This is a genomic window from Paracoccus limosus (assembly GCF_009711185.1).
Lineage (GTDB): Bacteria > Pseudomonadota > Alphaproteobacteria > Rhodobacterales > Rhodobacteraceae > Paracoccus > Paracoccus limosus.
Genome location: NZ_WMIF01000004.1, coordinates 1 through 109,666, shown reverse-complemented (window position 1 = coordinate 109,666; position 109,666 = coordinate 1). Strand labels below are relative to the sequence as shown.

General features: G+C 65.2%; 117 protein-coding genes (1 of these 117 cut by a window edge). 55 read left to right on the top strand and 62 right to left on the bottom strand.

Features of this window, described 5'->3' with window-relative positions:
* Positions 1–6: the start of a phosphoenolpyruvate carboxykinase gene (locus GL279_RS04545; RefSeq protein WP_155063418.1), read on the bottom strand. The gene continues 1,593 nt to the left of window position 1, outside the view; 6 of the gene's 1,599 nt are visible here — the first part of the coding sequence; it begins with the start codon at positions 4–6; its stop codon lies beyond the left edge, outside the window.
* A 218-nt stretch (positions 7–224) separates the two neighbouring features.
* Here GL279_RS04545 and GL279_RS04540 point away from each other — a divergent pair, with 218 nt between their 5' ends.
* The 6 genes from GL279_RS04540 to GL279_RS04515 all read left to right on the top strand — a co-directional run bounded on the left by GL279_RS04540 (position 225) and on the right by GL279_RS04515 (position 3,558).
* Positions 225–665, top strand: coding sequence for an HPr kinase/phosphorylase (locus GL279_RS04540; protein ID WP_155063417.1), 441 nt, complete (start codon positions 225–227; stop codon positions 663–665).
* Positions 666–719: 54 nt separating this feature from the next.
* Positions 720–1,667 carry an RNase adapter RapZ gene (gene rapZ / locus GL279_RS04535; protein ID WP_155063416.1) on the top strand — a complete coding sequence of 316 codons (948 nt, stop codon included), beginning with the start codon at positions 720–722 and terminating at the stop codon, positions 1,665–1,667.
* Positions 1,668–1,688: 21 nt separating this feature from the next.
* On the top strand, positions 1,689–2,114 hold the full coding sequence (locus GL279_RS04530; protein ID WP_155063415.1) for a PTS sugar transporter subunit IIA: 426 nt from the start codon (positions 1,689–1,691) through the stop codon (positions 2,112–2,114).
* Positions 2,111–2,401: an HPr family phosphocarrier protein gene (locus GL279_RS04525; RefSeq protein WP_155063414.1), complete on the top strand. Its 291-nt coding sequence runs from the start codon at positions 2,111–2,113 to the stop codon at positions 2,399–2,401. Before GL279_RS04530 ends, GL279_RS04525 begins: the two co-directional genes overlap by 4 nt.
* 12 nt (positions 2,402–2,413) lie before the next feature.
* Positions 2,414–3,031, top strand: a complete 618-nt coding sequence (locus tag GL279_RS04520; protein ID WP_155063413.1) for a TetR/AcrR family transcriptional regulator — start codon at positions 2,414–2,416, stop codon at positions 3,029–3,031.
* Between the two features lie 83 nt (positions 3,032–3,114).
* Positions 3,115–3,558 (top strand): DUF2852 domain-containing protein, encoded by a 444-nt coding sequence (locus GL279_RS04515; protein WP_155063412.1) that lies wholly within the window; start codon positions 3,115–3,117, stop codon positions 3,556–3,558.
* Between the two features lie 46 nt (positions 3,559–3,604).
* Here the strand turns inward: GL279_RS04515 and GL279_RS04510 are convergent, their stop codons facing one another.
* The 5 genes from GL279_RS04510 to GL279_RS04490 are packed head-to-tail and all read right to left on the bottom strand — an operon-like array spanning position 3,605 to position 7,901.
* A complete protein-coding gene (locus GL279_RS04510) occupies positions 3,605–4,984 on the bottom strand; it encodes a glutamate--cysteine ligase (protein WP_155063411.1) in 1,380 nt (459 codons plus the stop codon).
* Positions 4,985–5,033: 49 nt separating this feature from the next.
* Complete coding sequence (locus GL279_RS04505; RefSeq protein ID WP_155063410.1) at positions 5,034–5,549, bottom strand: hypothetical protein; 516 nt, start codon at positions 5,547–5,549, stop codon at positions 5,034–5,036.
* The gene (locus tag GL279_RS04500) at positions 5,550–5,969 is read right to left on the bottom strand and encodes a GNAT family N-acetyltransferase (RefSeq protein ID WP_155063409.1); all 420 of its coding nucleotides are present in this window, start codon (positions 5,967–5,969) and stop codon (positions 5,550–5,552) included.
* A complete protein-coding gene (gene dapE, locus GL279_RS04495) occupies positions 5,966–7,102 on the bottom strand; it encodes a succinyl-diaminopimelate desuccinylase (protein ID WP_155063408.1) in 1,137 nt (378 codons plus the stop codon). The genes GL279_RS04500 and dapE overlap by 4 nt, the downstream gene beginning before the upstream one ends.
* Before the next feature lie 25 nt (positions 7,103–7,127).
* Positions 7,128–7,901, bottom strand: a complete 774-nt coding sequence (locus GL279_RS04490) for a sulfite exporter TauE/SafE family protein (RefSeq protein ID WP_155063407.1) — start codon at positions 7,899–7,901, stop codon at positions 7,128–7,130.
* Positions 7,902–8,114: 213 nt separating this feature from the next.
* On the opposite strand from GL279_RS04490, the gene GL279_RS04485 reads away from it, so the two are divergent.
* Both GL279_RS04485 and GL279_RS04480 read left to right on the top strand, forming a co-directional pair.
* Entirely contained in the window at positions 8,115–9,758 is a 1,644-nt protein-coding gene (locus tag GL279_RS04485) for an acyl-CoA dehydrogenase family protein (protein ID WP_155063406.1), read from the top strand.
* A gap of 80 nt (positions 9,759–9,838) precedes the next feature.
* The gene (locus tag GL279_RS04480) at positions 9,839–10,276 is read left to right on the top strand and encodes an META domain-containing protein (RefSeq protein ID WP_246175152.1); all 438 of its coding nucleotides are present in this window, start codon (positions 9,839–9,841) and stop codon (positions 10,274–10,276) included.
* On the opposite strand, the gene recO is transcribed toward GL279_RS04480, so the two are convergent.
* A complete protein-coding gene (recO, locus tag GL279_RS04475; RefSeq protein WP_155063526.1) occupies positions 10,277–10,990 on the bottom strand; it encodes a DNA repair protein RecO in 714 nt (237 codons plus the stop codon).
* Positions 10,991–11,053: 63 nt separating this feature from the next.
* On the opposite strand from recO, the gene ade reads away from it, so the two are divergent.
* Positions 11,054–12,829: an adenine deaminase gene (ade, locus tag GL279_RS04470; RefSeq protein WP_155063405.1), complete on the top strand. Its 1,776-nt coding sequence runs from the start codon at positions 11,054–11,056 to the stop codon at positions 12,827–12,829.
* Here ade and GL279_RS04465 read toward each other — a convergent pair.
* The 7 genes from GL279_RS04465 to mutM form a co-directional block, all read right to left on the bottom strand.
* Positions 12,826–13,254 carry a VOC family protein gene (locus GL279_RS04465; RefSeq protein ID WP_155063404.1) on the bottom strand — a complete coding sequence of 143 codons (429 nt, stop codon included), beginning with the start codon at positions 13,252–13,254 and terminating at the stop codon, positions 12,826–12,828. The two genes, ade and GL279_RS04465, sit on opposite strands and share 4 nt — an antisense overlap.
* Entirely contained in the window at positions 13,251–14,324 is a 1,074-nt protein-coding gene (gene recF / locus GL279_RS04460) for a DNA replication/repair protein RecF (protein ID WP_343039705.1), read from the bottom strand. Before recF ends, GL279_RS04465 begins: the two co-directional genes overlap by 4 nt.
* Positions 14,321–15,439 (bottom strand): DNA polymerase III subunit beta, encoded by a 1,119-nt coding sequence (dnaN, locus tag GL279_RS04455; RefSeq protein ID WP_155063403.1) that lies wholly within the window; start codon positions 15,437–15,439, stop codon positions 14,321–14,323. Before dnaN ends, recF begins: the two co-directional genes overlap by 4 nt.
* A 71-nt stretch (positions 15,440–15,510) precedes the next feature.
* Positions 15,511–16,863: a chromosomal replication initiator protein DnaA gene (gene dnaA, locus GL279_RS04450; RefSeq protein ID WP_155063402.1), complete on the bottom strand. Its 1,353-nt coding sequence runs from the start codon at positions 16,861–16,863 to the stop codon at positions 15,511–15,513.
* Positions 16,864–17,370: 507 nt separating this feature from the next.
* Entirely contained in the window at positions 17,371–17,640 is a 270-nt protein-coding gene (gene rpsT, locus GL279_RS04445; protein ID WP_155063401.1) for a 30S ribosomal protein S20, read from the bottom strand.
* A 144-nt stretch (positions 17,641–17,784) separates the two neighbouring features.
* Positions 17,785–18,561: an enoyl-CoA hydratase gene (locus tag GL279_RS04440; RefSeq protein ID WP_155063400.1), complete on the bottom strand. Its 777-nt coding sequence runs from the start codon at positions 18,559–18,561 to the stop codon at positions 17,785–17,787.
* Positions 18,562–18,710: 149 nt separating this feature from the next.
* Complete coding sequence (mutM, locus tag GL279_RS04435; protein WP_155063399.1) at positions 18,711–19,556, bottom strand: bifunctional DNA-formamidopyrimidine glycosylase/DNA-(apurinic or apyrimidinic site) lyase; 846 nt, start codon at positions 19,554–19,556, stop codon at positions 18,711–18,713.
* Between the two features lie 96 nt (positions 19,557–19,652).
* Between mutM and ubiE the strand changes: the two genes are divergently transcribed.
* The 4 genes from ubiE (at position 19,653) to GL279_RS04415 (ending at position 24,683) form a co-directional block, all read left to right on the top strand.
* The gene (gene ubiE, locus GL279_RS04430; protein WP_155063398.1) at positions 19,653–20,405 is read left to right on the top strand and encodes a bifunctional demethylmenaquinone methyltransferase/2-methoxy-6-polyprenyl-1,4-benzoquinol methylase UbiE; all 753 of its coding nucleotides are present in this window, start codon (positions 19,653–19,655) and stop codon (positions 20,403–20,405) included.
* A 1-nt stretch (position 20,406) separates the two neighbouring features.
* Positions 20,407–21,939 (top strand): 2-polyprenylphenol 6-hydroxylase, encoded by a 1,533-nt coding sequence (ubiB, locus tag GL279_RS04425; protein ID WP_155063397.1) that lies wholly within the window; start codon positions 20,407–20,409, stop codon positions 21,937–21,939.
* Positions 21,940–21,992: 53 nt separating this feature from the next.
* Entirely contained in the window at positions 21,993–22,805 is an 813-nt protein-coding gene (locus GL279_RS04420) for a TIGR00282 family metallophosphoesterase (RefSeq protein ID WP_155063396.1), read from the top strand.
* Positions 22,806–22,904: 99 nt separating this feature from the next.
* Complete coding sequence (locus tag GL279_RS04415; RefSeq protein WP_155063395.1) at positions 22,905–24,683, top strand: SLC13 family permease; 1,779 nt, start codon at positions 22,905–22,907, stop codon at positions 24,681–24,683.
* 173 nt (positions 24,684–24,856) lie between these two features.
* Here the strand turns inward: GL279_RS04415 and olsA are convergent, their stop codons facing one another.
* From olsA to GL279_RS04400, 3 genes are all read right to left on the bottom strand, one after another.
* Positions 24,857–25,723, bottom strand: coding sequence for a lyso-ornithine lipid O-acyltransferase (olsA, locus tag GL279_RS04410; RefSeq protein ID WP_155063394.1), 867 nt, complete (start codon positions 25,721–25,723; stop codon positions 24,857–24,859).
* Positions 25,720–26,505 (bottom strand): L-ornithine N(alpha)-acyltransferase, encoded by a 786-nt coding sequence (gene olsB / locus GL279_RS04405; RefSeq protein WP_155063393.1) that lies wholly within the window; start codon positions 26,503–26,505, stop codon positions 25,720–25,722. The genes olsA and olsB overlap by 4 nt, the downstream gene beginning before the upstream one ends.
* Before the next feature lie 148 nt (positions 26,506–26,653).
* Positions 26,654–26,830, bottom strand: a complete 177-nt coding sequence (locus GL279_RS04400) for a DUF3553 domain-containing protein (RefSeq protein ID WP_155063392.1) — start codon at positions 26,828–26,830, stop codon at positions 26,654–26,656.
* A gap of 39 nt (positions 26,831–26,869) precedes the next feature.
* Between GL279_RS04400 and GL279_RS04395 the strand changes: the two genes are divergently transcribed.
* Positions 26,870–27,523 (top strand): histidine phosphotransferase family protein, encoded by a 654-nt coding sequence (locus GL279_RS04395; RefSeq protein ID WP_155063391.1) that lies wholly within the window; start codon positions 26,870–26,872, stop codon positions 27,521–27,523.
* A 59-nt stretch (positions 27,524–27,582) separates the two neighbouring features.
* Here GL279_RS04395 and parE read toward each other — a convergent pair whose 3' ends face one another.
* The gene (parE, locus tag GL279_RS04390; RefSeq protein ID WP_155063390.1) at positions 27,583–29,553 is read right to left on the bottom strand and encodes a DNA topoisomerase IV subunit B; all 1,971 of its coding nucleotides are present in this window, start codon (positions 29,551–29,553) and stop codon (positions 27,583–27,585) included.
* A 330-nt stretch (positions 29,554–29,883) separates the two neighbouring features.
* On the opposite strand from parE, the gene ppk2 (GL279_RS04385) reads away from it, so the two are divergent.
* Positions 29,884–30,822, top strand: a complete 939-nt coding sequence (ppk2, locus tag GL279_RS04385) for a polyphosphate kinase 2 (protein ID WP_155063524.1) — start codon at positions 29,884–29,886, stop codon at positions 30,820–30,822.
* Positions 30,823–30,834: 12 nt separating this feature from the next.
* Here the strand turns inward: ppk2 (GL279_RS04385) and GL279_RS04380 are convergent, their stop codons facing one another.
* From GL279_RS04380 to GL279_RS04365, 4 genes are all read right to left on the bottom strand, one after another.
* A complete protein-coding gene (locus tag GL279_RS04380) occupies positions 30,835–32,004 on the bottom strand; it encodes a dipeptidase (RefSeq protein ID WP_155063389.1) in 1,170 nt (389 codons plus the stop codon).
* Positions 32,005–32,160: 156 nt separating this feature from the next.
* Positions 32,161–34,020, bottom strand: a complete 1,860-nt coding sequence (locus GL279_RS04375) for a M3 family oligoendopeptidase (protein WP_155063388.1) — start codon at positions 34,018–34,020, stop codon at positions 32,161–32,163.
* A gap of 72 nt (positions 34,021–34,092) precedes the next feature.
* Positions 34,093–35,031, bottom strand: coding sequence for an alpha/beta fold hydrolase (locus tag GL279_RS04370; protein WP_155063387.1), 939 nt, complete (start codon positions 35,029–35,031; stop codon positions 34,093–34,095).
* A gap of 4 nt (positions 35,032–35,035) precedes the next feature.
* Positions 35,036–35,320 (bottom strand): SCP2 sterol-binding domain-containing protein, encoded by a 285-nt coding sequence (locus tag GL279_RS04365; protein ID WP_155063386.1) that lies wholly within the window; start codon positions 35,318–35,320, stop codon positions 35,036–35,038.
* 57 nt (positions 35,321–35,377) lie between these two features.
* Here GL279_RS04365 and GL279_RS04360 point away from each other — a divergent pair, with 57 nt between their 5' ends.
* The 6 genes from GL279_RS04360 (at position 35,378) to GL279_RS04335 (ending at position 41,402) form a co-directional block, all read left to right on the top strand.
* On the top strand, positions 35,378–36,076 hold the full coding sequence (locus GL279_RS04360; RefSeq protein WP_155063385.1) for a tetratricopeptide repeat protein: 699 nt from the start codon (positions 35,378–35,380) through the stop codon (positions 36,074–36,076).
* Complete coding sequence (locus GL279_RS04355) at positions 36,076–39,036, top strand: helicase-related protein (protein ID WP_155063384.1); 2,961 nt, start codon at positions 36,076–36,078, stop codon at positions 39,034–39,036. The genes GL279_RS04360 and GL279_RS04355 overlap by 1 nt, the downstream gene beginning before the upstream one ends.
* A 22-nt stretch (positions 39,037–39,058) precedes the next feature.
* A complete protein-coding gene (locus tag GL279_RS04350) occupies positions 39,059–39,337 on the top strand; it encodes an RNA-binding S4 domain-containing protein (RefSeq protein ID WP_343039704.1) in 279 nt (92 codons plus the stop codon).
* A 175-nt stretch (positions 39,338–39,512) separates the two neighbouring features.
* Positions 39,513–39,851 (top strand): ferredoxin FdxA, encoded by a 339-nt coding sequence (fdxA, locus tag GL279_RS04345; RefSeq protein ID WP_155063382.1) that lies wholly within the window; start codon positions 39,513–39,515, stop codon positions 39,849–39,851.
* A gap of 342 nt (positions 39,852–40,193) precedes the next feature.
* A complete protein-coding gene (locus tag GL279_RS04340) occupies positions 40,194–40,703 on the top strand; it encodes a CarD family transcriptional regulator (protein ID WP_155063381.1) in 510 nt (169 codons plus the stop codon).
* A gap of 66 nt (positions 40,704–40,769) precedes the next feature.
* Positions 40,770–41,402 carry an FMN-binding negative transcriptional regulator gene (locus tag GL279_RS04335; RefSeq protein ID WP_155063380.1) on the top strand — a complete coding sequence of 211 codons (633 nt, stop codon included), beginning with the start codon at positions 40,770–40,772 and terminating at the stop codon, positions 41,400–41,402.
* A gap of 76 nt (positions 41,403–41,478) precedes the next feature.
* Here GL279_RS04335 and GL279_RS04330 read toward each other — a convergent pair whose 3' ends face one another.
* Positions 41,479–41,802, bottom strand: coding sequence for a TIGR02300 family protein (locus tag GL279_RS04330; RefSeq protein WP_155063379.1), 324 nt, complete (start codon positions 41,800–41,802; stop codon positions 41,479–41,481).
* A 146-nt stretch (positions 41,803–41,948) separates the two neighbouring features.
* Here GL279_RS04330 and GL279_RS04325 point away from each other — a divergent pair, with 146 nt between their 5' ends.
* Positions 41,949–42,668, top strand: coding sequence for a M48 family metallopeptidase (locus GL279_RS04325; RefSeq protein WP_155063378.1), 720 nt, complete (start codon positions 41,949–41,951; stop codon positions 42,666–42,668).
* A 38-nt stretch (positions 42,669–42,706) separates the two neighbouring features.
* The gene (locus GL279_RS04320) at positions 42,707–43,354 is read left to right on the top strand and encodes a GntR family transcriptional regulator (protein WP_170293920.1); all 648 of its coding nucleotides are present in this window, start codon (positions 42,707–42,709) and stop codon (positions 43,352–43,354) included.
* Between the two features lie 27 nt (positions 43,355–43,381).
* On the opposite strand, the gene GL279_RS04315 is transcribed toward GL279_RS04320, so the two are convergent.
* The 4 genes from GL279_RS04315 to scpA form a co-directional block, all read right to left on the bottom strand.
* Positions 43,382–44,698: a homoserine dehydrogenase gene (locus tag GL279_RS04315; RefSeq protein WP_155063376.1), complete on the bottom strand. Its 1,317-nt coding sequence runs from the start codon at positions 44,696–44,698 to the stop codon at positions 43,382–43,384.
* A gap of 65 nt (positions 44,699–44,763) precedes the next feature.
* Entirely contained in the window at positions 44,764–45,297 is a 534-nt protein-coding gene (locus tag GL279_RS04310; RefSeq protein ID WP_343039703.1) for a hypothetical protein, read from the bottom strand.
* On the bottom strand, positions 45,285–46,109 hold the full coding sequence (locus tag GL279_RS04305; protein WP_155063374.1) for a glycosyl transferase: 825 nt from the start codon (positions 46,107–46,109) through the stop codon (positions 45,285–45,287). Before GL279_RS04305 ends, GL279_RS04310 begins: the two co-directional genes overlap by 13 nt.
* Before the next feature lie 157 nt (positions 46,110–46,266).
* Positions 46,267–48,408: a methylmalonyl-CoA mutase gene (gene scpA, locus GL279_RS04300; protein ID WP_155063373.1), complete on the bottom strand. Its 2,142-nt coding sequence runs from the start codon at positions 48,406–48,408 to the stop codon at positions 46,267–46,269.
* A 57-nt stretch (positions 48,409–48,465) separates the two neighbouring features.
* Here scpA and GL279_RS04295 point away from each other — a divergent pair, with 57 nt between their 5' ends.
* Complete coding sequence (locus tag GL279_RS04295; RefSeq protein ID WP_155063372.1) at positions 48,466–48,984, top strand: DUF4174 domain-containing protein; 519 nt, start codon at positions 48,466–48,468, stop codon at positions 48,982–48,984.
* A 96-nt stretch (positions 48,985–49,080) separates the two neighbouring features.
* Entirely contained in the window at positions 49,081–49,263 is a 183-nt protein-coding gene (locus GL279_RS04290) for a hypothetical protein (protein ID WP_155063371.1), read from the top strand.
* Here GL279_RS04290 and GL279_RS04285 read toward each other — a convergent pair.
* The 16 genes from GL279_RS04285 to GL279_RS04215 form a co-directional block, all read right to left on the bottom strand.
* Entirely contained in the window at positions 49,229–49,912 is a 684-nt protein-coding gene (locus GL279_RS04285) for a hypothetical protein (RefSeq protein WP_155063370.1), read from the bottom strand. The two genes, GL279_RS04290 and GL279_RS04285, sit on opposite strands and share 35 nt — an antisense overlap.
* Before the next feature lie 3 nt (positions 49,913–49,915).
* Entirely contained in the window at positions 49,916–51,973 is a 2,058-nt protein-coding gene (locus GL279_RS04280; protein ID WP_155063369.1) for an acetyl-CoA carboxylase biotin carboxylase subunit, read from the bottom strand.
* Positions 51,974–52,066: 93 nt separating this feature from the next.
* The gene (locus GL279_RS04275; RefSeq protein WP_155063368.1) at positions 52,067–52,318 is read right to left on the bottom strand and encodes a hypothetical protein; all 252 of its coding nucleotides are present in this window, start codon (positions 52,316–52,318) and stop codon (positions 52,067–52,069) included.
* 66 nt (positions 52,319–52,384) lie between these two features.
* Entirely contained in the window at positions 52,385–52,639 is a 255-nt protein-coding gene (locus GL279_RS04270) for a hypothetical protein (protein WP_155063367.1), read from the bottom strand.
* A 133-nt stretch (positions 52,640–52,772) separates the two neighbouring features.
* On the bottom strand, positions 52,773–53,186 hold the full coding sequence (locus tag GL279_RS04265; protein WP_155063366.1) for a hypothetical protein: 414 nt from the start codon (positions 53,184–53,186) through the stop codon (positions 52,773–52,775).
* Between the two features lie 93 nt (positions 53,187–53,279).
* On the bottom strand, positions 53,280–53,417 hold the full coding sequence (locus GL279_RS19125) for a hypothetical protein (RefSeq protein ID WP_170293919.1): 138 nt from the start codon (positions 53,415–53,417) through the stop codon (positions 53,280–53,282).
* 181 nt (positions 53,418–53,598) lie between these two features.
* Positions 53,599–54,240: a DUF6497 family protein gene (locus tag GL279_RS04260; RefSeq protein ID WP_155063365.1), complete on the bottom strand. Its 642-nt coding sequence runs from the start codon at positions 54,238–54,240 to the stop codon at positions 53,599–53,601.
* A gap of 22 nt (positions 54,241–54,262) precedes the next feature.
* Positions 54,263–55,795, bottom strand: a complete 1,533-nt coding sequence (locus GL279_RS04255) for an acyl-CoA carboxylase subunit beta (RefSeq protein WP_155063364.1) — start codon at positions 55,793–55,795, stop codon at positions 54,263–54,265.
* Positions 55,796–55,922: 127 nt separating this feature from the next.
* Positions 55,923–57,254, bottom strand: coding sequence for a glutamine synthetase family protein (locus GL279_RS04250; protein WP_155063363.1), 1,332 nt, complete (start codon positions 57,252–57,254; stop codon positions 55,923–55,925).
* A 3-nt stretch (positions 57,255–57,257) separates the two neighbouring features.
* Positions 57,258–58,085: an ABC transporter permease gene (locus GL279_RS04245; RefSeq protein WP_155063362.1), complete on the bottom strand. Its 828-nt coding sequence runs from the start codon at positions 58,083–58,085 to the stop codon at positions 57,258–57,260.
* Positions 58,082–58,960, bottom strand: coding sequence for an ABC transporter permease (locus GL279_RS04240; RefSeq protein ID WP_155063361.1), 879 nt, complete (start codon positions 58,958–58,960; stop codon positions 58,082–58,084). Before GL279_RS04240 ends, GL279_RS04245 begins: the two co-directional genes overlap by 4 nt.
* Before the next feature lie 60 nt (positions 58,961–59,020).
* Entirely contained in the window at positions 59,021–59,746 is a 726-nt protein-coding gene (locus tag GL279_RS04235) for a transporter substrate-binding domain-containing protein (RefSeq protein ID WP_155063360.1), read from the bottom strand.
* A 22-nt stretch (positions 59,747–59,768) separates the two neighbouring features.
* Positions 59,769–60,581 carry an ABC transporter ATP-binding protein gene (locus GL279_RS04230; RefSeq protein WP_155063359.1) on the bottom strand — a complete coding sequence of 271 codons (813 nt, stop codon included), beginning with the start codon at positions 60,579–60,581 and terminating at the stop codon, positions 59,769–59,771.
* Between the two features lie 79 nt (positions 60,582–60,660).
* On the bottom strand, positions 60,661–61,122 hold the full coding sequence (locus tag GL279_RS04225) for a tellurite resistance TerB family protein (RefSeq protein WP_155063358.1): 462 nt from the start codon (positions 61,120–61,122) through the stop codon (positions 60,661–60,663).
* 90 nt (positions 61,123–61,212) lie between these two features.
* The gene (ppk2, locus tag GL279_RS04220; RefSeq protein WP_155063357.1) at positions 61,213–62,121 is read right to left on the bottom strand and encodes a polyphosphate kinase 2; all 909 of its coding nucleotides are present in this window, start codon (positions 62,119–62,121) and stop codon (positions 61,213–61,215) included.
* 65 nt (positions 62,122–62,186) lie between these two features.
* Positions 62,187–62,651 carry a hypothetical protein gene (locus tag GL279_RS04215; protein WP_155063356.1) on the bottom strand — a complete coding sequence of 155 codons (465 nt, stop codon included), beginning with the start codon at positions 62,649–62,651 and terminating at the stop codon, positions 62,187–62,189.
* Between the two features lie 136 nt (positions 62,652–62,787).
* Between GL279_RS04215 and GL279_RS04210 the strand changes: the two genes are divergently transcribed.
* Positions 62,788–63,714 carry a hypothetical protein gene (locus GL279_RS04210; protein ID WP_155063355.1) on the top strand — a complete coding sequence of 309 codons (927 nt, stop codon included), beginning with the start codon at positions 62,788–62,790 and terminating at the stop codon, positions 63,712–63,714.
* Between the two features lie 34 nt (positions 63,715–63,748).
* Here the strand turns inward: GL279_RS04210 and pyrG are convergent, their stop codons facing one another.
* Entirely contained in the window at positions 63,749–65,392 is a 1,644-nt protein-coding gene (gene pyrG, locus GL279_RS04205) for a CTP synthase (protein ID WP_155063354.1), read from the bottom strand.
* Positions 65,393–65,542: 150 nt separating this feature from the next.
* Positions 65,543–66,076, bottom strand: coding sequence for a preprotein translocase subunit SecG (gene secG, locus GL279_RS04200; protein ID WP_155063353.1), 534 nt, complete (start codon positions 66,074–66,076; stop codon positions 65,543–65,545).
* Positions 66,077–66,144: 68 nt separating this feature from the next.
* Between secG and GL279_RS04195 the strand changes: the two genes are divergently transcribed.
* Positions 66,145–67,578, top strand: a complete 1,434-nt coding sequence (locus GL279_RS04195) for a cobyric acid synthase (protein ID WP_155063352.1) — start codon at positions 66,145–66,147, stop codon at positions 67,576–67,578.
* A 4-nt stretch (positions 67,579–67,582) separates the two neighbouring features.
* Here the strand turns inward: GL279_RS04195 and GL279_RS04190 are convergent, their stop codons facing one another.
* From GL279_RS04190 to gltX, 3 genes are all read right to left on the bottom strand, one after another.
* Positions 67,583–68,236 carry an SDR family NAD(P)-dependent oxidoreductase gene (locus tag GL279_RS04190; protein ID WP_155063351.1) on the bottom strand — a complete coding sequence of 218 codons (654 nt, stop codon included), beginning with the start codon at positions 68,234–68,236 and terminating at the stop codon, positions 67,583–67,585.
* Between the two features lie 220 nt (positions 68,237–68,456).
* On the bottom strand, positions 68,457–69,749 hold the full coding sequence (gene gltA / locus GL279_RS04185; RefSeq protein WP_155063350.1) for a citrate synthase: 1,293 nt from the start codon (positions 69,747–69,749) through the stop codon (positions 68,457–68,459).
* 57 nt (positions 69,750–69,806) lie between these two features.
* Positions 69,807–71,213, bottom strand: a complete 1,407-nt coding sequence (gltX, locus tag GL279_RS04180) for a glutamate--tRNA ligase (RefSeq protein WP_155063349.1) — start codon at positions 71,211–71,213, stop codon at positions 69,807–69,809.
* Positions 71,214–71,332: 119 nt separating this feature from the next.
* Here gltX and GL279_RS04175 point away from each other — a divergent pair, with 119 nt between their 5' ends.
* From GL279_RS04175 to GL279_RS04095, 17 genes are all read left to right on the top strand, one after another.
* Complete coding sequence (locus GL279_RS04175) at positions 71,333–73,537, top strand: ComEC/Rec2 family competence protein (RefSeq protein WP_343039702.1); 2,205 nt, start codon at positions 71,333–71,335, stop codon at positions 73,535–73,537.
* A gap of 3 nt (positions 73,538–73,540) precedes the next feature.
* Positions 73,541–74,116 carry a heme NO-binding domain-containing protein gene (locus GL279_RS04170; RefSeq protein WP_155063348.1) on the top strand — a complete coding sequence of 192 codons (576 nt, stop codon included), beginning with the start codon at positions 73,541–73,543 and terminating at the stop codon, positions 74,114–74,116.
* Positions 74,113–75,099, top strand: a complete 987-nt coding sequence (locus tag GL279_RS19560; RefSeq protein ID WP_343039701.1) for a GGDEF domain-containing protein — start codon at positions 74,113–74,115, stop codon at positions 75,097–75,099. The genes GL279_RS04170 and GL279_RS19560 overlap by 4 nt, the downstream gene beginning before the upstream one ends.
* A 167-nt stretch (positions 75,100–75,266) precedes the next feature.
* Positions 75,267–77,135 carry an extracellular solute-binding protein gene (locus GL279_RS04160; protein ID WP_155063347.1) on the top strand — a complete coding sequence of 623 codons (1,869 nt, stop codon included), beginning with the start codon at positions 75,267–75,269 and terminating at the stop codon, positions 77,133–77,135.
* Positions 77,136–77,181: 46 nt separating this feature from the next.
* Positions 77,182–78,318, top strand: a complete 1,137-nt coding sequence (locus GL279_RS04155; protein ID WP_155063346.1) for a microcin C ABC transporter permease YejB — start codon at positions 77,182–77,184, stop codon at positions 78,316–78,318.
* The gene (locus tag GL279_RS04150; protein ID WP_155063345.1) at positions 78,318–79,424 is read left to right on the top strand and encodes an ABC transporter permease; all 1,107 of its coding nucleotides are present in this window, start codon (positions 78,318–78,320) and stop codon (positions 79,422–79,424) included. The genes GL279_RS04155 and GL279_RS04150 overlap by 1 nt, the downstream gene beginning before the upstream one ends.
* Positions 79,421–81,016 (top strand): ABC transporter ATP-binding protein, encoded by a 1,596-nt coding sequence (locus tag GL279_RS04145; RefSeq protein WP_155063344.1) that lies wholly within the window; start codon positions 79,421–79,423, stop codon positions 81,014–81,016. The genes GL279_RS04150 and GL279_RS04145 overlap by 4 nt, the downstream gene beginning before the upstream one ends.
* Positions 81,013–82,230: a glycosyltransferase gene (locus GL279_RS04140; RefSeq protein WP_155063343.1), complete on the top strand. Its 1,218-nt coding sequence runs from the start codon at positions 81,013–81,015 to the stop codon at positions 82,228–82,230. The genes GL279_RS04145 and GL279_RS04140 overlap by 4 nt, the downstream gene beginning before the upstream one ends.
* A 464-nt stretch (positions 82,231–82,694) precedes the next feature.
* Positions 82,695–83,807, top strand: a complete 1,113-nt coding sequence (locus GL279_RS04135; protein WP_155063342.1) for a sulfate/molybdate ABC transporter ATP-binding protein — start codon at positions 82,695–82,697, stop codon at positions 83,805–83,807.
* Complete coding sequence (locus tag GL279_RS04130; protein WP_155063341.1) at positions 83,804–84,799, top strand: sulfate ABC transporter substrate-binding protein; 996 nt, start codon at positions 83,804–83,806, stop codon at positions 84,797–84,799. Before GL279_RS04135 ends, GL279_RS04130 begins: the two co-directional genes overlap by 4 nt.
* Positions 84,796–85,638, top strand: a complete 843-nt coding sequence (cysT, locus tag GL279_RS04125) for a sulfate ABC transporter permease subunit CysT (RefSeq protein WP_155063340.1) — start codon at positions 84,796–84,798, stop codon at positions 85,636–85,638. The genes GL279_RS04130 and cysT overlap by 4 nt, the downstream gene beginning before the upstream one ends.
* Positions 85,635–86,474 carry a sulfate ABC transporter permease subunit CysW gene (gene cysW / locus GL279_RS04120; protein ID WP_211371252.1) on the top strand — a complete coding sequence of 280 codons (840 nt, stop codon included), beginning with the start codon at positions 85,635–85,637 and terminating at the stop codon, positions 86,472–86,474. The genes cysT and cysW overlap by 4 nt, the downstream gene beginning before the upstream one ends.
* 57 nt (positions 86,475–86,531) lie before the next feature.
* Complete coding sequence (locus tag GL279_RS04115) at positions 86,532–87,257, top strand: TerB family tellurite resistance protein (protein ID WP_155063339.1); 726 nt, start codon at positions 86,532–86,534, stop codon at positions 87,255–87,257.
* A gap of 83 nt (positions 87,258–87,340) precedes the next feature.
* Positions 87,341–87,790, top strand: coding sequence for a hypothetical protein (locus GL279_RS04110; RefSeq protein ID WP_155063338.1), 450 nt, complete (start codon positions 87,341–87,343; stop codon positions 87,788–87,790).
* Between the two features lie 78 nt (positions 87,791–87,868).
* Positions 87,869–88,192 carry an antibiotic biosynthesis monooxygenase family protein gene (locus tag GL279_RS04105; RefSeq protein ID WP_155063337.1) on the top strand — a complete coding sequence of 108 codons (324 nt, stop codon included), beginning with the start codon at positions 87,869–87,871 and terminating at the stop codon, positions 88,190–88,192.
* A gap of 102 nt (positions 88,193–88,294) precedes the next feature.
* Positions 88,295–88,930: a ParA family partition ATPase gene (parA, locus tag GL279_RS04100; RefSeq protein WP_155063336.1), complete on the top strand. Its 636-nt coding sequence runs from the start codon at positions 88,295–88,297 to the stop codon at positions 88,928–88,930.
* 111 nt (positions 88,931–89,041) lie between these two features.
* Positions 89,042–89,329 (top strand): I78 family peptidase inhibitor, encoded by a 288-nt coding sequence (locus GL279_RS04095; RefSeq protein WP_155063335.1) that lies wholly within the window; start codon positions 89,042–89,044, stop codon positions 89,327–89,329.
* Here the strand turns inward: GL279_RS04095 and GL279_RS04090 are convergent.
* Entirely contained in the window at positions 89,326–90,873 is a 1,548-nt protein-coding gene (locus tag GL279_RS04090) for an NAD(P)H-hydrate dehydratase (protein WP_155063334.1), read from the bottom strand. The genes GL279_RS04095 and GL279_RS04090 overlap by 4 nt on opposite strands.
* Before the next feature lie 120 nt (positions 90,874–90,993).
* Here GL279_RS04090 and GL279_RS04085 point away from each other — a divergent pair, with 120 nt between their 5' ends.
* Positions 90,994–91,332 (top strand): P-II family nitrogen regulator, encoded by a 339-nt coding sequence (locus GL279_RS04085; protein WP_028717789.1) that lies wholly within the window; start codon positions 90,994–90,996, stop codon positions 91,330–91,332.
* Between the two features lie 84 nt (positions 91,333–91,416).
* Positions 91,417–92,823 (top strand): type I glutamate--ammonia ligase, encoded by a 1,407-nt coding sequence (gene glnA / locus GL279_RS04080; protein ID WP_155063333.1) that lies wholly within the window; start codon positions 91,417–91,419, stop codon positions 92,821–92,823.
* Between the two features lie 594 nt (positions 92,824–93,417).
* On the opposite strand, the gene GL279_RS04075 is transcribed toward glnA, so the two are convergent.
* Together GL279_RS04075 and purB are read right to left on the bottom strand one after the other, a co-directional pair.
* A complete protein-coding gene (locus GL279_RS04075; protein ID WP_155063332.1) occupies positions 93,418–94,452 on the bottom strand; it encodes a flagellar motor switch protein FliG in 1,035 nt (344 codons plus the stop codon).
* Between the two features lie 60 nt (positions 94,453–94,512).
* Positions 94,513–95,829, bottom strand: a complete 1,317-nt coding sequence (gene purB / locus GL279_RS04070; RefSeq protein ID WP_155063331.1) for an adenylosuccinate lyase — start codon at positions 95,827–95,829, stop codon at positions 94,513–94,515.
* A gap of 172 nt (positions 95,830–96,001) precedes the next feature.
* Between purB and GL279_RS19120 the strand changes: the two genes are divergently transcribed.
* The gene (locus GL279_RS19120) at positions 96,002–96,145 is read left to right on the top strand and encodes a hypothetical protein (RefSeq protein WP_170293918.1); all 144 of its coding nucleotides are present in this window, start codon (positions 96,002–96,004) and stop codon (positions 96,143–96,145) included.
* Positions 96,146–96,163: 18 nt separating this feature from the next.
* Here the strand turns inward: GL279_RS19120 and GL279_RS04065 are convergent, their stop codons facing one another.
* A complete protein-coding gene (locus tag GL279_RS04065; RefSeq protein ID WP_155063330.1) occupies positions 96,164–96,394 on the bottom strand; it encodes a hypothetical protein in 231 nt (76 codons plus the stop codon).
* A 255-nt stretch (positions 96,395–96,649) separates the two neighbouring features.
* On the opposite strand from GL279_RS04065, the gene GL279_RS04060 reads away from it, so the two are divergent.
* Positions 96,650–97,450, top strand: a complete 801-nt coding sequence (locus GL279_RS04060) for a heme-dependent oxidative N-demethylase family protein (RefSeq protein ID WP_155063329.1) — start codon at positions 96,650–96,652, stop codon at positions 97,448–97,450.
* Between the two features lie 586 nt (positions 97,451–98,036).
* Positions 98,037–98,441, top strand: a complete 405-nt coding sequence (locus tag GL279_RS04055; RefSeq protein WP_155063328.1) for a DUF2177 family protein — start codon at positions 98,037–98,039, stop codon at positions 98,439–98,441.
* 5 nt (positions 98,442–98,446) lie between these two features.
* Here GL279_RS04055 and GL279_RS04050 read toward each other — a convergent pair whose 3' ends face one another.
* Genes GL279_RS04050 through GL279_RS04040 form a run of 3 tightly spaced genes read right to left on the bottom strand, consistent with a single transcriptional unit; the run spans position 98,447 to position 100,461 of the window.
* Complete coding sequence (locus GL279_RS04050; protein ID WP_155063327.1) at positions 98,447–99,184, bottom strand: SDR family NAD(P)-dependent oxidoreductase; 738 nt, start codon at positions 99,182–99,184, stop codon at positions 98,447–98,449.
* A 3-nt stretch (positions 99,185–99,187) separates the two neighbouring features.
* On the bottom strand, positions 99,188–99,820 hold the full coding sequence (locus tag GL279_RS04045; protein ID WP_155063326.1) for a ChrR family anti-sigma-E factor: 633 nt from the start codon (positions 99,818–99,820) through the stop codon (positions 99,188–99,190).
* On the bottom strand, positions 99,817–100,461 hold the full coding sequence (locus GL279_RS04040; RefSeq protein WP_281348947.1) for a sigma-70 family RNA polymerase sigma factor: 645 nt from the start codon (positions 100,459–100,461) through the stop codon (positions 99,817–99,819). Before GL279_RS04040 ends, GL279_RS04045 begins: the two co-directional genes overlap by 4 nt.
* 128 nt (positions 100,462–100,589) lie before the next feature.
* On the opposite strand from GL279_RS04040, the gene GL279_RS04035 reads away from it, so the two are divergent.
* The 5 genes from GL279_RS04035 to GL279_RS04015 are packed head-to-tail and all read left to right on the top strand — an operon-like array spanning position 100,590 to position 105,963.
* Positions 100,590–101,882 (top strand): NAD(P)/FAD-dependent oxidoreductase, encoded by a 1,293-nt coding sequence (locus tag GL279_RS04035; RefSeq protein WP_155063519.1) that lies wholly within the window; start codon positions 100,590–100,592, stop codon positions 101,880–101,882.
* The gene (locus tag GL279_RS04030; RefSeq protein ID WP_155063325.1) at positions 101,879–102,658 is read left to right on the top strand and encodes a DUF1365 domain-containing protein; all 780 of its coding nucleotides are present in this window, start codon (positions 101,879–101,881) and stop codon (positions 102,656–102,658) included. The genes GL279_RS04035 and GL279_RS04030 overlap by 4 nt, the downstream gene beginning before the upstream one ends.
* Positions 102,655–103,824, top strand: a complete 1,170-nt coding sequence (locus tag GL279_RS04025) for an SAM-dependent methyltransferase (protein ID WP_155063324.1) — start codon at positions 102,655–102,657, stop codon at positions 103,822–103,824. The genes GL279_RS04030 and GL279_RS04025 overlap by 4 nt, the downstream gene beginning before the upstream one ends.
* Positions 103,821–105,254 carry a cryptochrome/photolyase family protein gene (locus tag GL279_RS04020; RefSeq protein ID WP_155063323.1) on the top strand — a complete coding sequence of 478 codons (1,434 nt, stop codon included), beginning with the start codon at positions 103,821–103,823 and terminating at the stop codon, positions 105,252–105,254. The genes GL279_RS04025 and GL279_RS04020 overlap by 4 nt, the downstream gene beginning before the upstream one ends.
* 1 nt (position 105,255) lies before the next feature.
* Complete coding sequence (locus GL279_RS04015; RefSeq protein WP_246175148.1) at positions 105,256–105,963, top strand: tryptophan-rich sensory protein; 708 nt, start codon at positions 105,256–105,258, stop codon at positions 105,961–105,963.
* 81 nt (positions 105,964–106,044) lie between these two features.
* Here GL279_RS04015 and GL279_RS04010 read toward each other — a convergent pair whose 3' ends face one another.
* Entirely contained in the window at positions 106,045–106,530 is a 486-nt protein-coding gene (locus GL279_RS04010) for a fasciclin domain-containing protein (RefSeq protein WP_155063322.1), read from the bottom strand.
* A 181-nt stretch (positions 106,531–106,711) separates the two neighbouring features.
* Here GL279_RS04010 and GL279_RS04005 point away from each other — a divergent pair, with 181 nt between their 5' ends.
* Positions 106,712–107,437, top strand: coding sequence for an SDR family NAD(P)-dependent oxidoreductase (locus tag GL279_RS04005; RefSeq protein ID WP_155063321.1), 726 nt, complete (start codon positions 106,712–106,714; stop codon positions 107,435–107,437).
* 67 nt (positions 107,438–107,504) lie between these two features.
* Here GL279_RS04005 and GL279_RS19380 read toward each other — a convergent pair whose 3' ends face one another.
* From GL279_RS19380 to GL279_RS03985, 6 genes are all read right to left on the bottom strand, one after another.
* A complete protein-coding gene (locus tag GL279_RS19380; protein ID WP_246175147.1) occupies positions 107,505–107,678 on the bottom strand; it encodes a hypothetical protein in 174 nt (57 codons plus the stop codon).
* Between the two features lie 30 nt (positions 107,679–107,708).
* Positions 107,709–107,882 (bottom strand): hypothetical protein, encoded by a 174-nt coding sequence (locus GL279_RS19375; RefSeq protein ID WP_246175145.1) that lies wholly within the window; start codon positions 107,880–107,882, stop codon positions 107,709–107,711.
* A 54-nt stretch (positions 107,883–107,936) separates the two neighbouring features.
* Complete coding sequence (locus GL279_RS19370; protein WP_343039709.1) at positions 107,937–108,284, bottom strand: C1q-like domain-containing protein; 348 nt, start codon at positions 108,282–108,284, stop codon at positions 107,937–107,939.
* Between the two features lie 75 nt (positions 108,285–108,359).
* Positions 108,360–108,578: a hypothetical protein gene (locus GL279_RS19365; RefSeq protein WP_246175144.1), complete on the bottom strand. Its 219-nt coding sequence runs from the start codon at positions 108,576–108,578 to the stop codon at positions 108,360–108,362.
* Positions 108,579–108,603: 25 nt separating this feature from the next.
* Positions 108,604–108,924, bottom strand: coding sequence for a phage head closure protein (locus GL279_RS03990; RefSeq protein ID WP_155063517.1), 321 nt, complete (start codon positions 108,922–108,924; stop codon positions 108,604–108,606).
* 2 nt (positions 108,925–108,926) lie between these two features.
* Positions 108,927–109,466, bottom strand: a complete 540-nt coding sequence (locus GL279_RS03985; RefSeq protein ID WP_155063320.1) for a head-tail connector protein — start codon at positions 109,464–109,466, stop codon at positions 108,927–108,929.
* Positions 109,467–109,666 lie beyond the last annotated feature (200 nt).

Below are 109,666 nucleotides of genomic sequence, written 5' to 3'. Positions count from 1 at the left end.
GGTCATGGCGTCAAAGCTCCTGGTGATCGAATGACCGGGCATCCCCCCCGGCCGTTGGATCGGCTATAACATGGCGGAACGATGACGGAAGCGCACTTCTGGATAGGTTTAGCGCAATCAAGGAATGTTAACGCAAACATATGACGGATCGGGCCCTTAGGGGCCTTATGACGGTGCCGGAACGCCCCGGATTATCCATCGTGCAAGGGGGACAGATACGCCTGATGGTTGAAGACGCCGAGACGCTGCTGCATGGCTGCTGCGTCGCATGGCAAGGACGCGGCTTGCTGATCCTTGGTGCCTCGGGATCAGGTAAATCCACGCTTGCCGTTGAAATGATGGCCTTCGGTGCGGCCTTGGTCGCCGATGACCGGGTCTTGCTGCGCCAAACAGGGGGCGGGCTGGTCGCCGATTGCCCCGAATCGATTCGCGGCCGTATCGAGGCACGGCGCGTCGGCATCCTCAATGCCGATCCGCATGGTCCGGTGCTGCTGGCCCTTGCCGTCGATCTGTCGCGCCCCGAGCCGCAGCGCCTGCCCGATCACCACAAACTTGATCTTCTGGGCCATGCGCTGCCCCTTGTCCTTGGGCAGGGGCGTGATCATCTTGCACCAGTGTTGTTGCAATATCTCAAGGCCGGCCGCTGGGATCCCGAGGCAACTTGACCCGCGCCGGTCGTCTTGGCCCCATAGCCTTCTGCCCCTGCCGACGCGCTTGCCATGAACCAGACCGCCAAACCTGACGACGTGACACAAAGACTGGTGCTGATCACCGGCCCTTCGGGCGCCGGACGTTCGACTGCGATCAATGTGCTGGAAGATCTCGGCTATGAATCCATCGACAACCTGCCGTTGTCGCTGGTGCCGCGTCTTCTGGACGGGCCGGCGCGGCCGGTGCCGCTGGCCTTGGGGCTGGATGTGCGCAACCGCGATTTTTCCGTCACCAATCTGATCGAGCTGATCGACCGGCTGACGCGCCAGCCCGAATATGCGCTGGAGGTGTTGTTTCTGGACTGCGCCACCGAGCAGCTTTTGCGACGGTTTAATGAAACCCGCCGCCGTCACCCGCTGCGGACCGAAGGCGCCCCCCTTGACGCCATTCTGGCCGAACATGACATGCTGGCGCCGATCCGGGCGCGGGCCGATGTGCTGGTCGATACGTCCGAGCTGTCGCCGCATGATCTCAAGGCGGAACTGGCGCGCTGGTTCGACAATGAACAGGGCAGGCGGCTGCGGGTCTCGGTGCAGTCTTTTTCCTATAAACGCGGGGTTCCACGCGGGGTTGACCTGATGTTCGACTGCCGCTTTCTGGCCAATCCGCATTGGGACCCGGCCTTGCGGCCGATGGATGGCCGCGACGGCGCCGTGCAGGATTACGTCGCCGCCGATCCGCGATTCGCCGAGTTCTTCCAGAAGGTGCGGGATCTTATCCTGTTTACCCTGCCGGCTCATCTGGAAGAGGGCAAGGCGCACCTCGTCATCGGCTTCGGATGTACCGGGGGGCAACATCGTTCCGTCACAATGGCGGAAAAAATGGCGGATGCGCTTGCGAAAGCCGGCTGGCAAGTGTCAATTAGACATCGGGAACTTGAACGCCGTGAGAAGGCGCCGGCACCTGCAGATGATGGGCCCATCGCTGGACCTCGCGCAGTGTCGGCAGGTTTGTGACGGCCTTGTGTGGTGGGAAATTTGATCGGAATTGTCATCGTGGCGCACGGAGGACTGGCCCGGGAATATCTCTCGGCAGTCGAACACGTTGTCGGGCCACAAGCGGGAGTTCGCGCCGTAACGATCGAGGAGAACCACGATCGCGGCCAGAAACAGGCCGAGATCTGTGCCGCAGCCGATTCGGTCGATACCGGAGACGGTGTCGTGGTGGTCACGGATCTGTTCGGCGGATCGCCCTCGAACCTGTCGCTGCTGGCCTGTCACGCGCGCAACCGCTCCATCCTTTACGGTGCCAATCTGCCGATGCTGGTCAAATTGGCGAAATCGCGAAAACTGTCCGTGGCGGATGCGGTTTCTCTAGCCAAGGATGCCGGGCGCAAATACATCAACAGTTACGACGTTCTTCCTGCCGACATCATTCCCGTTCCCAATCGCGCGGTCTCATGAGCGAACTCCTGAACGGCTCGATCACCCGCGAGCTGCAGATCATCAATGAAAAGGGGCTGCATGCCCGCGCCAGCGCCAAATTTGTCGAAACGGTCGAACGTTTCGATGCGCAGGCCACCGTCGAAAAGGACGGGATGAGCGTGTCTGGCGATTCGATCATGGGCCTTTTGATGCTGACCGCGCCGCGCGGCAGCATGATCCGCGTCACCACGAAGGGCGCTCAGGCCGGAGAGCTGGCCGATGCGCTCAGCACCCTTGTCGGGGACTACTTCGGCGAAGGCATGTAGGGGGGCAGGTTCTTGCCCCCACGCCAATCCTATCACCACGGCAACCTGCGTCAGGCCCTGGTCGAGGCCACCGTCCGGCTGATCGAGGAAAAGGGCCCGCAGGCCTTTACGCTGGCCGAGGCCGCACGTCTGGCCGGCGTCAGCGCCGCCGCGCCCTATCGGCATTTCACCGGCCGCGACGAGCTTCTGGAGGAGGTCGCCCGACAGGGGTTCGAGGAATTCGCCGGCCGGCTGGAAACCGCCTTTGACCACGGCCGGCCCAGCCCGCTGAGTGCATTCCTGCGCATGGGGCAGGCCTATCTGGCCTTTGCCGCCGAGCGGCGCGGCTTTTACATGGCCATGTTCGAATCCGGCATTTCGATCACCGGCAATGCCGCGCTGACGCAGGCGGCCGACCGCGCGCGCGGCGTGCTGGTCACCGCCTCCGAGGCGCTGTTCCGCCGTCTGCCGCCCGGCCGGCCGCGCCCGCCCGCGGGTATCGTCGCCGATCATATCTGGGCGATGAGCCATGGCGTGGTCGAGCTGTTCGGCCGCGGCAAGCCCGGCGGCCGCTCTCCCATTCAGCCCGCCGACATGCTGGAAAGCGGTGCGCTGATCTATCTGCGCGGGCTGGGTGTCATTCCCGACTGATTTTTGCGGCCGACCCATTGAATGGCGCGGCCGGCCTTCCATCTATGTAAATGTGATTAACATTCACATTGAGAGGACCGTCCATGAACACTGACATCATGTCGCGCCCTACGGTCTTGGACCGGATCGGCATGGCCCTTGCCGGGGTCCGCGACTGGCTTGACGACCGGGGCAAGGGCGCCTGGGTCGCCGCGATCATCCTGGGTTTCGTCGCCTGCTGGCCGGCGGGACTTGCCATCCTTGGCTATACGATCTGGAGCAAACGCATGTTTTCCTGCCGCCACCGTCATCACCGCCATCCTGACCGCTTTGCCCGCTTTGGCGAACGTTTCGGCAGCGCGCCGTTCCCGCCGACCGGCAATGCCGCTTTCGACGCCTATCGCGAGGAGACGCTGAAACGGCTTGAGGACGAGCACCGCGAATTCGTGGATTTCCTGCAAAAGCTGCGCGAAGCCAAGGACAAGGCCGAGTTCGACCAGTTCATGCAAGGCCGCAACAGCGCGCCGCCGGCCGAGCCGCAGCAATAATGCCCGCAAAAGCAAAGGGCCGGGGATCACCCCGGCCCTTGGTGTTTCAATAGGAATATTCGCTGTAGATCGGCGTCAGATCCTGCTGCCATTCGCCATGATACTTGGCCAGCAGCTCATCGGCGGGCACCTTTCCGCTGTCGATGCTTTCCTTGAGCGCGTCCAGGAAATGCGTCTCGTCCGGCACCAGCCTGCCATTGCCCGGCCGCGCCCGCGCCTTCAGCCCGGCCTCGGAAATGGCCACGACTTCGCGCGCCAGATCGCGCATCTTGCGCCCGCCGACCTCGGCATCCAGCGCGTGGAGGCCGGCCTCGCGCCGCCAGCCTTCGCGCGTCTCGGCGTCCCAGCCCTTGACCAGATCCCATGCCGCGTCCAGCGCCGCCTGATCATAGATCAGCCCGACCCAGAAGGCGGGCAGGGCGCAAAGCCTGCGCCACGGGCCGCCATCGGCGCCGCGCATCTCGATGAATTTCTTGACCCGCGCTTCGGGGAATACGGTGGTCAGGTGATCGGCCCAATCCGAGAGCGTCGGCACCTCGCCCGGCAGGGCCGGCAGCTGACCTTTCAGGAAATCGCGGAAGCTTTGCCCTAGCGCGTCGATGTATTTCCCGTCGCGGTAGACGAAATACATCGGCACATCAAGAACATAGTCCACCCATGCCTCATAGCCCATGCCGTCTTGAAACACAAAGGGCAGCATGCCGGTGCGCGCCGCGTCCAGATTTTGCCAGATATGCGCGCGCCAGCTTTTCCAGCCGTTCGGCTTGCCGTCAAGGAAGGGCGAATTGGCGAAGAGCGCATTGGCGACCGGCTGCAGTGCCAGCGCCACGCGCAGTTTCTGCACCATGTCGGCCTCGCTGGCAAAATCGAGGTTCACCTGCACGGTGCAGGTGCGATACATCATCTGCGTGCCCAGCGTGCCGACCCGGCCCATGTAATCGGTCATCAGCCGGTAGCGGCCCTTGGGCATCATCGGCATCTGGTCCTGACGCCAGATCGGCGCCGCGCCAAGGCCGATGAAGCCGGCGCCCAGCTTGTCGGCGATCTCGCGCACTTCGGCCAGATGGCTGTTCACCTCGTCACAGGTCTGGTGGATGGTTTCCAGCGGTGCGCCCGACAGTTCAAGCTGGCCGCCCGGCTCAAGACTGACATTGGCGCCGTCGCGTTCCAGCCCGATGATATGGCCGGCCTCAAGAACCGGGGTCCAGCCAAAGCGCTCGCGCAGGCCCTCCAGCATCGCCTTGACCGAGGGCTGGCCGGCGGGCGCCTCATAGGGCAGGGGCATCAGGTCGGAATGGCGATAGCCGAATTTCTCGTGCTCGGTGCCGATCCGCCAGCTATCCTTGGGTTTCTCGCCCGAGGCGATGTATTCCGCCAGCTGTTCGGGTCGTTCGATCGGGCCGCCGCCCTGTTGAGGAATGGACATCGGTGGCCTTTCATCTGCCTTGCCCGCCACAGGTGGCAAGGCGCGCGTCTCAAGTCAAGCGGGGCCGATCGCCCCTCGTCCAAAGGGTTTGCACCGTGGCGCGCCGGTCGTCCAGTGCCGCCGTCAGCCGGCGCATGTCGAGGCCGGGCAGCGCGGAAAAGGCGCTGGCAAGGCTTTCGGCCCCGGCCGCGTCCAGCGGCACCAAAAGCGCCTGACCGTCAAGGCTTTTCAGCCGCCAATGCGCGCGTCCGTTCAGCCGCAGCAGCCGGATCTCGGACAGGTCGCGCAGCGCGATCTCGCCGCCCAGAATGCGGTCGGGCGACAGATAGCGGATCGCGCCCTCATCCAGTTCGACCAGCCCCGGCGCGCTGGCGTCGCTGCGAAAGCGCATGCGCCGGCGGGCATCGACCGCCCAGGCCAGCGCCGCCGCCGCGATCAGCGCGCCCAGCGGCCAGAACAGCCAGCCGCCCAGCGAAAACACCCACAGCCCGAATGCGATGACCAGTGCCGCAGCGCCGGTCTCGGCCCATGGGCGCAGGCGTTCGGCAAGTTCGGGCCGGATCATCTAGAGCGCCCGTTCCATGTCGTGATGCAGGATGCCGCCATCCATGTATTCCGGGCCATAGGCGGTAAAGCCCAGCTTTTCGTAAAAGGGGATGGCATGGTTCTGCGCGCCCAGTTGCAACCGGGTGATGCCGGGGGTGGTGGCGAATTGCCGGATCGCGGCGCGGATCAGCCCGGCGCCCAGCCCGGTGCCGCGTGCCTCTTTCAGCACGGCGACGCGGGTGATCTTGCCGGTCTCGCCGCGCCGGATCAGCCGCGCGGTGCCAAGGGCCGTGCCCTCGGCGGTGCGGGCCAGCAGATGCACCGCCTGTTCGTCCAGATCGTCCCATTCCTCGTCCTCCGGCACATTCTGCTCGATGACGAAGACGGCGTGGCGGATGGCGCGGCAGGCGGCGATGTCCTGTGTTTCCTCGATGATCATGCGAAATACTGCTCCAGAATGCGGCGATAGATCCGCGCGAGCTGCCGGACCTGATCGGCGGGCACGCGTTCGTCGACCTGATGCATGAAATGCCCGACCAGCCCGAATTCAAGCACCGGGCAGTGATCCTTGACGAAACGCGCGTCCGACGTGCCGCCCGAAGTGGACAGAACCGGGTCGAGCCCGGTTTCCGCCCGCACCACCCCCGCCACCAGCTCGACGAAGGGGCCGGGCCGGGTCAGAAAGCTTTCGCCCGAAACATCGGTGCGGATCTGGAAGGTGACGCCGGTGGCGGTGGCGACGGCCTCGGCCCTGTCACGGATCATCCGGTCCAGCATGTCCGAGGTATGGGCGTCGTTGAAGCGGATGTTAATGGTCGCCCGCGCCTTTTCCGGGATCACGTTCGAGGCCGGGTTGCCGCAGTCGATGGTGGTGATCTGCAGGCCGGAAGGATCGAAATGCTCGGTGCCCTTATCCAGCGGCACGGCGGTCAGGTCGTAAAGCAGCCGCGTCAGTGCATGCAGCGGGTTCCTGGCGCGATGCGGATAGGCGGCATGGCCCTGTTTGCCCTGCGCCTCGATCTCCAGCGTCATCGAGCCGCGGCGGCCGATCTTGATCATCTCGCCCATGCGGTCGGGGTTCGAGGGCTCGCCGACGATGCAGACATCCATGCGCTCGCTGTGCTGGTCCATCCAGTCAAGCAGGGCGCGGGTGCCGTCCTTGCCCGGGCCCTCCTCGTCGCCGGTGATGGTCAGCACGATGGCGCCGTCCGGCGGGGTCTGGGTGACGAAATCCACCGCTGCGGCGACAAAGGCCGCCACGCCCGATTTCATGTCGGTGGCGCCCCTGCCCCAGATCCAGCCGTCGATCTCGGCCCCGGAAAAGGGCGGATGCGTCCAGCTGGCCGGATCGCCCGGCGGCACCACATCGGTATGGCCGTTGAAGCCAAAGGTGCGCGCGCCGCGTGCGCCCCAGCGCGCAAAGAGGTTCGGCGTGCCGTTGCGGTCGATGCGGTGGCATTCGAAACCTGCCGCCGTCAACAGATCGGCAAGCAGTTGCAGGGCGCCGCCCTCGTCTGGCGTGACCGTGCGGCAGCGGATCAGGTCGGCGGTCAGTTGGGCGGGGTCGATCATCGCGGTCTCCTGTCTTGGGGCCGGATTACACCGGCCGGCCCAGCAGTTCCAGCGCCCTGCGCAGCATGTTCAGCCCGGTCAGCACCAGAAGCAGCAGCGTCCAGTGCCGGAACTGGCTGATGTCCAGCCGGTCATGCGCCATGTTGCCCAGCGTCATGCCGAGCATCGCGGGCAGGACCAGAAGCGCCGAAAACGGCAGCGTCTGGGCATTGAGCAGCCCCGATTGCAGATGCGCCACCAGCAGCGCCAGCGCGCCGATAAAGAACACCACGCCCTGCGCCCGCATCTGTTCGTCCTTGGGCGCGTGGATCGACAAAAGCAGCACCAGAAGCGGCGGCCCCCAGATCCCCGAGATGCCGCCGATCAGCCCGCCGATGATGCCGGTGACGATCTCGGCCCGGCGGCGGTGATGCAGCGGCAGCGCAAGGCTGCGCCCGGCCAGTTGCCAGCCGGCATAAAGCGTGACCGGCAGGCCGATGGCGGCATACATCAGCCATTGCGGCACGCGGGTGGCAAAAAAGGCGCTGATCGGGATGAAAAGGACGACCATGCCCAGATGCCAGCGATAATCGCGGCTGACCTGTAGCGCCGGTCCCCAGCCCTGCCGCAGCGCCTGCCGGATATTGGTGACCAGCACGGGCAGGATCACCGCCGCCACCGCCTGCGGCGCGCTAAGAAAGGATCCCAGCGCCGAAAGCATGATCATCGGCATGGCAAAGCCGATCGCGCCTTTGACGAAGCCGGAAAACAGGGTGATGGCCAGCGCCATCGCGAGATGAGGGGGGTCGAGGCCGAACATGGCGGCACTGTTGCGGGGGCTGCGCGGCGGATGCAAGGGGCGGCGCGCAGCCGGGGGCGCTGCCCCCGGACCCCCGGGATATTTGTCCACGAAAGAAGCGGAGAGGGCTATAGGGTCATTATCGTTCGTGTGATGGTATTTGTGCGCATGATAGTTGCGCTGCAATTGCAAAGTCGCTAAGCAGGGCGCAACGCCGCACTGCAGAGGACAGCCATGAAGGACGCTCCCGCCATGCCCGCCGATCTTCTTTCCCGCGCCCGGGCGATTCAGCCCGAGCTTTCCGACCTGCTGGCCGAGGCCACCGAGATCCTGCGCGCGCGTGTGGCGCCGCAGGGCAAGGTGGAGGCGGCGGCGCTGGACCTGCATCAGCATGCGGCCCATGCGCTGTCCTGGCTGGCCACCTATGTCGAGGCGCTGCGGCAATTGACCGATTGGGCCGGGCGTCTGGCCGAGGCCGGCAATCTGGGCCGGATCGAGACGCTGATCCTGCAGATCGGTCTGGGCGAATATCTGACCCAGATCCGCGGCGGTATCCCGATGAGCCAGACCGAATTCGCGCGACTGTCCGATCTGGGGCTGGACTGGCAGCCGGGCGAGGCGGCGCGGGCGCTGATGGCGGGCAACACGCCCGAGGCGCGGGCCGAGCTTGCGGCCTTGATGCAGGACAATCACGGCCGGGCGACCTTCGGCGCCTCGGGGCTGGACGAGGATCTGGAGATGATCCGCGATCAGTTCCGTCGCTATGCCGAGGATCGCGTGATCCCCAACGCGCATGAATGGCACCTGAAGGATCAGCTGATCCCGATGGAGATCATCGAGGAACTGGCCGAACTGGGGGTCTTTGGCCTGACCATCCCCGAGGAATTCGGCGGGCTGGGCCTCACCAAGGTCTCGATGGTGGTGGTGACCGAGGAATTGTCGCGCGGCTATATCGGCGTGGGCAGTCTCGGCACGCGCTCTGAAATCGCGGCCGAGCTGATCCTGTGCGGTGGCACCGACGCGCAAAAGGCGAAATGGCTGCCCCAGCTTGCCTCGGGCGAGATCCTGTCGACCGCCGTGTTCACCGAGCCGAATACCGGCAGCGATCTGGGCAGCCTGCGCACCCGCGCCGTCAAGGATGGCGACGATTGGGTGGTCACCGGCAACAAGACCTGGATCACCCATGCGCAGCGCACCCATGTGATGACGCTGCTGGCGCGCACCGATCCGGCCAGCACCGACTGGCGCGGGCTGTCGATGTTTCTGGCCGAAAAGACCCCGGGCACCGACGACGACCCCTTCCCGACCCCCGGCATGACCGGCGGCGAGATCGAGGTTCTGGGCTATCGCGGCATGAAGGAATACGAGCTGGGCTTTGACGGTTTCCGCGTGCGTGGCGAGAACCTTCTGGGTGGCGAGCGCGGAAAGGGCTTTAAACAGCTGATGGAAACTTTTGAATCGGCTCGGATTCAGACGGCGGCCCGTGCCGTCGGCGTGGCACAATGCGCAGCCGAGACCGGCATGCGCTACGCCATCGACCGCAAACAGTTCGGCCGCTCGCTGATCGAGTTTCCGCGCGTCGCCGACAAGCTGGCGATGATGGCGGTCGAGATCATGATCGCCCGCCAGCTGACCTATTTCAGCGCCTGGGAAAAGGATCACGGCCGGCGTTGCGACCTTGAGGCCGGGATGGCGAAACTGCTGGGCGCGCGCGTCGCATGGTCCTCGGCGGACAACGCCTTGCAGATCCATGGCGGCAACGGCTTTGCGCTGGAATATTCCATCAGCCGGGTGCTTTGCGACGCGCGCATCCTGAATATCTTCGAGGGCGCGGCCGAGATTCAGGCTCAGGTTATTGCACGCAGGCTACTGGGCTGACGGGAAATTCCGCCCCCGGCTGGACAGGCGGGGGCGAACAGGCATTATGGCCGTCAGATGACAGAACCCGGAGCTGCCCCATGGCCTGTATGACGACCCGAATCCTGACCGCCTCTGCCGCGCTGGCCGTGGTTACCGCCGTTTCGGCGTGCGAGCCGCAAAACCCGCCGGCGCCTGGTGCGGCCGTGCCCACCGGACATTATGTTCTGGTCGGGATCGGTTCTGACACCGTGCCGCAGCGCAATGTCGGCCTGACAATCGAATCGGATGGCTCTATTTCCGGCACCGGCCCCTGCAACACCTATTCGGCCAAACAGACCGCAACGCCGCCGGCCTTCAAGCTGGGACCGTTGATCACGACCAGGATGGCCTGTTCGGGACTGGCGGGTCAGCTTGAGAACCGCTTCTTCGCGGCGGTCGGTCAGGCGGATGGCATCAGTTATCAGGGCGGCGTGCTGAAGATCACCGGGCCAACCTATCTGACCTTCGAGCCGGGCTATCGCAAGGACGAGAAGTGATCATTTCCCTGCCGTCAGCCGCGCCACCAGACGGGCGCGCGCCGGCGGCAGCGGTTTGCCGGCATGGGCCTCGGCCAGCCGGGCCGACAGGAAAAACCCGGTCAGCGCCAGCGCATCCGCCAGCCCGCCATTGCCGCGCCCGCCCAGCATCGCGGGCAGCGGCAACAGGCGCGGCGCCCAGTCACCGGCGGCTTGCGCGCTGACCGCGCGGCCGCTGCGCGGGCTGACATAGGCCAGCCCCTCGCGCGCGCCGGTGACGGCGCAACGCTCCAGATCAAGGCCAAAGCCCAGATCCTGCAACAGCCGCATTTCCCAGCGCAGATAGGCTTCGTGCCACGGCGTGCCCTGGTCCATCTGGTCCAGCAGCGCCTCGGTCGCGTCCGACAGGCGCGGATGCGGGTCACGCTCGGGCAGGGCAAAGACCAGAAGTGCGGTCACCGCATTCACCCCGGCCAGCGCATCGCCGCTGTCCAGAAGCCCCGGGCGCGCCCGGTCCGGCTCGGCGGTGAATGTGCCCAGCTGATCCTCAAGTCGCGCGCGCCAGCGCAGGTTGACCCGGTTGCCCGGTTGCAGCATGGCGGCGCGCTTGGCGCTGGCACCGCCCGGCACCAGCCCGCGCATCAGCCCTGCCTCGCGTGACAGCACCGTCAGGATCACGGCACTCTCGCCATGCCGCACCCGGGTCATCACGCTGGCCTCGCCGCTCCATTCCATCACGCCGCCTTTCCTTCGGCGTCACCCTGCCGCAGATTGGGCGCCATGAACAAGGAGACAGGCATGCTGAAGGCGTGGATCGAGGCGCAACCCAGACTGGTCGAAGTGGCGGCGGGCCGTGCGCCGGCGGATCTGGTGATCCGGGGCGGGCAATGGGTGAACGTCCACACGCGCGAGGTGATCCCCGGCATCGACGTGGCGGTGGCCGATGGCCGCGTGGCCTATGTCGGGCCGGATGCCGGGCCCAGCATCGGGCCGCAGACGCAGGTGATCGAGGCCAAGGGCCGCTACATGCTGCCGGGCCTGATCGATGCGCATATGCATGTCGAATCGGGGATGCTGACGCCGGCGGGCTTTGCGGCGGCGGTGATCCCGCATGGCACCACGACGATCTTTCACGACCCGCATGAGGTCGCCAATGTGCTGGGCCTCGACGGTGTGCGGCTGATGCGGGACGAATCGCTGATCCAGCCGATCAGCATGTTCACGCAGATGCCCAGCTGTGCGCCCTCGGCCCCGGGGCTCGAGACCACGGGCGCGCCGATCAGCGCGGGCGAGGTGGCGCAGGCCATGGGCTGGGACGGCATCATCGGTCTGGGCGAGATGATGAACTTTCCCGGTGTTGCGGCGGGTGACGAGCAGATGCTGGCCGAGATCGCCGCGACCCGCGCGGCAGGCAAGACGGTGGGCGGCCATTACGCCAGCCCCGATCTGGGCCGGCCCTTTCACGCCTATGTCGCAGGCGGTGCTGCGGATGACCATGAAACCACCAGCGAGGCGCAAGGCATCGCCCGCGTGCGGCAGGGCATGGGCTGCATGATGCGGCTGGGCAGCGCGTGGTATGACGTCGAAACCCAGATCACCGCGATCACCGAAAGGGGCCTTGATCCGCGGTTCTTCATCCTGTGCACCGATGACAGCCATTCCGGCACGCTGGTCCATGACGGGCATATGAACCGGGTGGTGCGCCACGCCATCGCCTGCGGCTGCGACCCGCTGATCGCGATCCAGATGGCGACGATCAACAGTGCCAGCCATTTCGGGCTGGAGCGCGAGCTGGGCAGCATCACCCCCGGACGCCGGGCCGATGTGATCCTGACCAGCGACCTGACCGCCTTGCCGATCGAACTGGTGATCGCGCAGGGGCAGGTGGTGGCCGAGGCCGGGCGGCGGCTGGTCGATTGCCCGCGCCTTGACTGGCCCGACAGCGCGCGTAACTCGGTGCATCTGGGCAATGTGCTGACCGGGGCGGATTTCGAACTGCCGGCTAAGGGCGATCAGGTCCGCGTGCGGGTGATCGGCGTGGTCGAGAATCAGGCTCCGACCCGTGCGCTGGAGGCCGATCTGCCGGTGCGCGACGGGTTGATCGAGGCCGAGGGCGAGATCTGCCAGATCGCGCTGGTCGAGCGGCATCGCGGCGCGGGCGGCGTGGTCAATGGCTTTGTCTCGGGCTTTGGCTATCGCGGGCGGGTGGCGGTGGCCTCGACGGTCGCGCATGACAGCCATCACATGATCGTCGTCGGCACGGACCGCGAGACGATGGCGGCGGCGGCGAACCATCTGGGCGCGGTCGGCGGCGGCGTGACCGTGTTCCGTGACGGCGCCGAACTGGCGACCGTCGCCCTGCCCATCGCCGGGCTGATGTCGGACCAGCCCGCCGAAGAGGTCGCAGAGGCCGCGCAGGCCATCGTTCAGGCGATGCAGGATTGTGGCTGCACGCTCAACAACGCCTATATGCAGCATTCGCTGCTGGCGCTGGTGGTGATCCCGGAACTGCGGATCTCGGATCTGGGCATCGTCGATGTGCGCGAGTTCCGCATCGTGGACCTGATCGTCTAGCCGGGCAGGGTCAGGTTGCCCATAGCGTCCAGCGGCCAGAACGGGTTGGTGGCGATTTCCCAGGCATGGCCGTCGGGATCGGCGAAATAGCCGGAATAGCCGCCCCAGAACACCTTTTCGGGTGGCTTGATCGCCCGCGCCCCGGCGGCAAGCGCGGCGGCAAAGACCGCATCGGTCTCGGCATCGTCGGCGCAGTTCTGCGCCAGCGTGATTGCGCCGCGGCCCAGCTCGGCCTCGGGGCGGTTCTGATCCTTGGCCAGCGCGGCCAGATCGAACAGCGACAGCGCCGCGCCGTTCATCTGGTAAAGCGCAAGGCCGGGCTGGCTGGCCGGATGTTCGGACCAGCCCCAGTCGCGGTAAAAGGCGCGGGCGCGGGCCAGATCCTGGACGCCCAGGGTGATCAAAGTGACGCGTTGACGGTTCATGACATGACCTCGGATGTGGCGCCGTCGCGCTGGACGGCCAGGAACTGGCCGCGCCCCTGCAAGGCCTGAAACAGCTCCGGCCCGGTGCCGGTCAGCAGGCTTTGTGCATCGAGCGCGCAGATTTCGTCGTAGAGCGCCGCGCGGCGGTCGCTGTCCAGATGCGCCGCCACCTCATCGAGCAGCAGCACCGGGCTTTCACCATCAAGCGCGCGGGCGTTGGCAAGGATCAGCGACAGCAGCAGCGCCTTTTGCTCGCCGGTCGAGGACAGGGCGGCGGGCATGTCCTGCGGTCCCCAATGCGCGCCAAGATCGGCGCGATGCGGCCCGCTGAGCGTGCGGCCGGCGGCCATGTCACGGCTGCGCCCTTCGGCCAGCCGGGCGGCGATGCTGGCGGGGTCGGGATCGTCGGCGCAGCCTTCGCCGGGCAGCAGCGTCAGGCGGCCGGCGGGAAAGCTGGTTTCGGCCCCGTCCTGCGCCGCCATGATCCGGGCCAGCGCGTCCTGCCGGTTGCGGGTGATCGCGGCGCCCATATCGGCCATCTGGCTTTCCAGCGCGCGATACCAGCCGGCATCGCGGATTTCATCCTTGAGCAGGCGGTTGCGTTCCCGCATCGCCTTGTCATAGCATAGAGAATCCTCGGCATGCCCGGGACTGAAGCTCAGCGTCACGCGGTCAAGAAAGCGGCGCCGCGCCTCAGGCGGGTCGGTCCACAGCCGGTCCATCGCCGGTGTCAGCCAGATCACCCGCATCAGTCCGCCAAGCGCGATTTGCGTGGCCGCCTTGTCGTCGATCTGCACCTCGCGCGGCTGGCCGGGCAGGGCGCGCGTCTGGACCTGATGCTCGCCGATCTGCGCGCGGATCTGCCAGCCGACGCCGGGACCCTGCCGGGCCTGATCGCCGGGCGTCGCCCCGCGCATGCCGCGGCCGGGCGACAGCATCGAGACGGCTTCCAGAATATTGGTCTTGCCGGCGCCATTCGGGCCGTGAATGGCCAGCGGGCGGCGGTCAAGGGTCAGGTCCAGCCGGGCCCAGCTGCGAAACTGGGCCAGATGCAGATGTGAAAGCGTCACACCCGCATCGGCATCACGACATAGACCGCGCTGGTGTCGCCGCCTTCGCGGATCAGCGCGGCATCGCCCGAACCGTTGAACAGGAACACCGCGTTTTCGCGTTCGATCTGGCTGGCGATCTCGTGCAGGTATTTCGCGTTGAAGCCGATCTCCAGAGGCTCGTCGGCATAGGCGACGGGCAGCTCTTCGTCGGCGGCACCGGAATCGGGGGCGTTGACCGACAGCACCAGCCGATCCTCGTCCAGCGCCAGCTTGACGGCGCGCGAGCGTTCACTGCTGACGGTGGCGACGCGGTCAACGGCCTTGGCGAAATCGCCGGCGTCCACCTCCAGCTTGCGGCTGTTGCCGTGCGGGATGACGCGGGTGTAATCCGGGAAGGTGCCGTCGATCACCTTCGAGGTCAGGGTGATCATCGGCGTGGCAAAGCGCACCTTGGTTTCGCTGACCGATACCGCGATTTCGGTCTCGTCATCGTCCAGAAGCTTGCGCAGCTCGGCGACGGTCTTGCGCGGCACGATCACGCCCGGCATGTCGCTGGCGCCTTGCGGCAGGGCAGCGTCGATGCGGGCCAGACGGTGGCCATCGGTCGCCACGCAGCGCAGCGACGGGCCTTCCTCGCCCTCGGCCACATGCAGATAGACGCCGTTCAGGTAATAGCGGGTTTCCTCGTTCGAGATCGCGAACTTGGACTTGTCGAACAGCCGGCGCAGCACCGCCGAGGGGGCCGCGAAATTCGCCGCATATTCCGAGGCGGACATGACCGGAAAATCTTCGCGCGGCAGCGTCGCAAGGCTGAAGTTCGAGCGCCCGGCCTGCACCGCCAGCCGTTGCGAGGCGCCGTCCAGCGACAATTGCACCAGCGCGCCATCCGGCAGCTTGCGGGCAATATCGTTCAGCATCGAGGCGGAAACCGTGGTCGCGCCCGGCTGGCCGACCTGCGCATTGGCGCGGTAGACGATTTCGGTATCCAGATCGGTGGCGCGAAAGCTGATGCCCTCGGACGTGGCCTCGATCAGCACATTGGCCAGAATTGGAATGGTGTTGCGCCGTTCGACCACGGATTGGGCTTGCGAGACGGCCTTGACCAAGTCGGCGCGTTCAATGGCGAATTTCATGGTCGGTCCTTATCCTCGATCCGGCGCGGGGCGCCAATTTGGCACAATCCCGCGCGGGGTCAAGCGGACAATCAGGCTTCCAGCAGGCGACGCAGCAGGTCGATGTCCTCGGCGAGGCTGCGGTCGGCGCTGCGCAGTTCCTCGATCTTCTTGACGCCATGCATGATGGTCGTGTGATCGCGCCCGCCAAAGCGGCGGCCGATCTCGGGCAGGCTACGCGAAGTCATCTGTTTGGCCAGATACATCGCGATCTGACGCGGACGGGCGACCGTCCGCACCCGCTTTGGGCCGATCATGTCCGACAGGCGGATATTGTAATGCTCGGCGACCTTGCGCTGGATTTCCTCAATCGAGACCTTGCGGTCATTGGCGCGCAGGATGTCGGCCAGACATTCCTGGGTCATGTCCAGGGTGATCTCGCGGCCCATCAGGCTGGCAAAGGCAAACAGTCGCTGCAACGCGCCTTCCAGCACGCGCACGTTCGAGGTGATGCGATGCGCCAGAAACTCCAGCACGCCCGGCGCCAGTTGCAGGCCCGGATATTGCACGCGGAAAGCATCGGTCTTGGATTGCAGGATGCCCAGCCGCAGCTCGTAATCGGTCGGGTGCAGGTCGACGACCAGACCGCATTGCAGGCGCGACTTGATGCGCTCTTCCATGTCCTTGATCTCGCCCGGCGCGCGGTCGGCCGAGATGACGATCTGTTTGCCCTGATCGACCAGCGTGTTGAACGTGTGGAAGAACTCTTCCTGCGTCGAATCCTTGCCGGCGATGAACTGCACGTCATCGACCATCAAGACCGAGACGGTGCGGAACAACTCCTTGAAATCCATCACGGTGCGGTCGCGCAGCGCCTGAACAAAACGATACATGAACTGCTCGGCCGACAGATACAGCACCCGCGCCTCGGGCTGGCGCAGCTGGATCTCGCGCGCGATGGCGTGCATCAGGTGGGTCTTGCCAAGCCCGACGCCGCCGTAAAGGAACAGCGGGTTGAAGGTCACCGGCCCGCCTTCGGCGACGCGGCGTGCGGCGGCATGGGCCAGCTCGTTCGGCTTGCCGACAACGAAGTTTTCAAAGGTGAAACGGCTGTCCAGCGGCGCGGCCAACTCTTCGTCCTGCCGGGCAGGGCTGCGCGGCGCGGCGGGCGCGGGGGCAGCTTCGGCGGCAGGCTGGCGGGCGGATTGGGCGCGGGTTTCAAAGCTCAGCCGGTGCACGGGGCCGCCCAGACGGTCCAGCACCTGCAGGATGTCATCGCTGTAATGGCGCGACACCCAGTCGGTCAGGAACGAGGTCGGGCAGGTGATGCGCGCGGTGCCATCCTCGACCGCGTTCAGGCAAAGCGGCTCGATCCAGGTCGAGAAACTGTTGGCTCCGACGATCTTTTGCAGCTCTTCGCGCGCCTGTCCCCAAATCCTGTCCATCTCGCCCAAGTCCGTATCCTCAGCCCATATCCTGCCGGGCGTTCCCGGCCTGCCCTGCGTCACAACGGCACATGGAGAGAGGTCACGCGGTCAACAGGCCAGCCCCGCCAGAAACTGGCGCGACGGGCATGTATCCCCCGATTCCAGACATGAACAGCGGACCGGTGGCAGCCGGTCGGGCCTGTTCCTCGGTAGCTGATCGTCCCCGATCGCACTGCCTTGCCTGCGTCACGACGGCAGCGTCATCCACAGGCTATGTCCCCCAGGTGCGAAGTGAATCGCAGTAGTGAAACTAGCAAGAAGCACGCTCCGCCGACAACTGATCTTCGCGCTTGACAGAAAATTAGCCGCTCGAATCTGGTTGGCGACGCGCGGCGCGCGCCCCTCGCAACATATTGTTACTCAACGGCTTTTTTGGCCGTTACAGAAGAGATGAAGCGCGCTCCGGTGGAGCGCGCTTCAATATGATCGTCCGTAAGTTGCTTAATTGTCGCATAAGCCTGCGGATCAGGCGGTGGCCAGCGCCTTCACGCGCGAGGCCAGACGCGAGATCTTGCGCGAGGCGGTGTTCTTGTGGACCACACCCTTGGTCACACCGCGCATCAGCTCGGGCTGGGCGGCTTGCAGGGCGTCCTTGGCAGCAGCAGCGTCGCCCGAGGCGATGGCTTCTTCGACCTTGCGCAGATAGGTGCGGATGCGCGAACGGCGCGCCTTGTTCACGGCAGTGACGCGCTCGATCTGGCGTGCGCGCTTCTTGGATTGGGGCGTATTGGCCATGGCTCTTGTCTCTTTCTGTTGTTGTTCGTGACGCAAAGCCCATGGCACCGTCCGGAACGGACAGTCATGTTTCTTGCCTTAAGCGGGCCCACGCGCATGTATCGGCGGCCTATACAGCCAGCCGACCCCGATGCCAAGCCCAAACTAGCGGTCGCGGAACTGCGGCTCGCGTTTTTCCAGGAATGCGGCCATGCCTTCCTTCTGGTCCTCGGTGGCAAACAGCGCCTGAAAGCTGCGCCGCTCCGACAAAAGCCCCTCGCGCAGCGTGGTCTCATAGGCGCGGTTGACGGCCTCCTTGGCGGCCAAAAGCGCGATCTGGCTCTTCTCGGCGATCTTCTTGGCCACGGCCAGCGCCTCGGCCACCAGTTTGGTCGCCGGCACGACCCGGCTGACCAGACCTGAACGTTCCGCCTCGGCCGCATCCATGAAGCGCCCGGTCAGATGCATGTCCATCGCCTTGGACTTGCCGACAAAGCGGGTCAGCCGCTGCGTGCCGCCGATACCGGCCATGACGCCAAGGTTGATCTCGGGCTGGCCGAACTTGGCATTGTCGGCGCAGATGATGAAATCGCAGGCCATGGCCAGCTCGCAGCCGCCCCCTAGAGCATAGCCCGACACTGCGGCGATCACCGGCTTGCGGGTCGCGGTGATGCGGTCGAAATCGGCGCCGAACAGATCCCCGGTATAGGCCTCGACATAGGTCTTGCCGGCCATCTCCTTGATGTCGGCGCCGGCGGCAAAGGCCTTTTCGCTGCCGGTCAGCACGATGCAGCGCACCTTGTCATTGCGGTCGGCCTCGCTCAGCGCGCCAGCCAGCTCGCCGACCAGCTGCGAATTCAGCGCGTTCAGCGCCTCGGGCCGGTTCAGCCGGATCAGCGCGACATAGTCTTCGATTTCGACGGTGATGGTCTGGTAAGCCATGAAAACCTAGCCTTTCGCGGTGAAGCTGAAGCGGAGTGTTAACAAATGCGCGGCCCATAGGCCAGCACCTGTGCCGCGCCAGGCTCCGTGGCGCCCTCGCGCCGGGCTTTCATCATTTCCCAAATACCCCCGCCGGAGGCACCGGCCGCTCAACCCTGACAAAGCGGGCAGAAAAAGCTCGACCGCCCCGATTGCACGATCCGCTGCACACTGCCGGCACAGCCGGGAGTCGGGCAGGGCGCCCCCTCGCGGCCATAGACGCGAAAGGAATGCTGGAAATAGCCCAGCTCGCCCGTCGCCTGACGATGGTCGCGCAGGCTCGATCCGCCGGCGGCGATGGCTTCGGTCAGCACCGCCTTGATTTCGCCGACCAAAACCGCGACCCTCTCGGGCGTGACCTCGCCCGCCGGGCGGGTGGGGGCAATGCCGGCGCGATGCAGTGCCTCGGACACATAGATATTGCCCAGACCCGCAACGATGCGCTGGTCCAGCAGCGCCGCCTTGACCGGGCTGCGCCGCCCGGCAAAGGTGCGCGCCAGCACTTCGGCGGTAAAGCCCGCGTCCAGCGGCTCGGGCCCCAGATGCGCCAGCAGCGGATGCTCGGCCCCGGGCGCGATCAGATCGACCATGCCGAATCGCCGCGCGTCGTTGAAGGTGATGCGCGTGCCCAGATCGTTCCAGAACACCACATGGTCATGGCGCGGCAGCACCGCCGGGTCGCGGTGGAACTCGCCCTGCGACTGGCCCTCGATCAGCATCCGCCCCGACATGCCCAGATGCAAAAGCAGGCTGCCGCGATCCTCCAGGTCGGCGAGGATGTATTTCGAGCGCCGGCGCAGGCGCGTGACCCGCGCCCCGGTCAGCACCTGCACCAGATCCGGCGGCAGCGGCCAGCGCAGATCGGGGCGGCGCGCCTCGGCCCGGGCGATGATGCGGCCTTCAAGATGCGGCGCAAGGCCGGTGCGGACGGTCTCGACCTCGGGCAGTTCGGGCATGGGCGTTCCATTCGTCGCAGGGTGCGGGCGCGTCTGTGGTGGCGCGCGCCGCCGATAGCGACTATCTGTGCGCGAAACGACGGATGGACAAGCACGATGACCGACGACAGCAGCAAGGAAACCCATTTCGGCTTTCGCACCGTGGCCGAAAAGGACAAGGCCGGGCTGGTCCATGGCGTGTTCTCGCGCGTCGCCTCGCGCTATGACGTGATGAACGATCTGATGAGCGTGGGCATCCACCGCGTCTGGAAAACCGCGATGATGGACTGGCTGGCGCCGCGCGACGGTCAGCACCTGCTCGACGTGGCCGGCGGCACCGGCGACATCGCCTTCCGCTTTCTGCAACGCGCCTCGGGCGCGCGCGTCACCGTCTGCGACATGACCGAGTCGATGCTGGTCGAAGGCCGCAAGCGCGCTGAGGCCGGTCGTCTGGCCGACCGTCTGGCCTGGGTCACGGGCGATGCCATGGCGCTGCCCTTTGCCGATGAAAGCTTCGACCGCTACACGATCAGCTTTGGCATCCGCAACGTCACCCGCATCCCCGATGCCCTGGCCGAGGCGCGCCGCGTGCTGAAACCCGGCGGTCGCCTGATGGTGCTGGAATTCAGCCAGATCCCGGTGCCGATGCTGCAATGGGCCTATGACCGCTACAGCTTCAACGTGATCCCGGTCATGGGGCAGGTCGTCGCCAATGACCGCGACAGCTACCAGTATCTGGTCGAATCGATCCGCAAGTTCCCCGATCAGGAGACCTTTGCCAGCATGATCCGGCAGGCGGGCTTTGGTCGCGTGCAATATCGCAACCTCTCGATGGGGATCGCCGCGCTGCATTCCGGCTGGAAGATCTGAGATGCGCGGACCGCATAATATCTGGCGGCTGATCCGCACCGGCGCCACTTTCGAGCGCACCGGCGCCATGGCCGTGGCGCTGGACGCAGTCGAGGCGCCCCGGCGTGTGCGCATCGCCGCCCGCATCCTTGGCTGGCCCTTTGCCTGGCTGGGCTACAAGGGCGATCCGGCGCTGCCTCCGGTCACCCGCGCCATCACCGCGCTGGGGCCGGCCTATATCAAGTTCGGCCAGATCCTTTCGACCCGCCCCGATGTGGTCGGCCCCGAACTGGCCGAGCAGCTGTCGATGCTGCAGGACCGCCTGCCGCCCTTTGATCAGGCGCAGGCACGCCGGATCGTGACCGAGGATCTGGGCCAGCCGGTCGAGGCGCTGTTCAGCGAATTCTCTGAACCGGTGGCGGCGGCCTCGATCGCGCAGGTGCATCGGGCGCGCCGCGCCGATACCGGCGCCGAGGTCGCGGTCAAGGTGCTGCGCCCCAAGGTCGAGGCCGGGTTCCGCCGCGACATCGACGCCTTCCATTTCGCCGCCGGCATGATCGAGCGGCTGTCGCCCTCGTCGCGCCGGCTGCGGCCGCAGGATGTGGTCAGCCATTTCGAGTCGGTGGTCACGGGCGAACTGGACCTGCGCCGCGAGGCGGCCAATGCCTCGGAATTCGCCGAGAACACCTCGGGCGATGCCGGCATGCAGGTGCCGCGGCCGCATTGGCATCTCAGCTCGCGCCGGGTGCTGACCAGCGACTGGGCCGAAGGCATCCCGATGGGCGATGTGGCTGCGCTGCGGGCAGCGGGCCATGACCTGCCGGCGCTTGGCGGCCGGGTGCTGCAACTGTTCCTGCGCCACGCGCTGCGCGACGGCTTCTTTCACGCCGACATGCATCAGGGCAACCTGAAGGTCGCCGCGAATGGCGATGTGGTGATCTATGATTTCGGCATCATGGGCGAAATCGACGAATACACCCGTCGCGTCTATGCCGAGATCCTGATGGGCTTTATCCGCCGCGATTACATGCGCGTGGCGCGGGTGCATTTCGAGGCGGGCTATGTGCCGCGCGACCGAGACATGACCGAATTCGCCCGCGCCCTGCGCGCCGTGGGCGAGCCGATCTTTGGCGCCGACGCCAGCCGCATCTCGATGGCGAACCTGCTGGCCTATCTCTTCGAGGTGACCGAGCGCTTTGGCATGCGCACCCGGACCGAGCTGATCCTGCTGCAACGCACCATGGTCGTGGTCGAGGGCGTGGCGCGCAGCCTTGATTCGCAGATCAACATGTGGGAGGTCGCCCGGCCCGTCGTGGAAAGCTATATCCGCGACAATCTCGGCCCGCGCGCCGCCATCCATGATCTGGGTCGCTCGGCGCAGGTGCTGGCCCGATTCGCGCCGCTGCTGCCCGAGTTTCTGGAACGCCGCATGCCCGAGCTTTTGCGCGAAACTCCCGCCGAGGCCGCGCCGCGCCGTTCGGGTTTCGCCCGGGGGTTGGTCTGCGGCGCCGCAATCGCGCTGGCATCGGCGCTGATTGGCGCATGGCTGGCATGATCCGCGCCCCGGGGGCTTGATCGCCCCCGGTCTTTGGCCTAGCGCCTGCGGTCATGCGTATTCTTTATCTTGGGGACGTGATGGGCCGCGCCGGCCGTCGCGCCATTGCCGAAGGGCTCGGGCCGCTGAAACAGCGGCTGGGCGTGGATTTCACCATCGTCAACGGCGAGAACGCCAGCGGCGGCATGGGGCTGACCGGCGCCCATGCCCGGCTGATCCTCGAGGCCGGCGCCGATTGCGTCACGCTGGGCGACCATGCCTTCGACCAGAAAGAGATGCTGTCCTTTATCGAGACCGAGCCAAGGATCATCCGGCCGCTGAACTTTTCCAAGGCCGCGCCCGGTCGTGGCGCGCGCGTGTTCGAGGCGACGCGGGGCCGCAAGGTGCTGGTGGCACAGATCCTGGGTCAAGTCTTCATGAAGCGGCCCTTCGATGATCCGTTCTCGGCCATCGAAGCGGTGCTGAAATCACATCCTCTGGGCGGGCTGGTGCAGGCCAGCGTGGTCGATATCCATGCCGAGGCGACCAGCGAGAAAATGGCCGTCGGGCATTTCTGCGATGGTCGCGCCAGTCTGGTGGTCGGCACCCACACCCATGTGCCCACCGCCGATACGATGATCCTGTCGCGCGGCACCGGCTATCAATCCGACGCCGGCATGTGCGGCGACTATGACAGCGTCATCGGCATGGACAAGGCCGAGCCGCTGCGCCGCTTCCTGACCGGCATGGCCTCCGAGCGTTTCACCCCGGCCGAGGGGCCAGCAACCCTGTGCGGCGTTCTGGTCACCACCGACGACCGCACCGGCAAGGCGGTCGAGATCCAACCGGTGCGCGAGGGTGGGCGGTTGATCGCCTCTCCGGCCTAGGCGGGCAGGGCATTTGCCGCTTTCCCTTGCGGCATTGCGAAAAATTATTCTATTACCCACCGAAAGGGCCGTGATTTAGCGGCAGCCGAGGGACAATCCATGCTGGGTTTTCAACTGACGGGCACCAGTGCAGCCGTCGCGATGCTGGTCATCACCACCGTCATGTTCGTCGAGTTCATCCGCGAAAAGCACCCGCCCGAGGTCGTGGCGATCGGCACGGCGGCCGCGATCCTGTTGCTGGGCCTGTTGCCGGTCAAGGACGCGGGCGAGGTGCTGTCGAACTCGGCACCATGGACCATCGCCTTCATGTTCATCATCATGGGCGGGCTCCTGCGCACCGGCGCGGTCGAGATGATCTCGACGGTCTTTACCCGCAATGCCGCCGAACGTCCGATCTTCAGCATCTGCACCACCTTAGGCTTCCTGATCTGCGCCTCGACGATCATGAACAACACGCCGCTGGTGGCGGTGATGATCCCGGTGATGATCCAGCTCGGGGTCAAGGCGCGCATCGCCTCGTCCAAGCTATTGATCCCGCTTAGCTATATGACGATCCTGTCGGGCATGATCACGCTGATCGGCACCTCGACCAACCTTCTGGTCGATGGCGTGGCCCGCAATCAGGGCATGGCGCCCTTTACCATCTTCGAGATCGCCCCGGTGGGCATCGCCGTCACCTTGGCCGGCATCGTCTATTTCGCCACCGTCGGCTGGCGGCTTTTGCCCAACCGCACCTCGCTGGCCGGTTTCCTTGGCGGGCGGCGGCAGATGAAATATTTCACCGAGGTCGCCATCCCCGAGGATTCCTCGCTGGTCGGCCAGAACGTCAATGAGGTGCCGATCTTCAAGCGCGACGCGGTCCGGGTGATCGATGTGCTGCGCGGTGATGCCTCGCTGCGGCGCAATATGGCCGAGGTGGTGCTGCAGCCGGGTGACCGGGTGGTGCTGCGCTCGGAAATGCCGGACCTGCTGGAGATGCAGGCGAACAAGAACTTCCAGCTGGTCGACAAGCTCAGCTCGGTTGCGACCGACACGGTCGAGGTGCTGATCTCGCCCGGCGCGCGCATGATCGGCCGGCGGCTGGGCGACCTGCGCCTGCGCCGCCGTTACGGCGTCTATGTTCTGGCCGCGCATCGCCGCAGCCAGAACATTGGCCGTCAGCTTGACGATCTCGAGGTGCGCGTCGGCGATACGCTGCTTCTGGAAGGCGCGCCCGAGGATATCGCGCGCCTTGCCGCCGACATGGATCTGGTCGATGTCTCGCGCCCCTCGGCGCGGCCCTTCCGCCGCAATAAGGCGCCCATCGCGATCATGTGCCTGCTGTCGGTGGTGTCGCTGGCGGCGCTGAACGTGGCCCCGATCATGGCGCTGTCCTTCGTCGCGGCGGCGATCGTGCTGCTGACGCGCTGCGTGGATGCCGAAGAGGCCTTCGAATTCGTCGATGCCCGGCTGATGGCGATGATCTTTGCCATGCTCGTCGTCGGCGCGGCGATGGAATATACCGGCACGGTCAACATGGTGGTTGACTACTTCGCGCCTTGGCTGCGTGGCATGCCACCGTTCATGACCCTGATCGCGGTCTATTTCCTGGGCCTCGTGATGACCGAGGTGCTGTCGAACAACGCTGTGGCGGTGTTGCTGACCCCGGTGGCAATCGCGCTGGCGAAATCGCTGGGCCACGATCCCCGTGCCTATGTGATCGCGGTCATGTTCTCGGCCACTGTCGCCTTTGCGACGCCCATCGGCTACCAGACCCACCTGATGGTCTATGGCCCCGGCGGCTACAAGTTCAGCGACTTTCTCAAGGTCGGCATTCCGCTGGACATCATCTGCGGCATCGTTGCCTGCCTGACCATCCCGCTGTTCTGGCCGCTCTGAAATCCCGCGGGCAGCTCCAGTTGGTCTGCCGCATGGGTATTTGTGAAATGGTGAAGGGCGCGGGGGCGTCCCGGCATTTCCAGCCTCGCACAACGTCACGCATTCACCATTTCACAAATACCCATGCGACGGCTGCAATTGCGCGGGGCTTGTGGATTATAGGGGCGATTGCTTCAGCCGGCCACGAAACCACTGCGGACGGCGGCTTCGGCCTTGGCGGCAAGGGTCTTGCGGGTTTCGCCTGCGACCGGGATCGGTGCGTGCAGGCGCACCGTCACACGGCCTTGGCGGGGCTGGGCTAGGATGGCCAGCAGATGTGGTCCCAGCCCCATGTCGGCAAACCAGCCGTAAAAGCGCGGGTCGCGGCCCGGTGGGGCCTTATAGATCGCCGTCATCGGCTGGACGGCCAGATCCTTGGGCAGTTCGGGGGCGAGAAAGCCCTGAAACAGGGTCGGCTTGAAGGGCAGCACGCGGCGACCGTCCGTGCTGGTGCCTTCGGGAAAGAACAGCAGGCGGTGGCCGGCCGCGGTGCGCTCGGAGAATTCGCGCGCCTGTGCGACGGCGAGTTTCGGGTCGCGGGTCACGAAATGCGTATTGGTCACCCGGGTCAGGATATTGATGCCGGGCCAGCCCGCCACCTCGGATTTGGCCACGAAGAACACCGGCATCGCCGCGTTCAAAACCAAGATGTCGAGCCAGCTCGAGTGGTTCGCGACCACCGCGCCGGGGCCGGTCATCAGGGCGCCTTCGCGGTGCCAGTTCAGGCCGAGGATCCACAGGCACAGCCGGCAGACGCCTTGCACCCAAAGGCCGGTCAGCGGGCGGCGCGGGCCGCAGAACAGGTGCTCGGCCGCGCGCAGCGGCAGGATCAGCAGCACCCCGAACCCGAGGACCGAGAGGATGCCCAGCCCGCGCGTGGCGACCAGCAGCCAGCCGAGCGGGGTAATGGCCGGCAGGTCCGGCGTCTCATCCAGCCAGCGGCCTGCAGGGGAGGCCGGGTGAGTAACCGGGGACGCCTGTTCGGCACTGCCGCGCGTCATTGCGCCTGCCAGCGGGTTTCGTAGAACTTGCGATGTTTTTGGGACATGGCGCCGGTGTCGAGCATCAGGAACACATCGGTGGTGTTGAACGGATGGTCCAGATAGGCGCCTTCGCCGATGATGCCGCCCATGCGCAGATAGGCCTTGATCAACGGTGGCATCGCCGTCATGGCGGTGCGGCGGTCCAGCGCCTCGGCCGGGACCAGATCCATGCGCTGATAACCGTCGGGGCGGGCCTTGGGGCGCAGGGATTCGGGGGCAAGGTGATGGTGATGCAGCCAGCTCAGCGGCTGGGCCAGCGCCTGGGCATCGGTGCCATGGAACGAGGCCACGCCGAACAGGATCTGGTAGTCGCCGTCCAGCACGTAATCGGCCAGCGCGTTCCACAACAGGAACATGCCGGTGCCGCCGCGAAATTCGGGGTCGATGCACGAGCGACCGAGTTCCAGCACCGAGCGTTCCGAGCGGCGCAGCGGATCAAGGTCATATTCGGCGTCGCAATAGAAGCGCCCGAAGGCCGCGGCGCGATCGCCCGGCAACAACCGGTAGACGCCGACGACATGATCCAGGCTTTCGGGATCGCGGCGGCGGTCAACCAGAACCAGATGATCGACCACCGGGTCGAATTCATCGCACTCCAGCCGACGCTGGTGGTCGACCAGCGCGCCGTCGCCGCCCAGCTCTTCGACAAAGACGCGATAGCGCAGCCGCTGGGCGGCCAGAAGATCGACGGGATCAGTCGCGAGCCGGATCTCCAGGGGCGAGGTTTCGGGGGTCGTCATCTTTGGAAGTCCGGCCAGAATGTTGTGAAGCCTGCCTGTGTCTAGGCGTCTGCCGGCTGCAATGCAACCTGCCGCGACGCAGGACCGGCTTCGATCATTTTAGAGGAATTGACACACGCAAAAGTTGTAATACACTGCAGGGCATCGCTCAGGAGCGATCCGTGACCAGTTCCAGGTTGACATGGCGGCCATCGACCACCTGCTTGCCGGCGTGGGTGAAGTTCACCGTGATGCGATCTCCGATCCGGGACTGCACCTGACCGGTGCCCCAGTCCGGGGCGCCGGGATGGCGCACGATCATTCCTGGTTCAAGTATCTCATTCATGTCGCGGCTCCGGTTGCGGCGCAGCAAGGCTAGACTTCTATGGACGATCTGACAATCCGCCGCGACGCCTCGCAACCCGGTCCCCTGGCCCCCGAGGCGCTGGCGGCGCTGGTCACCTCGCGGCTGTGCCATGATCTGGTCTCGCCTTTGGGTGCCATCGGCAACGGGCTGGAGCTGCTCATGATGTCGGGCGATTTCGCCGCCGGCGCCACCAGCCCGGAATTTGCCCTGATCACCGAAAGCGTCGAGGCGGCGCGGGCCCGGCTGCGCTGTTTCCGCATGGCCTTTGGTCATGCCTCGACTGATCAGCGCATCAGCCTGTCCGAACTGTCGGCGCTGCTTTCTGATGTGGAACGGACCGGCCGGCTGCGCCTGCGCGCCGAGGCCGAGGGCGACCTGCCGCGCCGCGAGGCCCGGCTGATCATGCTGGCGCTGATGTGTCTGGAAACCGCCATGCCCTGGGGCGGTGGTGTGCTGGTCTGTCGCGGCGCCTCGGGCTGGCGTCTGGTGGCCGAGGCCAGCCGCACCAAGCGCGATCCGGCGCTGTGGTCATGGCTGGACGGCAGCGCCCCCAGCCGGTCCGAGCCGGGCCCCTCCGAGGTGCATTTCGCGCTGCTGGCCGGGTTTGCCGGGCGCGAGGGCCGGGTGCTGGCATGGGAGCTGGACGAAACTGGCGGTGAGATTTCGTTCTAGGCCGGGCGCGGCCTGATGGGACCCGGCGGCCCGGTTGGGTGGGCCGCCGCAATCGTGGTTCAGACGTCCAGTTCCTCGGTATCGGCGAATTGCGCGTTTTCCTGAATGAACTGGAAGCGCAGCTCGGGTTTCTTGCCCATCAGCCGCTCGACCAGATCGCCGGTTTCGCCGCCCTCGTCCTCGTCGATGGACACCCGGATCAGCTTGCGCGTCCTGGGGTTCATCGTCGTGTCCTTCAGGTCCTTGGCGTCCATCTCGCCCAGACCCTTGAAGCGCTGCACGTCGATCTTGCCCTTGCCACCCAGACCCTTGGCCAGCATCGCCTCTTTTTCGGCATCATCGGCGACATAGATGCGGTTCGCGCCCTGCGTCAGCCGGTAAAGCGGCGGGCAGGCCAGATACAGATGCCCCTTGTCAATCAGGGGCCGCATCTGGGTAAAGAAGAAGGTCATCAGCAAGCTGGCGATATGGGCGCCGTCCACGTCGGCATCGGTCATGATGATGATCTTGTCATAGCGCAGATCATCGACGTTGAAGCGTGTGCCCATGCTGACGCCAAGCGCCTGACACAGATCATTGATTTCCTGGTTCTGGCCCAGTTTCGAGCTGGCCGCGCCCAGCACGTTCAGGATCTTGCCGCGCAAAGGCAGCAGCGCCTGCGTGGTGCGTTCGCGCGCCATCTTGGCCGAACCGCCCGCCGAGTCGCCCTCGACGATGAACAGCTCGGTGCCCTCGCGGTTGGTGGCCGAGCAATCGACCAGCTTGCCGGGCAGGCGCAGCTTTTTCGTCGCGGTCTTGCGCTGGGTTTCCTTTTCCTGCTTGCGGCGCAGCCGTTCCTCGGCGCGCAGCACCAGAAAATCAAGGATCGCGCCGGCGGATTTGGTATCGGCCGCCAGCCAGTTGTCGAAATGGTCGCGCACCGCGCCCTCGACCAGCCGCTGCGCTTCGGTCGTGGCCAGCCGGTCCTTGGTCTGGCCGACGAATTCCGGCTCGCGGATGAAACAGCTGACCAGCGCGCAGCCGCCGGTCAGCAGGTCGTCGCGGGTGATGTTGGCGGCCTTCTTGTTGTTGGTCAGCTCGCCATAGCCGCGCATGCCCTTCAGGATCGCCGACCAGAATCCGGCCTCATGGGTGCCGCCCTCGGGGGTGGGGACGGTGTTGCAATAGGACTGGATGAAGCCGTCGCGCGCCGGTGTCCAGTTGATCGCCCAGTCCACCTTGCCGGGGACGCCGAATTTCTCCTTGAAATCCACGCTGCCCGCAAAGGGCTGGTCGGCATAGGTCGAACTGCCGGTCAGCTGTTCGGACAGGTAATCGGCCAGACCGCCGGGAAAGTGGAACACGGCCTCACGCGGGGTCTCGCCATCATCGATCTCGGATTTCCAGCGGATCTCGACGCCCGAGAACAGATAGGCCTTGGACTTGACCATCTTGACCAGCCGCGCAGGCTTGAAGCGGTGATGGCCAAAGATCTGCTCATCGGCATGGAAGGTGACGGTGGTGCCGCGCCGGTTCGGGGCGGCGCCGATCTTTTCGACCGGCCCCTGCGGGATGCCGCGCGAAAAGCTTTGCTGGAACAGTTCCTTGTTGCGGGCGACCTGCACCACCATGCTGTCCGAAAGCGCGTTCACGACCGAGGCGCCGACGCCATGCAAACCGCCCGAGGTCTGATAGGCATCGCCCGAGAACTTGCCGCCCGCGTGCAGCGTGCACAGGATCACCTCCAGCGCGGATTTGCCGGGGAATTTCGGATGCGGGTCGATCGGGATGCCGCGCCCGTTGTCGCGCACGACGACGCTGAAATCGGCCAGCAGTTCGACCTCGATGCGGCTGGCATGGCCCGCCACGGCCTCGTCCATCGAGTTGTCGAGGATCTCGGCCACCAGATGGTGCAGCGCGCGTTCGTCGGTGCCGCCGATATACATGCCGGGGCGCTTGCGGACCGGCTCAAGCCCTTCCAGCACCTCGATGGACGCGGCGGAATAGCTGTCAATGGCCTTGTCCGAGGTCGGGAAAAGATCGTCTGCCATGTCGCCTGCTCGTCTTGTTCTTCTGGGCCGGCCTTATCTCATGGCCGGGCGGGGCGGGGCAAGGGAAAGTGGCGGCCGATGCGCGCAGACCAAGGGCTTGTGGTTTCAAGGGCCGGCAATTGCCGCCAATCGCCGCTTGTTGATCTGAATCAAGGACGGTCGCGATCAATTCATCTAATATGAACAAGGTTTGATGTGTGGGGCGAGGGGACGCGGATGGACGAGAACAGTGTTGATGTTGTGAGCAATCCCGGCGCGCCAGTTGACCAGTCCGGGCCGTCTGGCACGGCCAGCGATCCTGCCGTGGCCGAACTGGACGCGCCTCAGGACATGACCCAAGGCTTGGTTCAGGGCATGGCTCAGCCCGTGGCGGCCCGCGCGCCCTCGGGCCCGCGCCATTTCCCCAGCGCCAGCCCCGATCAGGTCCGGCTGGCCTTTGAAACCGGGCGCTACCCCTATGGCCGTCGTATGGGACGCAGGACCTATGAGGCCGAAAAGGCGCAGCTGCAGGCCGAACTGTTGAAGGTGCAGATCTGGGCGCAGGAGACCGGGCAGAAATTCGTCATCCTGTTCGAGGGCCGCGACGCCGCCGGCAAGGGCGGCACGATCAAGCGGTTCATGGAACATCTGAACCCGCGCTTTGCCCGGGTGGTGGCGCTGAACAAACCCTCGGAGGTCGAGCGCGGGCAGTGGTTCTTTCAGCGCTATATCGGCCATCTGCCGACCGCGGGCGAAATGGTGTTCTACGACCGCAGCTGGTATAACCGCGCCGGGGTCGAGCGGGTGATGAACTTTTGCTCGCCCAGCGAATATCTGGAATTCATGCGTCAGGCCCCCGAGTTCGAGCGCATGCTGGTCCGCTCGGGGATCCGGCTTTACAAATACTGGTTCTCGGTCAGCCGCGACGAACAGCGCGCCCGGTTCACCGCGCGCGAAACCGATCCGCTGAAGCGCTGGAAACTGTCGCCGATCGATCTGGCCAGCCTTGACCGCTGGGACGACTATACCGAGGCGAAAGAGGCGATGTTCTTTTATACCGACACCGCCGACGCGCCCTGGACCATCGTCAAGTCGAATGACAAGAAACGCGCCCGGCTGAACTGCATGCGGCATTTCCTGTCGACACTGGACTATCCTGACAAGGACCTGTCGGTGCTGCAACCGGCCGATCCGCTGATCGTCGGCCACGCGAGCCACGTGCTGCACCAGTCCGAACATGTGCTTGGCAGCTCGCTGCACCGCGGCCCAAGGCCGCATGCCGCCGGCTAGATCCGGGCGGCGCTACAGATTCGCGCGCAGATAGCGGATCATATTGCCGCCCATGACCTTTTCGATCTGCGCATCGCTCAGCCCGGCGTCGATCAGCGCCTGCGTCAGCCCCGCCAGATGCGCGACATCAAAAGGCGCATCGACCGAGCCGTCGAAATCCGAACCCAGCGAAACGTGATCCTCGCCGACAAGGGCGATGGCAGCCTTGATCGCGGCCGCGATATCGGCAGGGGTCCTGCCGCAGACCACATCGGCCCAATAGCCGATGCCGATGACGCCGCCTTTGTCGGCGATGGCCTTGACCAGATCGTCGGGCAGGTTGCGGGGGCTGGGGCATTGGCCATGGATGCCGGTATGCGACAGGATCGGCCGGGTGCCGGGCATGGCCAGCACATCGCGCACCAGTTGCGGGCTGGCATGGGCAAGGTCGATGATCATATGCCGCGCCTGCATTTCGCGGACGACCTCGCGGCCGAACGCGCTGAGACCGGTGCCCGTGCCGCCCGCGCCATGCAGGCTGCTGCCCAATTCGTTGTCAAAGAAATGCGTCAGCCCGATCAGCCGGAAACCCGCCCCGTAAAGCACCCGCAGATTGGCAATATCTCCCTCCAGCGGCTGACCGCCCTCGGCACCCAGAATGGCCCCGACCGTGCGCGCACCCGCGCGGCGCGCGGCCAGAAGCGCGTCCAGATCCTCGGCCGAGCGGATCACCTGCAGCGCCTGCGGCGCCGCCTCGGCAGCCCGATTCAGGGCAGCGGCCTGAACCAATGCCCGCTCCTTGAGGCTGAACCAGCTGGGCAGGGGGCGCAGCTGGCCGATGAACAGCGGCGTGATATTGTCCGGCGCCTCGGCGCTGTTATGGGCATAATTCTGGCCGCGCGGGCTTTTGGTGACAGTGGTAAAGACCTGCACTGCGACATTGCCCTCGGCCAGTCGCGGAATGTCGACATGAGCGCGATCAGAACGTTTCAGCAGATCACGATTCCAAAGCAGCGAATCCGCATGCCAGTCGCCGATCACCAGCCGGTCATGCAGCGCCTGCGCCCGTGCCGAAACCGGCCAGCCCCCAGCCGGGCCGGTCACCGGATTCAGCCGTCGCTCGATCCAGGCGGGCCCGAACCAGACGACCAGCCCGCCCGCGACCAGGGCCAGCGCAAACGCGGACAGCAGGATGCGGCGCAATAGGCGGATCGTGGTCTCTCCTCGATAAAGGGGGCTCTGCCCCCGTCGCTTCGCGACTCCCCCGGGATATTTGGACACGAAAGAAGGCGCGTTTCTTTCGTGCCCAAATATCCTCTGGGGGTCCGGGGGGCGAAGCGCCCCTGGTGGCGGCAGTCGTCAGCTTTCCATCGCTTCCAGTTCGTCGATCAGCTTTTCGATCATCGACAGGCCCTTGTCCCAGAAGGCCGGGTCCGAGGCGTCGAGGCCGAAGGGGGCCAACAACTCCTTGTGGTGGCGCGAGCCGCCGGCCGAGAGCAGGGCGAAGTATTTCTCCTGAAAGCCGGGCAGGCCGTCCTCATAGGCTGCGTAAAGCGCGTTCACGAGGCCATCGCCGAAGGCATAGGCATAGACGTAGAAGGGCGAGTGCACGAAATGCGGGATATAGGTCCAGAAGGTCTCATAGCCCGGCATGAATTCGAACGCATCGCCCAGCGATTCGCCCTGCACGGACATCCAGAGAGCGTTGATGTCTTCGGGGGTCAGTTCGCCCTCGGCGCGAGCGGCGTGCAGCTTGCATTCGAAATCGTAGAAGGCGATCTGGCGCACGACCGTGTTGATCATGTCCTCGACCTTGCCGGCGATCAGCGCCTTGCGCTGCACCGGGTCGGTGGTCTTCGCGAGAAGCGCGCGGAAGGTCAGCATCTCGCCAAAGACCGAGGCGGTTTCAGCCAAGGTCAGGGGCGTTGCGGCCAAGAGCTCGCCCTGAGTTGCTGCCAAGCGCTGGTGGACGCCATGGCCCAGCTCATGCGCCAGCGTCATCACGTCGCGCGGCTTGCCGAGGTAGTTCAGCAGCACATAGGGATGCACCGTGGTGACGGTCGGATGGGCAAAGGCGCCCGGAGCCTTGCCGGGTTTCACGCCGGCATCGATCCAGCCGTGGTCGAAGAAGGGCTGCGCCAGATCGGCCAGTTTCGGCGAGAAGCCGGCATAGGCGTCCAGCACGGTTGCGCGGGCCTCGGGCCAGCGGATGTTGCGCGGGTTCTGACTGGGCAGCGGCGCGTTGCGGTCCCAGACCTGCAGCTTGTCGAGGCCCAGCCATTTCGCCTTGAGCCGGTAGTAGCGATGCGACAGGCGCGGATAGGCGGCCGTCACCGCGTTGCGCAGCGCCTCGACCACCTCGGGCTCGACATGGTTCGACAGGTGCCGGCCCATCTGCGGCGTCGGCATCTTGCGCCATTTGTCCTCGATCGCCTTTTCCTTGGCGAGCGTGTTGTGGATGCGGGCAAAAAGCTTGATGTTCTGGCCAAAGACCTTGGCCAGCGCGCGGGCGCCGGCCTCGCGGCGGGCGCGGTCGTGGTCGGTCAGCAGGTCCAGCGTCGCCTCGATGCCCAGCGTCTCGCCCTCGACCTCGAAGGTCAGCCCGGCGGTGGTTTCGTCAAAGAGCCGGTTCCACGCGGCGGCGCCGACGACGGAATTGTCGTGCAGGAAACGCTCCAGCTCATCGGACAGCTGATAGGGGCGCATGGCGCGCATGCGGTCAAAGACCGGCTTGTAGCGGGCCGGACCTTCGGGATCGGCGAAAATCTCGGCATAGCGGTCGTCCGAGATGCGGTTGAATTCCAGACTGAAGAAGACCAGTCGCGTCGTCGCCTGCGTGATGCGGTCCTGCAGGTCGCCCATGAACTTGGCGCGGCCGGCGTCGGTGGTGTTCTGGTAATAGCGCAGCCCGGCATAGGACATGATCCGGCCGCCCAGCACATCGATCTGTTGATAGCGTTCGATGCATTCCAGCATCCGGGCGCCGTTCAGCGAGGCCAGACGCCCCTCGTAATCGCGGGCAAAGCTGGCGCAGGCGGCCTCGAGGGCTGCAACATCCCTGGTCAGCTCCGGCGAATCGGGCGCGGGGTAAAGGTCCGAGAGATCCCATTCCGGCAGGGCGCCGAGATCCACGGCATCGGCATCGGCGGCGACGGGCAGGGCGTTCTCGTCGCGCGTCAGGCTGGCCGGGAAAAACGGGAGGGCTTGGAAAATCGTCATGATCGATCCTTTCGGTTGCCCAAGATGTGACGGTTCGGCGCCCCGGCTTCAAGTCATGCCGTGATCGGAGGTTCAGGCAGCGGCGTGAAAATGCCCGATCATTGCTGTCAGGAAGGCGTCGCGGATCGCCGCGCGCTCCATCATCGGTTCATGCCGGGATTCGGGCAGCTCCAGCAGGCGGGCGCCGGGCCAGCTGGCCACGCGCTGGCGGATCGCCTCGGCCGAGATGATGCGGTCCTGACCGCCCAGCCCGACCAGCAGCGGCAGCGGCAGTGCCTCAAGCGCGGCCAGCCGTCGGCATTCGTCCAGCGCCCCCGAAAGCCAGCGATAGGTGGCGCCGCCGATGGTCTGTTCGGGCCATGCCGCCGCCTCGGCGACCAGACGGCCCCAGACCGTGCCGTCGCCGGTCAGCAGATTGTCAAGGAAACCCTGTTTCAGCACGAAGGGATCGAACCCGCCCGAGCCCGGCGCGATCGCCTGCAGGCGGCCGGTGTGGCGCGAGATCACGATCATTGCCCGCGCCAGCCGCGTCATCAGTTGCGACAGGCCCAAGCCCCACATCGGCGCCGAGAACACCGCCGAGCGCACCGGCAGCCCGTCATGCAGCGCCGCAAGGCCGATGGCGCCGCCCATGGAATGGGCCAGCAGATGCCACGGCTGCGGCAGGGCCAGCTCCTGCGCCGCAACCACCAGTTCGATCACGTCGCGCTGATAATCGGAGAAATGCGCGACATGGCCGGGGCGGGGGTCGTCCAGCAGGCGGTCGGACATGCCCTGTCCGCGCCAGTCGATGGTCATCACATCCAGCCCGGCCGCATTCAGGTCCAGCGCCAGACGGTTGTATTTCTCGGCATATTCGGTGCGGCCGGTGAACAGCAGTACCGAGGCCGACGCCCCGCCCGCGGCCCAATGCGTGGCGCGCAGGCGGGTGCCGTCATCGGCCCGCAGCCAGAAGGCGCGGGCCATGGGAAGGGGATCACCCGGCAGCGTGTTGAACGGCGCGGGTGTCATTGGCTCAGCTCAGCAGTGCGCCCAGCTTCATCGCCGTGCCCATCGCGCCATCGACTTTCAGCTTGCCGGTCATGAAGGCCATGGTCGGGTTCACATCGCCCGACAGCAACCCCTCGAAGGTTTCGCGGCTGGCGGTCAGCGTCACCTCGGCCTCGTCATCGGCGGCCCGTGCGCCGTTGCCGTCGATATAGACCGCGCCCTCGCCCTCGATCACGAATTTGGCGGTTCCGTCAAAGCCCTTGGCTTTGGGGTCCAGTGCGGCCACGGCGGCCTCGACAACCTTGCTCATAAGTGTTCTCTCCGAGTGAGTCTGGAAATGGATTGGCGGGAAAGTTACATAGAGGTTATGCGCTGGCCAGTCCCCCATTTCCACATTGCCGTGACGGCAGGGTTAATCCTGGGCCTGGGCTGTGGCTTCCATGTCCTTGCCCGGCCGGCGCCGCTGCCGCTGCGGGTGCAATCCGATGCGCCGACCGTGCCCGCGCCCGATGCTGATCCGGCCGAGGAAGCCCCCGCCATCGAGCCCGCCGTTCCGAGCGAACCCACGCGCGAGGCCCGTCTGCGCGAGCGCGAGGATCTGAATGCGCTTTTTGCCGAGCTGGCCCAGCCGGACGGCGAGACATGGGCGCGCGCCGAAAGCGATATCCTGCGGATCTGGTCGCGCTCGGGTTCTGCCAGCATGGATCTTTTGGCCAAGCGCGGCGAGGCGGCGATGGATGCCGGCGACAACCGCGCCGCCATCGAGCATCTGACCGCCTTGACCGATCATGCCCCCGATTACGCGAATGGCTGGTATCTGCTGGGCGTGGCCTATTATCTGGACGGCGATCTGGGCCCGGCGGTCGCCGCCATGGCCGAGGTGCTGAAACGCGAGCCGCGCCATTTCGGGGCCCTGACCCAGCTTGGCAGCATGTTCGAGGAATTGGGCGACAATGCGCGCGCGTTGCAAGCCTATCGCGCCAGCCTCAAGATCCACCCGCATCAACAGGATGCGCAGGATGCCGTGACGCGGCTGGAAGAACTGACCAAAGGCACGGACGCCTGATGAACGACAAATCCCGGGTTACCGCCGTGTTGGGGCCGACCAACACCGGCAAGACGCATTACGCCATCGAGCGGATGCTGGCGCATCGCACTGGCGTCATCGGCCTGCCGCTGCGGCTTTTGGCGCGCGAGGTCTATGACCGCATCGTCAAGGCGCGCGGCCCCAGCGTCGTGGCGCTGGTCACCGGCGAGGAACGCATCGTCCCCGAGCGGGTGCAATATTGGGTCGCCACCACCGAAGCCATGCCCGAGGTCGGTGCCGATTTCGTTGCCATCGACGAGATCCAGCTTTGCGCCGATCCCGAGCGTGGCCATGTCTTTACCGACCGGCTGCTGCATATGCGCGGTCTGCATGAAACCCTGCTGCTGGGCAGCGACACCATGCGGCCGGCCATTGCCGCGCTGGTGCCGGGCGTGCAGTTCATGCGCCGCGAGCGGTTTTCCAGCCTGTCCTGGGCCGGCTCGAAAAAGATCAGCCGGATGCCGCCGCGCTCGGCCATCGTGTGCTTTTCCGTCGACGAGGTCTATGCCACGGCCGAGCTGATCCGCCGGCAAAAGGGCGGCTGTGCCGTGGTCATGGGCGCGCTGTCGCCGCGCACGCGCAATGCGCAGGTGGCGATGTATCAGAATGGCGAGGTGGATTTTCTGGTCGCGACCGATGCCATCGGCATGGGGCTGAACCTCGACATCCGCCATATCGCCTTTTCCTCGACCGAGAAATTCGACGGCCGCCGCTATCGCCCGCTGTTCCCGCATGAGCTGGGCCAGATCGCCGGCCGCGCCGGGCGCCATACCGAGCCCGGGACCTTTGGCGTCACCGGCGATGCCAGCCCCTTGGACGAGGGGCTGATCGAGGCGATCGAGAACCACCGCTTCCAGCCGATCAGCCGGCTGATGTGGCGCAATGCGGCGCTGGAGTTCGGCACGGTCGAGCGGCTGATCGCCAGCCTTGAAACCTCGCCCCAGACCGAATGGCTGACCCGCGGGCGCGAGGCGGACGATCTGCGCGCGCTGAAGGCGCTGACGGTGATGCCCGAGATCCGCGACCGTCTGGCCCATCCCAAGGACGTGCGCCTGCTGTGGGATGTCTGCCGGATTCCGGATTTCCGCTCGATCTCGCCGGTCGAACATGCGACGCTGCTGGCGCGGATCTTCGGCTTTTTGCAAGAAGGCGGCGTGCCGCGCGGCTGGCTGGCCGAACAGGTGACGCGCATTGATAAAACGCAAGGCGATATCGACACATTGTCGAAACGCTTGGCATATATACGGACTTGGACCTATGTCGCGCAGCGTTCCGGCTGGGTTTCCGATGAAAGCCATTGGCGCGCCGAGACGCGCGCTGTAGAAGACCGACTGTCGGACGCGTTGCACGCGGCACTGACGCAAAGATTCGTTGACCGGCGCACATCCGTGCTATTGCGCCGGCTCAAGCAAAAGGAGAGCCTTTTGGCCGAGGTGAACGACAAGGGCGAAGTGACGGTCGAGGGCGAATTCGCCGGCCGTCTTGAAGGATTCCGTTTCCGCACCGATCCCAGTGCAACCGGGGACGAGGCCAGGATGCTGACCCGCGCCGCCTATGAGGCGCTGAAACCCGAGTTCCATCTGCGGGCTGACCGGTTCTACAACGCGCCCGATACCGAGCTGGACTTCACCGAGCAGGGCGGCCTGATGTGGGGCAGTTCGGCCGTGGGCAAGCTGGTCAAGGGGGCCGAGGCTTTGAAGCCCGGCGTCGAGCCCTTCGTCGACGAAGAGGCCGGCCCCGAGATCGCTGAAAAGGTGCGCCGCCGGCTGCAGCATTTCATCGACCGCAAGGTCGCGACCGCCTTCGAGCCGCTTTTGGCGCTGAAAAATGACGAGACGCTGATCGGGCTTGCGCGCGGTTTCGCCTTCCGTCTGGTGGAATCGCTGGGCGTGCTGCCGCGCGAGAGCGTCGCCAATGAGGTCAAGGAGCTGGATCAGGATGCGCGCGGCTTGCTGCGCAAGCATGGCGTGCGCTTTGGCCAGTTCACCATCTTCCAGCCGGCGCTGCTGAAACCGGCGCCGACCCGGCTGCGGCTGGTGCTTTGGGGGCTGGATCAGGGTCTGGGCGAGTTCCCGGAAAGCCCGCCGCCGGGTCTGGTGACGATCCCGAACCTGCCCGACGTGCCCAAGGGCTATTACACGCTGTCGGGCTATCACCCGGCGGGCGATCGCGCCATCCGCATCGACATGCTGGAACGGCTGGCCGATATGCTGCGCAGCCATGACAGCCGCGCCGGTTTCGAGGCAACGCCCGACATGCTGTCGATCACCGGCATGACGCTGGAACAGTTCTCGGGGCTGATGCAGGGGCTGGGCTATCGCGCCGAAAAAGCCGAGCGTGCCAAGACCCGCGCCGTGGCCGCCCCTGTGGCCGAACCCGTGCCCGAGACCGCCGATCACGAGCATCCGCTGACCGAAGAGGAAAGCGTGCTGGCCGCCGAGACCCGCGCCAAATGGGAGGCCGAGCAGGCCGCCCGCAAGCAGGCCGAAGAGACCGAGGCCGGCGAGGCCGTCGAAGGTGCCGAGGCTGCTGCCCCCGAGATGGAGGTGTTCTACACCTTTACCTGGGCGCCGCGTCCGCGTGCGCCGCGTCGCGAACCGCGTGGTGAGCGCCCGGCCGGCGAACGGCAGGAACGTGGCCCCCGTCAGGGCGGCGGTCCCCGCGATGGCCAGCGCGACGGTCAGCGTCAGGGCGGCCCGCGCGAGGGCCAGGAAGGCAAGCCGCGTTTCGAAGGCAAGCGCCGCGAGGAATCGCGTGGCGAGGGCGGCGAGCGCGGTCCCAAGGGTAAGCCGCGTCACGACGGCAAGGGCAAGCCGCGCGGTGAGGGTGGCAAGAATTTTGCTCCCAAAAGCTTCGAGGCCCGCCCGCCGCGTCAGGAAAAGAAGGCGGATCCCGACAGCCCCTTCGCTATCTTGGCTGCGCTGAAGAACAAGACGTGAGCCGCGCCGGAATGGCTTGCGCGTGAGCATCGAACAGGGCGCAGCCGGCATCCGTCTGGATCGCTGGCTGCACCACGCCCGTCTGTTTCGCACCCGAACCCTCGCCGCTGGTGCCGTCGATGCCGGCGGCATCCGCATGAACGGCAACCCGTGCCGCAAGCCGGCGCAGATGTTGCGCGGCGGCGATGTGGTGACGGTCTCGGCCCATGGTCAGGTGCGCGTGCTGCGGGTGCTGGGACTTGGCGAAAGGCGCGGCCCGGCCAGCGAGGCGGTTGCGCTTTACGAAGAAGTCGAAATGTGATTCTTGCCCGCAGGGCAGCCGCCAGCGAACAGCATTTCACCGAATCGGCCGGGTTTGGAATGGCATTCCACCGCGGGCACGGCCTTTCGGGCCCGGGGTCTTTTCGGCGCCACGGCCTTGAATGATCAACCCACCGGGCGTAACTAGCCGGGCAGGAAACAGGAATAGATGCGCCATGACCTATGTCGTCACCGATAACTGCATCATGTGCAAATACACCGATTGCGTTGAGGTGTGCCCCGTGGACTGTTTCTACGAAGGCGAAAACACGCTGGTCATCCATCCCGACGAATGCATCGACTGCGGCGTGTGCGAGCCCGAGTGCCCCGCCGACGCCATCCGTCCCGATACCGAGCCGGACATGGAAACCTGGGTCGAGTTCAACCGGAAATACGCCGAAGTCTGGCCGGTCATCACCCGCAAGAAAGAGCCGATGCCGGGCTATGAGGAAATGGACGGTCAGGCCGACAAGCTTGCGAAATACTTCTCGCCCAATCCGGGCGAGGGCGACTGATCGCGCTATCACACTGGCTTGAACGCTCCCGCCGGTTGCTGCGCCATCGGCGAGAATTTGCATGTCATTTCGCCGGTAAGCCCCCGTTTTCTTGTCCGATTTGACCGTTTTGCATTGCATCGGCTTTGACGTCGCGCCGGCTTTGATTTCTGCGCTGATTCGTGATATATGAATGACACATACCGCCGCAGGGCCACTTGTGTGGCCTGATCGGGGGTGCTGCCTGCCCTGACCGACTGCTACGGCCGGGATCGAAAAACAACAATGTTGGCCCATAAGGTCGGGGAAACCCGCCTTGGGGTTCTTTGCGCCGCAGACAGGCGCCGCTGTGAAGGAAATTCAATGTCGAAAGCCAAGAAGACCGAATTCCGCCCCGATGATTTCGTGGTCTATCCGACCCATGGCGTGGGCCGCATCGTGTCCATCGAAGAGCAGGAGATCGCCGGTCTGCGCCTCGAAATGTTCGTGATCTCGTTCGAAAAGGACAAGATGACGCTGCGCGTGCCGACCTCGCGCGCGACCGAAATCGGCATGCGCGGCCTTTCGACTCCCGACCTGATTGACCGGGCGCTGGAAACGCTGAAGGGCAAGGCCCGCGTGAAACGCGCGATGTGGTCGCGCCGCGCGCAGGAATATGAGCAAAAGATCAACTCGGGTGACCTGATGTCGATCGCCGAGGTCGTGCGCGATCTGCACCGCAATGACGACCAGCGTGAGCAGTCCTATTCCGAGCGTCAGCTTTACGAAGCCGCGCTGGACCGGCTGACGCGCGAAGTGGCGGCTGTGTCGGGCATGGATGAGGCCGGCGCCCAGAAAAAGGTCGAGACCGTGCTGACCGCGCGCGCCGCCTGATCCGTTTGCCAGATCGTAAAAAGGGGCGCCCAGGTGGCGCCCTTTTTCATGCCCGCAGGAGCGCAGATGTATATCCCGCCGCATTTTCAGGAACTGGACCCGACCCAGATCGCCCGCGTGACCGAAGCCGCGCCCTTGGCCTGTGTCGTGGCGCAGACGGCGCAGGGGTTACTCGCCAATCACCTGCCGCTGCTTGGGGCCTCGGGCGGGCGGCTGATCGGTCATGTGGCATTGGCCAATGACATGCACCGGCTGATCGCCGAGGGGCAGGAGGTGCTGGCGATCTTTCTGGGCGAACAGGGCTATGTTTCGCCGAACTATTACCCCTCCAAGGCCGAGCATCACCGCCATGTCCCGACCTGGAACTATGAGGTGGTGCATATGCGCGGCCGGATCTGGTTTCAGCATGGCGAACAGGCCAAGCGTGCCGCCGTCGGCCTGCTGACCCGCCAGCACGAACGGCGGCTGCATGGTGCCGCAGGCTGGCGCATGGCCGATGCGCCGCCGGATTACCTGCAAGAGATGCTGGCCCATATCGTCGCGCTGCGCATCGAGGTGGGGCAGGTGCTGGCAAAATCCAAGCTGAGCCAGAACCGCGCGCCGCGCGATCTGGAGGGCGCGATTGCCGGCCTGCGCGGCGCGGGGCAAGAGGCGCTGGCCGCACGGATGCAGGCGCGGCGCGACCGCGCCACCGATTGACCAACCACCCGGACATGAAAACACCCCCGTGGCGGCGCCAGCGGGGGTGTATTCGCTTTGCGGTGGATGACGGGGATCAGTCCTCGTCGCTCTCCGGGACATCGGCGATGTCGTCCAGCGACACGTCGCCGTCGTCATCGTCATCGTCCAGCAGATCGTCGTCCAGATCGCCGCTGTCGGCGTCATCGTCCAGATCGTCATCATCGACCAGATCGTTCTGATCGTCGTCCCGAGCCGCAGTCTTCTCTGCGATCAGCGAGCGGGTCCGGCCACTGGTCAGGCTTTCCGCCGTGAACACGTTGCCGCAGGCCGGGCAGGTCATCGGATCGTTCATCAGGTCGTAAAAGCGGGTCGCACAATGGGGGCACTGACGCTTGGTGCCCCATTCCTCTTTGGGCATGGTATTCTCTTTCCGCCGCAGTTAGGTAAATCCGCTGTCCCCTGCCATAGGTGGTGCAGGCTGTCAAAGCCTTTTCCCCCGCTGGTCAGGCACGGTCAGGGTCAGTAACTAGGTGGGAACGACCGGGGTTGCAAGGCAGAGACGGCATGGCGACAGCGCAGGGCTTTACGGTGGGCGGCGATATTCCGGTGCTGTTGCGCCGTTCGGCGCGGGCGCGGCGCATGACGCTGCGCGTCACCCGGGCCGAGGGGCAGGTGGTGCTGACGCTGCCCCTGCGCGCCAGCCTGTCCGAAGGCCGCGCCTTTGCCGAATCCCGCGCCGACTGGTTGCGCCGGGTGCGGGCCGATCTGCCCCGCGCCCAGATCGTCGGCCCCGGCGTGCTGCTGCCGGTCGAGGGGCAGTTGCTGCGCATCACCCCCGCCCCCCTGCGCGCCGCCCGGATCGAGGGTGAGGCGCTTCTGGTGCCGGGTGCGCGTCCCGCCGGGCCGGCTGCGGCAGCCTTTCTGAAACATCTGGCCCATGCCCGGCTGGTCGCGGCCTCGGACCGCCATGCCGCGCGGCTGGGGCGCGGCTTTCGCAGCATCAGCCTGCGCGACACCCGCTCGCGCTGGGGCAGCTGCACACATGACGGCCGGCTGATGTATTCCTGGCGACTGGCGATGGCGCCGCCGGCGGTGCTGGATTACGTCGCCGCGCATGAGGTCGCGCATCTGCTGCATATGGACCATTCTCCGGCCTTCTGGGCCGCGACCGCGCGGCTGGTGCCCGATTGGCAAGAGCATCGTGGCTGGCTGCGCCAGAATGGCACCGATCTGCTGGCATGGCGCTTTGCCGCTGCGCCGGATGGGGCCGGTCTGGACGGTTGACGCCGCCGCCTTTGTGATCACATATGCAGGGCATGAGCATGACCGCGAACCGCCCCCCCGAAACCCCCGCGCATGAGCGCCTGTATCGTCGCCTGCGCAGCCGCATCATGCTGGGCGAATTGCCGCCCGGCCTGCCGCTGACCCTGCGCGGGCTTGCGGCCGAGCATCGCGTCTCGATGACGCCAGCGCGCGAGGCGGTGCGGCGTCTGGTCGCCGAAGGCGCGCTGTCGCTGTCCAGTTCCGGCCGCATCTCGACCCCCGAGCTGTCGGTCGAGCGGATCGAGGAACTGGCGGCGCTGCGCGCGCTGATCGAGCCGGAACTGGCGACCCGCGCCCTGCCGCGCGCGCATCAGGCGCTGATCGACCGGCTGGCGCTGATCAATTCCGCCATCGGCGAGGCGGTCGAGGCGCATGATGCCGTGGCCTATATCCGCACCAATCTGGAATTTCACCGCACGCTTTACCTGCGCGCGCAGGCGCCGGCGATGCTGGCGGTGCTGGAAACGGTCTGGCTGCAGCTGGGGCCGACCATGCGGATGCTCTATGGCCGGGTCAAACGCCACGAGCCGCCGCGCCACCACCGCATGATCCTCGCCTCGTTGCGGGCGGGGGATGAGCCGGGGCTGCGGCTGGCGGTGCGGGCCGATGTGACGCATGGGCTGCGGCATCTGGCACAGCAGGGCTAGGGCGCGGCGACGACCGCGCCCCTGTCGTCAGACTTCCTCGATGCGCAGCTCGACCGGGGCGCCGGCGATGACGCCGGTTTCGGGCAGGGCGGCGATGGCGTGGTCGATGGCCTCGGGCGTGGTCTTGTGCGTGACGATCAGCACCGGCGCCACGCCCTCCTCGTCATGCTTGCCATATTGCCGCATCCGGTCGATCGAGATCCCGGCCTCGCCCAGCACGCTTGCCACCTTGGCCAGTGCACCCGGTTTGTCGGCCAGCGCCAAGCGGATGTAATAGGCGGCCGGCACGGCGGTGCGCGCCGCCTGCGGCACCGACAGCGCCTGCGCCGGCTGGCCAAAGGCCGGAATGCGCACGCCGCGCGCGATTTCCACGATATCGGACAGCACGGCGCTGGCGGTCGGGCCTTCGCCCGCACCGGCGCCGCGCAAGACGATCTGTCCGACCGAGTCGCCCTCGATCACCACCATGTTCGTGCCGCCTTGCAGCTGGCCCAGCGGGCTGTCGGCCGGCACCAGACAGGGCGACATGCGCTGTTCCAGCCCGCGGCCGGTCATCTGCGCCACGCCCAAGAGCTTGATGCGATAGCCCATGTCGGCGGCGCGGCGGATGTCGTCGATGCTGATGCGCTCGATGCCCTCGATCTCGACCGAACCAAAGGCCGGGCGGGTGCCAAAGGCGATGGCCGACAGGATTGCCAGCTTGTGGCTGGCGTCGATGCCGCCGACGTCCAGTGTCGGATCGGCCTCAAGATAGCCCAGCTGCCGCGCCTCTTCGAAGACCTGCTCATAGGGCAGGCCGCCGCTTTCCATCCGGGTCAGGATATAGTTGCAGGTGCCGTTCATCACGCCCATGACGCGGCGAATCTGGTTGCCGGCCAGCGACTCGGTCATCGCCTTGATGACGGGGATACCGCCCGCCACCGCTGCCTCGAAACGCAGCACGCGGCCCTCGGCATCGGCCAGCTCGGCCAGTTCCTGACCATGGATCGCCAGCAGCGCCTTGTTGGCGGTGACCACATCCTTGCCGGCGCGCAGCGCGGCGGTCACGGCCTCGCGGGCGACGCCCTCATGGCCGCCAACCAGTTCGACGAACACATCGACATCGTCGCGCACCGCCAGCGCCCGGGCGTCGTCTTCCCAGGCATAGGCCGACAGATCGACGTCGCGGTTCTTCATCCGGTCGCGGGCGCTGACTGCGGTGATCGCCACCGGCCGGCCCGAGCGCGCCGCCAAGAGCGCGGCATGGTTCTGGATGATCTTGACGGTGCCGGTGCCGACGGTCCCCAGCCCGGCAATGCCGAGACGCAGCGGAGAGGCGGTCTGCCCCGAATTCTGGGCGGTCATGGGATACTCGTGCTTATGGACAGGCCGGTAGTTAGCGCAAGGCGACAGGCGTTGCAACGCGGGGGTTAGTCCTCGTCGTCGCCGGCCCAATAGCCGCTGATCCCGGTGGCGCGCATGACATGCAAAACGCGCATGCCGATCTCGATCGTGTCCTGACGGATGCGCTCCAGCTCGGGCGTCGACAGCGCCTTGTCCTGAACATGACCGCGCGTGCTGACAAAGGCCGGATGCCAGCGCGTCGGATCCTCGGTCGGCCGCCACGAGGCATGGCACAGCAGATTGCGCATCAGCTTGATCGCGGCCAGCCGTTCGGTGATCTGGTTACGTTCGCGCAGGCCCGGATGGCGGCGCATCGCGGCATCCAGTTGCTCGATCAGCGTCCCCATCGAGTCATCGGCCAGTTGCCCGATCCGCTCCAGCCAATGCTGCAACTCGGCCTCGCTCAGGTCGTCGGCCAGCCGGGCGCGGTCCAGCGCGTAAAGCGTGCGCTTGATGATCTCCTCAAGCCAGCCAAAGGCCGCGACGCATTGCCCCAAGGCCGCCGCGAAATCGGGCGGCAGGCCGTGATAGCTTTCGGGGGCGGCGCCTATTCGCGCCACAGCTCTTTGACCCAGGGCACAGGGCGCAGGTAATGGCGCAGGTGCTTGCCAAGGCTTTCGCGCCGGCGGCCGTCAAATGCGGCGCGCAGATGGTCCATCGGCGCAAGATGCTGGTCCGCCTCGTCCCAGCGGCCGGCGATGGCGTCGGGCGGGTTCAGGTTGCCGGGAAAGATCACGATGCGGGTGGCGCGCGGGATGCGCGCGTCCCGCCAGTAGTTCAGCGGGAAATTCGGCACGCAATGCATGCGGAAATGCGCCAGCCAGCCTCTGGGCCAGAACTTGACGCCGCCCGGCGCATTGCGGGTGACGAAACGCTGCTCGTATTTGAACTTGTCGGCCGCAGCCTGCGGATCGGCGCGAAAGATCTCCTGCAGGGGCTTCAGCTTGCCGACCCGCATCCGATAGACCGAGGTTTGACCCATCTTTTCCAGCGGCGTGTTCGGGTTCAGCCCCAGCACGGTGTCATCGGGATCGCCATAGCTGAAGAAATCATCCAGACTACCGGTGACGATCACGTCCAGATCCAGAAACAGCACCACCCCGGTCACATCGCCCAGATCGCCCCAAAGCCGCGATTTCGGCCATTTTCCCTTGGTATTGACCGGCGCCTGATAACTGAACTCGGGCAGGGGCCGCACGGCGATGTCCGGGTGCAGCCCGCTGCCGTCATCGGTAAAGCAATACAGTTGGAACGGCGGCGTGATATTGCGCGCGATCATACCATGCAGGCGGTTGACGAACTCGGGCCCAAATTTCGTGCCCCATTTGATGCAGATGATCTGCTTGACCGTGCCGTTGCGCCCGTCGTTCATGCCCGCCCCTTGCTTTGCCCCGAGTCTGGCACGCGACCCCACCCGACACAAGACAGCGCCGCACCACCAGACCCCGCGCCCGGACCCAGCGCAGCATCGGTCTTCACCATTTTCCAAATACCCGGCGACGTTGGCCGCCGGGCGATGCGCGCGGGTCTCAGGCGCGGGCGGCGCGGATCAGCGCAAGGATATCCTTCGCCGCCGCCGGAATATTGGTGCCGGGACCAAAGATCGCCTTCACTCCGGCGCGGGTCAGGAAATCGTAATCCTGCTGCGGGATCACGCCGCCGCAGATCACGATGATCTCGCCTGCGCCCTGTTCCTTCAGCGCCGCGATCAGTTTGGGCGCCAGCGTCTTGTGACCCGCCGCCTGAGACGAGATGCCAATGACATGCACGTCGTTGTCGATGGCGTCCTGCGCCGCCTCCTCGGGCGTCTGGAACAAGGGCCCCACGTCGACGTCAAAGCCGATATCGGCGAAGGCGGTGGCGATGACCTTGGCGCCGCGGTCATGGCCGTCCTGACCCATCTTGACCACCAGCATGCGCGGACGCCGGCCCTCTTCCTCGGCAAAGGCCTCGACGTCGCGCTGGATCTGCGCGAACTCCTCGTCGCCCTCATAGGCGGCGCCATATACCCCTGCCAAAGTCCTCACCTCCGCCCTGTGCCGACCAAAGGTGCCCTCCATGGCCAGGCTGATTTCACCGACGCTGGCACGGGCGCGGGCACATTCGACCGCCGCCTCCAGCAGGTTGCCGCCCTCGACCGTGCGCCGGCCCAGCTCCAGCAGGGCGGCCTGACAGGCGGCCTCGTCGCGGCTGGCGCGGATCTGGTTCAGCCGGGCGATCTGCGCCTCGCGCACCTTCATATTGTCGATGTCGAGGATCTCGATCGGGTCCTGTTGCGCCAGCCGGTATTTGTTCACGCCGACGATCACATCCTCGCCCCGGTCGATCTGGGCCTGACGCCGCGCCGCCGTTTCCTCGATGCGCAGCTTGGGCATGCCCGAGGCCACGGCCTTGGTCATGCCGCCCATCGCCTCGACTTCCTCGATCAGTGCCCAGGCCTTGTCGGCCAGCTCGGCGGTCAGGCTTTCGACGTAATAGCTGCCCGCCAAGGGGTCGACGACATGGGTGATGCCGGTTTCCTCTTGCAGGATCAGCTGGGTGTTGCGCGCGATCCGGGCGCTGAACTCGGTGGGCAGGGCAATTGCCTCGTCCAGTGCATTGGTGTGCAGCGATTGCGTGCCGCCCAGGGCCGCCGCCATCGCCTCATAGGCGGTGCGGACCACGTTGTTATAGGGGTCCTGTTCTTGCAAGCTGACGCCCGAGGTCTGGCAATGCGTGCGCAGCATCAGGCTGCCCGCCTTTTTCGGCGCGAACTCCTTCATGATCCGCGTCCACAGCAGCCGCGCCGCGCGCAGCTTGGCGACCTCCATGAAGAAGTTCATGCCGATGGCGAAAAAGAACGACAGCCGCCCGGCGAAATCGTCGACATTCATTCCGGCCTTCAGCGCGGCGCGGACATATTCTCGCCCGTCGGCCAGCGTATAGGCCAGTTCCTGCACAAGGTTCGCGCCCGCCTCCTGCATGTGATAGCCGGAAATCGAGATCGAGTTGAACTTGGGCATCTCTTTCGAGGTGTATTCGATGATGTCGGCGATGATCCGCATGCTGGGTTCGGGCGGATAGATATAGGTGTTCCGCACCATGAACTCTTTCAGGATGTCGTTCTGGATCGTGCCCGACAACACGGCGCGGGAATGGCCCTGTTCCTCGCCGGTGACGATGAAATTGGCCAGGATCGGGATCACCGCGCCGTTCATCGTCATCGAGACCGAGACCTTGTCCAGCGGGATGCCGTCGAACAGGATCTTCATGTCCTCGACCGAATCGATGGCGACGCCGGCCTTGCCCACGTCACCCTCGACGCGGGGATGGTCGCTGTCATAGCCGCGGTGCGTCGCCAGATCGAAGGCGACCGAGACGCCCTGCTGCCCGGCGGCCAGCGCCTTGCGGTAAAAGGCGTTCGATTCCTCGGCGGTGGAAAAGCCTGCATATTGCCGGATCGTCCAGGGGCGGCCGGCATACATGGTCGCGCGCGGGCCACGGGTAAAGGGCTCGATCCCCGGCAGGCTGCCCAGATGCGGCAGGCTGTCGGTATCGTCCTGGGTGTATAGCGGCTTGACCTCGATCCCTTCCAGCGTCTGCCAGTTCAGGCTGTCGGGATCGGCCCCTTTCAACTCCTTGCTGGCAAGCTGGCGCCACTGCTCCAGACTGGCTTTCGTGCTGTCGGTCATCTTGCATCCTTTCCCGTGGCCTTCCGATCCCTATATGAAGGTAGGGACGGAGGCGCGATGAAACTGAAACGGTTGATCTTTCTGATGGCGGTGCCGCTGTTGGCGGCCATGGGGCCGAAACCGCAGGGCGAGGCCGACGGTCGCTTCGTGCGCGGCGAAGTGCCGGCGGCAACCAGCGAGGCCAAGCCGATGTCGCGCAGCCTGCCCGAAGGCGGGCTGGACGTGCTGGAGGCGGCCGAGGTCGACCCGGCGGAATTCATCTGGCAGGCGCGGCCCTTGGTGGTCTTTGCCGATACTGCCGCCGATCCCGATTTCACCGCCCAGCTGGCGCAGCTGCGCCGCGATCCGGCCTCGCTGTTGATCCGCGACGTGGTGGTGATCACCGACACCAACCCGGCCGGCAACAGCGCCTGGCGCCGGCAATTGCGCCCCGAAGGGTTTTCGGTGGTGCTGATGGACAAGGACGGGCAGGTGAAAAGCCGGCTGCCCTCGCCGCGCTCGGTGCGCGAGATCAGCCGGGCCATCGACAAATTCCCGTTGCGCCGGCGCGAGATCGGCCGCGCTGCACTGCCCTGAGCGGCAAAAAACGCAACTGCTTCGTTGCGGGACAGCGCGCAAGACACTATCTTTGCAACAGGACAGTTCCGCTGTCCGCTGCCAAGGAGGCCCGTCATGTCGAATTCGCCCCTGCCGCGCGTCAAGGAACAGCCGGCCGCGCCCAAGCGTCCCCGGTTGGATTCGGCGACCGAAAAGCTGGTCGAACGGCTGCGCGGCGCCCGCACCGCCAATGAGATGGCCGAAATCGTCGGATTGAAGCCCATCAAAGGTCGCTCCGGTCCGAAAATCGCTTATTGAAGCGCTGGCGCAATTCCGCCAGCTCTGCCGGCAGGCTGTTGGCCAGCACCGCCGCTGCCGCCTGTTTTTCCGCCTGCGCCGCCGCGCTTTCCTGATCCAGCATCTGCCGCAGCGCATCCTCACCAAAGAACACACTGGTCATCAGCAGCCGCAGCGCCTCTTGCCCGCTTTCGCGCGCTGATTCGGTCAGCTCCAGATAATCGGCAAACATCTCGACGGCGCGCGGCTGATCCTTTTCGGCCTGTTTCTGCATCGCCTCGGCGAATGAGCCCATGATCGACAGCTGCCGGTAATAGGTCACCACCGGGTCGATCACATCGGCAGGCAGGATATGCACCTCTTCGATGATGGCCGCAAAGATGCGGTCATTGGCCTGCGCCGGGATAAAAGGAAAGCGGCCGCTGTCGCGCAGACCTTGCAGCAGGGCGGCCGTGGCCTCGTCATCCAGCCGCTGGCTTTCCAGCGCCACGACATGGGCCCGGATCTCGGCCAGAAGCGCGCGTTGCACGTCATTGATGCGCTCGCTGCGCAGGGCGCGGGCGCGGCGGCGGTTCAGCCAGTCATCGATGGGCCGGGCCAGCATCGCCACGACGGCGGCGACCAGCGCCGCCACCACCGTGGGATTAAGGATGCTGCCCGGTCCGAACATGGATCACTCGAACTCGATGATCACGTCATCGACCTTCAGGCTTTCGCCCGGCGTGGCATTGACGGATTTCACCACGGCCTTCTTCTCGGCGCGCAGGATGTTCTCCATCTTCATCGCCTCGACGGTGGCCAGCGCCTGACCCTCTTGCACCTCGTCGCCGACCGCGACGTTGATTTTCACCACCAGACCCGGCATCGGGCAAAGCAGGAATTTCGAGGTATCGGGCGGCAGTTTCTCGGGCATCAGCCGTGCCAGCTCGGCGGCGCGCGGACGGCGGACATAGGTTTTCAGATCGGCGCCCCGCACCCGCAGCCGGAAGCCCGAGGGCAGGCGGTCGACCTTCATCACCAAGGGCGTGCCATCCACCGACAGCCGCGCCAGCGTCTGGCCGGGCAGCCAGTCGCTTTCGACGCGCAGCTTGCGACCGCCGATCTCGACGGTCGAGCCCTGTTTGTCGGCGGTGATGCGCACCGGGAATTCCTGCCCGGCGACCGTCACCATCCAATGTTCGCCGACATGGCGTTCGTGATTGTCCAGCCGGCCCGAGATGCGGGTGCGGCGGATTTCGGCGACGCGATGCATGGCGGCGGCCGAGGCGGCGATGCGGGTCAGCTCGGCTTCGGGCAGCGTCGCGCCCATGAAGCCCTCGGGGTATTCCTGCGCGATGAAGGCGGTGGAAATGTCGCCCGAGACGAATTTCGGATGATCCATCACCGCCGACAGGAAGGGCAGGTTGTGGCCGATGCCCTCGACCTCGAATTCATCCAGCGCCAGCCGCATTTCCTCGATGGCCTCTGCACGGGTCGGCGCCCAGGTACAGAGTTTCGCGATCATCGGGTCGTAATACATGCTGATCTCGCCGCCCTCATAGACGCCGGTATCGTTGCGCACGCCCGTCGCGCCCGCCGCCGGACGGTCGCCCGGACGTGCCGGCACCCAGCGGTCGGCCTGAAGCAGGGGACCGGCGGCGGTTTCGGCCGGCGGGCGATAGCGGGTCAGCCGGCCGATCGAGGGCAGGAAGTTGCGATAGGGATCCTCGGCGTAAAGCCGGCTTTCGATGGCCCAGCCGTTGATCTTCAGATCGTCCTGCGTGAACGGCAGCGCCTCGCCATTCGCGACGCGGATCATCTGCTCGACCAGATCGACGCCGGTGATCAGTTCTGTCACCGGATGTTCAACCTGAAGCCGGGTGTTCATTTCCAGAAAATAGAAATTCTTGTCGCCATCGACGATGAACTCGACGGTCCCGGCGCTGGTATAGCCCACCGCCTTGGCCAGCGCGCAGGCCTGTTCGCCCATGGCCTTGCGCGTCGCCTCGTCCAGGAAGGGCGAGGGGGCTTCCTCGATGACCTTCTGGTTGCGGCGCTGGATCGAGCATTCGCGTTCATGCAGATAGACGCAATTGCCGTGCTGATCGGCCAGCACCTGAATTTCGATATGGCGCGGCTGCGTCACGAATTTCTCGATAAAGATGCGGTCGTCGCCAAAGCTGTTGGCCGCCTCGTTCTTGGAGCTTTCAAAGCCCTCGCGCGCCTCCTGGTCGTTCCAGGCGATGCGCATGCCCTTGCCGCCGCCGCCGGCGCTGGCCTTGATCATCACCGGATAGCCGATCTGGTTCGAGATCGTCACCGCCTCTTCGGCGTCGGCAATCAGGCCCATGTAGCCGGGAACCGTAGAAACACCAGCCTCTTGCGCCAGTTTCTTCGAGGTAATCTTGTCGCCCATCGCCTCGATGGCGGGCGAGGGCGGGCCGACGAACACGACGCCCTCGGCCTCAAGCGCGGCGGCGAAATCCATCCGCTCGGACAGGAAGCCATAGCCGGGATGCACGGCCTCGGCGCCGGTCTGGCGGATGGCGTCCATGATCTTGTCGATGACGATATAGGACTGGTTGGCGGGCGGCGGGCCGATATGGACGGCCTCGTCGGCCATCTTCACATGCAGGGCATTGCGGTCGGCGTCGGAATAGACGGCGACGGTCTGGATGCCCATCTTTTTCGCGGTCTTGATGACACGGCAGGCGATCTCGCCCCGGTTGGCGATCAGGATTTTTTTGAACATGTTGCTTTCCCCAAGGGCAAGTGCCGGACATAAGAAAGCCGCCCCGGCATGACACCGGGACGGCCTGAATGGAACAGACGGATCTGCTGCGGATCAGTAGCGGCGATACTGCTGGTATTGCTGCTGACGGTTCGGTTCGCACAGGCGCACGTCATCGCAAAGCGCACCGGCGACAGCGCCGATGGCCGCGCCACGCGCGACATTGTGGCCGCCGACCGAGGCGATGGTCGCGCCGACGCCGGCACCGATGAGGCCGCGGTCAAGATCGGTCGGCTGGATGTTCTGGGTGCAACCGGCAAGGCCGAGAAGGCCAAGGCCAAGCGCAAGGACGAGTTTCTTCGACATGTCGAAAGCTCCGGAATAAGACGGGTGCGCGCGCGGTCATCGCGCCCGCATCCGTCGGAATTGGGATCAGTAGCCGCGCGACTGGCAGACGCCGACCGGGCCGCAGAGCGCGCCACCAGCCGCGCCGATGAGCGCGCCGGTGCCGACATCGCCGTCGACGATTTTCGCGACGGCCGCACCGGCGATGGCGCCACCAGCGGCGCGCTGAACGTCAGGCGGGATGCTGCCCATGCCGCCGCCGTAGCCGCCCTGATCGCAAGCGGCGAGGCCGCCGAGCACCAGGGCCGCAACCGAAAGACGAAGAATGACGGATTTATGCATAGCGATTTGCCTGTATGATGGGCCCCTTTGCGGGCCGGGTGTGATAGCGACCCAGGCAATATGACATGCAAGTTTGTCAGAAGAAACTGACAAGCATGTGAAAAAACGAGGCTACGCACAAATCCGCGCATGGCTATTCGTCCTCGTCCCAATCGTCGTCGTCATCCCATTGCCCGTCATCGTCCCAGTCGAATTGCGGCGGTTCGCTGGCGAAAAGCTGCGGGAATGCGGCCTCGGCCTTTTTCATGTCGAGGCGCAAAAGCTGGCCGTAATCGGTGGGATCAAGCTTGCCGACCGGCACCACCTCGCGGCCCAGAAACCAGGACAGGCGGCCGGCATCCAGATTGCCGCGCTCGAACGGTTCCTCGGCGAAATGTGCGATCAGCGCGGCCAGAAAGGCCTCGTCGGCGCGGCGGTCAACGGGCTTGCGGTCGCGAAAGCGCTCGCGCCGGATCAGCGGCGTCGCGCCCTTCTTGTTGGCGCGGCGGATGACGAATTGATGATCGGTGCCGGAAAGACGGCCGGGAAAGCCGCGATGCTTCAGCATGATGTGCCCCTTTGTTGCTGCACGGGAACGGGCAGGCGGCGGGGCGGTCGCGATTTGCGCGGGCCGCCGGGCAGCCCGCGCATGGCCATGGGCTTACTTGGCGCCGTATTTGCCTTGGAACACCGGCTCGGGGGTGACGGTGGTGACGGGGGCGACTTCGGGTTCTTTCTTGGCGCAGGCGGCCACGGAAATGCTGGCGAGGACGAGGGCGAGGGCAAGCTTTTTCGACATTGAGTCGTGCTCCTGTAGGTTGGGGTCTTATGGCCCCAGCTGCTCATTTGCGAGTCGGCCGCCTCATGCGGCCGCGCGGTTACCATAGCCAGCCGGGGACAGGCGGCACAGGACACCCGGTCCCGCCAGAGCCGCCCCAGCCCCGCCTGTGGCAGGCTTGCATCAGCGCGCAAAGCCGCCATCACCACGGTTCCCATTCACATTTGCTGCGATCCGCAGACAGGCCGAAAGCCTCGAAAATCTGCAGCGCATGCGGATCATAGGCGCCAAAGGGCACCTCCTTGTCCGACAGGCTGATGATGATCTGGCTGGGCATGGGCGCGGGGGCCGCGACACGGGGCAGGGCCCAGTTCTGGCACAGCCACACCACATCGTCATGCAGCGGATCGCGGCCCTGATCGGGCGCCGGATCGGCGCTGGGGGCGGCATCAACCATGGCGTCGGCGGCCTCTTCGGCAGCCTCGGTCGAGCTGACATCGGCCGCAGCTGCGGCGGGCATGTCCCCTGCGGGCTCAGCCCCGGTATCGCCGGTGATCTCCTCGCTTTCGGTGTCGATGTCGATCGGCCCACGTTCGGTTTCGAGCAGGGCGCCGGCCGCGCTGGCCGCGTCACCGGCGGGCAGGCGGCGGGCCAGGTCGGGCATGACAAAGCGGAACCGATAGGTCAGCCCGCCGCTGCCGGCGCTGTCGTGGCGCGTCTCGATCCAGCGCGCCTCGGCCCCCGACGGCAGCTTGACGGTCAGGCCCTTGGCGTCCTTGACCTCGGCCAGGGACGGCACAGCCAGCCCCGTCATGACCAGGGCCAACGCCATGATGCGTGTCATTCCAACCTCCCGTGATTGCGGATCAGAGCGGGATATTGTCGTGCTTCTTCCATGGGTTGGAAAGCTTTTTTCCGCGCAGGCTGGCAAAGGCGCGGGCGACGCGGCGCCGGGTCGAGCGCGGCTGGATCACCTCGTCGATAAAGCCCTTTTCAGCGGCCACGAAGGGGTTGGCAAAGCGATCCTCATAATCCTGGGTCCGCGCGGCGATCTTGTCGGGCTCGCCCAGCTCGCTGCGATACAGGATCTCGACGGCGCCCTTGGCACCCATCACCGCGATTTCCGCCGTGGGCCAGGCATAGTTGAAATCGCCGCGCAGATGTTTCGAGGCCATCACGTCATAGGCGCCGCCATAGGCCTTGCGGGTGATGACGGTGACTTTCGGCACCGTGGCCTCGCCATAGGCAAACAGCAGTTTCGCGCCATGTTTGATGACGCCGCCATATTCCTGCGCCGTGCCGGGCAGGAAGCCGGGCACATCGACAAAGGTCAGGATCGGAATTTCAAAGGCATCGCAGAAGCGCACGAAGCGCGCGGCTTTGCGGCTGGAATCGATGTCCAGACAGCCGGCCAGCACCATCGGCTGGTTGGCGACGACGCCCACGGTCTGACCCTCGACGCGGATAAAGCCGGTGATGATATTGGCGGCGTAATCCTTTTGGATCTCGTAGAAATCGCCCTCATCCGCGACCTTCAGGATCAGTTCCTTCATGTCATAGGGCTGGTTCGGGTTGTCGGGGATCAGCGTATCAAGGCTGGGCTCGATGCGGTTCGGATCGTCAAAGAAGGGCCGCGTCGGCGCCTTTTCGCGGTTGTTGAGCGGCAGCAAGTCCACCAGCCGCCGGATTTCGGTCATCGCCTCGACGTCGTTTTCAAACGCGCCATCCGCGACCGAGGATTTCTTGGTATGGGTCGAGGCGCCGCCCAGCTGTTCAGCCGTCACCACCTCATTCGTCACCGTCTTGACCACATCGGGGCCGGTTACGAACATATAGGACGTGTCCTTGACCATGAAGATGAAGTCGGTCATCGCCGGGCTATAGACCGCGCCGCCGGCACAGGGGCCCATGATGACGCTGATCTGCGGCACCACGCCCGAGGCCATGATATTGCGCTGGAACACGTCGGCATAGCCGGCAAGGCTGGCGACGCCTTCCTGAATGCGGGCGCCGCCCGAATCGTTCAACCCGATGACCGGCGCGCCGTTCTGCACCGCCATGTCCATGATCTTGCAGATCTTTTGCGCATGGGTTTCCGACAGCGAGCCGCCAAAGACGGTGAAATCCTGCGAAAAGACATAGACCATACGGCCGTTGATCGTGCCCCAGCCGGTGACGACGCCATCGCCATAGGGGCGGTCGTTCTCCATGCCGAAATCGGTCGAGCGGTGGCGCACGAACATGTCGAACTCTTCGAAGGAGCCTTCGTCCAGCAGCAGTTCCAGCCGCTCGCGTGCCGTCAGCTTGCCGCGGGCGTGCTGGGCGTCGATCCGGCGCTGGCCACCGCCCAACCGGGCATCGCGGCGCCGGGATTCCAACTCGTTCAGGATGTCCTTCATCTGCGCCTCCATGGGGTTTCCCGCAAACTAGAGGCTTTGTCCGTTCACCGAAAGCGAAAAGCCGAAAATTTGCAAATTATGCAATGATCTTCGACTGCAAATAGAAAAATTGCAAATTCACCTGGCGTCAGACGGTATCCAGATAAAGCTCGACGGTTTCATCATCCGACAGTTCGGCCATGTAATGCAGCTCTTGCCGCTTGGTCATGACAAAGTTCTCGATCAGATGCGCCGGGAAGATGCGCTTGATCTCGGGACTGCTGGCAAAGGCGTCGATGGCTTCGCCCCAGGTCGCGGGCAGTTGCGCCAGACCCTGCTCATAGGCATTGCCCTGAATCGGCGGCGGCGCCTCGGCGCGGTCCTCCAGCCCGTTCAGCGCTGCGCCCAGCACGGCGGCCACGGTCAGGTAGGGGTTCACGTCGCCGCCGGCCACGCGATGTTCGATGCGGCGCGCCTTGGGGCCGGATGAGGGGATGCGGATGGCCGAGGTGCGGTTTTCATAGGCCCAGCCGATGCCGGTCGGCGCATGGGCGTTCGGCACCAGCCGGTCATAGCTGTTCTCATGCGGCGCAAACAGCAGGGTCGAGCCGGGCATGGCGGCCAGACAGCCGGCCACGGCATGGCGCAGCCGGTCCGATCCCATCTCGGTGCCATTGTCGAAGATGTTGTTGCCCTTGGCGTCCAGAATCGAGAAATGCATGTGCATCCCCGAGCCGTTCCATTCCTCATAGGGCTTGGCCATGAACGAACCGGCAAAGCCGTATTGCCGCGCCAGCCCCTTGACCAGCAGCTTGAAAAGCCAGCTGTCATCGGCGGCCTTCAGGGGATCGGCCTGATGCATCAGGTTGATCTCGAACTGGCCCGGCGCCGCTTCGGAGATCGCGGTATCGGCCGGGATGTCCATCGCCTCGCTTGCCTCGTAAAGCGCGGTAAAGAAGCGGTCGAAGGCATCCAGCGCCCGCAGCGACAGCGTTTCGGCCCCGGTGCGGCGCTTGCCCGAACGCGGGCTGGGCGGCACGCGCAATTGCCCGCCGGAATCGTCGATCAGAAAGAACTCGAGCTCGGTCGCGACCACCGGCGTCAGGCCGGCGGCCTTGTAGCGGTCGACGACGCGGGCCAGCGCCTGCCGCGGATCGCCGTCATAGGGCGTGCCGTCGGCATGGAACATCCACAGCGGCAGCAGCCCGGTCGGCGCCTCCAGCCACGGCATCGGCATGAAGCCGCGCTCGGTCGGCAAAAGCAGCCCGTCCGGATCGCCCGACTGAAACACCAGCGGGCTGTTTTCCACATCCTCGCCCCAGATGTCCATGTTCAGGACCGAATAGGGGAACTTCGTCCCCTCGGTCAGGATCTTGTCGGCGAAACGGGCCGGAACGCGTTTGCCGCGCGGCTGGCCGTTCAGATCGGCGGCCGCCACGCGGATGGTCTTGACTTCGGGATGTTCGCGCAACCAGTCCATATGTCACCTGAGAAGATTGGGCCGGTAGCGGACCTTGCTGGTCGCCCCCGGCAAATGGCGGTTCAGCCGCCGATTGACGACCCCGAACAGCGTGATCAGCAGCAGGGTCAGAAGGATGAAAAACCCCGCGACGATCGGATAGGCGACGAAGGGGTTGAAGGTCTTGTCAGCGAAATAGCTGGCGTAATACAGCGCATCGCCCTGTTGGCGCAGCGCCGGAAAGCCGGAAAAGAACACCAGCGTCGTGGCATGGAACAGAAAGATCGCCTCGTTGGTATAGGCGGGCCAGGCCAGCCGCATCGCCGTCGGCCACATGATGCGGCGATAGCGCGTCCAGCCCGACAGGCCATAGGCATCAGCAGCCTCAAGTTCGCCCTTGGGCAGGTTGCGCAGCGCGCCGTAAAAGATCTCGGCCGAATAGGCGGCGGTGTTGAGCACCAGTACCAGCAGCGCGCCGGCCCAGGCCTTGGTCATCCAGTCGGTCGGCAAGGTCAGGCCCAACAGCGGGATGCCGGTGCGCGGCAATTGCACCAGCGCCTCATAGGCGATGAAAAACTGGATGAACAGCGGGCTGCCGCGGAACACGAAGATGAACCATTCCGCCGGCTTGCGCAGCCAGGGGTTGCGGCTGGTCTTGGCCAAAGCCAGCGCATTGGCCAGAAAAAAGCCGATGAGCAGCGCGAAGGCGGCAAAATACAGGTTCCACAGCAGACCCGAGCCGATCAGCGTGATCTGCTGGCACAGGGTGAAGTCGCCGCGCGGCAGCATCCGCTCGCCGATGCCCAGCGAACGCAGTGCATATTCCTGAATGGTGACGAGGCATTCGTTCATGTCGCGGCCTTTCGCATCGCCTCACCGGCGGCGGTGGCCTGCCCATGCGACAGCCGGGCGCGGATGCGGTCGAAGATCCGTTCCGATCCCCAGGTCATCAGCAGGTAAAATACCAGAATCGCAAGGAAATAATAAAGCCGCCAGTCGGGGTGCGGATAGGCATAGGCATTGGTCTTGGAGCCGCCCAGTTCGCGCGCCCAATAGACGATGTCCTCGACCCCCAGGATGAACAGCAGCGGTGTGGCCTTGACCAGAATCATCCACAGGTTGGTGAGGCCGGGCAGGGCATAGGTCCACATCTGCGGGATCAGAATGCGCCGGTTCACCTGACGCGGGCTCATGCCATAGGCTTCGGCGGTTTCAAGCTGGGCGCGCGGCACGGCATTCATCGCGCCATTCAGCACATTGGCCGCGAAGGCGCCAAAGACGATGGCAAAGGCCACCACCGCCAGAAAGATGCCATAGCCCTGATGCACCCATTCCGGCGCGGTCGACAGCGGCAGCTTGGCCGCCGGGCAGACCACGAATTCATTGCCCTGCCGGATCGGCACCGAAGGATCGCAGTAAACCTTGGCGCGCAGCCATTCGAAACCCTGATCCAGCGCGATCGGCACGAACAGAAAGAAGATGATGTCGGGAATGCCCCGCACCATCGAGGTATAGATCTTGCCGAACCAGCGCAGCGGCGTGATGCGCGAGCGCACCGCCAGCGCACCGCCAAAGCCGAAGAGCAGCGCGATGGGCGCCGTGATCAGCAAGAGCAGGATCACCGTGCCAAAGGACAGATAGAACAGCAGATGCTTGCCCGAGCTGAGATAGCACAGCAGCCAGGCCAGCCCCTCAAGCGTCTTTGGATCGGCGCAGGACGCGAACATCGATTACCCCAAATGGCCGCCCGGAGCCTCCGGGCGGCGGTTTTGCCTTGATGTGCCCGATCAGAAGACCAGAGCCTCGGGGCCGTACCATTTCGTGATCAGCTTGTTCAGGCTGCCGTCGGCCTTCATCGATTCGATGGCCTTGTCGAACTTGGCCTTCAGCTCGGTGTCGCTTTTGCGCAGGCCGATGGCGATGCCCTCACCGACGACGACCTTTTCCTGACCCTTGACCCACACCAGCTGGCCGTTCGATTCCTGCACATAGGGCGCAAGGAAGTCACGGTCGGCGAATACGGCCTCGGCCTCGCCATTGCGCACGGCGGCGATGGTTTCCTCGCCGGTGGGGAATTCGACGAGGCTGGCGCCGGTTTCGGCGACATAGCCGGCCTGAATGGTGCTGGTCTGGGCGGCGACCGCGCCCTTGATGTCGGCATCCGGCGTCAGCGCGGCATAGGCCGAAAGCGGCGGCGGCGTGTATTCCTCGGAGAAGGCGATGGCCTTCTTGCGCTCGTCCGAGATGTTCATGCCGGCCATGATCGCGTCATAGTTCGAGCTGACGAGGTTCGGAATGATCGAATCCCAGTCGTTCTTGACCCATGTGCACTCCAGCGCGGCGCGCTTGCACAGCTCATTGCCCAGCTCGATCTCGAACCCGTCGAGCTGCCCTTTGTCGTTGACGAAGTTGTAGGGAGGATAGGCGCCCTCGGTGCCGATCCGCACGGTTTCGGCCATGCCCATACCGGCCGTCAGCGCAAGTGCCGCGACTGCTAGCAGGATCTTCTTCATTCTTTCTTCTCCTGTTGGGGGATCATTCGGCCATTGTGGCACTGAGAAATTGGCGCAGCCGCTCCGAGCGCGGCGCCGAGAACAGCCGGGCCGGCGGCCCTTCTTCCTCGATGCGGCCCTGATGCAGGAACACGACATGGTCGCTGACATCGGCGGCCAGCCGCATGTCATGCGTCACCAGCAGCATGGTGCGATGCTCGGCGGCCAGATCCTTGATGACCTTGACCACCTCTTGTTGCAGTTCGGGGTCCAGCGCGCTGGTCGGCTCGTCCAGAAGCAGGGCGCGCGGCTCCATGCACAGGGCGCGGGCGATGGCAGCGCGCTGTTGCTGGCCGCCCGACAGCTGCGCGGGCCAGTTGTCGGCCTTGTCGCCGATGCCGACCTTGGCCAGAAGCTCGCGGGCGCGGGCCTCGACGGCCTTGGGATCGCGCTTCAGCACATGCACTGGCGCTTCCATGACGTTTTGCAGGATGGTCAGGTGGGACCACAGGTTGAACTGCTGGAACACCATCGACAGGTTGGTGCGCTGCCGCGTTACCTGCGCGCGGTCGGCCGGCACCCGCGCCATGCCGGTGCCGCGCCATTTGATCGCCTCGCCTTCGAACAGGATCTCGCCCTGCTGACTGTCCTCAAGCAGGTTGCAGCAGCGCAGCAGGGTCGATTTCCCCGACCCCGAGCTGCCGATCAGGCTGATGACATGGCCGCGGGGCGCAACAAGGCTGACGCCGCGGATCACCTGCAACGGGCCATAAGCCTTGTGCAGATCGCGAATCTCGATAACCGGAACAGAGCTGTCCGGGCGGGCAGGCGCAGGGGCGGGGTTCGTATCGTTCATGCGGCTTATGAGGCGACATTTGTTGCGCGGATGCAATGATTTCCTACCCGTCTTTACGGACAGGACGCCACGTGCCGAACTATTCGTCGCGCAACCCCATTTCGGTCAGCACGCGCTGCCGCGTCAGCGCCGAATCGCGGTCGGTGATTCCCAGCAGACCCGCGATCAGGCGCACCAGGCTTTCCTCTTCTGCGCCGCGCCGGCCATCGGAATAGGCGATTTCCCAAAGCGCCGCGATGACGTCCATCCGGTCATCAAGCGCGATGCGTTCCTTGACGGTGCGGGTAAAGCGCACGGTGTCGGGGGCCTCGGCCTCGATCATCTCGGCGGCGACGCGGCGCGCGGCAGCCTCGCTGCGGGTCAGGCCGCGCCGACGCGCCAGAACGGTTTCGATGCGCTGGCGCTCGGACTCGGCATAGCGCTCGTCCGAGCGGGCCAGACGCACCAGAAGCGCGGCGATGGCGATTTCGGCATCCTGCGCGGACAGGCGGTCCGGCGCGGGCGATTCAAGAAACAGGCGACTGAGAAGATTACGGAACATGCCCGTAGTCTAATCCATCGCGCCGGACAACAGAAGGTGGGATGATTGCGCTGCCCGATCCGCCCAAGCGGTCGGGCAGCGGCGTTACGGTCAGTAAAGCTGCGGCACGTAGAGTTCCGGCGGCAGGACTTCGCGTTCGTAATCGGGGTTGAACACGCGGTCGGGCAGGATGACCTCGTGATGGGGCACGTCGCCATAGGGGATCAGGCTCAGCAGATGCGCCATGCAGTTCAGGCGGGCGCGTTTCTTGTCGTTGCCGGGCACGATATACCACGGCGCCTCGGGGATGTTCGTGCGTTCGAACATGTCTTCCTTGGCCTTGGTGTAATCTTCCCAGCGGACGCGCGACTGCAGGTCCATCGGCGACAGTTTCCACTGTTTCAGCGGGTCGTGGATGCGCATCAGGAAGCGCATCTGCTGTTCCTCGTCGGTGATCGAGAACCAGTATTTCACCACCCGGATGCCCGAGCGGACCAGCATCCGTTCGAATTCCGGCACATCCTGAAAGAACTGCTCGACCTGCGGCTCGGTGGCAAAGCCCATCACCCGCTCGACGCCGGCGCGGTTATACCAGCTGCGGTCGAACAGCACGATTTCACCGCCGGCCGGCAGATGCGGCACATAGCGCTGGAAATACCATTGCGATTTTTCCCGGTCCGAGGGCGCGGGCAGGGCGACGGTGCGGCAGACGCGCGGGTTCAGCCGCTGCGCGATGCGCTTGATCGCGCCGCCCTTGCCGGCGCTGTCGCGACCCTCGAAGATCACGACGACCTTTTCCTTGTGATAGGCCACCCAGTCCTGCAGCCGGATCAGTTCGGACTGCAGCCGCAGCAGGCCATGGAAATAATCGGCGCGCGGCATCTGGTTGGGATGGGTGTCGCGGTAGATCTTGGCGATCTCTTCCGACAGGGCGGCATCTTCGAGCTCAAGCTCGAAGTCTTCGTCCAGCGTATTGTCCAGCTCGCTGCGCAGCCAGTCCTGAGGGGCGCCGTCTTGCATGTTCGTCTCCTGAAAGCCTCGGCGACCATCTAGCGCCGCCATGTGACAGTTGCGTATCGCGCCCCTCAGAACAGGGTGGCGCAGCTGCGCAGCACACCAAAGGCGAATCCGCCGCCCTGCGCCGCCGCCACCGTGCCGCACCAGCGGCCGTCGTTGGAAAACAGGCTTTTCGAATCGCGCGGCCGATAGGCGACGCGCTTGCCCGCGCGATCAAACAGGTTCAGCGTGCCGGCGCTGCTTGGCGCATAATAGCCCACGACCGAGCCATCGCCCAGAAAGATCACCCGCTTTTCATTGGCCGGGTTGCGCGGCGAATTGGCATAAACGGTCGAGGAATTGGCCGGATTGGCCAGAGAATTCGGTGCCGCATTGGGGGAATTGGCCTGCCGCGAGGGCTGGTTGCGCGGCGCGCCGGGCCCAAGATCGAAGGGCAGGCCGGATTGTTCGATCAGAAACAGCGGCGCATCGGCCAAGGCCGGCCCGGCGAGGGCCAGCAGGCAGGGCAACAGGCAGGTGGCGGCAGGGCGCATGATCGGGGCTCCGTTTCGCGAATTCTGCCCCTGGGCCGGCGCAGGGGCAAGCCGCCTCCGTCCGATAAAATCCTGCGGGCTTTTCCCTTCGGCCCTATCTCGACAGTTGCTAGGCTGAACGGGAAGGGAGCCCATCATGCTGTCATCCCCTGCTCTGTCCCTGTTCAACCTGTCGGCGCAATCCTCGGTCGTGCAGGCTGGTCGGGTCACCACTGTCACGGCGATGGCGATCACCGGCAAGAACGGTGGCCCTCTCCGAAGTGATTCCCTGCACGCAATGCGCAAGGGGACCAACCAGGCCGCCACGGTGGTCAAATCCGCCTCGACCTTGCTGGCCGAGCAGATGACAAAGGTCACCGATCAGCTGAAGGCGGGCCTGAACGAGATCGGCAAAACCCTGCGCAGCGCCTGGGAGGGCGCGATCGACCGCGGCGAGATCACCTATGATCCGGACACCGGTTTTTCGGACATGAGGGCGCTGGCCGATCAGGACAGCATGCTGCCCGACGGCTTGCGGGCGATGGCCATCAGCTATGACGAGGCGCAGAAATCGCTGTTCAAGCTGGAGGTCGAGGGCTTCAAGATCCAGCAGGCCTTCGAAGAAAAAGAGACCAAGGCCAATCAGGCCGAATACAACCTGATGGTCGAGCAGGCGATCAATGATCTGGCCACCGCCAAGCTGGTTTCAGAAGGCGCGTCGGATGGTTCAGTCGATGGCGCACGCACGGCGCTGATGCTGATCAAGGCCAATCGGGAACGGCAGGGCGGCGGCTCGGCCTCTGGTGACGATGCGCCTTCGCAGTCTGTGGCGGAAATCACGGACAAATCCCGGGCCCTGGCCCTGCAAGCCAAGCATTGCGCCCTGGTCAAGGAGATCCGCGGCATGGTCGAGCGCGGGGAGTTGCGCATCGGGATGGTCAGCGAAACCTATTGGGGCGAGGTCGATGCCCGCGCCGAGGCGCCCGCTGGCAGCAGCATGATGGTCTATGAGCAGCAGAAGGACATTCTGACCGCAGTCTCGGTCTCGGCCAGCCTGTCGGGCGGCTGGTCGGTCACGTTCTAGCCGCCAGCCAAGCCCGGCACCCCGGGCGCGCGCCCTATACCAGCCGCTCATTCTCCATCGCGGCATGGACAAAGCCCGCAAACAGCGGCGCCGGCTCGAAGGGTTTCGATTTCAGCTCGGGGTGCGACTGCACGCCGATGAACCACGGATGGTCGCGATATTCGATCGCTTCGGGCAGACGGCCATCCGGCGACATGCCCGAAAAGGTCAGCCCGGCCTTTTCCAGCTGCTCGCGGTATTTCGCATCGACCTCGTAGCGGTGGCGGTGGCGGTCCTCGATCTCGGTGGCGCCGCCATAGGCTTCCGAAATTTTCGAGCCGGGCGTCAGCACCGCGCTATAGGCGCCCAGCCGCATGGTGCCGCCCTTGTCGTCCGACAGCTTGCGGCTGACCGTGTAATTGCCCTGCACCCATTCCTTGAGGTGATAGACCACCGGGGTAAATCGGGTCTCGCCGGCCTCGTGGTCGAATTCCTCGGAACCGGCATCGGGCATGTCGGCCAGATTGCGCGCCGCCTCGATCACCGCCATCTGCATGCCAAGACAGATCCCCAGATAGGGCACTTGTTTTTCGCGGGCATAGCGGGCGGCGGTCACCATGCCTTCGGTGCCACGCTCGCCAAAGCCGCCGGGCACGATGATGCCGTTATAGCCATCCAGCAGATGCGCGCCTTCGCCTTCGAGCTTTTCGCTGTCGACCCAATCGGCCTTGACGCGGACGCGGTTGGCCATGCCGCCATGGGTCAGCGCCTCGGCGATGGATTTATAGGCATCTTCCAGCTGGGTATATTTGCCCACAATGGCGACGCGGACCTGACCTTCGGCGTTCTCCAGCCGGTCCATCACGTCCTCCCAACGCGACATGTCGGGGCGCGGGGCCGGGCTGATCTGGAACGCGTCCAGCACCGCCTGATCCAGACCGGCGCGGTGATAGGCCAGCGGGGCCTCATAGATCGACTTCAGGTCATAGGCCGGGATCACGGCATCGGGGCGGACGTTGCAGAACAGCGCGATCTTGGCGCGTTCCTTTTCCGGGATCGGCTGCTCGCTGCGGCAGACCAGCACATCGGGTTGCAGGCCGATCGAGCGCAGCTCCTTGACCGAGTGCTGGGTCGGCTTGGTCTTGAGTTCCCCCGATGCGGCCAGATAGGGCAGCAGGGTCAGATGCATGAAGATGCAGCGCCCGCGCGGACGGTCCTGCGCGAATTGCCGGATCGCCTCGAAAAACGGCAGGCCTTCGATATCGCCGACGGTGCCGCCGATCTCGCACAGCATGAAATCGACCTCATCCTCGCCAACGGAAAGGAAGTCCTTGATTTCATTGGTGACATGAGGGATGACCTGAATGGTCTTGCCCAGATAATCGCCCTTGCGCTCTTTCTCCAGCACGTTGGAATAGATCCGGCCCGAGGACACCGAATCCGTCTTGCGAGCGGATACGCCGGTAAAGCGCTCGTAATGGCCCAGGTCCAGGTCGGTTTCCGCGCCGTCGTCGGTGACGAAAACCTCGCCATGTTCGAACGGGCTCATCGTGCCGGGATCGACGTTCAGATAGGGGTCCAGCTTTCGCAGCCGCACCGTATAGCCGCGCGCCTGCAGCAGGGCCCCCAGAGCCGCCGATGCCAGTCCCTTGCCAAGCGAAGAAACCACACCGCCGGTGATGAAGATATAGCGCGCCATCCGAAGGCCCCCGTGAGTGAATTCAAATAGAAAATCGCGGCCCGAATCTGAGCGGCATCACGGGACTCGACCTATAGCAGACGAACCCCATGGCCGCAACGGACCGCAATGTGTCGTAGCAGGGGCGTCAGCACGCCCCCAGTATTTGTGTCAGTTGCTCGTTGCCGGAGCGGGCGTCGCAGGCGCTGCGGCGGCCGGAGCCTCGGCGGGCGTTTCAGCCGCAGCCGGGGCCTCTTGCGCGGCAGGCGGCGTCACTGGCGTGCTGGCCGGCGCTGTTTCGGCGGGTGCCGTGGCCGGAGCGGTCGCGGGGGCGGTATCGCTGCTGGCACCCGGCGGCAGGATCGGCTGGCCCGCAGCCGAGGGCGGCGGGGTGTATTGGCCGATTCCCGGCAGCTGGTTCGCCGGCTGTTCGTTATTGCTGCCACCCAGATCCAGCTGGTCGACGATCGAGCCGCTGGAGGCGTTGCGCGCTGCGATGACGGTCAGGCTCAGCGAGGTGACCAGAAAGCCTGCGGCCAGAAGCCACGTGGCCTTTGACAGCGCGTTCGCTGCCTGACGGCCGGTCATGACACCGCCGCCACCGCCCCCCATGCCCAGTCCGCCGCCTTCGGACCGTTGCAGCAGCACGACCCCGATCAGCAGGACAGCAAGGATCAGATGCACGGTCAGGACGACGTTTTCCAACTCGGGGCCTTTCTTTCAGCGACGCGCCTATCTAGTCACCAAGGGCAAGATTGGCAAGCGGAGGTTCCATGCCGGCTTTGATGATCCAGGGCACCGGCTCGAATGTCGGGAAATCGCTCTTGGTGGCGGGGCTGTGCCGGGCCGCGCGGCGGCGCGGGATCAGCGTGGCGCCCTTCAAGCCGCAGAACATGTCGAACAATGCCGCGGTGACCGCAGACGGTGGCGAGATCGGCCGCGCACAGGCATTGCAGGCGCTGGCAGCGGGGCTGGAGCCTTCGGTCCACATGAACCCGGTGCTGCTGAAGCCCGAGACCGACCGCGCCGCCCAGGTGGTGGTGCAGGGGCGTGCGGTGACCCGCGCTGCCGCCGCCGATTACGGCGCGCTGAAGGCCGGGCTGATGCAGGCGGTGCTGGACAGTTTCGCCCGCCTGCGCGCCGCGCATGATCTGGTGCTGGTCGAAGGGGCGGGCTCGCCCGCCGAGGTCAACCTGCGCCCGCGCGACATCGCCAACATGGGCTTTGCCCGTGCGGCTGGTGTGCCCGTGGTGCTCGCCGGCGACATCGACCGGGGCGGGGTGATCGCGCAGATCGTCGGCACGCAGGCCGTGCTCGACCCCGAGGATGCGGCGATGATCCGGGGCTTTCTCATCAACCGCTTTCGCGGTGATCCCGCGCTTTTCGACGCCGGCCGCGCCTTCATCGGCCAGCGCACCGGTTGGCCAGATCTGGGCCTCGTGCCATGGTTTCCTGACGCCGCCCGGCTGCCGGCCGAGGATGCGGCGGATCTGCGCGGTGCGTCGCGGGGGGCGGGGCTGCATATCGCCTGTCCGATGCTGGCGCGGATCGCCAATTTCGACGATCTCGACCCGCTCGCGGCCGAGCCGCGGGTGCGGCTGACCATGGTGCCGGCGGGGCGTCCGCTGCCGGGCGACGCCGATCTGGTGATCCTGCCGGGCACGAAATCGACGCGGGGCGACCTTGCCTTTCTGCGAGCACAGGGCTGGGACATCGATCTGGCCGCGCATGTCCGGCGCGGCGGCCACGTCCTGGGCATCTGCGGTGGCTATCAGATGCTGGGCCAGCGGGTAGACGACCCAGAAGGCCATGACGGCCCTCCGGGCAGCACGCCGGGGCTGGGGCTCTTGCAGATTGAAACCACCATGCAGTCGGAAAAGCGGCTGACCCGGATCAGCGGCACCGCCCTCGGCCAGCCGGTCAGCGGCTATGAGATCCATCTGGGCCGGACCCTTGGCGCCGATTGCGCCCGCCCGTTTGCACATGTGCCCCATGCCGATGGCGCGATCAGCGCCGATGGCCGGATCGCGGGAACCTATCTGCACGGGCTGTTCGCCGACGACCGTTTCCGCGCGGCATGGCTGGCGCAACTCGGCACGCGCTCGGCGCTGTCCTATGGTGGCGAGGTCGAGCAGGTGCTCGACCGCCTTGCCGCGCATCTCGAGACGCATCTGGATCTCGACCGGCTCCTGTCCCTCGCGGGCTGAGCGGTCACAGGATGGCGGACAGGATCCGCTCGGCTTCCTGCTGGCAGGGGATGAGGCCGCCGCGATCCTCGCCCGGAAAGAACCGTGCCCGCGTCGCGGTCGGCATCGGCGCCGGCTGGGCGATCTGGACATGCGGATGCAGGTTCTGGTTCTCGGCCTGCCAGCTCCGGGCCAGCGCCATCTGTGCCGCCTTGGTGGCGCCATAGCTGCCAAAGAACTTCTGCCCGGCGCGCGGATCGTCAAAGAACAGCGCCTGCCCAAGGCGCGCGCGCAGCAAAGGCTCGATCAGGCAGATCAGCCCGCGCGTCGCCACCACGTTCAGATCGACCGATTTCTGGAAATCCTTGGCATCGATATGGCCGGCGGGGGACAGGGGCGCGGCATGGATCGCGGTATGGGCCCACAGGTCCAGCCCGCCCCAGCGCTCGGCGATGGCGCCGGCCAGCTTGGTCATGGCCTCGGCATTGCCGGCATCCAGCGGCGCCAGCGTGGTGCTGCCGCCAGCGGCGCGGATGCGGTCGTCCAGCGCCTCCAGCCCGCCCGAGGTGCGGGCAACCGCGATGACATGCCAGCCGCGCGTCCCCAGCGCTTCGGCCAAAGCGGCCCCAAGGCCGCGCGAGGCGCCGGTGACCAGCGCGATCTTGCTTTTCTGTTCCATGCCCGCTGATGTCGCACCCGCGCCTGCGCCACGCAAGCCCGGAAAATGCGCCGCCACGTGGGCCGGCCGCGGCATTTTCACCATTTTCCAAATACCCCGGGGGGACGCCCGGACCGGCCCGGCACGGGCTGGGCCGGACGTGGGGGCAGAGCCCCCAGCCACGCCCAAGCAAAAGGCCCCGGGGATCGCACCCCGGGGCCCTTACCTTGCGGCGAAACGCTCAGCGCTTCACGATGTCGATGTAATCGCGGCGCGGCGAGCCGATATACAGCTGGCGCGGACGGCCGATCTTGTTTTGCGGATCGGCGATCATTTCCTTCCACTGCGAGATCCAGCCGACGGTGCGCGACAGCGCAAAGATCGGCGTGAACATCGAGGTCGGGAAGCCCATCGCCTCAAGGATGATGCCCGAGTAGAAATCGACGTTCGGATACAGTTTCTTCTCGATGAAGTATTCGTCCTCAAGCGCGATCTTCTCGAGCTCCTTGGCGACCTGCAGCGTCGGGTTGTTGTGCACGCCCAGCAGGTCCAGCACCTCGTCAGCCGATTCCTTCATCACCTTGGCGCGCGGGTCGAAGTTCTTGTAGACCCGGTGGCCAAAGCCCATCAGCTTGAACGGGTCGGACTTGTCCTTGGCCTTGGCGATATATTCGGGGATGCGGTCCACGGAGCCGATCTGGCGCAGCATCTCCAGCGCGGCCTGGTTGGCGCCGCCATGCGCCGGACCCCAGAGACAGGCGATGCCCGCGGCGATACAGGCAAAGGGGTTGGCGCCCGACGAACCGGCCAGACGCACGGTCGAGGTCGAGGCGTTCTGCTCGTGATCGGCGTGCAGGGTAAAGATCCGATCCATGGCGCGGGCCAAGGCCGGGTTGACGTTATAGGTCTCTGCCGGCACCGAGAAGCACATATGCAGGAAGTTTGCCGCATAGCTCAGGTCGTTGCGCGGATAGACGAAGGGCTGGCCGATCGAATATTTATAGGCCATGGCCGCGATGGTCGGCATCTTGGCGATCAGGCGGATCGAGGCGATCTCGCGCTGCAGCGGGTCATTGATGTCGACCGAATCGTGGTAAAAGGCCGACATGGCACCGACGACGCCGACCATGGTCGCCATCGGATGCGCGTCGCGACGGAACCCGCGGAAGAAGTTGTGCATCTGTTCATGCACCATGGTGTGGCGCGTGACGCGGTTCTCGAAATCGGTCAGTTGGGTCTCGGTCGGCAGTTCCCCGTAAAGCAGCAGGTAGCAGACTTCGAGGTAATGCGACTCGGCGGCCAGTTGCTCGATCGGATAGCCGCGATACCACAGCTCACCCTTGTCGCCATCGATATAGGTGATGGTCGAATCGCAGGACGCGGTCGAGGTGAAGCCGGGATCGTAGGTAAAGACATCGCCCTGACCATAGAGCTTGCGGATGTCGATGACCTCGGGGCCGGCGGTGGGCGTAAGGATCGGAAGATCGACCTCCTTGCCCTCGACCAGCAGCTTTGCGGATTTGCTCTCAGCCATTCCCTGTCTCCTTGTGCCTATCTCCGGCACGCGGCCGGAGGGATTGGGATGCGGACGTCAGCCCGCCTGATCCTGCAGCCTTGCCAGCGTTTCTTCGCGGCCAAGCGACAGCATCATGTCAAACACGCTCGGAGTTGAACTGCGCCCTGCCAAAGCGGCCCGAAGCGGCGCCGCGATTTTGCCCAGACCCAGCCCGTGCGACTCGCCGATTGTCTTGGCGGCCGCCTCGAGGTCGTCACGCGCCCAGCTAGCATGCTGCAATGCGGCAGTCAATTCGGCCAGTATACCACGGGATACCGGATCAAGCGCCGCAGCCGCCTTCTCCTCGACCGTAACCGGGCGGGTGATCAGCGCGAAATGGCCCTGTTCCAGCAGCGCCGGCAGCGTCTTGGCCTTGGCCTGCAACACCGGCAGGATCGGCTCCATCCAGTGCTTTTGCTGGTCGTTCAGCGCCGGCGCGCCGGTTTCGGCCAGATAGGCGTCAAGCTCGTGCATCAGTTCGGCGGGCGGCATCCGGGCGATATGCCAGCCGCTGACATGTTCCAGCTTCTTGAAGTCCAGCCGGGCCGGCGCCTTGCCGATTCCCGCCAGATCGAACCACGCCCGCGCCTGCGCGTCGTCGAAAAGCTCGTCATCGCCATGGCTCCAGCCCAGACGTGCCAGATAATTGCGCATCGCTGCCGCCGGATAGCCCATTGCCGCATATTCATGCAGGCCGACCGCGCCGTGACGCTTGGACAGTTTCTTGCCATCGGTCCCGTGAATCAGCGGGATATGGCCAAAGACCGGCACCTCCCAACCCATGGCCTGATAGATCTGGATCTGACGCGCGGCATTGGTCAGGTGATCGTCGCCCCGGATGATATGCGTCACCCCCATGTCGTGATCATCGACCACGACCGCATGCATATAGGTCGGCGTCCCGTCCGAGCGCAGCAGCACCATATCGTCCAGCTGGTCATTGCCAAAGGTCACGTCGCCCTGCACCGCGTCATGCACTACGGTCTGACCCTCGCGCGGGGCGCGCAGGCGGATGACATGGGGCGCGTCGGGATAGGTCGCGGGATCGGCGTCGCGCCAGGGCGACAGGAACAGGGTCGAGCGGCCCTCGGCGCGGGCGGCCTCGCGGAAGGCCTCGATTTCTTCCTGCGTCGAGAAGCACTTATAGGCGCTGCCCTTTTCCAGCATCTCGCGGGCGACCTCGGCATGACGTTCGCGGCCTTCGAACTGGCTGACCGGCGCGCCGTCCCAGTCCAGCCCCAGCCATTGCAGGCCCTTCAGGATCGCCTCGGTCGCCTCGGGGGTCGAGCGGGCGCGGTCGGTATCCTCGATGCGCAGCAGGAACTTGCCGCCCCGACCCCGGGCGTAAAGCCAGTTGAACAGCGCCGTCCGCGCCCCGCCGATATGCAGATAGCCGGTGGGTGAGGGGGCAAAGCGGGTCACGACGGGGCGGGAATCGGTCATTGGGTGCCAGGTCCATCCAGAAAGCAGGTTATGGCTTGGGCCGTTAATCCTTTTGAAAGGGTCGGCGTGCCAATCTCGGGCACAGAGATACGCAAGGCGTCGGGCAAGGACAAGTTTCGGTGACGCAAGGGATGGGCAGGGCGGAACGGCTGCCGGCTATGGGCACGGCGGCCGGATGGCGGCGGCCGGCGCAGGCCCGCTCGCCGGTGACGGTGCGCGCGGGGCTTTTGCCCTGGGTGCCGCTCTGGATGGCGCTGGGGGTCGGGGGCTGGTTCGCGCTGCCCTTCGAGCCGGGGCAGATCGCCTATGTGCTGGCTGCGGGCGTGGTTGCGGCGGGGCTGGCGTTTTGGTTTGCGCTGCCGTGGCTGGTCGCCTCGGGGCGCATCGGCTGGGCCTGGGGCGATCAGCTGCGGTTGCTGGCGCTGGCGCTGCTGCTGGCGGCGCTGGGTTTCGGTTTTTGCGGCCTGCGGTCGTGGATGGTGGCGGCGCCGGTGCTGGATTTTCGCTATTACGGCCCGGTCGAGGGGCGGGTGGTCGAAATCGACCGTTCCGCCCGCGACCGCTTTCGGCTGACGCTGGATCAGGTGGTGCTGGATGACGTTACGTCCGACCGCGTGCCGCAGCGGGTGCGGATCTCGCTTTTCGATGACGGGCCGCTGCCGGTGCCCGGCCAGCGGGTGATGCTGTCGGCGCATCTGGGGCCGCCGAACGGGCCGGCCGAGCCGGGGGGATTCGATTTCCGCCGCATGGCATGGTTCGAGAGTTTGGGCGCCATCGGCTATGCCCGCACCCCGGTCCTGACGGTCGAGCCGCCCCGGCCCGGCGGTGCGCTGGCGCTGCATCGGCTGCGGATGCGGCTGGCGCAGGGGATGCGCGATTCAATCGGCGGGCAGGCCGGTGCGGTTGCAGCGGCGCTGATGACCGGCGACCGCTCGGGCATTGACGAGCGCACGAATGACATCATGCGCGCCTCGAACCTATATCACATCGTTTCGATCTCGGGCCTGCACATGAGCATGCTGGCCGGATTCGTCTATGCCGGGCTGCGGCTTCTTGGGGTCGGATTGCAGGCCATGGGCGTCTGGCTGGGTGGCGGGCTGCACAAATGGGCAGCGGCGGGCGCGTTGCTGGCGGCGGCGGTCTATCTGTGGCTGTCGGGCGGCGGCGTCGCGACCGAGCGCTCCTTCGTCATGGTGGCGGTGATGCTGCTGGCGATTCTGGCCGATCGGCGGGCGGTGTCGCTGCGCACCGTGGCCGTGGCTGCCGTGGTCATTTTGGCCCGCACGCCAGAAGGGCTGACCACGCCCGGTTTCCAGATGAGCTTTGCCGCCACCGTTGCCCTGATCCTGTCGCAGGGGCCATGGTCCTCGGTCGCGCCGCGGTTGCCGGTCTGGCTGCGGCCGGTGGCCATGCTGCTGTTGTCGTCGCTGGTCGCCAGCCTTGCCACCTCGCCGCTGGCGGCGGCACATTTCGGGCGGATGACGCAATATGGCCTGCTGGCCAACCTGCTGGTGGTGCCGGTGGTGGGTATTCTGGTCATGCCCGGCGGGGTGATCGCGGCGCTGCTGGCGCCGCTTGGCCTTGCGCAGCCGGCGCTGTGGTGCATGGGGCTGGGCGTCAAATGGATGCTGCTTGTTGCCGGCTGGATCGCGAGCCTCGGCGGTGCGGTGACGCTGGTGCGCCTGCCGCCGCCGGCGGTGGTGCCGCTGCTGGGGCTTGGCGCCTGCCTGCTGTTGCTGGCGCCGGCGCTGGCGGCGCAGGGGCTGGCGCCGCGCCGGCCATGGCGGCGGCTTTCCGGCGCCGCGCTGCTGCTGGTGGCGTTACTACTGTGGAGCACCAACCACCGTCCGCTGTTGCTGATCTCGGCCGAGGGCGATGCGATCGCGATGATGACCGCTGCCGGTCGGGTGCCCTCCAAGCCCAAGGGCGGCGCCTTTGCTGTCGCCGAATGGCTGGAAGGTGACGCCGACGCTGCCGATCAGCAGGCCGCTGCCGCCCGTCCGCTGTGGCAGGGTGCGGCGGGCGCGCGCTCTGCCTATCTGGCGCTGCCGGGGGGCGATCTGGCGGTGCATCACCTGACCGGCAAACGCGCGGCGGCGCTGGCGCCACCCCTGTGCCGGGGCGGTGCGCTGCTGATTTCGGACGCGGATCTTGGCGCGGTGCTGGGGCGCCGGCCCGATTGCACTTTGCTGGATATGCGCCGGCTGCGCGCCAGCGGCGCGGTCGCGGTGCGGGCGTCGGGCAGCGGCTATGTCTTGATCACTACCCGCGCGCAGGCTGGGGCGCGCGCCTGGACTGCGCCGCCGCGGCGCAAGGGGGACTAAGCCATGCAGGGCATGATCAACCGCTCGCTCGAAAGCTTTCTGCGCACGACCTATGGCGATGCCATCTGGCAAGAGATCCTGCATGCGGCGCGAATTGATCAGGGCGGTTTTCTGGCCATGATGTCGGCCGATCCCCGCGACACGCGCAAGGTGGTGCGCGCCGCCGCCCGCCTCCTCGGCAAGCCGCTGGACGAGCTGCTTGAAGATTTGGGCGGCTGGCTGGTCCGGCTTGAACCCGTCCGGCGCCTGCTGCGCTTCAGCGGCGCCGATTACATCGAATTCGTGCATTCTCTGGACGAATTGCCCGGCCGGGCGCGGATGATCCTGCCGGACCTGCCCGCGCATGGCCTGGTGGTCGAACGCACCGGCGCGCAGACCTATTCGATCCGGCTCGAAGGGGCGCCGCCGGGCTGGATCTGGGCGCTGGCCGGGGCGCTGCGTGGCATGGCCGACGATTACGGCACGCTGGCGGTGATCGTCGTCTCGGGCCAGTCGATCAGCCTCAGCATCGCGCTTGAAGATCATGCCATGAGCCGCCCCTTCGACCTCTGCCAACAGCCCGAGAAAGCCGCCCCGTGACCAAGGACCAGATCACCCTCGCGCTGGACGCGCTATTGCCGATGCATCTGCAGCTGTGCCCCGGCGGCCAGATCCGCTCGGTCGGTCCGACGCTGGCGCGGATGCTGGGCGGCGCGCGCGACTTCGACCGCTGTTTCATCGTGGACCGCCCGACGGGCGAGGGGCGGGCCGGGGTGGTGGCGCGCGTGCTGCAGGGCGGGCGCGTCTTTCTGCGGCTGCGCGACGCGCCGGCGATCACGCTGCGCGGCCATGGGGTGGCGCTAGGCGACGGGCTGCTGATGAACCTTGGCTTTGGCATCGCCCTGGTCGAGGCGGTGCGGCATTTTTCGTTGACCGACGCCGACTTCGCCCCTGCAGATCTGGCCATGGAGTTCCTGTTCATCTATGAGGCGAACCGCGCCGTCATGGGGGAGCTGGCCCGCGCCAACCGCCGTCTGGAAGAGGCGCGCGAGGCCGCCGAGGCTTTGGCGCTGACCGATCCGCTGACCGGGCTCCTGAACCGGCGCGGCTTCGAGGCGGCGCTGGAGGTCGCTGCCCGCAACGCCGCCGCCGTGCCCTTTGCCCTGGGCCAGATCGATCTCGACCGCTTCAAGGATGTGAATGATCAGCACGGACACGCCGCCGGCGACGAGGTCTTGCAACATGTCGCCCAGATCCTGCGCGGTGCGACACGTGCGACCGATCGCGTCGCCCGCACCGGAGGCGATGAATTCCTGTTGCTGCTGACCGGATCGACCCGGGCCGGTGATCTTGAAAACCTTGGACGCCGCATCATCCACCGCATCGAATCCCCGATCGAGACCGCCGACGCGCTGTGCCAGATTTCCGCCAGCATCGGTTTCAGCCAGTCGCGCGACTATCCTACGCTCGATACCGCCCGCATGTTGGCCGACGCCGATGCCGCGCTTTACGCAGTCAAGGAAAGCGGTCGCGGCGCGGTCCGGCTGGCCTCGCAGCTGCGCGGCGGCGGGGTCGGGCAATGAAGGTGCGGCATTTCGCCTTGGCCGGGGTATCGCCTGAACCTCGCGTCCCGCCCGCCCGGCGGATCACGCATTTGCATGTTGATCGTCCCTGCGGCGCTGCCTAGCGTGGCGGGCAGGTCGCGCCCCTCGGGCGCCCCCGGACAAGCCACAAGGACCAGCCAGAGCCCATGAGCATTCTTTCCCTGCGCCCGCTTCCCGTCATGGCCCTGCTGGCCGTTCTGCCCGGGCTGGCGCAGGCCCAGACCGCCGCCGGATCGGAGCCCGGGAACATCACCGCAACCGGGATCTCGACCTTTGGTGAGCCGCAACTGCCGGCGGATTTCAAGCATCTGCCCTATGTGAACCCCGATGCCCCCAAGGGCGGCGAAATTTCGGAATGGGCGGCGGGCGGCTTTGACAGCTACAACCCCTATACCCATCGCGGCCGGGCGGCGGGGCTGGCCAATATCATGCTGGAACCGCTGATGGAGGGCACCGCCGACGAACAGGGCGCCAGCTATTGCCTGCTGTGCGAAACGATCGAATATCCCGAAAGCCGCGACTGGGTGATCTTTCACCTGCGCCTCGAGGCGAAATTTTCGGACGGCACGCCGTTGACCGCGCATGACGTGCTGTTTTCATTCGAGCTTTTGCGCGACAAGGGCCTGTCGTCATATCGCACGGTCATCGCCAAGATGGTCGCCAAGGCCGAGGTTCTGGACGATCACGCCATCAAGTTCTACTTCCAGCCCGGCTATCCGCGCCGCGACCTGATCCAGTCGGTCGGCAGCCAGATCGTCTTTTCGCGCGAGGATTTTCGCAAGAACGACCGCGATATCGAACAGTCCAGCATCAAGCCGTTTCTGGGATCTGGGCCTTATGTCTTTGATAATGCCGACATGGGGCGCTCGGTCAGCTATCGGCGCAATCCGGATTACTGGGGCAAGGATCTGCCGATCAATATCGGCCGGCACAATTTCGACAAGATCCGCATCGAGTATTTCGGCGACTATGACAGTGCCTTCGAGGCATTCAAGGCCGGGGTCTATACCTTCCGCAACGAGGCCAGCTCGATCCATTGGGCGACGCGCTATGATTTCCCGGCCTTCAAATCCGGCGCTGTCCGCAAGGAGGCGCTGCCCGACGGCAGCATCGCCAGCGGGCAGGGCTGGGCGATCAACCTGCGCCGGCCCAAGTTTCAGGACATCCGCGTGCGCGAGGCGCTGGGGCTGATGTTCAACTTTGAATGGTCGAACGACACGCTGTTCTACGGGCTTTACGCGCGGGTGAACTCGCCCTGGCAGAACAGCGAGCTGATGGCCGAGGGCAAGCCGACCGAGGCCGAGCTTGCGCTGTTGCAGCCGCTGGCCAAGAATCTGCCGCCGAGCGTGCTGACCGATGACGCGGTGCTGCAACCCGAGGGCGGCAAGACCCAGCTGGATCGCGGCAATATGCGCAAGGCCGCCAAGCTTTTGGACGAGGCCGGCTGGAAACCGGGCGCCGACGGCATGCGCCGCAATTCGAAGGGCGAGGTGCTGCGCGTTGAATTTCTGAACGATTCTGCGACCTTCGACCGCGTTATAAATCCATTTGTTCAAAACCTGCGCGCCGTCGGCATCGATGCCGTCAATACCCGCGTCGATGATGCCGAGATCACCAACCGCACCCGTAGCCATGATTTCGACCTCGTGACCACGCAGCTGGCACAGGGCTATTTTCTGACCAGCGACACCGAGCAGACCTTCGGCTCGGAAAATGTCGGCGATGTGTTCAATGCGATGGGGCTGGCCAACCCTGCCATCGACCGGCTGATCCAGGACGGGATCGCGGCCAAGACCCGCGACGAGATGCTGACCGCTGCCCACGCGCTGGACCGCAGCCTGCGGGCGCTGCGCTTCTGGGTGCCGCAATGGTTCAAGGCCGAGCATACCGTCGCCTATTACGATGTCTTTGCGCATCCCGAAACTCTGCCCCCCTATGCGCTGGGTGAGCTTGATTTCTGGTGGTATGACGCCGATAAGGCGGAAAAACTGAAACAATCCGGCGCGCTGCGCTAAGCCCCTTCGCGGGGACCGGCGCAGAGAAAGCGGAGCAAAGGGGCGGATGGCAGCCTATATCCTGCGGCGTTTGCTGCTGATCATACCCACCTTGATCGGCATCATGCTGGTCAATTTCACGCTGACCCAATTCGTCCCCGGTGGCCCGATCGAACAGGTCATCGCCAAGGTTCAGGGCGAGGGCGATGCGCTGCGCAATATCTCGGGCGGCGGCGACGCGCCGCAGAATACCGAATATGCCGGCGCCCGCGGCATCCCGCCCGAGCTTCTGGACCAGCTTGAGGTGCAGATGGGCTTTGCCCGCACCATCTGCGATGCCAACCATCAGGGCGAGCCCAGCCTGAAATCGCCCGATTGCCACAAGGAAAAGATCGGCGCGGCGCGGCGCTTTCTGATCATGCTGGGCAATTACGTCCGCTTTGATTTCGGCACCAGCTTCTTCCGCTCGATCTCGGTCATCGATCTGGTGGTCGAGAAGATGCCGGTCTCGATCACGCTGGGCCTGTGGTCGACGCTGATCGCCTATGTGATCTCGATCCCCTTGGGTATCCGCAAGGCGGTGCGCGCCGGCAGTGCCTTTGATACCTGGACCAGCGGCGTCATCATCATCGGCTATGCCATCCCGGCCTTCCTGTTCGCGGTGCTGTTGATGGTGCTGTTCGCGGGCGGAAGTTACTGGCAGATCTTTCCGCTGCGCGGATTGACCTCGGACAATTTCGCCAACCTCAGCCTGTGGGGCAAAGCGACGGATTATCTGTGGCACATCACGCTGCCGGTGATCGCGACCTCGATCTCCAGCTTTGCGACGCTGACGCTTTTGACCAAGAACAGCTTTCTGGACGAGATCAACAAGCAATATGTGATGACCGCCCGCGCCAAGGGTCTGGCCGAGCGCAAGGTGCTTTACGGTCATGTCTTTCGCAACGCCATGCTGATCGTGATCGCGGGCTTTCCGGCGATGTTTCTGGGCGTGTTCTTTGGCTCGTCTATCCTGATCGAGACGATCTTTTCGCTGGACGGTCTCGGCCGGCTGGGTTTCGAGGCGGCGGTGCAGCGCGATTATCCGGTGATCTTTGGCACGCTTTACGTCTTTGGCATGTTGGGCCTGATCGTCGGGATCCTGTCGGATCTGATGTATGTGCTGGTCGATCCGCGCATCGACTTCGAGCGGAGGGCCGGCTGATGGCATTGTCCGAGCTGAACCGGCGCCGGCTGCGGAACTTCCGCCGCAACAGCCGTGCCTTCTGGTCGCTGATGATCTTTTCGTTGCTTTTCGTGCTGTCGCTCTTTGCCGAGCTGATCGCCAATGACAAGCCGATCGTGGTCAGCTACCGCGGCGGGCTGTATTTCCCGGTCTATAAATTCTACCCCGAGACGGCCTTTGGCGGCGATTTCGGCACCGAGGCGATCTATACCGACCCCGGTGTGCAATGCCTGATCGTGACCGGCGGTCGCCCGGAATGTTGGGACGACCCCGAGGTGACCGAGCGCGAGGCGCGCGAGACCGGCAAGGTCGGTGGTCAGGATGTCGCCAAAGGCTGGATGATCTGGCCGCCGATCCCCTATCATTACCGCACCATCAACAATGTCGGCACCGCGCCCAGCGCGCCCGATGCCGCGCATTGGCTGGGCACGGACGACACCTCGCGCGACGTGCTGGCGCGGGTGATCTATGGGTTCCGGCTGTCGATCCTGTTCACGCTGATCGTAACGATAGTGTCCTCGGTCATCGGTATCGCCGCCGGCGCGGTGCAGGGCTATTTCGGCGGCCGCACCGATCTGATCTTTCAGAGATTGCTTGAGATATGGGGCTCAACCCCCTCTCTTTACGTGATTATCATCCTGTTCGCGATCTTGGGGCGCAGCTTCTGGCTGCTGGTCTTTGTCTCGATCCTGTTCGGCTGGCCGGCGCTGGTCGGCGTGGTCCGGGCCGAGTTTCTGCGCGCGCGCAACTTTGAATATGTCCGCGCGGCGCGTGCGCTGGGGGTCAGCGACCGGGTCATCATGTTCCGCCATATCCTGCCCAATGCCATGGTCGCGACGCTGACCATGCTGCCCTTTGTCGTGACCGGGGTGATCTCGTCGCTGGCGGCGCTGGATTATCTGGGCTACGGGCTGCCGACCTCGGCGCCGTCGCTGGGCGAATTGGCCTTGCAGGCCAAGCAGAACCTGCAGGCGCCATGGCTGGGCTTCACCGCGTTTTTCACTTTTGCCATCATGCTGTCGCTTCTGGTCTTCGTCTTTGAAGGCATCCGCGACGCCTTCGACCCCAGAAAGACCTTCCGATGACGCCGGTTCTGCAAGTCGAAAACCTGCGCATCGGCTTTCGTCAGGACGGGCAGGTGGTGCCTGCGGTCAAGGGCGTCAGCTTTGCCATCGGCAAGGGCGAAACCGTGGCGCTGGTGGGCGAATCCGGCTCGGGCAAATCGGTCACGGCGCTGTCGACGGTCGGCCTGCTTGGCGACAGCGCGCAGCTGGAAGGTTCGGTGAAATACGCCGGGCGCGAGCTGGTCGGCGCCTCGGAAGCGGCGCTGCGTGCCGTGCGCGGCAATGACATCAGCTTCATTTTCCAAGAGCCGATGACCTCGCTGAACCCGCTGCACACGCTGGAACGGCAGCTGGGCGAAAGTCTTGCGCTGCATCAGCGCCTGCATGGCGCGCAAGCGCGGGCGCGGATCGTCGATCTGCTGACCCGCGTCGGCATCCGCGAACCGGAAAGCCGGCTCGCCGATTACCCGCATCAGTTTTCCGGCGGGCAGCGTCAGCGCATCATGATCGCCATGGCGCTGGCCAACGACCCCGAACTGTTGATCGCCGACGAGCCGACGACGGCGCTGGACGTGACCATTCAGGCCCAGATCATGGAGTTGCTGGCCGAGCTGAAGGCCTCGGAGCGTCTGTCGATGCTGTTCATCAGCCATGATCTGGGGCTGGTGCGGCGCATCGCCGACCGGGTCTGCGTGATGAAGGGCGGCGAGATCGTCGAACAGGGCCCGACCGCGCAGATCTTTGCCGATCCGCAGCATGAATATACCCGGATGCTGCTTGCCGCCGAACCCAAGGGCCGGGCCGAGCCGCTGGCGGGCGATCCGCCCGAGGTGGTGGCGACGCGCGACCTGAAGGTCTGGTTCCCGATCCAGCGCGGTTTCCTGCGCCGCACCGTCGGCCATGTGAAGGCGGTGAACGGCGCCACACTGTCGGTTCGCGCGGGCGAGACGCTGGGCATCGTCGGCGAGTCGGGCAGCGGCAAGACCACGCTGGCGCTGGCCGTGATGCGGCTGATCGCAAGCGAAGGACCGATCCTTTACATGGGCCGCGACATCGCGCAATTGCAGGGCCGCGCCATGCGGGGCCTGCGCCGCGACATGCAGATCGTGTTTCAGGATCCCTATGGCAGCCTGTCGCCGCGCATGACGGTCGAACAGATCATCGCCGAGGGGCTGGGCGTGCATGGGGTCGAGCCCGGCCGCAACCGCCGCGAGATGGTCGATGAGATCATGCGCGAGGTCGGGCTGGATCCGGCCAGCATGCACCGCTATCCGCACGAATTCAGCGGCGGCCAGCGCCAGCGCATCGCCATTGCGCGGGCGATGATCCTGCGACCCCGGCTGGTGGTGCTGGACGAGCCGACCAGCGCCTTGGACATGACGGTGCAGGTCCAGATCGTCGAGCTGTTGCGGCGTTTGCAGCGCAAGCATGGGCTGGCCTTCCTGTTCATCAGCCACGACCTGCGCGTGGTGCGCGCCATGTCGCATCAGATCATGGTCATGCGCGCGGGCGAGGTGGTCGAACAGGGCAGCACGGATGCGGTTTTCGATCACCCGCAAAACGATTATACTCAACGCCTGATCGAGGCGGCCTTCCTGACCAAGCTCGCATGAAAATCCTGCTCGTCCATCAGAACTTTCCCGGCCAGTTTCTGCATCTGGCGCCCGCGCTGGTCCGGCGCGGCCATGAGGTCATGGCGCTGACCGACGAACGCAACAACCGGCCCGCGCCGGTGCAGGTGGTGCGCTACAAGACGCCTGACGCCAATCCGGTGCGCGGCCTTGCGCGCAGCTATGCCGAACATGCCGAACGCGGCTGGCTGGCGGCGCGCGGCTGCCGGGCCCTGCGCGACCGGCACGGCTATACGCCCGACCTGATCCTTGGCCATTCCGGCTGGGGCGAGACGCTGTTTCTGCGCGAGATCTGGCCCGAGGTGCGGCTGCTGGTCTATGCCGAGCTGCTTTATCGCACGCGGGGGCAGGACGTGGGCTTTGATCCCGAAATCTCGCCCGACTCGGATGAGGGGCGGATCACCGCGCTGGCGCGTTCGGCGCATCTGATTCAGGGGCTGGTGCAGGCCGATGCGGGGCTGACGCCGACGCAATATCAGGCCGCCAGCTTTCCGCCCGAGCTGCGCCAGAAGCTGACCGTGATCCATGACGGCATCGACACCGACATCGTGTGCCCCAACCCCGAGGCCAGCCTGACCCTGCCCAATGGTCAGCTGCTGCGGGCGGGCGATGAGGTGCTGAGCTATGTCTCGCGCTCGCTTGAACCCTATCGCGGCTTTCACCGCTTCATGCGCGCGCTGCCGGCGGTGATGCGGGCGCGGCCGCAGGCGCAGGTGGTGCTGATCGGCGGCGATGGCGTCAGCTATGGCGGCAAGCCGCCGCATGCCGAGACATGGACGGCGGCGATGCTGGCCGAGCTTGACGGCCAGCTGGACCTGTCGCGCATCCATTTCCTGGGCCGGGTGCCCTATGCGCAATATCTATCGCTGCTGCAGGTGGCGCGGGTGCATTGCTACCTGACCTATCCCTTTGTCCTCAGCTGGTCGCTGACCGAGGCGCTGGCGGCGGGCTGTCATGTCGTCGCCTCGGACACCGATCCGGTGCGCGAACTGGTCCGCGACGGTCAGAACGGCCGGCTGGTGCCGTTCTTTGACGCTCCGGCGCTGGAAAAGGCGCTGATTCAGGGCCTTGCCGGTGACCCCGAGGCGCCGCGCCTGCGCGCCGCCGCCCGCCAGACCATCCTTGATGGCTATGACCTGAAACGCCAGAGCCTGCCCAGACTGGTGGAATGGGTCGAAAGCTTTGGCCCGCGCTAGGCGCCCGGGCCAAGGGTCGTGAACACGCTGATCGGGTCCGGCCCGTCGCCGGCAAAGGGCGGGCCGTCGCGAAAGCCCGCCTGTTCGTAAGGTCGCTGCGCCGGCAGGACCATCGCCTGACCGCATGTGGTTCGATTCGGGCTGTGTGTCGGCCTGCAACTCACCGACGTGGCTCTGAAACAGCGGCTCTAAATCCGCGACCATCGGATTTTCCTGCCTCAGCATCCTTTCCGCGATCCAGCCCCCCGCAGACTGCGAAGCCCCGGAGAAATAAGGACAAGCCTGCTTCCCAGCCTGCGCTCGGCGGAAATTTGCCGCCAAATGCCGGGGCAGGGTGGAACGCTGGTCCTGACCGGCGGGCAGGGCGGAACATCCTTCGTGGCGGGCGGGTTGGCCGGGCGCCGCCGCGGCTTGCCCAGAGCGCGGGGCAGGGTTACCTCATCACGCAATCCGGAGGGACGCGCATGTCTATCGTGATCGACAATATGACCAAAAGCTTTGGCGGCACCTCGGTGCTGCGCGGCATCGATCTGACCGTCGAGACCGGCGAGCTGGTCGCATTGCTGGGTCCGTCGGGTTCGGGCAAGACCACGCTGCTGAAGATCATCGCCGGGCTGGAATGGCCCGATGCCGGCAGCCTGACCGTGCATGGCGCCGACTGGCTGCGGCTGGCGGCGCAGGACCGCCGCATCGGCTTTGTGTTCCAGCATTACGCGCTGTTTCCGCATATGAGCGTGCGCGACAATATCGCCTTTGGCCTGACGGTGCGGCCGCGCGCCGAGCGGCCGGGCCGGGCGGTGATCGCCGCCAAGGTCGATGAGCTTTTGCATTTCCTGCAGATCGCGCATCTGGGCGATCGCTATCCGGCGCAATTGTCGGGCGGGCAGCGCCAGCGCGTGGCCCTTGGCCGGGCCTTGGCGATCCAGCCCACGGTGCTGCTGCTGGACGAACCCTTTGGCGCGCTGGATGCCGCCGTGCGCCGCGACCTGCGCGCATGGCTGCGCAATGTGCATGAGGAAACCGGCTCGACCACGATCTTTGTCACCCATGATCAGGAAGAGGCCTTTGAACTGGCCGACCGCGTGGTGGTGATGGGCGATGGCCGCATCGAGCAGATCGGCAATGCCGACCAGATCCACGACCACCCGGCCAGCCGTTTCGTCGCCGGCTTCATGGGCGCCACCATCGAGCTGCCGGTGCAGATGCATGCCGGCCGGGCTGAGGCACCGGGGCTGGACGCCAGCCGCCTGCCGCGCCGCGCCCTGGCCGATGGTCCAGCCACGCTGTTCCTGCGCCCCGATGACGTGGTGCCGGTGGCCGATCCCGCCGGGCGCTGGCAGGTCACGCGATGTACCTCGAACGGGGCGCTGCTGCGCATCGACCTCAGCGATGGCGCGGTGCAGATCCCGGTCGATCTGCCGCGCCGCGCCCCCGAGGCGCGCGGCCTGAGCAAGGGCAGCCGCGTCATCCTGCGCGCCGAGGCCGGCGCGATCTTTCCCGCCATGACCACCGTCCCCGGCCGCGAAGCCACGCCGGGCGCGGTCACCGCATTCCCCCGCAAGGAGAAATCCCTATGATCCCGAAATTCCGCATTGCCGCGCTGGCCCTGCTTCTGGGCGCGACCCCGGCCATGGCGCAGGACAAGATCCTGAACGTCAGCTATGACATCGCGCGCGAGCTGTTCGAGGCGCTGAACCCCGAATTCCAGACCTATTGGAAGGACAAGACCGGGCGCGACGTGACCATCGACCAAAGCCACGGCGGCTCGTCGAAACAGGCGCGCGCCATCCTCGAAGGGCTGCCGGCCGATGTGGTGACCTTCAATCAGGAAACCGACGTGGACGTGCTGGCCAAGAACGGCCTTGTCGAGGAAAACTGGCGCGAGGCGCTGCCGAACGCGGCCTCGCCCTATTATTCGCTGCCGGCGTTTCTGGTGCGCAAGGGCAACCCCAAGGGCATCAAGGACTGGTCGGATCTGGCGCGCGACGACGTCAAGGCGGTGTTCCCGAACCCGAAAACCTCGGGCAATGGCCGCTATACCTATCTTGCCGCCTTTGCCTATGGGCTGGCCAACAATGGCAATGACGTTGAAAAGGCCAAGGAATTCGTCGGCAAGATCTTTGCCAATGTCCCGGTCTTTGACACCGGCGGGCGCGCCGCGACCCAGACCTTTGCCGAGCGCAATATCGGCGACGTGCTGATCACCTTCGAGGCCGAGACCAAGGGCATCGCCAAGCAATATGCCGATCAGGGCTTTGAGGCGGTGACGCCGGCGACCAGCCTGTTTGCCGCCTTCCCGGTCGCCGTGGTGACCGAGAACGCGAAAAAGGACGGCGCGCTGGAGGTTTCGACCGAATACCTGAAATGGCTCTATACCCCCGAGGCGCAAGAGACGCTGGCCGAGAACCATTACCGCGTCACCGACAAGGATGTGGCCGCCAAACATGCTACCGAATTCCCCGAGGTGAAGCTCTTGACCGTGGATGAGGTCTTTGGCGGCTGGGGCAAGGTGCAATCCGAGCATCTGGCCGAAGGCGGCATTCTGGATCAGGTGTTTGTCAACCAATGACGGCGACGGCGATCAGGCCGAAACGCGTGCTGCCGGGGTTCTCGCTCAGCCTCGGCACGACGCTGTTGTTCGTGGCGCTGGTCATCCTGATCCCGGTGATCGCGCTGGTGCTGAAAGGGGCCGAGATCGGCCCGGCCCGGTTCTGGGCCATCATCACCGCGCCGCGCACACTGTCGGCGCTGCGGGTGACGGTGACGGCGGCCTTCGTCGCTACCGTCTTCAACGCGCTTTACAGGCTGCTGATGGCATGGGTGCTGACGCGCTATGAGTTTCCGGGCCGGCGCATTCTGGATGCGCTGATGGATGTGCCCTTTGCGCTGCCGACCGCCGTTGCGGGCATTTCGCTGACCGCGCTTTATTCGGCCAACGGCTGGTTCGGCGGGCCACTGGCGGGGCTGGGGATCGAGCTGGTCTATACGCTGGGCGGCGTGATCCTGGCGATGACCTTTACCTCGGTGCCCTTCGTCGTGCGCGCGGTCCAGCCGGTGCTCGAAGATCTGGACCCGGCGCTGGAGCAGGCGGCGATGACGCTGGGGGCGCGGCCTTGGGTGATCTTTCGCCGCGTGGTGCTGCCGGCGATCCTGCCGGCATGGCTGTCAGGCTCGACCATCGCCTTCGCCCGCAGTCTGGGCGAGTTCGGCGCCGTGGTGTTCATCGCCGGCAACCTGCCGTTCAAGACCGAGATCGCCGCGCTTCTGGCCTTTATCCGGCTTGAGGAATACGACTATCAGGGCGCGGCCGCCATCGCGCTGGTGCTGCTGGTGCTGGCGCTGGTGCTGCTGGCCTTTTCCAACTGGCTGCAATTCCGCGCCGCCCGCCATCTGGAGGCCCGGCGATGAGCCTTGCTGCCCCGCAAGCCCGCGCCGGCGCCCATGCCCCCGGCCAAAGCCGCGCCATGCCACGCCTGCTGATCGGTCTTGCCGTGGTGCTGACCGCGATCATCGTCGTGGTGCCGCTGGTCTTTATCTTTTGGCGGGCCTTTGCGCAGGGCTGGGCCAGCTATCTGGGCAATATCACCGATGCGCAGACGCTGCATGCGATCTGGCTGACGGCGCTGGTGGCGGTGATCGTGGTGCCGGTCAACATCGCCTTTGGCATCGCCGCCGCATGGGCCATCACCCGCTTTCGCTTTCCCGGCCGCAAGCTGCTGGTGACGCTGATCGAGATCCCGTTCTCGATCTCGCCGATCATCGCCGGCATCTGCTACTTGCTGCTTTACGGGCGGCAGGGGCTGTGGGGGCCGTGGCTGGCCGCGCATGATCTGAAGATCATGTTCGCCCTGCCGGGGATCGTGCTGGTCACCATGTTCGTCACCGCGCCCTTTGTCGCGCGCGAGCTCTTGCCCCTGATGCAGGCGCAGGGCTCAGAGCAGGAAGAGGCGGCGGTGACGCTGGGCGCGCGCGGCTGGCAGGTGTTTTCGCGCGTGACGCTGCCCAATATCCGCTGGGCGCTGCTTTACGGCGCGGTGCTGTGCACGGCGCGCGCGGTGGGGGAATTCGGCGGCGTCTCGGTGGTTTCGGGAAGCATCCGGGGTCAGACCAACACGCTGCCGTTACAGATCGAGCTGATGTTCAATGACCTGAACACCACCGGCGCCTTTGCCGCCGCCTCGACCCTGACGGTGATCGCGCTGATCGTGCTGATCATCAAGGCTGCGCTGGAAAGTCGCAGATAGGCAAGAGCGGGCATTGCCGGTGGACTTGACGCCCCCGCTGCCCTTAGGCTGATGGCCATGGAAACCGTGACGCAAGACCCTCCGACTGCCTGCCCAAGCCTGCCCAAGCCGCGTAGCTTCTGGCAGCGCATCGCCGACCGGATGGCGGCGCTGCTGCATGCCGCCCGCCCGGCGACGCCGCCCGAAAAATCAGTGGCCTTCACCATTGCGGTGATCGCGCTGGGGGCCAAGCTTGCCAAGGCCGACGGCACGGTGGCGCGCGCCGAGGTGGCGGCATTCCGTCGTGTTTTCATCATCCCGCGCTCCGAGGAACAGAACGCGGCGCGGGTCTTTGATCTGGCGCGTCAGGACGTGGCCGGGTTCGACGCATGGGCCGGGCGCATCGCGCGGATGTTCCCGCAGGGCGATCCGGTGCTGGATGATGTTCTGGAGGGGCTTTACATCATCGCCGTCGCCGATGGCGTTCTGAACGAGGCCGAGCTGGTGTTTCTGGACGAGGTCGCGCGGATCTTCGGCATCTCGGCCGAGGCGGCTGCGGCGATCCGGGGCCGGCATGATCGTGGCGCCGGCTGCCCGTCCTGCGATGTGCTGGGCATCGCCCCCGACACGCCCTTGCCTCAGGCCAAGCAGCGCTGGCGCGAGCTGATCCGCGAAAGCCACCCCGACCGCGCCATCGCCCGTGGCCTGCCGCCCGAGGCGATCCGGCTGGCCGAGGCCCGCACCCGCGCGCTGAATGACGCCTGGGACGCATTCCGCAATCAGGCCCGGTTCCGCACCGCCTGAGGCCGGGGCCAAGTTTCACGTGCCCCCGGCGGAACCGTGATGGCTGCGGACAGGTTTTTCCTGCATGTTGAGGAGAGTTTGCCATGTCCCGTCGCCTTGTGCTGGTCCTTGCGTTGCTGGCAACGCCCGTTCTGGCCCAGACCTATGAGCCGCCGCGCGCCGGGGATCCGGGTGCTGCGTCCGACGATCCGTTCCAGCAGGGGCTGGAGCAGTTCATGCAGAATCTGCTGGACCGGGCCCAGCCCTCGCTGGACCGGCTGGGGCAGGATCTGGGCGGGCTTGCGCAGCGCATGGGGCCGGTGCTGGGCGAGCTGGGCGATCTGATGGATGACGTCAGGAATTATCAGGCGCCCGAGCGGCTGGAAAATGGCGACATCCTGATCCGCCGCCGCGCCGATGCGCCGCCGCCGCCCGAGATCGGCCCGAACCTGCGCGACATGATGCGCCCGGCCCCGGAACGTGCGCCGGGGCAGGCGCCTGCCGATCCGCCCGCCGATCTGCGCGAGGCGCCGGGCGGCGACATCGAGCTGTAGCCTGCGCAGAATTCGCTTTGCCTTGCGCGGCGCTGCGCTATCCTGAACCCGTAGCCGCGGGAAGGAGGAACCCCAGCCATGCCCCAGATTGCCGAAGATTTTCAGGGTCAAACCGTCATCTGCACCTTTGACGTGACGCCGGGCTCGGCGCATGACGTTCTGGACGCGCTGACGGCCGCCTATGACGAGGTCATCAGCCGCCAGCCCGGTTATGTCGCAGGCGCCATCCATCTGAACGACGCCCAGACCCGCATCGCCACCTATTCGCAATGGCGCGCGCGCGGCGATTATCAGGCCATGCTGCGCAGCCCCGAGATGCGGGAACGCAATCGCGGCATCAACGCCATGTGCCGGCATTTCGAGCCGGTGATGTATGACGTGGTCGGCACCTGGGAGGCCTGAGCCCGCAGCCGGCGCCAATCATGCTGCGGTTGCGAAAACGGGTGCATCCTCCACGACTTGCCCCTAGTCTGGACTGAATCAAGGAACCGCGAGGGGGCAGGAATGGCGGGACGCATCATCACCGTGGCGCAGCAAAAGGGCGGCTCGGGCAAGACGACGATCGCGATCAATCTGGCGGTCGAGTTGCGCACGCGCGGCCATTCGGTCGCGCTGCTCGATACCGACCCGCAAGGCAGCATGGGGCGCTGGTTTCTTGAACGCCTGCAACGTCTGGGCGAGGATGAGGCGCTGGAGTTCACCACGTCCTCGGCCTGGGGGGCGAGCTACGAATCCGAAAAGCTGAAAAAGCGCTTTGATTACGTCATCGTCGACACGCCGCCCAAGATCGACAGCGACCTGCGCCCGGCCTTGCGGGTGGCCGATCTGGTCGTGGTGCCGGTGGCGACCAGTCAGGTCGATCTGTGGGCAACCGAGGGGGTGCTGGATCTGGCCCGGCGCGAGCGGTGCGAGACGCTGATCGTGCTGAACCGCACCCGGCCCAACACCCGTCTGGCCATCGAGATCGCCGAAAAGGCCAGCGAGCTTGGTGCCGAAGTGGCGCAGGCGCAGGTCGCCAACCGCGTCGCCTATGCCGAGACACTGGGGCAGGGCCTTGGCGCGGGCGACACCAGCCGCACCGGCGCCGCGCGCGGCGAGATCGAGGTGCTGACGGACGAGGTGCTGACCCGGCTGCCCTGACCGGCAAGGCCCGGCGGCCGGGCAGGGCGCACAAGACCGCCAACCCGCCGCAACTGAACCACAAGACCCCGGTGCGCGTTCCCCTGAACCAACCTTTCAGGGAGCGAGCCGATGAAACCTGTCCTGCCTGCCATCCTGCTGGCGCCGCTGTTGCTGGTCGCCTGCGCCCCTACGCCACCCTCGCCCGTCGTCGTGGTCGAGCTGCCTGCGGGGGACAGCTGCGGCGCCTCGCGTTATCAGTCGCTGATCGGCCAGACCGGCCCGGCGCTGATGCTGCCGGGCGATGCGGTCTACCGCGTCTTCAAGACCGGCGATCCCGTCACCTCGGATTTCAACGCGGCGCGGCTGAACTTCGAGACCGACAAGCGCGGCAAGCTGCTGCACGTCACCTGCGGCTAATCCGCAAGGCTGCGGAATACCTGCGGCAAGGTCTCGGCCAGATCCTCGGCGATCAGGCCGGGACCGAACCGGCGCGCCGCCTCGGCATGGAGCCAGGCTCCGGTCGCCGCCGCATCCAGCGGCGCAAAGCCGCGTGCAAGCAAGCCGGTGATCAGCCCCGACAGCACATCGCCTGAACCTGCCGTGGCCAGCCACGGCGCCGCCTGCGCGCCGGTGGCCGCGGCGATCCGGGCCTGACCTTCGGCCGTCGAGATCACCGTATCCGGCCCTTTCAGCAGCACCGTCGCCCCCGCCCGCGCCGCCGCCATCCGCACGGCGTCCAGCCGCGACGGTGCCGGCCCCTTGTCGCGGCCATCGCGCAGCATCCGGCCCAGATCGGGAAAAAGCCGGGCAAACTCACCCTCATGCGGGGTCAGGATCGCCGCCCGGTGCATCTGCGCAAACAGCACGTCCGGCCCATCGGCAAAGGCGCTGAGCGCATCTGCATCCAGCACCAGCGGCCGGCCGGCGCGCAGCGCCTCGGGCACCAGCGCCCGCGCCCGTGCAAGGCCCAGGCCCGGACCAAGGCACAGCGCGTTCAGTCGGCTGTCGCGCAACAGCCACGCAAGGCTTGCCGCCTCGTCGATGGTGCTCAGCATGATGGCATCCAGCCTTGCGGCATTTTCGGGCATCGCCTCGGCGGGCACGGCCAGCGTCACCAGCCCGGCGCCGGCCCGCAGCGCGGCGCGGGCGGCCAGCCGGGCGGCGCCGCCCTTGCCCGGCCCGCCGCCAAGGATCAGCGCATGGCCATGGCTGTATTTATGCCCCGCGCGTTTCAGCAGCGCCGGCGCCGGCCCTGCCAGCAGCGCGCTGTCGCCCGCCGCCGTCTGCCATGGCTCCAGCCCGATGTCGCAGGTCTCGACCCGGCCCGACAGCGTGCCGCCATCGCCCAGCACATGGCCCAGTTTGGGGCGGTGAAAGGTCACGGTCAGCGCCGCCTCGGGCAGGGGCTGATCGCCTAGCACCCGGCCGCTGTCGGCGCAAAGCCCGCTAAGCATGTCGAGCGCCGCGATCGGACAGCCCGAGGCGCCGATGGCGCGCAGAAGCCCGGCGATTTCCGGGGCCAGCGCCCGCGACAGGCCGGTGCCGAAAAGCGCATCGACGCAAAGCGCGATCGGCTGTCCGGGCCCGGCCGGCGCCAGATCCGACACCGGTCCCGTCCATTCCGCCGCGGCGGCGCGGGCATCGCGGGTGGCGGGCGGCGCCATGGCCGCGACGCGCACCTGACAGCCCTTCCGCGCCAGATGCCGGGCCACCACATAGCCGTCGCCACCATTGTTGCCAGGCCCGCAGAGAATCAGCACCGCACCCGCCCCGGTCGCAAGCGCGGGCCAGCGGATCAGCAGCTGCTCGGCGGCGGTGGCGCCGGCGCGCTCCATCAGTTGCAGCCCGGTCACGCTGCCGCTGTCCATGGCAGCCTGTTCCACCGCGCGCATCTGCCGAGTCGTCAGGATTTCCCGGCCAGCGCCCAAAATTCCTGCACATCGCTTGGGCTTTATGCTCATATTTTAGGCTCTCCGGCTGGTTTCGGCGTTTCCATGCTGCTTTCCCCATCATGCCTCATGGACGTGCCCCATCAAACCGGCCAATCAGGTCGCAGGCAAGTCGCGAGGAAGGAACAGGCGATGAAGAAAGTCGAAGCCATCATCAAGCCCTTCAAACTGGATGATGTGAAGGAGGCGCTTCAGGAAGTGGGCGTTCAGGGCCTTTCGGTGACCGAGGTCAAGGGTTTTGGCCGTCAGAAGGGTCATACGGAACTGTATCGCGGCGCCGAATATGTCGTCGACTTCCTGCCCAAGGTGAAGATCGAGATGGTGCTTCCCGATGATCTGGTGGAAGTTGCCGTCGATGCGATCATCTCTGCCGCCCGCACCGAAAAGATCGGCGACGGCAAGATCTTCATCCTGCCGGTCGAGCAGGCGATCCGGATCCGCACCGGTGAAACCGGCGACGACGCGGTCTGATTTGCCTGTCCGGCCCCGCCGGAACCCGATGTTGAATTGACCCGGCCGCGGCGGCCGGGGTGACTGAATGGAGGAAGGACCCCAATGAAAGTCAAGGATGTTCTGGATCTGATGAAGGCGGAAGACGTCGAATACGTCGACATCCGCTTCACCGATCCCAAGGGCAAGCTGCAGCACGTCACGCTGGTCGCCGACCTGGTGGACGAAGATTTCTTCGAAGAAGGCTTCATGTTCGACGGCTCGTCGATCGCCGGCTGGAAGTCAATCGACCAGTCCGACATGAAGCTGATGCCGGATCCGTCCTCGGTCTACATCGACCCCTTCTATGCCGAAAAGACGCTGTGCGTGCATTGCAACGTGGTCGAGCCCGACACCGGCGAAGCCTATGCCCGCGACCCGCGCGGCACCGCCGTCAAGGCCGAGGCCTATCTGAAATCCTCGGGTATCGGCGATACGGCCTATTTCGGCCCGGAAGCCGAGTTCTTCCTGTTCGACGACGTGAAATACCAGATCTCGCCCCAGAAGGTCTCGTTCGAGATCGACTCGGTCGACGCCGCATGGAACACCGACACCGCCTATGAAGACGGCAACCTCGGTCACCGCGCGCCCCACAAGGGCGGCTATTTCCCGGTGAACCCGGTCGATGCCGCTCAGGACATCCGCGGCGAGATGCTGTCCACCATGAAGCGCATGGGCATCAAGGTCGACAAGCACCACCACGAGGTCGCCTCGGCCCAGCACGAGCTGGGGATGATCTTTGGCGGGCTGGTGCAACAGGCCGACAATATTCAGAAATACAAATACGTCATCCACAACGTGGCTGCCGCCTATGGAAAATCGGCGACCTTCATGCCGAAGCCGATGAAGGGCGACAATGGTTCCGGCATGCACGTGAACATGTCGATCTGGAAAGACGGCAAGCCGCTCTTCGCCGGCGACAAATACGCCGACCTCTCGCAAGAGGCGCTGTATTTCATCGGCGGCATCCTGAAGCACGCGAAGGCGCTGAACGCGCTGACCAACCCGGCGACCAACAGCTACAAGCGCCTGATCCCCGGCTTCGAGGCCCCCGTTCTGCGCGCCTACTCGGCCCGCAACCGCTCGGGCTGCGTGCGGATTCCGTGGACCGAATCGCCGAAAGCCAAACGCGTCGAGGCCCGCTTCCCCGATCCGGCCGCGAACCCCTATCTGGCCTTCGCCGCCCTGCTGATGGCGGGTCTGGACGGGATCAAGAACAAGATCGATCCGGGTCCGGCTTCGGACAAGGACCTTTACGATCTGCCGCCCGAAGAGCTGGCCGAAATCCCGACCGTCTGCGGCTCGCTGCGCGAGGCGCTGGAAGAGCTGGAAAAAGACATGGACTTCCTGCTGGCGGGCGACGTCTTCACCCGCGACCAGCTGGAAGGCTACATCAAGCTGAAATGGGAAGAGGTCTATGCCTACGAGCATACCCCCCATCCCATCGAATACGCGATGTATTACAGCTGCTGATTACGGCAGCGGGACAGAGACAGGAAAGCCGCCCCAAGGGGCGGCTTTTTTTATGGCTGGTGGTTGGCGTGAGACATGCAAGCGCTCACGGCTCACGGCTCACGGCTCTGGGTGAGAGGCAGCGGCAGCGGCAGAGGTTAACGAACCAGCAAGAACCGCGATCCCGCGAGATATGCGTTCCCCTGCCAGCCGGAGGCGCTATGCCTCATGATTGCGTCGTCAGCCTTTTTCCCCGGACTAAGCGCGATCATTCACAAAAGTTGCCCTCGGCTGCCGCGTAACACGCTATATTTGGGCTTCGTTGGTCGTCCCTCCGGCAGCCCGTAACCCTTAACAAGCCGCCCGTCGTCGCTCCCCGCACCGTGCCTCACCTGACAATCCGCCCAGGTCCTCGTCGGTCTCATTTCAGATCAAGCACGATCCTTAACAAGCCACCCGCGGTTGCCCTCTACGCTGCCTCTGTCCCGTGCCGCGGCCAAGGATGCGGCCCAGCCCTCGCTGGCTTCCTCCTGATCAAGTGCGATCGTTGACAGGTCGCCCGCTGCCTGCCGGTCTTAACAAGCCCGCCGCACGATACCCCCGCGCTACCGTCCCTTAGCCCTCGTCCGCCTCCTCCGGATCCAGCGCAATCATGAACAGGTCGCCCGCCGCCTCCATGCGCCGGATCGCGGCCACGACCTGATCCATCGCCTCTTCGGCATCGCGCGCCGAGACCCGGCCAAGCGCCTCCATCTCTTCGCGCATCGTCTCGGCCAGACGCGAGGAGAGGCCGCTCAACAGGAATTCGACCGTCGGCTCGTTGGCACCCTTGGCGCCGGCAAGGGCTTTGATCAGCACCGTGCCCTCGACCTCGCGGGTGATGCGGGCGATGTCGCGCGGATCGATCCGGCTCGGGATATTGGCCCATGTAAAGATGGTCTTGCGCACCTCGCCGGCAAAGCCGGCATCGTCGTCGTCCAGACCCGCCAGCACGCTGTCGCGCGTGGCCGAGGGCGAAAAGTTCAGGATCGCCCCGACCTTGTCCACCGCCTTGCCCTCCAGCGCCGAGCGCGGGATGGCATCGGCGGCCTGAATCAGCGCCTGACCGATGCGGCGCAGGGCCGGGGCCTCGACCATGCCGGTCAGCGACATGGCATAGGCAATCTGTCGCGCCAGATCGGAGGGCAGCAGGCCAAAGACTTCGGCCGCGCGCGGCACCGGCAGTTTGGAAAACATCACGGCGGCAATCTCGACCGCCTCGGTCCGCGCCAGTTCGGCCAGCAGCGGCGTCGATAGCGCCGCGATCCGGTCCCAAGGATCGCCGCTGCCGTTCAGCGCCGCCATCCGCCGCAGCCGGTCGGTGGTGTCGGGCGACAGATGCCCGTCCAGCAGGTCCAGCGTGCCGTCGATATCGCCGGGAAAGCTGACCCCCACCGCCTCGAGCATGTCGCAGAATTCGCCGATGACCGCATTGCGGGTATCGCGGTCGATCAGGCCCATCATGGCCATTTCCTGCGCCAACTCGGCCTGCAGGCCGGGGGGCAGGCGGGCAAGCTCCATATCCTCACCCTCGCCCAGCACCAGACGCACGATCACCGCCGCCTTCTGCTTGGCTGTCAGCCCTGTCTTGTCGATCGCCGCCATGGCCATAAGACCGCCCCCGATTCCGCTTCTTCGGGGACAGTCTGGCATCATTTGGCGAACATGCGGTTAATGCTGGGGATTTGAACCAAAAACCCGGGCAAAGATCGTGTCGACATGCTTGGTGTGATAGCCCAGATCGAATTTCTCCTCGATCTCGGCGGGCGACAGGGCCGCGGTCACCTCGGCATCGGCCAGAAGCTCGGTCTTGAAATCGGCGCCCTTTTCCCAGACCTTCATCGCATTGCGTTGCACTAGGCGATAGGCGTCTTCGCGCGATACGCCGGCCTGCGTCAGCGCCAGCAGGACCCGCTGCGACATGACCAGACCTTTGAATTTGTTCATGTTCTTCAACATGTTCTCGGGGTAGACCACCAGCTTTTCAATCACCCCGGCCAAGCGGTTCAGCGCAAAATCCAGCGTGATGGTGGCGTCCGGGGCGATGCCACGCTCGACCGAGGAATGGCTGATATCGCGTTCATGCCACAGCGCCACGTTCTCCATCGCCGGGACCACGGCCATGCGCACCAGCCGGGCAAGCCCGGTAAGGTTCTCGGTCAGCACCGGATTGCGCTTGTGAGGCATGGCCGACGAGCCCTTCTGGCCGGGGCTGAAGAACTCTTCGGCTTCAAGCACTTCGGTGCGCTGCATGTGGCGGATCTCGATGGCGACATTCTCGACCGAGCTGGCGATGACGCCCAGCGTGGCAAAGAACATGGCGTGGCGGTCGCGCGGGATCACCTGCGTGCTGATCGGCTCGGGGCGCAGGCCGAGCTGGGCGCAGACATGTTTCTCGACCGCCGGGTCGATATTGGCAAAGGTGCCGACGGCGCCGGAAATCGCGCCGGTCGCGACTTCCTCGCGCGCAGCTGCAAGGCGGGTCTTGTTACGGTCCATCTCGGCATAGAAGCGGGCGAAGGTCAGGCCCATGGTGGTCGGCTCGGCGTGAATGCCGTGGCTGCGGCCGATGCGGACGGTGTCCTTGTGCTCATAGGCGCGTTTTTTCAGCGCGGCCAAGACCTTGTCCATATCGGCCAGCAGGATGTCGGCGGCGCGCACCAGTTGCACGTTCAGCGTGGTGTCCAGCACGTCCGACGAGGTCATGCCCTGATGGACGAAGCGGGCCTCGTCGCTGCCGATATGTTCGGCGAGATGCGTCAGAAAGGCGATGACGTCATGTTTCGTCACGGCCTCGATCTCATCAATGCGGGCGACGTCGAATTCGACGTCCTTGGTGCGCCAGACGGCCTCGGCATTGGCGCGCGGGATCACGCCCAGATCGGCCTGCGCATCGCAGGCATGGGCCTCGATCTCATACCAGATCTTGAACTTGGTCTCGGGCGACCAGATGGCGACCATTTCGGGGCGGGAATAGCGCGGGATCATCGGAACCTCCTGAGGTTTGCACGGGTTCTAGCCGCTTGGCGGCTGGCCCGCAACTGCACCCGGCACATCACAGAACCACCGCGCAGTCCGGTTGTGCGCCGTTCACCACCTGCAACGCCTTGTCCAAAGCCCGGCTCTCGCCTAGCAAACAGAGACCATTGGGGAAGCTGCGATGACCAACCGTATTGCTGTGTTTCTGTGCCTGGCGATCCTGGCGCTATTTCTGGCCGATGCCTTTTTCCTGCACTGGGACCTGCCGGTCGTGCTGGGCAAAAGAATGGCAAGCCTGATCGAATATCTCAGCTTCTGGCGCTAAGGCATTGTGAGTGCATAGCTAGTTTGCTGGAGGCGGGCTGGATAGCTCTTCGATCAGCAAGCGGCTGACGGCGGCGGCCTCGGGGCCCATCTGGCCGATCAGGTCGCGCAACAGGGCGATCATATGCGGACGCTCTTGCGGTCTGCGGGCCGCGAATTCAAGAAAGATCATCATGGCGGCGCGCCGGTGGCTTACCAGCTCGGCTTCCAGTGCCCTGATGCGCGATTCCAGATCATTCACAGTGGTCATGCTGACGCTCCATACCACGCCGGACTGTAGTGGTTGTCTGCCTGCATCGCATCAGCGTCCAGACACGGGTGTGGGCAGGCGCAGGGCGCGCAATCGGGGTCTGAACCGGGCCGGCAAAGCGACAACATCGTGAGATTATATCGGCTTGCACGGGAAAGCGCCATAGACGGGCGTACGGCATGACCTGTCAATTCCAGATCAAATTGCGCGGCACTTCGCGCTTGCCCGCAGCCCATCCGCGCGCATGATGCGGCAATGAGCGACATTCTTCAGAAGCATCTCGTTTTCGCGCCTTGGGTCGATCCGCGCACCCGCCGTCTGCCGGGCACCATCCCTGTCACCGAGGCGGATTGGCTGGTTCAGGACGACGCCTTCTCCAAGCAGTTGGAATTGCGGGAAAAGCTGCTCACCGAGCGTCCCGAGACCGTGCACCGCCTGTACACCGGTTGTACACCGGCCGCGCAAGAGCTTTACGATTGGGTTTTGCGGTTGCTGCCCGCGCGCGGCTACGAGGTCGGCAACAAGATCCGTCGGCCGGACGGAGGCGAGGTGGTGCCGAACCGCGATCAGCCGCTGCTGACGCTGGGCCGGCTGGTGGCCGAGGATCTGTGCCTGATGATTCCCGGCTCGGCGGAGACCGGCGGCGAGGGCGAGCATATTCTGGGCGGCGCCATCCTGTGCTTTCCGGCCGGCTGGACGCTGGCGCAGAAGTTCATGCGCCCGATGATGCGCATCCACAAGCCGGTGGCGAAATACACCGAGGATGTCGGCACGCGCGTCCAGCGTCTGCTGGACGGGGTGCGCCCGGGTATGGGTCTTATGCGTGGCACGGCGCATCACTCGAATGCGCCGCTGCACAATCCCCGCACCGAAGAGGCCGGGCGCGTTCCGCAGGGCGCGCTGCCCTTTATCCGGGTCGAGCGGCAATGCCTGTTCCGTCTGCCCGAGACCGGGGCGGTGGTGTTCTCGATCCATACTTCGGTGATCCGCGAGGAGGACCTGTCGGAGGAACAGACAGCGGCGCTGAAAGAATGGCCGATCCGCGAGGCGGCGTGAAGGAGTGTTTGGTTGCCTTGGTGGCGCGAGAGATACGGCAGAATTGCGGCATCCATAACGCTGCCGCTGGGAAACGGTGGCTTTGGCCAGCGCGGCGCGCTTGGCCTCATATTCAGCCTCCGGCTCACTGATGCTCAGGGTGGCGCGCATGCTCACAATCTCGGATCTGGTGAGGACGGCGAGCATTCATGTGCGCACCCCCACGGCTTTACCGGTTCAATTCACGGCACCGAGGCGCGCTGCGCCGATTCAAACGCTCAGACAGAGCCGACTTTGCGGCATATTCGGCATCGCAATCTGAGCCACTTGGCTCAGATAAGCAGCTGTTTTTGTTGATGCCATTTGACGAAGTGGCGGAGGGGATGGGTCTGACGTCGAACCTTCTCTACCTATCAACAAACTGATTTAAATGAATTTTTTTGAAGGCGCGCCCGACACTGCTTATCTTTCGAGGCCACGAGTTTGGCACCTCGCGACATGCGCAGGTGGCGTTATGCGGCACGATCGCTTTGGTGGTCCACCCAGAGGATTGATCCGCGTGCGTTGGAAGCGCGTAATGTAGTCAGGCAGAGCTGAGGAGCCGGGGATGTTTCAGGTATTGGGTCTCTATGTCATCACAGCCATCATCTTCCTTGGTCTCGATTTCATGGGGATCAAATTTCTCATCCGGCCACTTTTCGACAAGCACGTCCCGCAGCTTCTGGCGGCCGAGTTGCGGCTTGGGGCTGCGGCGGCCTTCTATCTGTTCTATGTTGCCGGCCTTTTGTGGCTGATTTCGCTTCCCGCTCTCAAGGAGGGCCAGCCTTTGCAGGCACTGATTGGCGGCATGATCCTCGGGGCTCTCTGCTACGGCACCTATGAAATGACGAACTATGCCACGCTGGCGGGATGGTCCATCGAGCAGGTTGCGGCGGACATGCTGTGGGGAACTCTTCTGACCGGGTTTTCGGCATGGGCAGGCGTTGCCGTCCTCAGCGGCAAACTTGCCTGATCGCGTCAGTTCAAGCGCGAGGCCCATCGCAGTGAGAGCGAATAGGGCAGCAGCCGCAACAGTTTGACGGCAAGGGTGAAGCGTTTGGGGAAATGAATCTCGAAGGCACGGCCGCGCAGGCCGCGCATCACCTGACGCGCAGCGTCCTCGGGTTCGATGAGCGCGGGCATCTTGAAGGTGTTTTTCGCGGTCAACCGGGTGCGGACGAAACCGGGACAAACCAGCCGCACGTCGAGACGCGGAGCAAGCTCCAGCCGCAGGCTTTCGGCAAGGTTGTTCACCGCAGCCTTGGTCGCCGAATATGCCTGGCCGCCCGGCAGACCGAAATACCCGGCAACTGATCCGAACAGAACCAGTTGCCCGCCGTCGCGCAGCAACGGCGGGCACAGTCGCGCCACCTCGAACATGCCCAGCAGATTCACCTGGACCAGTTTCTGCGTCCGTGCGCGATCCAGATCGGCAATCCGTGCCGGATCGTAAAGGGCGGCGGTGCAGATCACGGCATCAAGCTTTCCCGCAGCGGAAAGCTGTGTGATTGCCTGTTCAAGGCTTTCCGGCGCTGCAACATCGACGGGAAGCACCTCTGCGCCGGGACAGACCCCGGCCAGTTCATCGAGATCGGCCAGGTTGCGTGCCGAAAGCACCAGCTTCGCGCCTTCATTGCTGAGCGCGCGGGCAAGGGCATGTCCGATGCCGGCGCTTGCGCCGATGATCCAGATGCGTTTGCCCGCAAAGGACTTCATCGCTCAAATCCGGAACAGCGGCTGTAACAGGCGCGGCAGGAAGGATCGGAAACGTAATGTCGCATCGGTCGCCGCCAGACAGATGCAGGGCTGACCGGGATCGGCCACAGGTTGGTGGTCGGTCGCGGCATCGGCGGTTTCCACATCGCCGCGCTTGAACCTGCCGGCGCTGTCGGAGAAGCTTCCTTGCAGCACCAGCGTCAGTTCAAGCCCGCCATGCCCATGCTCCGGCACGGCCTTGCCCGGAGGGATATAGAGCAGCCTGAGCGAGCCTTCCTTGTCGGCGGAGATCACCTGCTGGCGTATGCCGCCGCCCAGCATCCGCCAACGCGGCGGCTGGCCGTCGAGCGCCTGCATCAGCGGCGCGGGGAAAATACCCGACGGACCGACAGGCCGCAGGGGTGCCGACCGATCCAGCGCCGCCATGACCTGTGCCCGCGCATCGGCGCTTAGCGCGACGCCCTCAAGACTCTCAAGCATCACACCACCCAGAACGTCTTCGGCCTCGAGGCGCGCGCGGCAGGTGTCGCAAAGCGAAAGATGTGTGGCGACGACGACGGCAAATGGATGGGGAAGACTGCCCAGTTTGTAGGCATCAAGCAGATCATCGCTGATGTGATAAGCAATCTGCGTCATCGATTCAGGCCCCTCAATTCGTGCCTGAGGCGATCCAGCCCCAGTCGAATCCGCGATTTTACCGTCCCCAGGGGCAAGCCTGTCATCTGACTGATCTGGCTGTATGGCAAATCCTCGACAAATGCTTTCTGGATGGTTGTCCGCTGTTCGGATGAAAGATTCGTGAGCGCTTCACGCAACAGGGCCGCCTCTTGCCGCAGCGCGAGGATCTGCTCGGCATCGGGTTCAAGATCGGGCGGTTCTTCGATCGTTTCCGGCAATGGCAGAGGCTTGCGGCGGGCAAGGTCGATCTTGCGGTTGCGGGCGATGCGATAGATCCAGCTGGCGGCCTGGGCGCGATGCGGGTCGAACTGCCCGGCCTTGTGCCAGACCGCCAGCATGACGTCCTGAACGATGTCCTCGGCGCTGCCATCGCGGAGGCCGGACCCCAGGAGCATGGCTTTCAACCGAGGTGCGAAATGATCGAAAAGGCGCGCGAAAGCATCGCGGTCGCGACGGTCGCGAACCGCCAGCAGCGCCTCGGTCATTGGGTCGGTCGGGCTGTCTGTCACACCATCCTGCTCCATGTCTGCGCCCAGCTTGACCGGCGGCGCGCCAGCCCGCAAGGCTGCATCGACCGGGCGAATACTGTCGTCGGACATGGTTGAATGTGCACTCATGTGTTGGATTACGTCACCGGATCGGGTCCGGATCATTCGTTTTCCAGGATCGTTTGATCCGGCTTCGGTGTTTCCTCGTATTCAAGATGTTGACGACGCGGGATTGCAGGATGCCTTTCGACCAGAGCCATGGCGCACCGCAGCGCATTGCCATTATCGGCGGCGGGATTTCCGGCCTGGCGGCGGCGCGGCTGCTGTCGCGCCATCATCAGATCACGCTTTATGAGGCCGAGCCGCGGCTGGGCGGCCATGCCCGCACTGTCCACGCCGGACGGCATGGCGATCGGGCGGTAGATACCGGCTTCATCGTCTTCAACTATTCGAACTATCCCCATTTTACCGCGATGCTGCGCGATCTGGATGTGCCGGTCGAGAAAAGCGATATGAGCTTTGGCGTTTCGCTGAATGGCGGCCGGCTGGAATATGCGCTCCGATCAGCAGATGCGCTGTTCGCGCAGCGCCGCAACCTGGTCATCCCCGGCTTTTACGGCATGGTCCGTGACATTGTGCGTTTCAACGCCAGAGCCGAGGCCGAGATGGAATCTGCGCCCGGCCTGACCATCACCGACCTTCTGGACCGGATGCGCCTTGGGCGACGGTTCCGGGAGCATTACCTGTTTCCGATCTGCGGTGCGATCTGGTCCACCCCGTCAGATGTGATCGGCAGTTTTCCCGCCCATGCGCTGATCGGGTTTCTGCGCAACCACGCCCTGATGTCCAAGGGCGGCGCGCATCAGTGGTGGACCATATCAGGCGGCAGCGCCGCCTATGCCAGTCGGTTGACGGCCAGCCTGCTGAGGCACGGCGTCGCGATCCGCCCCGGAACGGCGGTGCAGTTCGTGAAGCGTGACGGCATCGGTGTCCTGCTGCACGCGCCGGGTTGCGAGCCGGAACGCTTTGATCAGGTGATTTTCGCCACCCATGCCGATCAGACCCTGGCCATGCTTGCCGATCCGTCCGGGCAAGAGCGGGCGGCCCTAGCCGCTGTGCGCTTTCAAGCGAACCGCGCCCTGCTGCATCGGGATCCGCAAGTGATGCCGCGCCGCCGCCGATGCTGGAGTTCGTGGGTCTATCGCGGTGGACCAGACGAGACGACAGGTGGCGGGATCGGGGTCAGTTACTGGATGAACCGCCTTCAGAACATTCCCGAGGACGATCCCCTGTTCGTGACCCTTAACCCGCGGGTCGTTATCCCCGATGAGGCGGTCTACGATGAAGTCACCTTTCATCATCCGGTGTTCGATCAGGCAGCGCTGGTGGCACAGGGACAGATTGCAGCCCTTCAAGGGCAGCGCGGCACATGGTTCGCCGGCGCCTGGCTGCGTAACGGCTTTCACGAAGACGGCTTCGCCAGTGCGGTGCGCATCGCCCGGCAGCTTGTGCCCAAAAGGGCCGTGCCATGACGCTTGCTGCACGCCTTTCCGCCGGAGAGATCTTCTACATGCGTGCGCGCATCGGCCATGCAAGACGCGGTCCTATCCGCCACGACTTCCGCCATGATGCCGACTATCTGCTTCTCGCCCCGCGCGCGATGCGGGTTCCCGGGCTTCTGTCGCGCAACCGGTTCAACCTGTTTTCCTGGCACGACACCGATCACGGGGGACCGCGCGGCGCGGGAACCGGCGCGCTCTGGGCCGGCGAGAAACTCGCCGCGGCAGGAATTGGGCCGCGTTCTGACCAAGTGCTGGCGCTGCTGACCCAGCCGCGTTTTCTTGGGCATTGGTTCAATCCGGTCAGCTTCTGGATGGCGATTGCAGGCGATGAACTGCTGGCCGTGATCGCCGAGGTTAACAACACCTTCGGCCAGCGCCACAGCTATCTGCTCGCGCGGCCTGATTTCCAGCCCATAACCGCAGACGTGACGTTATCAGCACGCAAGATATTCCATGTCTCGCCGTTTCAGGATGTGGCAGGCGAATACCGCTTCAGTTTCGACCTGCGCCCCGAAAGCGTCGCGATCCGCATTCGCCAGATCGACGGCACCAATGGGCTTGAAACCTTCATGACCGGCCTGTTCCAGCCTTTGACGAGTCGGCATTTGATGCGGGCCGCCTTGCGCCGCCCCGGTGGATCGCTGCGGGTGCTGGCGCTGATCTACTGGCACGCACTGCGCCTGAAGATGAAGGGTGCGGCCTATCATAAGCTGCCCGCACCGCCCGAAGACGAGATCAGCCGATGAGCCTGCCAATGCGCGCCCTTCAAAAACGTTTCTTCTTGACGCTCGAAACCCTCGAACATGGTCGCCTGCGGCTTTCGACACCCGAAGGCGAAGTCCTGCATTTCGGGTCGGATGGCCCCGAGTGCGAGCTTGAGATTCGGGATTGGCGTGTTCTGCGCCGGTTGGCGGCGCGCGGCGATGTCGGTCTTGGCGAGGCCTGGATCGACGGCGACTGGCATAGCAACACGCTCGAGGCGTTACTGACACTGGCCTTGCGCAACCTCGACCGGCTGTCGTTCTGGGCCGCGCCGGGACGACTTGCGGGGCTGCGGATGCGCGTGCTCGACCAGCTAATACGCGTCAATTCCTTGCGTGGCTCAGCGCACAACGTCCGGGCGCACTATGATCTGGGCAATGAGTTCTACCACCTTTGGCTTGATGCGGGGATGACCTATTCCTCGGCCCTTTTCGCTGAAGGCGACGATCTGGAGCGCGCGCAGGCGCGCAAGAACGCACGCATATTGTCGCGTCTGGGGCCGGGTGAAACCATCCTGGAAATCGGCTGCGGCTGGGGCGGCTTTGCCGAAGCGGCTGCCGATCAAGGGCACAGGGTCACGGGCCTGACCCTGTCCCCCGCGCAAAAGGGCTATGCCGATGCCCGCCTTGACGGGCGGGCCGAGATCCGGCTGCAGGATTACCGCCTGTCGCGCGGCCGTTTCGACAATATCGTGTCGATCGAGATGATCGAAGCCGTCGGCGAACGGTTCTGGCCGGTCTATTTTGCCACTATCAAGGCGCGGCTTGCCGAAGGCGGCAGGGCGGTTCTGCAGGCGATTACCGTGCCGGACGCCGAGTTCTCGGTCTATCGTCGGCGTTCGGATTTCATCCGCCAGCATATTTTCCCCGGCGGCATGTTGCCCTGTCACGCGGCAATGGCGCACGAAGCCGCACGGGCCGGGCTGGAACTGCAAGGCGGCTTTTCCTTCGGGCAGGATTACGCCAGAACCTGCCGGATCTGGCTGGAACGAATGATGGGCGAAAGGGGGCGGATCATGCGCATGGGACATGACGATCGCCTTCTGCGCGGCTGGCAGTTCTACCTCGAAGGCTGCGCTGCCGCTTTCGCCACCGGTCGCTCGGACGTGGTGCAGGTCGAGTTGCGCCACATGTCGGGGTCGCATGAATGACGGTGCCCGGAATCCTGTGGCTGACCCGCGATTTCCGGTTCAAAGACAATCCCGCCCTGCTGGCCGCGATCAAACAGGGACCACTTTTGCCGGTTTTCTTCATCGACCGGCTGCTGATGGCGCAGGGGGCTGCCAGCCGCTGGCGGCTTGAGCGGGCGCTTTACTCATTCGATGCCGAGCTTCGCCGCCGGACAGGCGGCGCCGGCGTGATCATCCTGCGTGGCGAGCCCGATCTGCTGTTGGGTGAACTGGCGGACCGGACCGGCGCGCGGCAGGTGCATCAGTCCGATTGGCCCGCGCCCGACATGCGTTCGTTGCAAGACCGGGTTCGCGCGGCGCTGCAAAGGCACGGAAACGAACTGGTTCTCCATCCGGGCCATCTGCTTGTGCATCCGCAGCTGGTGCGCACGCAAGAGGGCGGATGCTATCGCGTCTTCACACCCTTCGCGCGGGCATTGCGTTTCGTCGGGCCTGATCGGCCCGCGCGCGAGGCCCCCGGCCAGATCCGCCCCTATCGGGTGACAGAGGGTGCTGATCCGGCGGGACTGGATCTGGCCCCGGACCTGCATCGCGGCCGCAGCGTTCTTGAACGCTTCGCCCTAACTGCGGGCGAGGCGGCGGCCCATGACCGGCTGGATGCATTTCTGGACGGGATTTCCGGTTATGCAGACAACCGCGACCGGCCGGATATTGATGCCACCTCGGGCCTTTCCGAACATCTTGCCGTTGGCGAAATCAGCCCGCGCACGATCTGGACCATTGCCAGGATGCGGGCCGAAGCGGAACCGGCACGCGCGGCCGACATCGAAAAATTCCTGTCCGAGGTCATCTGGCGCGAATTTGCCTGGCATCTGCTGCTGGAGTTCCCGCACATGGCCACGACGGCCTGGCGCGAGGGATGGGCCGATTTCCCCTGGCGCGAGGCGAATGACGACAGCCGCAAATGGTGCCGGGGCGAAACCGGCATGGCACTTGTCGATGCGGGGCTGCGCGAGATGCGGGTGACGGGCCGGATGCACAACCGGGTGCGGATGGTGGTTGCAAGCTGGCTGACCAAGCATCTGCTGACGGATTGGCGGTTGGGGCTTTCGCATTTCGCTGACAGTCTGACCGACTGGGATCCCGCCTCGAACGCGATGAACTGGCAATGGGTCGCGGGCTGCGGCCCTGACGCCGCCCCCTATTTCCGCATCTTCAACCCCGAAAAGCAGGCCGAGCAGCACGATCCCGAAGGGCGCTATCGCCGCCGCTGGCTTGCCGGCTGGATGGGCACGCCCTCGGCCGAGGCGCAAGCCTATCTGGAAAGCGCACCATCCCCGTGGAAGCTGTCACAGGTCTGGAACGCGGGCGGTGCGGTTACGGTTAAATCGGGGCGGGAACTTGCGTTGCAGGCCTACGCAGACTTTCGCACCCAACAGCACGAGGCATGAGATGTCAGACAGAATCATGCGCATTGTCGTATTCATTCTTGCGGTCGCCTTTGCCGTCTCGCCCTTCTTCAGCAGCGGTTTTGGCGGTTTCTACCGCGAGAGCTTTCCCGTTCAGGTCAGCAGATGGCCGGCGCAGCCTGCGGGCTGGGCATTCTCGATCTGGGGGCTGATCTATATCGGGCTGATCCTTGCCTCGGGACGGGCCTTGCTGCAACCCGGAAGGACGCCCGAATGGGGTCGGGTTGCGCAGCCCCTGGGGATCAGCCTGCTGATCGGGGTTTTCTGGATCGAGGCAGCAACGCGCGCGCCGGTTCTGGCGACGGTAATGATCCTGCCAATGGCTGCCGGCGCGATCATCGCGATGCTGCGCGCGGGGCGTGAATGGCCGCAACTTCTGCCGCTTGGTCTTTATGCGGGCTGGCTGACTGCGGCGAGCGGCGTTGCCTTATCGGTCGTGCTGACCGGCTACGGCCTGCTTTCGGCAGGTTCTGCCGCCACCCTTTTGCTGGTTGCGGTTCTGGTGACCGCGCTTGCAGTTGCCGCCTTGCGGCCCGCTGCCTGGGGCTATCGCGCCGGGGTCATCTGGGCCCTGATCGGCGTGATCGCAGCCAATGTTTCTGCGAATGACTGGCTTGTCGTGGCGATCTGCGGGGTGGGGATTATCCTGCTGATCGTCGGCCAGGCGCGTCAATGGCAGAAAGCGACCTGATCTTGCAGGTTATAGTGCCCCCGGACGCGGAGATCCGGGGGCTCGCTTCTTTATATCATGCTGTCTGATCTGCCTGTCAAATCAGTTCGCTGGCGGCATGATCACCTTGTCGATGACGTGGATCACCCCATTCGACGCCTCAATGTCAGGCGTGACGATGCTTGCTCCGTCGATCTTGGCGCCGCCATCGAGCGTGAAGGTGACCTCGCCACCCTGAACGGTTTTTGCCTTCATGCCCTCGGTCAGATCCGATGACATCACTTTGCCCCGCACAACGTGATACGTCAGCACAGAGACAAGCTGATCCTTGTTTTCAGGCTTCAGAAGTTGGTCCACGGTGCCGGCCGGCAGTGCAGCGAAGGCCGCGTTGGTGGGCGCGAAAACCGTGAACGGACCCTCTCCCTTCAGGGTATCGACCAGGTCAGCCGCTGTCACCGCAGCGACAAGGGTGGAAAAATCACCGGCAGCAATCGCTGTATCGACGATGTCGGCTTGCTTGTCTTGGGCAAAGGCAGAAAAGCCGAGAACCATGGATGCGGCGGTGCCTAGAAAAATTGTGCGAAGCATTTCTGGGACCCTTTCGTTGTGGATTGCTGAAAAGCGGCAGAGCCTGACCTTTCATAAGCTGTTACGGATGGCTTGATCGTCCGGATGAGTATTTATCTTCACAGTCTGGTGAACCGCCTGCGGTCACCAGACGTATTCTGAATGCTGGCTTTGAGTGGGCTACCGGTCCGGAGGAAGACAGATGGCAAAGGTTCTGATTTACGGCGCTTCGGGGGGCATCGGCTCGACACTCGCCCGTGTACTTGCCCGTGAGGGTTATGATCTGCATCTGTCCGGCAGAGATGCCGCGCGCCTGTCCAGCCTGGCCCAAGAGCTTGGGGCGGACTTCACAGTGGCTGATGTTGAAGACGTAGAAAGCTTTCCTCGCGTGTCAGCGGCGGCAGGCGATCGTCTTGACGGCCTTGTATATGCAGTTGGGAGCATCAATCTCCGTCCGCTACTGCGGCTCTCGCATGAAGATTTCGTTCGGGATTTCAGGTTGAATGCCGAAGGCGCGGCCTTGGCCATTCAGGCTGCGCTTCCGGCACTGAAAAAGGCTGAAAATGGTGCGTCGGTCGTGCTGTTTTCGTCGGTCGCAGTGACGCAGGGGTTTTCCGCCCATGCCTCGATCTCGATGGCAAAGGGTGCGGTCGAGGGGCTGACACGGGCGCTGGCCGCCGAGCTTGCGCCCAGAATCCGGGTCAACGCGGTCGCGCCTTCGCTTATAGAAACGCCCCTGGCATCCGCGCTCACCGCTAATCCGCAAATGGCTGCTTCGATTGCGCAAATGCATCCGATGCAGAGAATCGGGCAACCGGATGATGTCGCTGCAATGACCAGTTTTCTTCTCTCCGAGAAATCAGGCTGGATCACCGGTCAGGTCATTGGCGTGGATGGCGGACGCTCCCGTTTGCGGACAAAGGGTTAGAACCGTAGAGTACGGACAATGATTGGCGCAAGCCGTTCTATCCGTTGGTCCGCAACGATCGCCGCCCTCAGGTTCCCGACCGGGTGCCACGGCTCGCGATCATCCTCTGGTCTATTTCCGGCTCGTCCCACTTGCCCGCGACGGCCATCCACTTTTCGATCTCGGCCTGCAGCCCCGGCTCATCGGCGCAGAGGTGAAACGTATAGAGACGGTTGACCATATCCCGCATCAGGTCGCGCATCTGATCGTCGCTGATATGCGAGACATCGGTTCATGGGATGCGATTGCCGTCCGCGTCGACCACGGTGACGTCGCTCCAGTCGCCGGTTCGGGTGACAGGCGGCCTGCCGGCATGGATGGTCTCGAGGCGGGTGTTGCGTACGCACAGCATCGCCATGATCTTGGCGAGCCTGGCCGCGATGCGCTTTTCGGTGTCCTTGTTCATGGGGAGAGCTTATCCACCACTGTCCTGACTGGCCACGGATTTCTCTCTCGCGCCTCACCCCACCTTGCAGCCCCAGAAGGACGTGTGGTCGGCCGCGAAATACCCGTAGGCCGCGCGAAAGGTGCCCTGCAACTCGACGGTATCGCCTTGGGCAAGCGGCGCCATGGTCTGCAGCCAGAGCGCCGTTGCCTCGGATGCGTGCGCCCCGGAAATCTCGCCCCTCGATCCCCGGATTTCCGTCGTGCCGTTCAGCACCAGCCGCCCGCGCATCCGCGCGTTTGTGCTGGAATTGATCTTGTAGAGCAGCGTGGCACCGAAGAGGTATGTGCCGGCGACCGGCGCGACGAAGCGGTTGTTGCCGGCGTCAAACGCGCCCTGATCGTTATAGTCGGTGTTGTTGATCGCGATTTTCGTCCAGGTGTCGACGCCGACATAGTTGTCGTAGTTCGTGAAGCCCTTGAACCGCGGGAGCCGGGGCTAGTCGACGATCCCGGTGGCGTTGTCGACGCTGAGCCCGTCGAAGAAGGTGCTGCCATCGGCCGAGACCGCCAGCCGGAACCTGTCCGAGCCGAACAGGCCCAACAGCGCCTTGGTGACATAGCCGGTCTGAAGGGTGAGCCCGAGGTCGCGGTCGGCGGCCCGGGCCAACAATGCTTCCAGTTCGGCATCCGTCCGATCAGAACTGTGCGGTGTCATCGGCGCCTCCCGCATCCTACGCCTCTCACGCCTCGGCCAGCATCTCGAGATAGGCGCCGTCCTCACTGGGCCGAGGGTCTTCCTTCAGGTCGAAGATCACCGCATCGATGACAGCGCGCCATTCGGAGGTGATGGCGCGGGTCTCGGCGCTGGCGCGGATGGTGAGGACCACCGGCGACTTCGAGACCAGCCGTGCCTGCATGACAGCCTCGGAGCCGCGCAGGTAACGGACATGGCACCACAGGGTGAAGCGATCTTCCCATCCCTGGATCAGCATGCCGTCCGGATCGCGGATCATCACCGCCTCCTGGAAGGTGGCCCTGCGCCGCAGGCGCCCCGCGTCCATGTTCACAGCCGGATCCTGCGATACGGCGCCAGCAGCGCATCGACGGCAATGGGCAGCGCCGATGGGCTGGTGCCCAGACTGACGGCCGCCCGGTTCTCATACCAATGCCCGATCAGCAGCAGCATGGCCTGGCGGATGGCGGCGGGGATCTCGGCGGGGGCGCCATAGCCCGCGGTGAAGGTGATCGCCGCAGGACGGCCAAAGCCCGCGAGGGGATGCAACAACAGGCGCTGGTCCCGCCGGTCGATCCGGTAATCGAGATCGCCGCCCGCGGCATCGGTGAACACGGCGCTGTCGATCTCGCTGTCGGGAAACGGCAGCAGGATGGGACCGGTGACGGCATCAATGTCAATCTGCCAGTTTTGGGTCACCAGGCAGCGGCCGAGGATCCCCGCCGGCCCGTCGAGCCAGGCGGTGGCAGCATCGACATAATGCTGGATCAACAGGTCCTCGTCCTCGTGATCGACCCGAAGCTGCGCCTTGGCCTCTTCCAGCGTGATCGGCGTGGCCGCGGGCGCGGTGATGCGGGTCAGCGTGAACATGGGCAAAAACCCCCTGAGGCAGGGCACGGGCGGTCTTCACCGCCCGCGCAGTTATTGCAGCATCGACCTCAGGCTGTTGAACGGCTTGCAATAAGGACCCCGCTTCTGGGGTGATCGGCGTCCAAAAGGGACCCCACCGACCGGGGGTTGGGTCCATTGTGCCTTCGATGATTATCGGAGGCCGAGCACGGGATGCTGAT

What these genes read in the sequence shown, in the direction of transcription:
- GL279_RS04290 (WP_155063371.1), top strand. Translation starts at nt 49,081, where the DNA reads ATGTCGAATTCGCCCCTGCCGCGCGTCAAGGAACAGCCGGCCGCGCCC.
- GL279_RS04485 (WP_155063406.1), top strand. Translation starts at nt 8,115, where the DNA reads ATGAAGGACGCTCCCGCCATGCCCGCCGATCTTCTTTCCCGCGCCCGG.
- purB (WP_155063331.1), bottom strand. Translation starts at nt 95,829, where the DNA reads ATGATCCCGCGCTATTCCCGCCCCGAAATGGTCGCCATCTGGTCGCCC.
- GL279_RS04005 (WP_155063321.1), top strand. Translation starts at nt 106,712, where the DNA reads ATGGCAAAGGTTCTGATTTACGGCGCTTCGGGGGGCATCGGCTCGACA.
- GL279_RS04145 (WP_155063344.1), top strand. Translation starts at nt 79,421, where the DNA reads ATGACGCCGGTTCTGCAAGTCGAAAACCTGCGCATCGGCTTTCGTCAG.
- pyrG (WP_155063354.1), bottom strand. Translation starts at nt 65,392, where the DNA reads ATGGCGCGCTATATCTTCATCACCGGCGGTGTGGTTTCTTCGCTTGGC.
- GL279_RS04285 (WP_155063370.1), bottom strand. Translation starts at nt 49,912, where the DNA reads ATGTTCGGACCGGGCAGCATCCTTAATCCCACGGTGGTGGCGGCGCTG.
- GL279_RS04375 (WP_155063388.1), bottom strand. Translation starts at nt 34,020, where the DNA reads ATGACGATTTTCCAAGCCCTCCCGTTTTTCCCGGCCAGCCTGACGCGC.
- GL279_RS04525 (WP_155063414.1), top strand. Translation starts at nt 2,111, where the DNA reads ATGAGCGAACTCCTGAACGGCTCGATCACCCGCGAGCTGCAGATCATC.
- mutM (WP_155063399.1), bottom strand. Translation starts at nt 19,556, where the DNA reads ATGCCCGAACTGCCCGAGGTCGAGACCGTCCGCACCGGCCTTGCGCCG.
- GL279_RS04540 (WP_155063417.1), top strand. Translation starts at nt 225, where the DNA reads ATGGTTGAAGACGCCGAGACGCTGCTGCATGGCTGCTGCGTCGCATGG.
- GL279_RS04400 (WP_155063392.1), bottom strand. Translation starts at nt 26,830, where the DNA reads ATGAATGAGATACTTGAACCAGGAATGATCGTGCGCCATCCCGGCGCC.
- cysT (WP_155063340.1), top strand. Translation starts at nt 84,796, where the DNA reads ATGACGGCGACGGCGATCAGGCCGAAACGCGTGCTGCCGGGGTTCTCG.
- GL279_RS04130 (WP_155063341.1), top strand. Translation starts at nt 83,804, where the DNA reads ATGATCCCGAAATTCCGCATTGCCGCGCTGGCCCTGCTTCTGGGCGCG.
- GL279_RS04440 (WP_155063400.1), bottom strand. Translation starts at nt 18,561, where the DNA reads ATGGCTTACCAGACCATCACCGTCGAAATCGAAGACTATGTCGCGCTG.
- ppk2 (WP_155063524.1), top strand. Translation starts at nt 29,884, where the DNA reads ATGACCCAAGGCTTGGTTCAGGGCATGGCTCAGCCCGTGGCGGCCCGC.
- GL279_RS03985 (WP_155063320.1), bottom strand. Translation starts at nt 109,466, where the DNA reads ATGTTCACGCTGACCCGCATCACCGCGCCCGCGGCCACGCCGATCACG.
- GL279_RS04255 (WP_155063364.1), bottom strand. Translation starts at nt 55,795, where the DNA reads ATGAAGGACATCCTGAACGAGTTGGAATCCCGGCGCCGCGATGCCCGG.
- GL279_RS04010 (WP_155063322.1), bottom strand. Translation starts at nt 106,530, where the DNA reads ATGCTTCGCACAATTTTTCTAGGCACCGCCGCATCCATGGTTCTCGGC.
- GL279_RS04030 (WP_155063325.1), top strand. Translation starts at nt 101,879, where the DNA reads ATGACGCTTGCTGCACGCCTTTCCGCCGGAGAGATCTTCTACATGCGT.
- GL279_RS04245 (WP_155063362.1), bottom strand. Translation starts at nt 58,085, where the DNA reads ATGAACGAATGCCTCGTCACCATTCAGGAATATGCACTGCGTTCGCTG.
- GL279_RS04370 (WP_155063387.1), bottom strand. Translation starts at nt 35,031, where the DNA reads ATGACACCCGCGCCGTTCAACACGCTGCCGGGTGATCCCCTTCCCATG.
- GL279_RS04415 (WP_155063395.1), top strand. Translation starts at nt 22,905, where the DNA reads ATGCTGGGTTTTCAACTGACGGGCACCAGTGCAGCCGTCGCGATGCTG.
- GL279_RS19125 (WP_170293919.1), bottom strand. Translation starts at nt 53,417, where the DNA reads ATGTCGAAAAAGCTTGCCCTCGCCCTCGTCCTCGCCAGCATTTCCGTG.
- GL279_RS04510 (WP_155063411.1), bottom strand. Translation starts at nt 4,984, where the DNA reads ATGTCCATTCCTCAACAGGGCGGCGGCCCGATCGAACGACCCGAACAG.
- GL279_RS04295 (WP_155063372.1), top strand. Translation starts at nt 48,466, where the DNA reads ATGAAACTGAAACGGTTGATCTTTCTGATGGCGGTGCCGCTGTTGGCG.
- GL279_RS04170 (WP_155063348.1), top strand. Translation starts at nt 73,541, where the DNA reads ATGCAGGGCATGATCAACCGCTCGCTCGAAAGCTTTCTGCGCACGACC.
- GL279_RS04105 (WP_155063337.1), top strand. Translation starts at nt 87,869, where the DNA reads ATGCCCCAGATTGCCGAAGATTTTCAGGGTCAAACCGTCATCTGCACC.
- GL279_RS04395 (WP_155063391.1), top strand. Translation starts at nt 26,870, where the DNA reads ATGGACGATCTGACAATCCGCCGCGACGCCTCGCAACCCGGTCCCCTG.
- GL279_RS04330 (WP_155063379.1), bottom strand. Translation starts at nt 41,802, where the DNA reads ATGCCCAAAGAGGAATGGGGCACCAAGCGTCAGTGCCCCCATTGTGCG.
- GL279_RS04110 (WP_155063338.1), top strand. Translation starts at nt 87,341, where the DNA reads ATGTCCCGTCGCCTTGTGCTGGTCCTTGCGTTGCTGGCAACGCCCGTT.
- GL279_RS04045 (WP_155063326.1), bottom strand. Translation starts at nt 99,820, where the DNA reads ATGACGCAGATTGCTTATCACATCAGCGATGATCTGCTTGATGCCTAC.
- scpA (WP_155063373.1), bottom strand. Translation starts at nt 48,408, where the DNA reads ATGACCGACAGCACGAAAGCCAGTCTGGAGCAGTGGCGCCAGCTTGCC.
- dapE (WP_155063408.1), bottom strand. Translation starts at nt 7,102, where the DNA reads ATGATCGACCCCGCCCAACTGACCGCCGACCTGATCCGCTGCCGCACG.
- GL279_RS04365 (WP_155063386.1), bottom strand. Translation starts at nt 35,320, where the DNA reads ATGAGCAAGGTTGTCGAGGCCGCCGTGGCCGCACTGGACCCCAAAGCC.
- GL279_RS04490 (WP_155063407.1), bottom strand. Translation starts at nt 7,901, where the DNA reads ATGTTCGGCCTCGACCCCCCTCATCTCGCGATGGCGCTGGCCATCACC.
- GL279_RS04075 (WP_155063332.1), bottom strand. Translation starts at nt 94,452, where the DNA reads ATGGCCATGGCGGCGATCGACAAGACAGGGCTGACAGCCAAGCAGAAG.
- GL279_RS04140 (WP_155063343.1), top strand. Translation starts at nt 81,013, where the DNA reads ATGAAAATCCTGCTCGTCCATCAGAACTTTCCCGGCCAGTTTCTGCAT.
- GL279_RS04355 (WP_155063384.1), top strand. Translation starts at nt 36,076, where the DNA reads ATGAACGACAAATCCCGGGTTACCGCCGTGTTGGGGCCGACCAACACC.
- GL279_RS04135 (WP_155063342.1), top strand. Translation starts at nt 82,695, where the DNA reads ATGTCTATCGTGATCGACAATATGACCAAAAGCTTTGGCGGCACCTCG.
- GL279_RS04505 (WP_155063410.1), bottom strand. Translation starts at nt 5,549, where the DNA reads ATGATCCGGCCCGAACTTGCCGAACGCCTGCGCCCATGGGCCGAGACC.
- cysW (WP_211371252.1), top strand. Translation starts at nt 85,635, where the DNA reads ATGAGCCTTGCTGCCCCGCAAGCCCGCGCCGGCGCCCATGCCCCCGGC.
- GL279_RS04195 (WP_155063352.1), top strand. Translation starts at nt 66,145, where the DNA reads ATGCCGGCTTTGATGATCCAGGGCACCGGCTCGAATGTCGGGAAATCG.
- dnaA (WP_155063402.1), bottom strand. Translation starts at nt 16,863, where the DNA reads ATGGACAGGATTTGGGGACAGGCGCGCGAAGAGCTGCAAAAGATCGTC.
- GL279_RS04060 (WP_155063329.1), top strand. Translation starts at nt 96,650, where the DNA reads ATGAGCGACATTCTTCAGAAGCATCTCGTTTTCGCGCCTTGGGTCGAT.
- ubiB (WP_155063397.1), top strand. Translation starts at nt 20,407, where the DNA reads ATGCGCGGACCGCATAATATCTGGCGGCTGATCCGCACCGGCGCCACT.
- GL279_RS04500 (WP_155063409.1), bottom strand. Translation starts at nt 5,969, where the DNA reads ATGATCATCGAGGAAACACAGGACATCGCCGCCTGCCGCGCCATCCGC.
- GL279_RS04360 (WP_155063385.1), top strand. Translation starts at nt 35,378, where the DNA reads ATGCGCTGGCCAGTCCCCCATTTCCACATTGCCGTGACGGCAGGGTTA.
- GL279_RS04275 (WP_155063368.1), bottom strand. Translation starts at nt 52,318, where the DNA reads ATGTCGAAGAAACTCGTCCTTGCGCTTGGCCTTGGCCTTCTCGGCCTT.
- ade (WP_155063405.1), top strand. Translation starts at nt 11,054, where the DNA reads ATGCTGAAGGCGTGGATCGAGGCGCAACCCAGACTGGTCGAAGTGGCG.
- GL279_RS04235 (WP_155063360.1), bottom strand. Translation starts at nt 59,746, where the DNA reads ATGAAGAAGATCCTGCTAGCAGTCGCGGCACTTGCGCTGACGGCCGGT.
- GL279_RS19120 (WP_170293918.1), top strand. Translation starts at nt 96,002, where the DNA reads ATGACCAACCGTATTGCTGTGTTTCTGTGCCTGGCGATCCTGGCGCTA.
- parA (WP_155063336.1), top strand. Translation starts at nt 88,295, where the DNA reads ATGGCGGGACGCATCATCACCGTGGCGCAGCAAAAGGGCGGCTCGGGC.
- GL279_RS19380 (WP_246175147.1), bottom strand. Translation starts at nt 107,678, where the DNA reads ATGCGCGACCTGATGCGGGATATGGTCAACCGTCTCTATACGTTTCAC.
- GL279_RS19375 (WP_246175145.1), bottom strand. Translation starts at nt 107,882, where the DNA reads ATGAACAAGGACACCGAAAAGCGCATCGCGGCCAGGCTCGCCAAGATC.
- GL279_RS03990 (WP_155063517.1), bottom strand. Translation starts at nt 108,924, where the DNA reads ATGGACGCGGGGCGCCTGCGGCGCAGGGCCACCTTCCAGGAGGCGGTG.
- GL279_RS04240 (WP_155063361.1), bottom strand. Translation starts at nt 58,960, where the DNA reads ATGTTCGCGTCCTGCGCCGATCCAAAGACGCTTGAGGGGCTGGCCTGG.
- parE (WP_155063390.1), bottom strand. Translation starts at nt 29,553, where the DNA reads ATGGCAGACGATCTTTTCCCGACCTCGGACAAGGCCATTGACAGCTAT.
- dnaN (WP_155063403.1), bottom strand. Translation starts at nt 15,439, where the DNA reads ATGAAATTCGCCATTGAACGCGCCGACTTGGTCAAGGCCGTCTCGCAA.
- GL279_RS04115 (WP_155063339.1), top strand. Translation starts at nt 86,532, where the DNA reads ATGGAAACCGTGACGCAAGACCCTCCGACTGCCTGCCCAAGCCTGCCC.
- GL279_RS04020 (WP_155063323.1), top strand. Translation starts at nt 103,821, where the DNA reads ATGACGGTGCCCGGAATCCTGTGGCTGACCCGCGATTTCCGGTTCAAA.
- GL279_RS04515 (WP_155063412.1), top strand. Translation starts at nt 3,115, where the DNA reads ATGAACACTGACATCATGTCGCGCCCTACGGTCTTGGACCGGATCGGC.
- GL279_RS04215 (WP_155063356.1), bottom strand. Translation starts at nt 62,651, where the DNA reads ATGCGCCCTGCCGCCACCTGCCTGTTGCCCTGCCTGCTGGCCCTCGCC.
- GL279_RS04315 (WP_155063376.1), bottom strand. Translation starts at nt 44,698, where the DNA reads ATGACCGCCCAGAATTCGGGGCAGACCGCCTCTCCGCTGCGTCTCGGC.
- GL279_RS04225 (WP_155063358.1), bottom strand. Translation starts at nt 61,122, where the DNA reads ATGTTCCGTAATCTTCTCAGTCGCCTGTTTCTTGAATCGCCCGCGCCG.
- olsA (WP_155063394.1), bottom strand. Translation starts at nt 25,723, where the DNA reads ATGACGCGCGGCAGTGCCGAACAGGCGTCCCCGGTTACTCACCCGGCC.
- gltX (WP_155063349.1), bottom strand. Translation starts at nt 71,213, where the DNA reads ATGACCGATTCCCGCCCCGTCGTGACCCGCTTTGCCCCCTCACCCACC.
- GL279_RS04465 (WP_155063404.1), bottom strand. Translation starts at nt 13,254, where the DNA reads ATGAACCGTCAACGCGTCACTTTGATCACCCTGGGCGTCCAGGATCTG.
- GL279_RS04035 (WP_155063519.1), top strand. Translation starts at nt 100,590, where the DNA reads ATGCCTTTCGACCAGAGCCATGGCGCACCGCAGCGCATTGCCATTATC.
- GL279_RS04305 (WP_155063374.1), bottom strand. Translation starts at nt 46,109, where the DNA reads ATGAACGACGGGCGCAACGGCACGGTCAAGCAGATCATCTGCATCAAA.
- GL279_RS04050 (WP_155063327.1), bottom strand. Translation starts at nt 99,184, where the DNA reads ATGAAGTCCTTTGCGGGCAAACGCATCTGGATCATCGGCGCAAGCGCC.
- recO (WP_155063526.1), bottom strand. Translation starts at nt 10,990, where the DNA reads ATGGAATGGAGCGGCGAGGCCAGCGTGATGACCCGGGTGCGGCATGGC.
- GL279_RS04085 (WP_028717789.1), top strand. Translation starts at nt 90,994, where the DNA reads ATGAAGAAAGTCGAAGCCATCATCAAGCCCTTCAAACTGGATGATGTG.
- GL279_RS04040 (WP_281348947.1), bottom strand. Translation starts at nt 100,461, where the DNA reads ATGTCCGACGACAGTATTCGCCCGGTCGATGCAGCCTTGCGGGCTGGC.
- GL279_RS04095 (WP_155063335.1), top strand. Translation starts at nt 89,042, where the DNA reads ATGAAACCTGTCCTGCCTGCCATCCTGCTGGCGCCGCTGTTGCTGGTC.
- gltA (WP_155063350.1), bottom strand. Translation starts at nt 69,749, where the DNA reads ATGGCTGAGAGCAAATCCGCAAAGCTGCTGGTCGAGGGCAAGGAGGTC.
- GL279_RS04015 (WP_246175148.1), top strand. Translation starts at nt 105,256, where the DNA reads ATGTCAGACAGAATCATGCGCATTGTCGTATTCATTCTTGCGGTCGCC.
- GL279_RS04155 (WP_155063346.1), top strand. Translation starts at nt 77,182, where the DNA reads ATGGCAGCCTATATCCTGCGGCGTTTGCTGCTGATCATACCCACCTTG.
- GL279_RS04335 (WP_155063380.1), top strand. Translation starts at nt 40,770, where the DNA reads ATGTATATCCCGCCGCATTTTCAGGAACTGGACCCGACCCAGATCGCC.
- GL279_RS04150 (WP_155063345.1), top strand. Translation starts at nt 78,318, where the DNA reads ATGGCATTGTCCGAGCTGAACCGGCGCCGGCTGCGGAACTTCCGCCGC.
- GL279_RS04340 (WP_155063381.1), top strand. Translation starts at nt 40,194, where the DNA reads ATGTCGAAAGCCAAGAAGACCGAATTCCGCCCCGATGATTTCGTGGTC.
- fdxA (WP_155063382.1), top strand. Translation starts at nt 39,513, where the DNA reads ATGACCTATGTCGTCACCGATAACTGCATCATGTGCAAATACACCGAT.
- GL279_RS04280 (WP_155063369.1), bottom strand. Translation starts at nt 51,973, where the DNA reads ATGTTCAAAAAAATCCTGATCGCCAACCGGGGCGAGATCGCCTGCCGT.
- GL279_RS04160 (WP_155063347.1), top strand. Translation starts at nt 75,267, where the DNA reads ATGAGCATTCTTTCCCTGCGCCCGCTTCCCGTCATGGCCCTGCTGGCC.
- GL279_RS04190 (WP_155063351.1), bottom strand. Translation starts at nt 68,236, where the DNA reads ATGGAACAGAAAAGCAAGATCGCGCTGGTCACCGGCGCCTCGCGCGGC.
- GL279_RS04325 (WP_155063378.1), top strand. Translation starts at nt 41,949, where the DNA reads ATGGCGACAGCGCAGGGCTTTACGGTGGGCGGCGATATTCCGGTGCTG.
- GL279_RS04210 (WP_155063355.1), top strand. Translation starts at nt 62,788, where the DNA reads ATGCTGTCATCCCCTGCTCTGTCCCTGTTCAACCTGTCGGCGCAATCC.
- ubiE (WP_155063398.1), top strand. Translation starts at nt 19,653, where the DNA reads ATGACCGACGACAGCAGCAAGGAAACCCATTTCGGCTTTCGCACCGTG.
- glnA (WP_155063333.1), top strand. Translation starts at nt 91,417, where the DNA reads ATGAAAGTCAAGGATGTTCTGGATCTGATGAAGGCGGAAGACGTCGAA.
- GL279_RS04260 (WP_155063365.1), bottom strand. Translation starts at nt 54,240, where the DNA reads ATGACACGCATCATGGCGTTGGCCCTGGTCATGACGGGGCTGGCTGTG.
- GL279_RS04320 (WP_170293920.1), top strand. Translation starts at nt 42,707, where the DNA reads ATGACCGCGAACCGCCCCCCCGAAACCCCCGCGCATGAGCGCCTGTAT.
- GL279_RS04065 (WP_155063330.1), bottom strand. Translation starts at nt 96,394, where the DNA reads ATGACCACTGTGAATGATCTGGAATCGCGCATCAGGGCACTGGAAGCC.
- GL279_RS04230 (WP_155063359.1), bottom strand. Translation starts at nt 60,581, where the DNA reads ATGAACGATACGAACCCCGCCCCTGCGCCTGCCCGCCCGGACAGCTCT.
- GL279_RS04250 (WP_155063363.1), bottom strand. Translation starts at nt 57,254, where the DNA reads ATGGACTGGTTGCGCGAACATCCCGAAGTCAAGACCATCCGCGTGGCG.
- GL279_RS04270 (WP_155063367.1), bottom strand. Translation starts at nt 52,639, where the DNA reads ATGCATAAATCCGTCATTCTTCGTCTTTCGGTTGCGGCCCTGGTGCTC.
- olsB (WP_155063393.1), bottom strand. Translation starts at nt 26,505, where the DNA reads ATGACGACCCCCGAAACCTCGCCCCTGGAGATCCGGCTCGCGACTGAT.
- GL279_RS04480 (WP_246175152.1), top strand. Translation starts at nt 9,839, where the DNA reads ATGGCCTGTATGACGACCCGAATCCTGACCGCCTCTGCCGCGCTGGCC.
- ppk2 (WP_155063357.1), bottom strand. Translation starts at nt 62,121, where the DNA reads ATGCAAGACGGCGCCCCTCAGGACTGGCTGCGCAGCGAGCTGGACAAT.
- GL279_RS19365 (WP_246175144.1), bottom strand. Translation starts at nt 108,578, where the DNA reads ATGACACCGCACAGTTCTGATCGGACGGATGCCGAACTGGAAGCATTG.
- GL279_RS04090 (WP_155063334.1), bottom strand. Translation starts at nt 90,873, where the DNA reads ATGAGCATAAAGCCCAAGCGATGTGCAGGAATTTTGGGCGCTGGCCGG.
- GL279_RS04025 (WP_155063324.1), top strand. Translation starts at nt 102,655, where the DNA reads ATGAGCCTGCCAATGCGCGCCCTTCAAAAACGTTTCTTCTTGACGCTC.
- GL279_RS04420 (WP_155063396.1), top strand. Translation starts at nt 21,993, where the DNA reads ATGCGTATTCTTTATCTTGGGGACGTGATGGGCCGCGCCGGCCGTCGC.
- rapZ (WP_155063416.1), top strand. Translation starts at nt 720, where the DNA reads ATGAACCAGACCGCCAAACCTGACGACGTGACACAAAGACTGGTGCTG.
- GL279_RS04265 (WP_155063366.1), bottom strand. Translation starts at nt 53,186, where the DNA reads ATGCTGAAGCATCGCGGCTTTCCCGGCCGTCTTTCCGGCACCGATCAT.
- GL279_RS04055 (WP_155063328.1), top strand. Translation starts at nt 98,037, where the DNA reads ATGTTTCAGGTATTGGGTCTCTATGTCATCACAGCCATCATCTTCCTT.
- rpsT (WP_155063401.1), bottom strand. Translation starts at nt 17,640, where the DNA reads ATGGCCAATACGCCCCAATCCAAGAAGCGCGCACGCCAGATCGAGCGC.